109 protein-coding genes (2 of these 109 running past the window's edge) are annotated in these 115343 nt (G+C 39.6%); 56 read left to right on the top strand and 53 right to left on the bottom strand.

Features of this window, described 5'->3' with window-relative positions:
* On the bottom strand, positions 1 to 513 hold the 5' portion of the coding sequence (locus C7S20_RS14630; protein ID WP_107013173.1) for a putative LPS assembly protein LptD. It extends 2172 nt beyond the left edge of the window; 513 of the gene's 2685 nt are visible here — the first part of the coding sequence; the start codon lies at positions 511 to 513; its stop codon lies off the left edge, out of view.
* A gap of 136 nt (positions 514 to 649) precedes the next feature.
* Here C7S20_RS14630 and C7S20_RS14625 point away from each other — a divergent pair, with 136 nt between their 5' ends.
* The 7 genes from C7S20_RS14625 (at position 650) to bshA (ending at position 9583) form a co-directional block, all read left to right on the top strand.
* On the top strand, positions 650 to 1771 hold the full coding sequence (locus tag C7S20_RS14625) for an N-acetylmuramoyl-L-alanine amidase family protein (protein WP_107013172.1): 1122 nt from the start codon (positions 650 to 652) through the stop codon (positions 1769 to 1771).
* A gap of 56 nt (positions 1772 to 1827) precedes the next feature.
* A complete protein-coding gene (locus tag C7S20_RS14620) occupies positions 1828 to 2769 on the top strand; it encodes an MlaD family protein (protein WP_107014256.1) in 942 nt (313 codons plus the stop codon).
* Between the two features lie 22 nt (positions 2770 to 2791).
* Entirely contained in the window at positions 2792 to 4132 is a 1341-nt protein-coding gene (locus tag C7S20_RS14615) for a 4Fe-4S dicluster domain-containing protein (protein ID WP_107013171.1), read from the top strand.
* Positions 4133 to 4161: 29 nt separating this feature from the next.
* A complete protein-coding gene (locus tag C7S20_RS14610) occupies positions 4162 to 4953 on the top strand; it encodes a (Fe-S)-binding protein (protein ID WP_107013170.1) in 792 nt (263 codons plus the stop codon).
* 80 nt (positions 4954 to 5033) lie between these two features.
* Positions 5034 to 5519 carry an ABC transporter ATPase gene (locus C7S20_RS14605; protein WP_107013169.1) on the top strand — a complete coding sequence of 162 codons (486 nt, stop codon included), beginning with the start codon at positions 5034 to 5036 and terminating at the stop codon, positions 5517 to 5519.
* The gene (locus C7S20_RS14600) at positions 5520 to 8453 is read left to right on the top strand and encodes a serine hydrolase domain-containing protein (protein WP_107013168.1); all 2934 of its coding nucleotides are present in this window, start codon (positions 5520 to 5522) and stop codon (positions 8451 to 8453) included.
* Positions 8453 to 9583 (top strand): N-acetyl-alpha-D-glucosaminyl L-malate synthase BshA, encoded by a 1131-nt coding sequence (gene bshA / locus C7S20_RS14595; RefSeq protein ID WP_107013167.1) that lies wholly within the window; start codon positions 8453 to 8455, stop codon positions 9581 to 9583. The genes C7S20_RS14600 and bshA overlap by 1 nt, the downstream gene beginning before the upstream one ends.
* Positions 9584 to 9646: 63 nt before the next feature.
* On the opposite strand, the gene C7S20_RS14590 is transcribed toward bshA, so the two are convergent.
* A complete protein-coding gene (locus C7S20_RS14590; protein WP_107013166.1) occupies positions 9647 to 10147 on the bottom strand; it encodes a hypothetical protein in 501 nt (166 codons plus the stop codon).
* A gap of 134 nt (positions 10148 to 10281) precedes the next feature.
* On the opposite strand from C7S20_RS14590, the gene C7S20_RS14585 reads away from it, so the two are divergent.
* From C7S20_RS14585 to C7S20_RS14575, 3 genes are all read left to right on the top strand, one after another.
* Positions 10282 to 13203 (top strand): FAD-binding and (Fe-S)-binding domain-containing protein, encoded by a 2922-nt coding sequence (locus C7S20_RS14585; protein ID WP_107013165.1) that lies wholly within the window; start codon positions 10282 to 10284, stop codon positions 13201 to 13203.
* Positions 13204 to 13301: 98 nt separating this feature from the next.
* Entirely contained in the window at positions 13302 to 14846 is a 1545-nt protein-coding gene (locus tag C7S20_RS14580; RefSeq protein ID WP_107013164.1) for an ATP-binding protein, read from the top strand.
* 3 nt (positions 14847 to 14849) lie between these two features.
* Positions 14850 to 15221, top strand: coding sequence for a response regulator (locus C7S20_RS14575; RefSeq protein WP_107013163.1), 372 nt, complete (start codon positions 14850 to 14852; stop codon positions 15219 to 15221).
* Between the two features lie 5 nt (positions 15222 to 15226).
* Here the strand turns inward: C7S20_RS14575 and C7S20_RS14570 are convergent, their stop codons facing one another.
* Entirely contained in the window at positions 15227 to 16030 is an 804-nt protein-coding gene (locus C7S20_RS14570) for a UDP-2,3-diacylglucosamine diphosphatase (protein WP_107013162.1), read from the bottom strand.
* A 175-nt stretch (positions 16031 to 16205) separates the two neighbouring features.
* Here C7S20_RS14570 and aroC point away from each other — a divergent pair, with 175 nt between their 5' ends.
* Both aroC and C7S20_RS14560 read left to right on the top strand, forming a co-directional pair.
* The gene (gene aroC / locus C7S20_RS14565) at positions 16206 to 17270 is read left to right on the top strand and encodes a chorismate synthase (RefSeq protein WP_107013161.1); all 1065 of its coding nucleotides are present in this window, start codon (positions 16206 to 16208) and stop codon (positions 17268 to 17270) included.
* 16 nt (positions 17271 to 17286) lie between these two features.
* Positions 17287 to 18615, top strand: a complete 1329-nt coding sequence (locus C7S20_RS14560; RefSeq protein WP_107013160.1) for a dicarboxylate/amino acid:cation symporter — start codon at positions 17287 to 17289, stop codon at positions 18613 to 18615.
* On the opposite strand, the gene C7S20_RS14555 is transcribed toward C7S20_RS14560, so the two are convergent.
* Entirely contained in the window at positions 18612 to 19028 is a 417-nt protein-coding gene (locus tag C7S20_RS14555; protein WP_107013159.1) for a thiol-disulfide oxidoreductase DCC family protein, read from the bottom strand. The two genes, C7S20_RS14560 and C7S20_RS14555, sit on opposite strands and share 4 nt — an antisense overlap.
* A gap of 1 nt (position 19029) precedes the next feature.
* Complete coding sequence (locus C7S20_RS14550; RefSeq protein WP_107013158.1) at positions 19030 to 21213, bottom strand: endonuclease MutS2; 2184 nt, start codon at positions 21211 to 21213, stop codon at positions 19030 to 19032.
* 206 nt (positions 21214 to 21419) lie between these two features.
* Here C7S20_RS14550 and C7S20_RS14545 point away from each other — a divergent pair, with 206 nt between their 5' ends.
* The gene (locus C7S20_RS14545; RefSeq protein WP_107013157.1) at positions 21420 to 22085 is read left to right on the top strand and encodes a uracil-DNA glycosylase; all 666 of its coding nucleotides are present in this window, start codon (positions 21420 to 21422) and stop codon (positions 22083 to 22085) included.
* 32 nt (positions 22086 to 22117) lie between these two features.
* On the opposite strand, the gene C7S20_RS14540 is transcribed toward C7S20_RS14545, so the two are convergent.
* The 7 genes from C7S20_RS14540 to C7S20_RS14505 all read right to left on the bottom strand — a co-directional run bounded on the left by C7S20_RS14540 (position 22118) and on the right by C7S20_RS14505 (position 29688).
* A complete protein-coding gene (locus tag C7S20_RS14540) occupies positions 22118 to 23299 on the bottom strand; it encodes a ScyD/ScyE family protein (protein ID WP_107013156.1) in 1182 nt (393 codons plus the stop codon).
* A 277-nt stretch (positions 23300 to 23576) separates the two neighbouring features.
* Positions 23577 to 24422 carry a substrate-binding domain-containing protein gene (locus C7S20_RS14530; protein ID WP_107013154.1) on the bottom strand — a complete coding sequence of 282 codons (846 nt, stop codon included), beginning with the start codon at positions 24420 to 24422 and terminating at the stop codon, positions 23577 to 23579.
* Positions 24419 to 26473, bottom strand: coding sequence for a polyphosphate kinase 1 (gene ppk1 / locus C7S20_RS14525; RefSeq protein WP_107013153.1), 2055 nt, complete (start codon positions 26471 to 26473; stop codon positions 24419 to 24421). The genes C7S20_RS14530 and ppk1 overlap by 4 nt, the downstream gene beginning before the upstream one ends.
* 74 nt (positions 26474 to 26547) lie before the next feature.
* Positions 26548 to 27417, bottom strand: a complete 870-nt coding sequence (locus C7S20_RS14520; protein ID WP_107013152.1) for a nucleoside phosphorylase — start codon at positions 27415 to 27417, stop codon at positions 26548 to 26550.
* Between the two features lies 1 nt (position 27418).
* Entirely contained in the window at positions 27419 to 28348 is a 930-nt protein-coding gene (locus C7S20_RS14515; RefSeq protein WP_107013151.1) for a DUF1835 domain-containing protein, read from the bottom strand.
* Positions 28349 to 28378: 30 nt separating this feature from the next.
* Positions 28379 to 28735 carry a translation initiation factor gene (locus tag C7S20_RS14510; RefSeq protein ID WP_107013150.1) on the bottom strand — a complete coding sequence of 119 codons (357 nt, stop codon included), beginning with the start codon at positions 28733 to 28735 and terminating at the stop codon, positions 28379 to 28381.
* A 2-nt stretch (positions 28736 to 28737) separates the two neighbouring features.
* Positions 28738 to 29688, bottom strand: coding sequence for an isopenicillin N synthase family dioxygenase (locus tag C7S20_RS14505; protein ID WP_107014255.1), 951 nt, complete (start codon positions 29686 to 29688; stop codon positions 28738 to 28740).
* A gap of 137 nt (positions 29689 to 29825) precedes the next feature.
* Between C7S20_RS14505 and C7S20_RS14500 the strand changes: the two genes are divergently transcribed.
* The 13 genes from C7S20_RS14500 to C7S20_RS14440 all read left to right on the top strand — a co-directional run bounded on the left by C7S20_RS14500 (position 29826) and on the right by C7S20_RS14440 (position 40505).
* A complete protein-coding gene (locus tag C7S20_RS14500) occupies positions 29826 to 31826 on the top strand; it encodes an alpha-ketoacid dehydrogenase subunit alpha/beta (RefSeq protein WP_227009018.1) in 2001 nt (666 codons plus the stop codon).
* Positions 31827 to 31958: 132 nt separating this feature from the next.
* On the top strand, positions 31959 to 32120 hold the full coding sequence (locus C7S20_RS14495) for a DUF1328 family protein (RefSeq protein WP_107013149.1): 162 nt from the start codon (positions 31959 to 31961) through the stop codon (positions 32118 to 32120).
* Positions 32121 to 32200: 80 nt separating this feature from the next.
* Positions 32201 to 32680, top strand: a complete 480-nt coding sequence (locus C7S20_RS14490; RefSeq protein ID WP_107013148.1) for a lipocalin family protein — start codon at positions 32201 to 32203, stop codon at positions 32678 to 32680.
* A 13-nt stretch (positions 32681 to 32693) separates the two neighbouring features.
* The gene (locus C7S20_RS14485) at positions 32694 to 33404 is read left to right on the top strand and encodes a YiaD family glycine zipper/OmpA-like lipoprotein (RefSeq protein ID WP_107013147.1); all 711 of its coding nucleotides are present in this window, start codon (positions 32694 to 32696) and stop codon (positions 33402 to 33404) included.
* A 75-nt stretch (positions 33405 to 33479) separates the two neighbouring features.
* On the top strand, positions 33480 to 34604 hold the full coding sequence (locus C7S20_RS14480; RefSeq protein WP_107013146.1) for an NAD(P)/FAD-dependent oxidoreductase: 1125 nt from the start codon (positions 33480 to 33482) through the stop codon (positions 34602 to 34604).
* Positions 34601 to 35320 carry a methyltransferase domain-containing protein gene (locus tag C7S20_RS14475; protein ID WP_107013145.1) on the top strand — a complete coding sequence of 240 codons (720 nt, stop codon included), beginning with the start codon at positions 34601 to 34603 and terminating at the stop codon, positions 35318 to 35320. The genes C7S20_RS14480 and C7S20_RS14475 overlap by 4 nt, the downstream gene beginning before the upstream one ends.
* Positions 35317 to 36369, top strand: coding sequence for a type III polyketide synthase (locus tag C7S20_RS14470; protein WP_107014253.1), 1053 nt, complete (start codon positions 35317 to 35319; stop codon positions 36367 to 36369). Before C7S20_RS14475 ends, C7S20_RS14470 begins: the two co-directional genes overlap by 4 nt.
* Positions 36363 to 37157: an enoyl-ACP reductase FabI gene (locus C7S20_RS14465; RefSeq protein ID WP_107013144.1), complete on the top strand. Its 795-nt coding sequence runs from the start codon at positions 36363 to 36365 to the stop codon at positions 37155 to 37157. The genes C7S20_RS14470 and C7S20_RS14465 overlap by 7 nt, the downstream gene beginning before the upstream one ends.
* Positions 37158 to 37164: 7 nt before the next feature.
* Positions 37165 to 37611, top strand: a complete 447-nt coding sequence (locus C7S20_RS14460) for a 3-hydroxyacyl-ACP dehydratase FabZ family protein (RefSeq protein ID WP_107013143.1) — start codon at positions 37165 to 37167, stop codon at positions 37609 to 37611.
* The gene (locus tag C7S20_RS14455; protein ID WP_107013142.1) at positions 37608 to 38882 is read left to right on the top strand and encodes a beta-ketoacyl-[acyl-carrier-protein] synthase family protein; all 1275 of its coding nucleotides are present in this window, start codon (positions 37608 to 37610) and stop codon (positions 38880 to 38882) included. Before C7S20_RS14460 ends, C7S20_RS14455 begins: the two co-directional genes overlap by 4 nt.
* 10 nt (positions 38883 to 38892) lie before the next feature.
* Positions 38893 to 39141, top strand: a complete 249-nt coding sequence (locus C7S20_RS14450; RefSeq protein WP_107013141.1) for an acyl carrier protein — start codon at positions 38893 to 38895, stop codon at positions 39139 to 39141.
* A complete protein-coding gene (locus tag C7S20_RS14445; RefSeq protein WP_107013140.1) occupies positions 39141 to 39707 on the top strand; it encodes a 4'-phosphopantetheinyl transferase family protein in 567 nt (188 codons plus the stop codon). The genes C7S20_RS14450 and C7S20_RS14445 overlap by 1 nt, the downstream gene beginning before the upstream one ends.
* An 81-nt stretch (positions 39708 to 39788) precedes the next feature.
* Positions 39789 to 40505 carry a hypothetical protein gene (locus C7S20_RS14440; RefSeq protein ID WP_107013139.1) on the top strand — a complete coding sequence of 239 codons (717 nt, stop codon included), beginning with the start codon at positions 39789 to 39791 and terminating at the stop codon, positions 40503 to 40505.
* 143 nt (positions 40506 to 40648) lie between these two features.
* Here C7S20_RS14440 and C7S20_RS14435 read toward each other — a convergent pair whose 3' ends face one another.
* Positions 40649 to 41197, bottom strand: a complete 549-nt coding sequence (locus C7S20_RS14435) for a hypothetical protein (RefSeq protein WP_107013138.1) — start codon at positions 41195 to 41197, stop codon at positions 40649 to 40651.
* A 146-nt stretch (positions 41198 to 41343) separates the two neighbouring features.
* Between C7S20_RS14435 and C7S20_RS14430 the strand changes: the two genes are divergently transcribed.
* A complete protein-coding gene (locus tag C7S20_RS14430) occupies positions 41344 to 43329 on the top strand; it encodes an aconitate hydratase (protein WP_107014252.1) in 1986 nt (661 codons plus the stop codon).
* Between the two features lie 79 nt (positions 43330 to 43408).
* On the opposite strand, the gene hpf is transcribed toward C7S20_RS14430, so the two are convergent.
* Positions 43409 to 43708: a ribosome hibernation-promoting factor, HPF/YfiA family gene (gene hpf / locus C7S20_RS14425; RefSeq protein ID WP_107013137.1), complete on the bottom strand. Its 300-nt coding sequence runs from the start codon at positions 43706 to 43708 to the stop codon at positions 43409 to 43411.
* Positions 43709 to 43896: 188 nt separating this feature from the next.
* Between hpf and C7S20_RS14420 the strand changes: the two genes are divergently transcribed.
* From C7S20_RS14420 to C7S20_RS14410, 3 genes are all read left to right on the top strand, one after another.
* Positions 43897 to 44373: a nucleoside deaminase gene (locus C7S20_RS14420; protein WP_107014251.1), complete on the top strand. Its 477-nt coding sequence runs from the start codon at positions 43897 to 43899 to the stop codon at positions 44371 to 44373.
* Between the two features lie 81 nt (positions 44374 to 44454).
* Positions 44455 to 45324, top strand: a complete 870-nt coding sequence (locus C7S20_RS14415; RefSeq protein ID WP_107013136.1) for a formate/nitrite transporter family protein — start codon at positions 44455 to 44457, stop codon at positions 45322 to 45324.
* 95 nt (positions 45325 to 45419) lie between these two features.
* A complete protein-coding gene (locus tag C7S20_RS14410; protein ID WP_159039945.1) occupies positions 45420 to 45929 on the top strand; it encodes a DUF4251 domain-containing protein in 510 nt (169 codons plus the stop codon).
* A 119-nt stretch (positions 45930 to 46048) separates the two neighbouring features.
* Here the strand turns inward: C7S20_RS14410 and C7S20_RS14405 are convergent, their stop codons facing one another.
* Entirely contained in the window at positions 46049 to 47251 is a 1203-nt protein-coding gene (locus C7S20_RS14405) for an acyl-CoA dehydrogenase family protein (protein ID WP_107013134.1), read from the bottom strand.
* Positions 47252 to 47374: 123 nt separating this feature from the next.
* Here C7S20_RS14405 and C7S20_RS14400 point away from each other — a divergent pair, with 123 nt between their 5' ends.
* Positions 47375 to 47995 carry an SOS response-associated peptidase gene (locus tag C7S20_RS14400; protein WP_107013133.1) on the top strand — a complete coding sequence of 207 codons (621 nt, stop codon included), beginning with the start codon at positions 47375 to 47377 and terminating at the stop codon, positions 47993 to 47995.
* A 35-nt stretch (positions 47996 to 48030) separates the two neighbouring features.
* Here C7S20_RS14400 and C7S20_RS14395 read toward each other — a convergent pair whose 3' ends face one another.
* From C7S20_RS14395 to C7S20_RS14375, 5 genes are all read right to left on the bottom strand, one after another.
* The gene (locus C7S20_RS14395) at positions 48031 to 48792 is read right to left on the bottom strand and encodes an SDR family NAD(P)-dependent oxidoreductase (protein WP_227009017.1); all 762 of its coding nucleotides are present in this window, start codon (positions 48790 to 48792) and stop codon (positions 48031 to 48033) included.
* Positions 48792 to 49556, bottom strand: a complete 765-nt coding sequence (locus tag C7S20_RS14390; RefSeq protein WP_107013132.1) for an SDR family oxidoreductase — start codon at positions 49554 to 49556, stop codon at positions 48792 to 48794. The genes C7S20_RS14395 and C7S20_RS14390 overlap by 1 nt, the downstream gene beginning before the upstream one ends.
* 4 nt (positions 49557 to 49560) lie before the next feature.
* On the bottom strand, positions 49561 to 49926 hold the full coding sequence (locus tag C7S20_RS14385) for a cupin domain-containing protein (protein WP_107013131.1): 366 nt from the start codon (positions 49924 to 49926) through the stop codon (positions 49561 to 49563).
* Positions 49927 to 49975: 49 nt separating this feature from the next.
* Complete coding sequence (locus C7S20_RS14380) at positions 49976 to 50842, bottom strand: DMT family transporter (protein WP_107013130.1); 867 nt, start codon at positions 50840 to 50842, stop codon at positions 49976 to 49978.
* A 145-nt stretch (positions 50843 to 50987) separates the two neighbouring features.
* Positions 50988 to 51386, bottom strand: coding sequence for a hypothetical protein (locus C7S20_RS14375; RefSeq protein WP_107013129.1), 399 nt, complete (start codon positions 51384 to 51386; stop codon positions 50988 to 50990).
* 135 nt (positions 51387 to 51521) lie between these two features.
* On the opposite strand from C7S20_RS14375, the gene C7S20_RS14370 reads away from it, so the two are divergent.
* Both C7S20_RS14370 and C7S20_RS14365 read left to right on the top strand, forming a co-directional pair.
* On the top strand, positions 51522 to 52019 hold the full coding sequence (locus tag C7S20_RS14370; protein ID WP_107013128.1) for a VOC family protein: 498 nt from the start codon (positions 51522 to 51524) through the stop codon (positions 52017 to 52019).
* 196 nt (positions 52020 to 52215) lie between these two features.
* Positions 52216 to 52668 carry a GNAT family N-acetyltransferase gene (locus tag C7S20_RS14365; protein WP_107013127.1) on the top strand — a complete coding sequence of 151 codons (453 nt, stop codon included), beginning with the start codon at positions 52216 to 52218 and terminating at the stop codon, positions 52666 to 52668.
* Between the two features lie 11 nt (positions 52669 to 52679).
* Here C7S20_RS14365 and C7S20_RS14360 read toward each other — a convergent pair whose 3' ends face one another.
* The 3 genes from C7S20_RS14360 to C7S20_RS14350 form a co-directional block, all read right to left on the bottom strand.
* On the bottom strand, positions 52680 to 53162 hold the full coding sequence (locus C7S20_RS14360; RefSeq protein WP_107013126.1) for a PepSY-like domain-containing protein: 483 nt from the start codon (positions 53160 to 53162) through the stop codon (positions 52680 to 52682).
* 91 nt (positions 53163 to 53253) lie between these two features.
* Entirely contained in the window at positions 53254 to 55380 is a 2127-nt protein-coding gene (locus C7S20_RS14355; protein ID WP_107013125.1) for an elongation factor G, read from the bottom strand.
* Positions 55381 to 55623: 243 nt separating this feature from the next.
* A complete protein-coding gene (locus tag C7S20_RS14350; RefSeq protein WP_107013124.1) occupies positions 55624 to 56898 on the bottom strand; it encodes an MFS transporter in 1275 nt (424 codons plus the stop codon).
* Positions 56899 to 57063: 165 nt separating this feature from the next.
* Here C7S20_RS14350 and C7S20_RS14345 point away from each other — a divergent pair, with 165 nt between their 5' ends.
* Together C7S20_RS14345 and C7S20_RS14340 are read left to right on the top strand one after the other, a co-directional pair.
* Positions 57064 to 57645 carry an outer membrane beta-barrel protein gene (locus C7S20_RS14345; RefSeq protein WP_107013123.1) on the top strand — a complete coding sequence of 194 codons (582 nt, stop codon included), beginning with the start codon at positions 57064 to 57066 and terminating at the stop codon, positions 57643 to 57645.
* Between the two features lie 13 nt (positions 57646 to 57658).
* Entirely contained in the window at positions 57659 to 58744 is a 1086-nt protein-coding gene (locus tag C7S20_RS14340) for a DUF6920 family protein (protein ID WP_159039944.1), read from the top strand.
* Between the two features lie 33 nt (positions 58745 to 58777).
* On the opposite strand, the gene C7S20_RS14335 is transcribed toward C7S20_RS14340, so the two are convergent.
* The 3 genes from C7S20_RS14335 to C7S20_RS14325 all read right to left on the bottom strand — a co-directional run bounded on the left by C7S20_RS14335 (position 58778) and on the right by C7S20_RS14325 (position 62593).
* Positions 58778 to 59836: an AI-2E family transporter gene (locus C7S20_RS14335; RefSeq protein WP_107013121.1), complete on the bottom strand. Its 1059-nt coding sequence runs from the start codon at positions 59834 to 59836 to the stop codon at positions 58778 to 58780.
* 154 nt (positions 59837 to 59990) lie between these two features.
* Positions 59991 to 61922, bottom strand: a complete 1932-nt coding sequence (locus C7S20_RS14330; protein ID WP_159039943.1) for a helix-turn-helix domain-containing protein — start codon at positions 61920 to 61922, stop codon at positions 59991 to 59993.
* Positions 61923 to 62092: 170 nt separating this feature from the next.
* The gene (locus C7S20_RS14325; RefSeq protein ID WP_107013119.1) at positions 62093 to 62593 is read right to left on the bottom strand and encodes a hypothetical protein; all 501 of its coding nucleotides are present in this window, start codon (positions 62591 to 62593) and stop codon (positions 62093 to 62095) included.
* Positions 62594 to 62934: 341 nt separating this feature from the next.
* Between C7S20_RS14325 and C7S20_RS14320 the strand changes: the two genes are divergently transcribed.
* Positions 62935 to 63855 (top strand): cation diffusion facilitator family transporter, encoded by a 921-nt coding sequence (locus tag C7S20_RS14320; protein WP_107013118.1) that lies wholly within the window; start codon positions 62935 to 62937, stop codon positions 63853 to 63855.
* 44 nt (positions 63856 to 63899) lie between these two features.
* Here the strand turns inward: C7S20_RS14320 and C7S20_RS14315 are convergent, their stop codons facing one another.
* Positions 63900 to 64766, bottom strand: a complete 867-nt coding sequence (locus C7S20_RS14315; protein ID WP_107013117.1) for an NAD(P)-dependent oxidoreductase — start codon at positions 64764 to 64766, stop codon at positions 63900 to 63902.
* A gap of 131 nt (positions 64767 to 64897) precedes the next feature.
* Between C7S20_RS14315 and C7S20_RS14310 the strand changes: the two genes are divergently transcribed.
* Positions 64898 to 65902 (top strand): zinc-binding alcohol dehydrogenase family protein, encoded by a 1005-nt coding sequence (locus C7S20_RS14310; RefSeq protein WP_107013116.1) that lies wholly within the window; start codon positions 64898 to 64900, stop codon positions 65900 to 65902.
* Between the two features lie 4 nt (positions 65903 to 65906).
* Here C7S20_RS14310 and C7S20_RS14305 read toward each other — a convergent pair whose 3' ends face one another.
* Complete coding sequence (locus C7S20_RS14305) at positions 65907 to 66368, bottom strand: universal stress protein (protein ID WP_107013115.1); 462 nt, start codon at positions 66366 to 66368, stop codon at positions 65907 to 65909.
* Positions 66369 to 66553: 185 nt separating this feature from the next.
* On the opposite strand from C7S20_RS14305, the gene C7S20_RS14300 reads away from it, so the two are divergent.
* Positions 66554 to 67033: a PA2169 family four-helix-bundle protein gene (locus C7S20_RS14300; RefSeq protein ID WP_107013114.1), complete on the top strand. Its 480-nt coding sequence runs from the start codon at positions 66554 to 66556 to the stop codon at positions 67031 to 67033.
* Positions 67034 to 67169: 136 nt separating this feature from the next.
* Here C7S20_RS14300 and C7S20_RS14295 read toward each other — a convergent pair whose 3' ends face one another.
* Positions 67170 to 67781 (bottom strand): hypothetical protein, encoded by a 612-nt coding sequence (locus C7S20_RS14295; RefSeq protein WP_107013113.1) that lies wholly within the window; start codon positions 67779 to 67781, stop codon positions 67170 to 67172.
* Positions 67782 to 67955: 174 nt separating this feature from the next.
* Entirely contained in the window at positions 67956 to 68312 is a 357-nt protein-coding gene (locus tag C7S20_RS14290) for a nuclear transport factor 2 family protein (protein ID WP_159039942.1), read from the bottom strand.
* 214 nt (positions 68313 to 68526) lie between these two features.
* On the opposite strand from C7S20_RS14290, the gene upp reads away from it, so the two are divergent.
* The gene (gene upp, locus C7S20_RS14285) at positions 68527 to 69186 is read left to right on the top strand and encodes a uracil phosphoribosyltransferase (RefSeq protein ID WP_107013111.1); all 660 of its coding nucleotides are present in this window, start codon (positions 68527 to 68529) and stop codon (positions 69184 to 69186) included.
* Here the strand turns inward: upp and tamL are convergent.
* The gene (gene tamL, locus C7S20_RS14280) at positions 69183 to 71453 is read right to left on the bottom strand and encodes a translocation and assembly module lipoprotein TamL (protein WP_107013110.1); all 2271 of its coding nucleotides are present in this window, start codon (positions 71451 to 71453) and stop codon (positions 69183 to 69185) included. The two genes, upp and tamL, sit on opposite strands and share 4 nt — an antisense overlap.
* Complete coding sequence (locus C7S20_RS14275) at positions 71443 to 76452, bottom strand: translocation/assembly module TamB domain-containing protein (protein WP_107013109.1); 5010 nt, start codon at positions 76450 to 76452, stop codon at positions 71443 to 71445. The genes tamL and C7S20_RS14275 overlap by 11 nt, the downstream gene beginning before the upstream one ends.
* Before the next feature lie 400 nt (positions 76453 to 76852).
* Between C7S20_RS14275 and C7S20_RS14270 the strand changes: the two genes are divergently transcribed.
* Positions 76853 to 77683 carry an OmpA/MotB family protein gene (locus tag C7S20_RS14270; RefSeq protein ID WP_107013108.1) on the top strand — a complete coding sequence of 277 codons (831 nt, stop codon included), beginning with the start codon at positions 76853 to 76855 and terminating at the stop codon, positions 77681 to 77683.
* A 57-nt stretch (positions 77684 to 77740) separates the two neighbouring features.
* On the opposite strand, the gene C7S20_RS14265 is transcribed toward C7S20_RS14270, so the two are convergent.
* Genes C7S20_RS14265 through C7S20_RS14250 form a run of 4 tightly spaced genes read right to left on the bottom strand, consistent with a single transcriptional unit; the run spans position 77741 to position 81947 of the window.
* Positions 77741 to 79087 (bottom strand): GntP family permease, encoded by a 1347-nt coding sequence (locus tag C7S20_RS14265; protein ID WP_107013107.1) that lies wholly within the window; start codon positions 79085 to 79087, stop codon positions 77741 to 77743.
* Entirely contained in the window at positions 79087 to 80970 is a 1884-nt protein-coding gene (gene gnd, locus C7S20_RS14260; protein WP_107013106.1) for a decarboxylating NADP(+)-dependent phosphogluconate dehydrogenase, read from the bottom strand. The genes C7S20_RS14265 and gnd overlap by 1 nt, the downstream gene beginning before the upstream one ends.
* Positions 80971 to 80973: 3 nt before the next feature.
* The gene (locus C7S20_RS14255) at positions 80974 to 81393 is read right to left on the bottom strand and encodes a DoxX family protein (RefSeq protein ID WP_107013105.1); all 420 of its coding nucleotides are present in this window, start codon (positions 81391 to 81393) and stop codon (positions 80974 to 80976) included.
* Between the two features lie 53 nt (positions 81394 to 81446).
* Entirely contained in the window at positions 81447 to 81947 is a 501-nt protein-coding gene (locus C7S20_RS14250; RefSeq protein ID WP_107013104.1) for a GreA/GreB family elongation factor, read from the bottom strand.
* A gap of 78 nt (positions 81948 to 82025) precedes the next feature.
* Between C7S20_RS14250 and C7S20_RS14245 the strand changes: the two genes are divergently transcribed.
* Positions 82026 to 83258 carry a glycosyltransferase gene (locus tag C7S20_RS14245; RefSeq protein WP_107013103.1) on the top strand — a complete coding sequence of 411 codons (1233 nt, stop codon included), beginning with the start codon at positions 82026 to 82028 and terminating at the stop codon, positions 83256 to 83258.
* Positions 83259 to 83343: 85 nt separating this feature from the next.
* On the opposite strand, the gene C7S20_RS14240 is transcribed toward C7S20_RS14245, so the two are convergent.
* Positions 83344 to 84675, bottom strand: coding sequence for an aspartate kinase (locus tag C7S20_RS14240; protein WP_107013102.1), 1332 nt, complete (start codon positions 84673 to 84675; stop codon positions 83344 to 83346).
* Between the two features lie 146 nt (positions 84676 to 84821).
* Here C7S20_RS14240 and C7S20_RS14235 point away from each other — a divergent pair, with 146 nt between their 5' ends.
* On the top strand, positions 84822 to 85466 hold the full coding sequence (locus tag C7S20_RS14235) for a hypothetical protein (protein WP_107013101.1): 645 nt from the start codon (positions 84822 to 84824) through the stop codon (positions 85464 to 85466).
* A 2-nt stretch (positions 85467 to 85468) separates the two neighbouring features.
* On the opposite strand, the gene C7S20_RS19575 is transcribed toward C7S20_RS14235, so the two are convergent.
* From C7S20_RS19575 to C7S20_RS14220, 4 genes are all read right to left on the bottom strand, one after another.
* A complete protein-coding gene (locus tag C7S20_RS19575; protein ID WP_159039941.1) occupies positions 85469 to 85645 on the bottom strand; it encodes a hypothetical protein in 177 nt (58 codons plus the stop codon).
* Positions 85646 to 85771: 126 nt separating this feature from the next.
* Entirely contained in the window at positions 85772 to 86851 is a 1080-nt protein-coding gene (locus C7S20_RS14230) for a transporter substrate-binding domain-containing protein (protein WP_227009016.1), read from the bottom strand.
* A gap of 32 nt (positions 86852 to 86883) precedes the next feature.
* Positions 86884 to 87321 (bottom strand): 3D domain-containing protein, encoded by a 438-nt coding sequence (locus C7S20_RS14225; RefSeq protein ID WP_107013100.1) that lies wholly within the window; start codon positions 87319 to 87321, stop codon positions 86884 to 86886.
* 6 nt (positions 87322 to 87327) lie between these two features.
* Positions 87328 to 88785: a Gfo/Idh/MocA family protein gene (locus tag C7S20_RS14220; RefSeq protein WP_107013099.1), complete on the bottom strand. Its 1458-nt coding sequence runs from the start codon at positions 88783 to 88785 to the stop codon at positions 87328 to 87330.
* A 222-nt stretch (positions 88786 to 89007) separates the two neighbouring features.
* Here C7S20_RS14220 and C7S20_RS14215 point away from each other — a divergent pair, with 222 nt between their 5' ends.
* Positions 89008 to 89439 (top strand): FKBP-type peptidyl-prolyl cis-trans isomerase, encoded by a 432-nt coding sequence (locus C7S20_RS14215; protein WP_107013098.1) that lies wholly within the window; start codon positions 89008 to 89010, stop codon positions 89437 to 89439.
* Positions 89440 to 89576: 137 nt separating this feature from the next.
* On the top strand, positions 89577 to 89987 hold the full coding sequence (locus C7S20_RS14210; RefSeq protein ID WP_107013097.1) for an OsmC family protein: 411 nt from the start codon (positions 89577 to 89579) through the stop codon (positions 89985 to 89987).
* 46 nt (positions 89988 to 90033) lie between these two features.
* Here the strand turns inward: C7S20_RS14210 and C7S20_RS14205 are convergent, their stop codons facing one another.
* From C7S20_RS14205 to C7S20_RS14195, 3 genes are read right to left on the bottom strand one after another with little or no spacing between them, the layout of a single operon-like run.
* Positions 90034 to 90717 carry an N-formylglutamate amidohydrolase gene (locus tag C7S20_RS14205; RefSeq protein ID WP_107013096.1) on the bottom strand — a complete coding sequence of 228 codons (684 nt, stop codon included), beginning with the start codon at positions 90715 to 90717 and terminating at the stop codon, positions 90034 to 90036.
* The gene (locus C7S20_RS14200; RefSeq protein WP_107013095.1) at positions 90714 to 91934 is read right to left on the bottom strand and encodes a carboxylate-amine ligase; all 1221 of its coding nucleotides are present in this window, start codon (positions 91932 to 91934) and stop codon (positions 90714 to 90716) included. The genes C7S20_RS14205 and C7S20_RS14200 overlap by 4 nt, the downstream gene beginning before the upstream one ends.
* Before the next feature lies 1 nt (position 91935).
* Entirely contained in the window at positions 91936 to 93387 is a 1452-nt protein-coding gene (locus tag C7S20_RS14195; protein ID WP_107013094.1) for a RimK family protein, read from the bottom strand.
* Positions 93388 to 93502: 115 nt separating this feature from the next.
* On the opposite strand from C7S20_RS14195, the gene C7S20_RS14190 reads away from it, so the two are divergent.
* Positions 93503 to 94795, top strand: coding sequence for a dipeptidase (locus tag C7S20_RS14190; RefSeq protein ID WP_107013093.1), 1293 nt, complete (start codon positions 93503 to 93505; stop codon positions 94793 to 94795).
* Here C7S20_RS14190 and C7S20_RS14185 read toward each other — a convergent pair.
* Entirely contained in the window at positions 94789 to 95658 is an 870-nt protein-coding gene (locus tag C7S20_RS14185) for an SdiA-regulated domain-containing protein (RefSeq protein WP_107013092.1), read from the bottom strand. The two genes, C7S20_RS14190 and C7S20_RS14185, sit on opposite strands and share 7 nt — an antisense overlap.
* 614 nt (positions 95659 to 96272) lie before the next feature.
* Between C7S20_RS14185 and C7S20_RS19900 the strand changes: the two genes are divergently transcribed.
* From C7S20_RS19900 to C7S20_RS14180, 3 genes are all read left to right on the top strand, one after another.
* On the top strand, positions 96273 to 96407 hold the full coding sequence (locus C7S20_RS19900) for a hypothetical protein (RefSeq protein ID WP_257791337.1): 135 nt from the start codon (positions 96273 to 96275) through the stop codon (positions 96405 to 96407).
* Between the two features lie 28 nt (positions 96408 to 96435).
* Positions 96436 to 96570, top strand: a complete 135-nt coding sequence (locus C7S20_RS19895) for a hypothetical protein (protein WP_257791336.1) — start codon at positions 96436 to 96438, stop codon at positions 96568 to 96570.
* Between the two features lie 156 nt (positions 96571 to 96726).
* Positions 96727 to 99021: a penicillin-binding protein 1A gene (locus tag C7S20_RS14180; protein WP_107013091.1), complete on the top strand. Its 2295-nt coding sequence runs from the start codon at positions 96727 to 96729 to the stop codon at positions 99019 to 99021.
* Positions 99022 to 99120: 99 nt separating this feature from the next.
* Here the strand turns inward: C7S20_RS14180 and C7S20_RS14175 are convergent, their stop codons facing one another.
* Complete coding sequence (locus C7S20_RS14175; RefSeq protein WP_107013090.1) at positions 99121 to 100635, bottom strand: DEAD/DEAH box helicase; 1515 nt, start codon at positions 100633 to 100635, stop codon at positions 99121 to 99123.
* A gap of 194 nt (positions 100636 to 100829) precedes the next feature.
* On the opposite strand from C7S20_RS14175, the gene C7S20_RS14170 reads away from it, so the two are divergent.
* Both C7S20_RS14170 and C7S20_RS14165 read left to right on the top strand, forming a co-directional pair.
* The gene (locus C7S20_RS14170) at positions 100830 to 101537 is read left to right on the top strand and encodes a Crp/Fnr family transcriptional regulator (protein ID WP_227009015.1); all 708 of its coding nucleotides are present in this window, start codon (positions 100830 to 100832) and stop codon (positions 101535 to 101537) included.
* Between the two features lie 106 nt (positions 101538 to 101643).
* On the top strand, positions 101644 to 102198 hold the full coding sequence (locus C7S20_RS14165; RefSeq protein ID WP_107013089.1) for a hypothetical protein: 555 nt from the start codon (positions 101644 to 101646) through the stop codon (positions 102196 to 102198).
* A 161-nt stretch (positions 102199 to 102359) separates the two neighbouring features.
* Here the strand turns inward: C7S20_RS14165 and cysM are convergent, their stop codons facing one another.
* Positions 102360 to 103244: a cysteine synthase CysM gene (cysM, locus tag C7S20_RS14160; protein WP_107013088.1), complete on the bottom strand. Its 885-nt coding sequence runs from the start codon at positions 103242 to 103244 to the stop codon at positions 102360 to 102362.
* Positions 103241 to 104032: a serine O-acetyltransferase EpsC gene (gene epsC / locus C7S20_RS14155; RefSeq protein ID WP_107014247.1), complete on the bottom strand. Its 792-nt coding sequence runs from the start codon at positions 104030 to 104032 to the stop codon at positions 103241 to 103243. Before epsC ends, cysM begins: the two co-directional genes overlap by 4 nt.
* Before the next feature lie 401 nt (positions 104033 to 104433).
* On the opposite strand from epsC, the gene C7S20_RS14150 reads away from it, so the two are divergent.
* Both C7S20_RS14150 and C7S20_RS14145 read left to right on the top strand, forming a co-directional pair.
* Positions 104434 to 105723: an APC family permease gene (locus tag C7S20_RS14150; RefSeq protein WP_107013087.1), complete on the top strand. Its 1290-nt coding sequence runs from the start codon at positions 104434 to 104436 to the stop codon at positions 105721 to 105723.
* A complete protein-coding gene (locus C7S20_RS14145; protein ID WP_107013086.1) occupies positions 105713 to 106468 on the top strand; it encodes a DUF4397 domain-containing protein in 756 nt (251 codons plus the stop codon). The genes C7S20_RS14150 and C7S20_RS14145 overlap by 11 nt, the downstream gene beginning before the upstream one ends.
* Here the strand turns inward: C7S20_RS14145 and C7S20_RS14140 are convergent, their stop codons facing one another.
* The 4 genes from C7S20_RS14140 to C7S20_RS14125 form a co-directional block, all read right to left on the bottom strand.
* The gene (locus tag C7S20_RS14140) at positions 106469 to 108346 is read right to left on the bottom strand and encodes a T9SS type B sorting domain-containing protein (protein ID WP_107013085.1); all 1878 of its coding nucleotides are present in this window, start codon (positions 108344 to 108346) and stop codon (positions 106469 to 106471) included.
* A gap of 3 nt (positions 108347 to 108349) precedes the next feature.
* Positions 108350 to 108862, bottom strand: a complete 513-nt coding sequence (locus C7S20_RS14135) for a DUF6155 family protein (RefSeq protein ID WP_107013084.1) — start codon at positions 108860 to 108862, stop codon at positions 108350 to 108352.
* Complete coding sequence (locus tag C7S20_RS14130; protein ID WP_227009014.1) at positions 108859 to 111108, bottom strand: FUSC family protein; 2250 nt, start codon at positions 111106 to 111108, stop codon at positions 108859 to 108861. Before C7S20_RS14130 ends, C7S20_RS14135 begins: the two co-directional genes overlap by 4 nt.
* A gap of 119 nt (positions 111109 to 111227) precedes the next feature.
* The gene (locus C7S20_RS14125) at positions 111228 to 111938 is read right to left on the bottom strand and encodes an SDR family oxidoreductase (protein ID WP_107013083.1); all 711 of its coding nucleotides are present in this window, start codon (positions 111936 to 111938) and stop codon (positions 111228 to 111230) included.
* 203 nt (positions 111939 to 112141) lie between these two features.
* Here C7S20_RS14125 and C7S20_RS14120 point away from each other — a divergent pair, with 203 nt between their 5' ends.
* From C7S20_RS14120 to C7S20_RS14105, 4 genes are all read left to right on the top strand, one after another.
* The gene (locus tag C7S20_RS14120; RefSeq protein ID WP_107013082.1) at positions 112142 to 112525 is read left to right on the top strand and encodes a hypothetical protein; all 384 of its coding nucleotides are present in this window, start codon (positions 112142 to 112144) and stop codon (positions 112523 to 112525) included.
* 63 nt (positions 112526 to 112588) lie between these two features.
* Positions 112589 to 113206, top strand: a complete 618-nt coding sequence (locus C7S20_RS14115; RefSeq protein WP_107013081.1) for a YqaA family protein — start codon at positions 112589 to 112591, stop codon at positions 113204 to 113206.
* A 93-nt stretch (positions 113207 to 113299) separates the two neighbouring features.
* Positions 113300 to 114082, top strand: coding sequence for a DUF1206 domain-containing protein (locus C7S20_RS14110; protein ID WP_107013080.1), 783 nt, complete (start codon positions 113300 to 113302; stop codon positions 114080 to 114082).
* A gap of 23 nt (positions 114083 to 114105) precedes the next feature.
* Positions 114106 to 114264, top strand: coding sequence for a YqaE/Pmp3 family membrane protein (locus C7S20_RS14105; protein WP_107013079.1), 159 nt, complete (start codon positions 114106 to 114108; stop codon positions 114262 to 114264).
* Positions 114265 to 114332: 68 nt separating this feature from the next.
* Here the strand turns inward: C7S20_RS14105 and galE are convergent, their stop codons facing one another.
* Positions 114333 to 115343: the 3' portion of a UDP-glucose 4-epimerase GalE gene (gene galE, locus C7S20_RS14100; protein WP_107013078.1), read on the bottom strand. Its footprint extends 30 nt past the window's final position; the window shows 1011 of its 1041 coding nt (coding positions 31-1041); its start codon lies beyond the right edge, outside the window; it ends in the stop codon at positions 114333 to 114335.

Below are 115343 nucleotides of genomic sequence, written 5' to 3'. Positions count from 1 at the left end.
AAATTCCGATTCCTGTGTACGGGAATTATATACCAGGGCTCTTTCCGACTTGAAATTGAACCTAATGGAATCTGGCTCGATAGTTTTTTGCGCCTGTGTAAAAATTGGAGTTTGTATATAAGTGCCTGTAGAATCGGTAATTCCATAAGCGAAAACCTCATTTTTCGCATTATCGATCACAATGAGGCCTGCTTCGATCGTCATATCTCCGTAAACTACTTTAGCCTTATTGTAGAGGTACATTTTATTCTCTCGCGGGCTAAGCCTCATATAATCGGAAGCAGTATAACTTACAACATCAGTTAGCAGTTGCGGTGGCCGAACGCTATCTTTTACTACCGTATCTTTTTGCTGTAGTGCAAGATTGATCTCTTCAGTGTTCATTGCAGGCACCACCGTATCTTTGGCTTTTACAGGAATAGAGTTATTCTGGCCTTCCTGTGCCTGAAGTGCGAAGGAAAACAACAACGTACAAACTAAGCAAAAAAGAGTATTCGGGATATTTGTTTGCAATGCTTTAAGTGCTATTTTTGTATGGTACGGCTCGCTCTTTGGAGGGCCAAAATTACGTATATTTTTTCAGCTTACTTTTTTGAGAGCAGGAAAATAGTAATTAAAATATTCACCCCAGTTTAAGCGTTAGCTTTTTATGAGAACGAACTTACTTAATTTTTTCGTATTCACCTTCTTTGTTATTGCCCTTCAAAAAAACTCCCAGGCAGCTGAAGTTCCGCCCTCTTTGAACCCTTTTGTGGTGGTTCTCGACGCCGGTCATGGTGGAAAAGACCCGGGTAATATGGGTAATGGTTATAAAGAAAAAGATATTGCCCTGAGTATTGTCTTAAAAATCGGGAAAGAACTGGAAAAATATAATAATATCAAGGTCATCTATACCCGTAAGACCGATGTATTCGTGGAATTGTTTGAAAGAGGCCGAATTGCAAATGAGGCCCATGCCGATCTATTTGTTTCCGTACACTGCAATTCCCACAAATCACAGGCCTCGGGAACCGAGACATTCGTACTGGGATTAAACAGGAATGAAACCAATTTTGAGGTCGCAAAAAAAGAAAATTCGGTGATTTACCTCGAAGATAACTACGAAGTGAAATATGCGGGTTACGATCCCAATTCCCCCGAATCTTATATTGGCCTTACTATTATGCAGGAGGAATATCTTGACCAGAGTATTTTACTGGCCGACCTGGTTCAAAAAGAATTCACCAATAAATTACACCGGAAAGACCGCGGGGTAAAACAAATGGGGCTTATTGTTCTGCACCAAACTTATATGCCCAGCGTTCTGGTAGAAACCGGTTTTTTGACCAATAATCAGGAAGGAGCATATCTTAATAGTAATCGAGGACAGGACCAGATGGCAAAGGCAATTTCAGAAGCTATTATTGATTACAGTCATACCATAAACCTGGATGTTATAGATGATATTGCTGTTAATAAAGGCGAAAGTAACAGCACTTCCCATGGAGGCAATTCCCAGGTTTATAAAGACGTCACCTTTAAAGTACAATTGGCTGCCGGGTCGCGAAAGCTTGAAACCGCGCCCTATAATTTTAAAGGCTTGAAAAATGTCGAAAGAGAAAAAGAAGGCAAATTTTATAAATATTATTACGGAGGCACGTCAGATTACCTTAAAATTCAGGAACTACACAGGGAAGCGATCCGAAAAGGATATCCCACAAGTTATATAGTTGCTTTTAAAAACAACCAGAAAGTAAGCCTCGAAGAAGCCTTAAAATCTCAGGATAATTAGAACGGCTTTTCTAATTTTATTTCTAAATTTGTGGTTATCCTTTAAAAAATTTGCTTTTGAAATATTCCAGAGAGGTTAAAACCGCCGTGCTAGCTATTACAGCAATAGTTCTTCTTATCGTTGGATATAGTTTCCTTAAGGGCCAGAACCTTCTAGAGGATAGCCGGACTTTTTATGCAGTTTATGATGATGTTGAAGGACTCTCACCATCTTCTGAAGTTACCATAAATGGTTTAAAGGTTGGACAGGTAACCAAAATTGATTTTTTAAACCAGAAGGGGCAGCTGCTGGTAACCTTTACGGTAAAGAATGATTTTGCCTTTTCCGAAAATAGTATTGCTGAAATTTATGGAGGAAATATTATTGGCGGGAAATCTTTGGCAATTATTCCAAAATATGACAAAAGTGTTGGAATGGCCGAATCTGGCGATACGCTTCAGGGAAAAAAGGAAGAGGGTCTCATGGAATTGGTGAACGATCGTCTTTCTCCGCTACAGGAAAAACTTGAAAATACCATAGTAAGTGCTGATTCTATGGTAACGGCCATTGCCGAGGTGCTTAACGACTCCACACGCAGAAATATAAGAGGTACTTTTAAAAACCTTGATGCCACAGTGGCTTCTTTTCGACAAACTGCTAATGAGCTTCATGAAATTGTTTCCGGCAATTCTGATAAACTGGACCGTACATTTACCAATCTCGATGAGATGTCTGCCAATTTCAATAATTTTTCTGATACGCTCAGCCAGATGAATCTGAAACAAATGACCACAGATCTTGAAAACGTGGTGGCAGATTTTCAGCAAATTGCCGATAAACTTAACAATGGAGAGGGAACAGCGGGTAAACTGCTCAATGATGAAACCGTTTATAATAATCTGGACCGGGCAACCCGACAGCTCGAAGAATTACTCCAAGACGTTAAACTGAATCCTAAACGATACGTTCATTTCTCTATTTTCGGCAAAAATCCCGAACCTTACGAAGAAGAAGAATAGGATTCCCTAAAATACGCATCGAATGCATATTATTGCACAAGTTCTTTTTGTGATCGCCCTAATTGGCGGTATTGGTTTTTTTACCAGGAATATCAGGCGGATGACCCGTAATATCAAATTAGGTCGGGAATCAGATCGTACAGATCATAAAGGAGAGCGTTTTGCGAAAATGGCCCGCGTAGCGATGGGCCAGAGTAAAATGGTTCGTCGCCCAATCGCAGGTATACTGCATGTGATCGTATACCTTGGGTTCATACTTATCAATATTGAAGTTCTCGAGATCATTATAGACGGGGTATTTGGTTCTCACCGTGTTTTCTCTTTCCTTGGAAATTTTTATAACATCCTTATTGCAGGTTTTGAAATCCTGGCTTTGCTGGTGCTTATAGGCGTTATTTTATTCTGGACCCGAAGAAATGTCGTTCGCATTTATCGATTCTGGGGAAATGAACTAAAAGGCTGGCCAAAGAACGATGCCAATAATATTCTTTATTTCGAGATGGTGCTTATGGTGCTTTTTCTAACCATGAATGCCGCCGATCACCAGTTACAATTGAATGGAGCTCCACATTATTTGTTAAATACCGATATGAGCGCTGCTTTTCCGGTAAGTAATTTTTTAATGCCGCTGATAGATGGCTTTAGTAATTCCACGCTTATCATCATTGAAAGAACGGCCTGGTGGCTGCATATTTTAGGTATTTTGTTTTTCCTGAATTACCTGTATTATTCAAAACATTTACATATTCTGCTGGCGTTTCCAAATGTTTTTTATTCAAAGCTGAAACCAAAAGGAGAATTGAACAATCTTGAATCGGTTAAAAAAGAAGTGGCATTGATGATGGATCCAAATGCCGATCCATTTGCGGCTCCGGCTGAAGGAGAAGGGGAGGAAGAGCCCGAAAAATTTGGTGCTTCTGATGTATTCGATCTAACAAGGGTGCAATTGATGAATGCTTACACCTGCACGGAATGTGGCCGCTGTACTTCCGAATGTCCTGCCAATATAACCGGCAAAAAGCTCTCTCCACGAAAAATTATGATGGACACCAGGGACCGACTGGAGGAAGTAGGGGAGATCATCAATAAAAAAGGCAAATATGAAGATAATGGGAAGCAGCTTCTGGATGATTACATAAGCCGGGAAGAATTATGGGCCTGCACCACCTGTAATGCCTGCGTGGAAGCCTGTCCCGTAGGAATCGATCCGCTGTCTATAATTATTGAAATGAGACGCTACTTAATGATGGAGCAAAGTGCTGCACCGAATGAACTGGCGGTTTCCATGACAAATATTGAGAATAATGGTGCTCCCTGGCCTTATAACCAAATGGATCGTCTTAACTGGGCCCAGGAAAAATAAATTTTGAATTATTTAAAGTATATCAAATTATGGCAGATTCAATAAAAGTTCCCACTATGGCCGAATATATGGCTGAAGGTAAAGCTCCCGAAGTACTTTTTTGGGTAGGTTGCGCCGGAAGTTTTGACGATCGCGCCAAAAAAATTACCAGGGCCTTTGTAAAATTACTGCACAAGGCCGGAGTAGATTTTGCCGTTTTGGGAACAGAAGAAAGCTGCACCGGAGATCCTGCGAAACGTTCGGGAAATGAATTCCTGTTTCAAATGCAGGCAGCCATGAACATTGAAGTTCTAAATGGCTACGAAATAAAAAAAATCGTCACTACCTGTCCGCATTGTTTCAATACCATAAAAAATGAATATCCTTCTCTGGGCGGAAATTATGAGGTAGTACACCATACCCAATTTCTTAAATCGCTTCTTGAAGAAGGTAAATTGAAAGTGGAAGGCGGTAAATTCAAAGGAAAGAAAATCACCTTTCACGATCCCTGTTATTTAGGACGCGCCAATAATGAATATGAAGCTCCCCGGGAACTTCTGGAAAAGCTTGAAGTGGAATTGGTGGAAATGAAAAGGTGCAAGCGAAATGCCATGTGTTGTGGTGCCGGTGGAGGACAAATGTTCAAAGAACCTGAACCCGGGAAAAAGGATGTAAATGTGGCAAGAACCGAACAGGCCATGGATGTAAATCCTGAAATTATTGCTGCCGGTTGTCCTTTCTGCAATACAATGCTCACTGATGGCGTTAAAAGTAAAGAGAAAGAAGGCAGTATTGCTGTAATGGATGTAGCCGAAATGATCGCCAACGCTGAAGATCTATAATTACAAACGTTAAATAGTGGTACTGTATTTGAGCTCACAACTAAAAAAATTAGATTTGTAACAGTTCAATTTGACCCCTTATGTTAGTACCATTTGAAAGTTTACCCGATAGTTCACGGGTATGGATTTACCAGGCTAATCGCCCGTTTACCGAAGAAGAATTAAAGGAGATCTCTAATAAACTGGATGATTTTATTGAGAAATGGACCGTTCACGGAGCAAATCTCAAAGCCTCCTATGAGATAAAATACAGGCGTTTTATCGTGATTGCTCTTGACCAGGAGCTCAATGCCGCTTCCGGATGTTCCATAGATGCTTCAGTGCATTTTATTCAGCAGCTGGAAAAGGAATATAATGTGGATCTTCTTGATAAAATGAATGTCTCTTATAAATTGGGAGAGTTCATTGCCTATAAAAGCCTTTCTGATTTCCGGAAAATGGCCAAACAGAAATCTGTTTCTTCGAAGACCATTGTTTTTAACAACCTTGTAAATAATAAAGCCGAATACCTTTCAGACTGGGAAGTCCCGGCATCCCAAAGCTGGCACAAACGTTTTATGAATTAAATGAAGTTGAAGCACGCCCGAGGATCGCTAACATTTTTATTTTTTATTTTCTTATCCCTGTGCGTTAATTCACAGGTCACCAATCCTTTAAGAGCCGATGATTTTGTCGCCCAGAAAAAATGGGTTGACAGTGTTTATAACTCTATGAGCCTGGAGGAGAAAGTAGGACAGCTTTTTATGGCCAATATCTGGTCAAGAAATGCAGCCACTGAGGCTGATACTATCAGGAAGCTCATAAAAGAAGAACATATTGGCGGGATCATTTTTTCCAAAGGAGGCCCCGTAAAGCAGGCCCAGCTTACCAATGAGTTTCAGGGATTGAGCAAAGTGCCTTTGTTGGTTGGAATGGATGCTGAATGGGGACTTGCAATGAGACTTGACAGTACCTTTGCCTTTCCCTGGAATATGACCCTCGGCGCAATAGAGGATGAGACCCTTATCCAACGTACCGGCGCGGCGATTGGTCGCCATGCCAAACGCCTGGGTATTCAGTTCAATTTTGGACCTGTAGTAGATATCAACACGAATCCTGATAATCCCATCATCGGGAACCGTTCCTTTGGCGAAACCAAAGAGAATGTGACCAGAAAGGCCCTGGCAATGATGAAAGGCATGGAACATTCGGGTCTTCTCAGTACCGCCAAACATTTCCCGGGGCATGGGGATACCGATTCAGATTCTCATAAAACCCTTCCCACCATTACTTTTTCAAAAGAACGGATTGATTCGGTGGAGCTTTATCCATATAAAAAGCTTATTCCGCAGGGCTTAAACAGTGTTATGGTGGCTCATTTGAGCGTCCCGGACCTGGAGCCCGATGAATCTGTTCCGGCCTCTCTTTCAGAAAAAATCATTACCGGAATTCTTAAGAAAAAGATGGGGTTTAATGGACTCATTTTTACCGATGCCCTTGATATGAAAGGAGTTGCAAAAGGAAATAAACCGGGTGAAGTAGATTTGCAGGCATTTTTGGCTGGGAACGATGTGCTGTTGATGAGCGAGGATATTTCAAAGGCATCAGATAATATTATGGAAGCCTATAATCAGGGAATTATTTCTGAAGATCGGCTGGCACTTTCAGTGAAAAAGATTCTTTATGCCAAATATAAAACCGGGCTCAATAATTTTCAGCCTATAAATACAACTTCCTTAATTAGTGATCTTAACACTCTCCAGGATGAAGCGCTTCTTGAAGATCTTTTTGAAAACGCCGCCACACTATTAAAGAATAATAAGGGAGTCGTACCGATTAAAAACCTGGAAAAGCAGAAGATCGCTTACGTCAATTTTGGGAATGCAGATGGAAGTCCGTTTTTGAAGGAGCTTAGAAAATATGCCAAAGTAGATTGGGTAAAAGCTGAAAAACTTTCAGATTTACAGGAGAAACTTGATCAGTATTCCTATGTTATTGTGGGTTACCATAAACCCGATAATAATCCCTGGGCTTCCTATAAATTCAGTGATAAGGAATTGAGCTGGCTCCACGAGATCGCCCGCAGGAACAAAACACTGCTTGCTTTATTTGCCAGGCCTTATGCTTTGCTCGATATAAAGAGTTTTTCGAATATAGAAGGAGTTATAGTGGGTTATCAAAATCATCCTGTTGCCCAGCAGAAAGTAGCGCAGATACTTTTTGGAGCTTTGCCAGCGAAAGGAAAGTTACCTGTGAGCATTGGGAGGGAATTTCCGGAAGGCACGGGATATATTACCAAAGACATCAACCGTCTTGCCTATGGAAGTCCGGAAACGGTTGGCATGAGTTCCGAAAAATTGAAAAAAATTGATAGTATCATCAATTATGCGATCGATGAAAAAATGACTCCCGGAGCACAAATTCTGGTGGCAAGAAAAGGAAAGGTGATCTATCAAAAGAATTTTGGATATCAAACCTATGATAAAAAAATTCCTGTAACTGATACCACGATATACGATCTCGCGTCGCTCACGAAAATCCTGGCTACACTTCCGCTGGTAATGCAACTGGATGAAGAAGGAGTTTTAAGTTTTGACACAAAGTTGAGTGAGATGTTTCCTTCATTTAAAGATTCAAATAAGGCAAATATCAGGCTTCAGGATATGCTGATGCACTATGCAAGGCTGTTGCCATGGATTCCTTTTTATATCTCTACCATAGATCATGATAGCAATGAACCCTCAGATCTCTATTATCGTAGTGAACCTTCCCCCGAATTCAATACGCATGTAGCCAAAAACATGTATATCCGCAAGGATATTGGAGATACCATCATAAAAACCATTAGGGATAGCAAGCTTGAGCCGCGGCTCGAATATAAATACAGCGATTTGCCTTATTATCTTCTAAAATATTACCTGGAAGCCTATTTTCATACTTCTCTTCAAATCGTGACCCAGCAAAGGCTTTATCAGCCTTTGGGCGCAAATTATACCGGCTATTTACCCCTTACGCGTTTTGATACTTTGCAAATTGCCCCTACCGAAAATGATAAATTATGGAGGCACCAGCTGGTTAGAGGTTATGTTCATGACCAGGGAGCGGCCATGCAGGGAGGTATTGGAGGTCATGCCGGACTTTTCAGCACTGCCAATGACGTGGCAAAAATTATGCAGATGTACCTTAACGGAGGCCATTACGGTGGAGAGGAATTCCTGGAAAAAGAAATCATTGACAGTTATAATACCTGTTATTATTGCAAAAAGCGTGTAAGGCGTGGCGTAGGTTTCGACAAACCTCAGTTATCAGAGGCAGGACCTACCTGTAACTGTGTTTCCATGAATAGTTTTGGCCATAGCGGATTTACAGGTACCTTTGCCTGGGCCGATCCCGATGAGGAGATCGTTTACATATTTTTGTCGAACCGGGTGTATCCTGATTCTAATAATCGAAAGCTCATTCACGCCGATATTAGATCGAACATCCAAAAAGTTATTTACGAATCTATTATTTCTGATTGATGAAAATTGCCATTGTTTGTTATCCTACCTTCGGCGGAAGTGGTGTCGTAGCTACTGAATTAGGCCTGGCTCTTTCTAAGCGTGGCCATGAAGTGCATTTTATTACCTACAAACAACCGGTTAGGCTGGAGCAGATCTCCAGTCATATCAGATTTCACGAGGTGAATGTTCATGAATATCCGTTGTTCCATTATCAGCCCTATGAACTTGCCTTAAGCAGCAAACTGGTGAATGTGGTGCGGCATTACGGGATCGAGGTTCTGCACGTACATTATGCCATTCCTCATGCCTATGCGGGTTATATGGCGAAGAAAATGCTTGAGGAATACGGAATCAGATTGCCTATGGTAACCACGCTTCATGGAACCGACATCACCCTTGTTGGAAATCATCCTTTCTATAAACCCGCGGTTTCTTTCAGTATCAATAACAGCGATTTTGTCACTTCGGTTTCTGAAAATCTGAAAAAAGATACACTGCGCTTTTTCAACATCAGAAAAGAGATTGAAGTGATTCCCAATTTTATAGATATTTCAAAGTATGAACAAATAGGTTTTACCGATTGTCAGCGTGATATAATGGCAGATGAAGATGAAAAGATCATTACACATGTTAGTAACTTTAGAAAAGTGAAGCGTATTGATGATGTGATCCATATATTTTTCAATATTCAGAAAAAAATAAAGGCTCGCCTGATGATGGTTGGTGAAGGCCCTGAAAAAGAAGCCGCTGAGGAACTTGTGGAAGAATTGAATATTTCAGACAGGGTTTTATTTCTTGGTCAGAGTCATGAGATCGATAAGATCCTTTGTTTTTCTGATCTGTTTTTACTGCCTTCAGAAACCGAAAGTTTCGGACTTGCAGCACTTGAAGCAATGATTAATAAAGTGCCTGTAATTTCCACTAATTCAGGAGGTTTGCCTGAAGTTAATATTCATGGTGTATCGGGTTATCTTAGAGATGTTGGAGATATTGAAAGCATGTCTAAGGATGCTATTTCTATCCTTGAGAACGAAGAAAAATTGAAACTTTTTAAGAAGCAGGCAAGAGAAGTTGCCGCGAAATTTGATATTCATAAAATAGTTCCTCTCTACGAAGCTCTCTATGAAAAAGCTTTAGAGAAGGCATAAAAAAAAGTGGAGATTTTTTACAATCTCCACCTTCCCTTTCTTAAACCTATAAATTAAGAAAATCTAAAATTGATATCTTATTCCAAGAGCCAGGTCTGGAGCGAAATCATCGCTTTCCACATAATTTGAGAATCCAATTTCAGGACGAAAATCCAGGGATAACAACAACGGAAAATCAAAATTATACTCAATTCCAATATCTCCTGCGATTAAAGCAAAAGCTCCGTCGTGTCTATCAAGATTATCATTCCGGTTATCGTTATAGCTTCCTAAACCGGCACCTGCACCGGCATACCAGTTAAAACCTCCATCGATGTTCCATACCCACTGGTAGAGTCCCACCAGTTTAATGGCATCATAATAACTGTCATTTCTCCAACCAAGGTCAAATTCTAGCCGGTTATTTTCAGCGCCCACCTCTCTTTGATAAGAGACTTCTGCACCAAAGCTATTTCCACCACCCACTCTTAACCCCAGGGCGTTTTCTGAAATACTTTGGGCATATGCACCATAAAAAAATGCAGCTCCAAAGAAGAAAGCTGCAATAAGAAATTCCTTTTTCATATTGATCGATTCGTTTTAGTTTTAGACAAATTTAATGCGATTTGTATTACAAAAACGTTCTCCACCGTCAATGTATTGTTAATATTAATTAAAAAACTGTTAAGTCAAAATCGCAAAAACTTCTAAATTTGGATATGGATTTTAAGCGCGCCCTCAACCAACTGAGAAAAGAACTCACCGGTGAATTTTTTGATGATTCCCTTAGAAGGTCTATTTATGCCACTGATGCCTCGGTGTATCGGGAATTGCCTCTGGCAGTATGTTATCCGGCAAATGTCCCGGACCTGAAACTATTAATAAAATTTGCCGCCGAAAACGGTACCTCCCTAATTCCACGAACAGCAGGAACTTCCCTGGCAGGGCAGTGTACAGGAAACGGAATAGTTGTTGACGTTTCCCGCCATTTCACCGATATTGTTAAAATAGACGAAAAGCAGAAAAAAGTTACTGTTCAACCGGGCGTAATACGGGATGATCTAAACAGAAAATTAAGCAAATACCAACTCTTTTTCGGTCCGAATACCTCTACCTCCAATCGCTGTATGATAGGAGGAATGGCCGGTAATAATTCCAGCGGGACAACTTCTATTAAATATGGCACCACCAGGGAGAAACTAATTTCCTTAAAATGCCTTCTAAGCGATGGGTCTGAAGTTGAATTCAAAGATCTCACGAAAGCTGAATATGACAAGAAACTTGAATTAAAATCTCTCGAAGGCGAAATTTATCGCAAGCTTAATGATATTCTTTCCAGCGAAGAAAATAAAAAGGAAATAGAAAAAGAATTCCCAGATCCCGGCATTCACAGGAGAAATACCGGATATGCCATTGACGAGTTGCTGCGGTCAGAAATTTTTACTGAGACAGGAGATGCCTTTAATATGTGTAAACTTATTTCGGGAAGTGAGGGTACCCTCGCTTTTATTACTGAGATTACCCTGCAGCTTGATAAGCTTCCGCCAAAGTACACGGCTATGGTCGCCGCACATTTCAGCAATATCGAAAATTGTTTACAGGCGGTGGTGCCGGTGATGGACCACAACCTTTTCACCTGTGAAATGATGGATAAGGTCATCCTGGACTGTACCAGCCAAAACCTGAAATATCGCGAAAACAGGTTTTTTATTGAAGGTGATCCAATGGCAATTTTGATGCTGGAACTACGGGCAGATTCTGAAGAAAACCTTCAACAACAGGTTGAGGCGCTTCTTTCTACAATTGATAAATCGGGATTAAGCTATGCGAATCCTGTGCTTTTTGGTGACGAAATAGATCTCGCCCTTGAATTACGAAAAGCCGGATTAGGCCTTCTGGGAAATATGAAAGGTGACAAAAAAGCCGTCGCCTGTATTGAAGACACCGCTGTACCTCTGCCTGTTTTAGCCGAATATATCAATGAATTTTCGGCTATCATGAAGAAATACGATCAGCAGGCGGTTTATTATGCACATGCCGGTGCCGGGGAACTTCATTTAAGACCTATTCTGGACCTTAAGAAAAAAGAGGATGTCAGGCTTTTCAGGCAAATTACCGAAGAGGTGGCAGCCTTAGTAAAGAAATACAATGGTTCTTTGAGCGGGGAACATGGGGACGGACGTGTAAGAGCTGAATTTATTGAAAAAATGATCGGCTCTCATAATTACAAACTTCTGAAAGAGGTAAAAACAGTTTTTGATCCTCTCAATATCTTTAATCCCGGTAAGATCGTGGATACCGATCCCATGGATACTTCCCTTCGCTATGTTCCGGGAAGAAAAGAACCGGAGATCGAAACTATTATGGATTTTTCAGATGCCGATGGAGTTTTGCGGCTGGCTGAAAAATGTAACGGCAGCGGGGATTGCCGTAAATCGGTGGAAGCCGGGGGCACTATGTGTCCCAGTTATCGGGCTACAAAAGATGAAAAAGATACCACCCGGGCGAGAGCAAACGCTTTAAGGGAATTCCTGACCAATTCAGAAAAGGCAAACAGGTTTGATCATGAAGAACTTAAGGAAGTATTGGATCTCTGCATAAGCTGTAAAGGCTGCAAAAGTGAATGTCCTTCCAATGTTGATATGGCCAGTTTAAAAGCCGAATTTCAGTATCAATACCATAAAGCGCATAAGCCTTCTTTGAGAGACAGGATGTTTGCTAATATTTCTCATTACAACAGCCTTGCATCAAAAACTCCCGGAATTTCCCGCTATTTTATGAAAAACAAGCTGAGTTCGGGAATGCTAAAAAAATTCCTTGGAATAGCTCCGGAAAGGGAATTGCCGGTAATTTCCAAACAAACACTGAGGCAGTATTATAGGGAGAATATGGAAAAGTTTCAGGTGAAAAATCCGGTGAAAAAGATCTATCTTTTCTGTGATGAATTCACCAATTTCCTGGATGTAAAAATTGGAAAGGATGCCCTTCAGCTTTTGGCCAAACTGAATTATCAGGTGGAAATTATTGATCATCCTGAAAGCGGAAGAAGTTATATTTCAAAAGGATTTCTTTCCGAAGCCAAAGCTCTTGCTAATCAAAATGTGAAGATTTTCAAAGATATTATCAACAATGACACGCCTCTTATCGGCATAGAGCCTTCAGCGATTCTTTCTTTTCGTGATGAATACCTTCGCCTGGCTGATGATAAAGAAGCGGCACTCCAATTATCTAAAAATTGTTTTATAATTGAGGAATTTCTGAAAATGGAAATTTCCGAAGGCAATATTTCTGAAAATCAGTTTACAAAGAAAAAAGCCACGGTGAAGATTCATGGACATTGCCATCAGAAAGCGCTTTCTAATACTTCCCGTACTTTCGAAGTGTTAAACCTTCCGAAAAACTATACGGTGACCATCATTCCTTCGGGTTGTTGTGGGATGGCGGGTTCTTTCGGGTACGAAAAAGAACACTACGAGGTGAGTATGCGAATTGGAGAAAATTCCCTTTTTCCCGCAGTTAGAAAAGCAGGGCCAAATACAATCATTTCGGCTAATGGCACCAGTTGCCGACACCAGATAAAAGACGGTACCGGCAAAATTGCAGAACACCCTATTTCTATATTGAAAAAAGCCCTTGCCTGATCATATTAAGAAAATCTTAAATGTTTAGTTTCCGGTTAAAAAATCTATACTTTTAAAAATTCTCAACACCGGGAAACTAATTAGTTAAACAGATCTAAATGACCGAGGAACTTCGAATTAAGGAGTTAGAAAAGGAATTATCAAAAAGTCATAGGGAAAACGAATATCTAAAAGAACAATTAGATAAAGGTGATGCTTTTGAATTGCACCAGTATAAAACCTTGGTTCACTCTTCGCCTTCAATGATAACTTTACTTAAAGGCGAGGATCTTATAATAGAAGTCGCAAACGATGCAGTTCTCAATTTCTGGAATAAATCACGAGATATTATCGGGAAACCACTGGTTGAAGCTCATCCCGACATAAAAGAGCAGGGCCTGGAAAATCTTCTTCTGGAGGTTTATGAAAAGGGAGAGGCCAGGCGCGGCTATGAAATGCCCGTGTATATTAGCAGGGAAAGCGGGAGAGAACTTCTTTATTTTAACTTTATTTACCAGCCACAACGGGATCAAAATGGAAAGATCTATGGAGTGGCGGTTATCGCCCACGAGGTAAGCTCTCAGGCTGTTCTTCATAAGGAGTTAAAGAAGAGTGAAGATCTTTACCGCAGTATTTCAGATTTTATGCCGCATAAGATCAGTATTTCTGATAAAAATGGAAATTCTTATTATTATAACCAAAGCTGGCTGGATTATACAGGACGCAGTCTTGATGAACTTATTGAAAAAGAACCCGGTAAGATGTTGCATCACCAAGACTGGCAAAATATCCAGGAAATTGCGGAAAAATCATTAAAATCGGGAAGGCCATTTGAAGTTGAATGTAGAATTAAAGATAAAAATAAGGAGTACAAATGGCATCTTTGCCAAATCGCTCCACTGAAGGATCAGGAAGGGAATGTGGAATACTGGATTTCTTCTGCCATCGAAATTCAAAAAATGAAGGAAGAAGAAAAAAGAAAAGAAGATTTTCTTAAACTGGTAAGTCATGAATTAAAAACTCCTGTAACTTCAATTAAAGGATATATTCAACTTCTGCAATCTATGCTTGGAGAAGAGACTGAAGAGAACAAGGTTGTAAAACCTTACCTTAATCGTATAGAAGGCCAGATAGAAAGGCTTATCAGGCTGATTTCAGAAATGCTTGATCTTTCCCGAATTGAGCAAAATGAGATGGAATTGAAACTTGAAAAATTTCTTCTCAACGACCTGGTGGAAGAGATCATAGAGGATTTTAGTTATACAAATAAAAATTTAAGGGTTGAATTAAATCACTATTGCGAATGCAATGTGAGTGCAGATAAAGACAGGATCGGGCAGGTGATTGTAAACTTAATTACCAATGCCATTAAATATTCGGGTGACGATAAAAGAATTGAGGTCCGCGTTTTTCACCCGGACAGGAACCATGTTGGAGTGGGAGTAAAGGATTTTGGGATCGGGATTTCCGATAAAGACAAAAAGCTTGTTTTTAACAGGTTTTTTAGGGTTCCATCCCAAAATGAAGAAACTTATTCGGGTTTTGGAATTGGTCTTTACCTTTCAAAACAGATCATTCACAGGCATCACGGGGAAATTTTTGTTAACAGTGAACCTGGAAAAGGTTCTGAATTTATTTTCACTTTACCTTTAGAACAAAATTAAATTATGGCGAATATATTGATTGTTGATGATGATCAAACTATAGGATTCATGTTGCGTGATATTCTTGAATTTAACGGGCACCAGGTGGTGGTTTCCCAGGAGCCAAGAAAGACGAAAGAAAATATAAAGTCTAATAATATCGACCTGATCCTGCTTGATAAGCTCATCTCGGGGGTAGACGGGACAGATGTGTGTGCCGATCTTCGAAAAGATGAGGAATTTGCCGATATTCCCGTGATTATGATGTCGGCACTTCACAACGTTAATGAAATTTGCAAACAGGCCGGCGCTACTGAATTTCTTTCCAAACCCTTTGATATGGAAACGCTCATTTCCCTGACCGATGAGATCTTGGAAAAACATTCCGGTAAATAAAGACATTACTTTTTGGATAATACAGTAACGGCGGTGAGATTATGTCTTTCCTGCCGCTTTTTTTCCTGAAGTTCCTGGTAATAGACCAGGTTCCATTTTTTATTTTTGTATTCCAGTGCGGTAAGATTCTCGATCCAATCTCCTGAATTCATGTAAAGACAAATTCCGTTTTTAGTGATTTTACGAACCATTTTGGGTTGATGAATATGTCCGCAAATCACATATTTATAGCCATTTTCGATTGCAAGTTCAGCTACGGTTTTTTCAAATTTTGAAATAAATTTGACTGCTTCCTTAACACTATTTTTGATTTTCCTGGAAAGTGAATATTTTTTTCTTCCTCTTTTTACCAGGAACCAGTTAAGAAATCGGTTTAAGATAATTAGAAGATCATAACCCCAACCGCCTAATTTAGCTAAGAATTTTGCATTTTTTATTGAAATATCAAAGACATCACCATGGAAGAACCAGGCTTTTTTTCCGTCGAGATCGAGAACCAGTTTGTCCAGGATTTGGAATCCGCCAACAACCGTGCCGCTGAATTTCCTCAGCATTTCATCGTGATTCCCGGTAATATAAATAACTTCGGTTCCCTTCGATTGCATTTCGATAATGCGCCGGATCACATCAAGATGAGCTTTGGGAAAATAACTTTTCCTGAATTGCCAGATATCGATTATATCCCCGTTCAGGATAAGTTTTTTGGGTTTAATTCCATTAAGATACTCCAGGAGTTCTTTTGCGTTACAGCCAAGTGTTCCCAAATGGACATCTGAAACAACCACTATCTCAGGTTTTCTCTTTTTCAAAATATTAATAACATTTACTGCAAATTTGAATTAAATGCTGCTTCCCTGGCTTAGCATAGAATTAAAAATAAATTACCAAATGTTTAAGTGTGGGAGTTAGTATTATGCCAACTTTAAGTAGGATTCCATTTTCAAATATGTGCTTAAAAAATTACATTTGTTCAAAATCCTTTGAATGCCTGGAAATTCTTTCGGTAAAATCTTTAAACTTACCACTTTCGGAGAGTCGCATGGTGCAGCCATTGGCGGCATTATAGACGGATGTCCTGCGGGACTTGAAATCGACACCACACTTGTTCAGCAAGACCTTGACCGCAGGCGGCCGGGGCAATCGGCAATTGTAACCCAGCGAAAAGAGCCTGATACGGTCGAATTTCTTTCCGGAATATTTGAAGGGAAGTCAACGGGAACCCCCATTGGTTTCGTGATTAAAAATGCCAATCAGAAATCAAAAGATTACTCGCATATAAAAGATACCTATCGTCCTTCCCATGCCGATTATACTTATGACGAAAAGTACGGAGTTCGCGATTACCGCGGCGGCGGCAGGTCTTCGGCTCGTGAAACCGCCTGCAGGGTGGTGGCCGGAAGTATCGCCAAGCAGCTGCTGAAAGAGGTAAAATTCACCGCTTTTGTAGCTTCGGTGGGGGAACTTGAACTGAAAAAAGATTTTTCTGAACTCGATTTCTCGGAAATTGAAAAAAATCCGGTGCGTTGTCCCGATGCTGAAACCGCTTCAGAAATGGAAAACTTTATCAAAAAGATTCGTTCCGAAGGTGATACAGTTGGAGGCACGGTTAAATGTGTTATTCAAAATATGCCGAAAGGTCTTGGGGAACCGGTATTCGATAAACTGCACGCCGAACTGGGAAAAGCCATGCTTTCCATCAACGCCGTGAAAGGTTTTGAATACGGCAGCGGATTTGCCGGCACGAAAATGCGCGGGAGCGAACATAACGATCATTTCAACACCGATAAATCAACTAAAACCAATTTAAGCGGAGGAATCCAGGGTGGGATCTCCAACGGTATGGATATCTACTTCAATGTGGCATTTAAGCCGGTTGCAACTTTGATGCAAAAGCAGGAAACCATCAATTCCAAAGGTGAAGAGGTAGAAATGCAGGGCAAGGGAAGACATGATCCCTGCGTGGTTCCAAGAGCGGTACCTATCGTAGAAGCCATGGCCGCGCTGGTAATCGCAGATTATTACCTTCAGAATAAGACATCAAAACTTTAATTTCAGTATTAATAATATGAGGAAAATTGCACTGCACTGGCAGATCTTACTCGGAATGGTAGCGGGAGTTGTTTTCGCGCTGATCCTTACTAATTTTAGCTGGGGACCTGAATTCGTCAGCGACTGGATCAAACCTTTCGGGAATATCTTTATCAATGCCTTGAAATTGATTGCAGTGCCACTTATTTTGGCTTCACTTATCAAGGGGATTTCTGACCTTAAAGACATTTCGAAATTGTCGAAAATGGGGATCCGAACTATTGCGACCTACATCATTACCACGGTAATCGCTGTTTCCATTGGTCTTGTGCTTGTCAATGTCATTGGTCCCGGGAGAACAATTTCTGAAGACACCAGGAGCGACCTTATTGCCAGTTATGAAGGTGATGCCTCGGTACGAATCTCAGATGCCGAAAAACAAAAGGATGCCGGGCCTTTACAGGCTTTAGAAGATATTGTTCCAAGTAATATTTTTGGCGCTGCCAGCGATAATGGGAATATGTTACAGGTTATATTTTTCGCTATTTTCTTCGGAATAGGCCTGATCCTGATCCCTGAACAAACAGCAAAACCTGTAAAAGATTTTTTTGATGGTTTCAATGAAGTGATCCTGAAGCTCATAGACCTTATTATGCTTGCCGCTCCATTTGGTGTTTTTGCTCTTTTAGCGGCTCTCGTTGTAGAATCGCCCAGCACCGACCTTTTTGCAGCCCTTGCTCTTTATGCCATGACGGTTCTGATTGGACTTGCGCTTATGATTGGGGTTTATATTCTGCTTGTATGGATTTTTACAGGTAATAAGCCTTCTTTTTTTATCAACGGAATTGCCCCCGCTCAATTACTCGCATTTTCCACCAGCTCAAGCGCGGCAACACTTCCGGTAACCATGGAAAGGGTAGAAGAGCACATGGGTGTTCATAAAGAAGTGACCAGTTTTGTTCTTCCAATTGGCGCTACCATTAATATGGACGGAACAAGTCTTTACCAGGCTGTTGCGGCAGTTTTTATCGCCCAGGCTTTTGGAATGGACCTTAGCCTTGGCACTCAAATGGGAATAATCGCTACGGCAACCCTCGCATCTATAGGTTCTGCAGCTGTTCCCGGTGCCGGAATGGTCATGCTGGTTATTGTACTGGCACAGGCCGGAATACCTGAAGCCGGGCTGGCATTGATCTTCGCAATAGATCGACCCCTGGATATGTGTCGAACCACTGTAAATGTAACTGGTGATGCCGCTGTGGCATTAATGGTCGCGAAATCGGTTGATATGATGGGGCCGCCTAACGTAAAAGAATGGGACGAGGAGTATCATCCCGATGCTGAAGTTAACACAGAAAAAATTTAATCCAGGAATTTAGCTTTTAGTTCGGGAGTAGGGATCATGCACTGCTCTTTCTTACCGAACCATTTATAGCGGTGATTTCCTATAAAATCATAGACTCCGTCACGGATAAATGTTGGAATTCCGAAGAAAATTTTTAAAAATGAATAACCACCGGAAAGATCTTTTGAAATTTCCAGTGCAGCTGTAGACTTTTTATAATAAGCAACACCGGGCTCAATTAAAATGATGGATTCCAGTTGTTCAGTATCCAATCCTCTTTCCGCCAAAAGATTTTTTCCCAGTTCACTTTGCAGAGAAGCAAACCTGAAAATATCTTTTTTATCATGTTTTATAATGAATTGTATGGCGCCGTTACACAGGTTGCAAACGCCGTCAAAAAGCACGATTTTCTTATTTTCAGGTAGATTGTTCATATTATTTTTTAGCGGCCTGCACCAGTTCCAGTTGTTCCACATCAACTGAAGTGGTGAACATTCCATAATTCACAATGGCCTTGCCTTTTTCAATAGTATCGATCGAACCCACAGCTTTTCCGTCTTCAAGCCGAACACGGTCACCAATTTTCAGTTTTGGTTTTGGTTTACTGGCTTCCTGTTTTTTAATTTCCTGCTCCTTCTTTTTTTCTTCTTTTTTCTTTTCACGGATAGGTTCGATCTTCTTTTGAACCTCTTTCTTTAATTGCATTTCTTTGGCTTTCCTCGCTTTCTGTTGCTTCGCGTTTTCCTTTTTTCGCTTGGAATTTTCGATCTCCACGATCTTTAGCAATTCACCGATCAGCTCTTTTTTCTTCTTATTATTGAAATATTTCAGGCTAAGATCGTCCAGTTTCTGCCCCAGATAGATCATCCGCTGATTGGAATCATATAATTCCTGGTAATTTTCCAGTTTTTGCTGAATACGGTAATTGATCTCTTCCAGTTTATCTTTCTGCTCAGCAGCCTTCGATTCCTTCTGCTTTAAAGAGTCGGTGGTTTTTCGCAATTCTGACCGCTCTTTCTGAAGTTTGGCAATACTGCGGTCAAAACGGATCTTTCCGCGTTCCACTTTTTTCCTGGAACGATTGATAAGGCTATACGGAATTCCGTTCTTTTGAGCTACTTCAAAAGTAAAGGAGCTTCCGGCTTCGCCCACCTGGAGTTTATAGATAGGTTCCAGCGTTGTACTGTCGAACATCATATTGGCGTTGCTCATATCAGGCAGTTCACCGGCCAGTTTTTTAAGGTTCGCGTAATGTGTGGTTAAAATTCCGTAAGAACCTTTTTCATAAAATACTTCCAGAAATGTTTCAGCCAGGGCACCGCCGAGTTCGGGATCACTTCCGGTGCCGAATTCGTCAATTAAAAACAGCGTTTTATCATCACATTTACGAAGAAAATAATTCATATTCTTCAACCTGTAACTGTAAGTGCTCAGGTGATTTTCAATCGACTGGTTATCGCCGATATCCGTGAGAATTTTATTAAATAGGCAAACCCTGCTGAATTCATGAACGGGAATCAACATTCCACTTTGAAGCATCACCTGAAGGAGACCGACGGTCTTTAAGGTGATACTTTTCCCACCGGCATTGGGTCCTGAAATAACAATTATACGATTATCCTGCGCCAGCTCAATACTCTGCGGAAAGGTTTTCTCTCCCTTTCGTTTATTGCTCAAATAGAGCAGCGGATGAAAAGCTTCTTTCAACTGAAGTTCCCTGTCTTTTGAAATTTTGGGAAGAACGCCATTGATCTTTTCAGCGTATTTAGATTTTGCTGCGATTACATCGAAATCACTCAGCAATTCCTGGTATTCAATCAAAGTTTCTCGATATGGCCGCGCAAATTCGGTCAGTTCTTTTAGAATTCGTTTGATCTCTTCCTTTTCTTCATACTCCAAATTATTAAGCTCGCGGGTAAATTTATAGGTAGCTTCAGGCTGGATATAAACGATACTCCCGGTTTTGGAGTTCCCCATAATCCCGCCTTTCACTTTCCGGCGATGCATGGCCTTGACTGCCAGAACCCTTACATTTTCAACCACACTTTCCTTGATCTCGTCAAGATAGCCGTAAGAATGATAATTTGAAAGCGCCGAATTGAAACTGGAATTGATCTGCCCGCGAACAGAATTGATCGATCTTCTCAAATTCTGAAGCAGGGGAGAGGCATCATCTTTCATTTCGCCAAAGCGATCGATCACGCCGTTGATCTTTTCGGTGAGATTGGTATCAAAATCGAGATGGGAAACGGTTTCAGAGAGTGTTGGGTAGATCTCGCTGTATTTTTCGAAATATTTCAGGTGAGAATTTACAGTTTCAGTGATTGAAGCAATTTTACGAAATCCCGAAATCTCGAGTACGGCACCTTCGATACCAAGCAGTTTTATTTCCTGCTGAATCGACTCAAAACCATGATTTGGAATGGGTGTCTCCTGTAATTTCGAATTGAAATACTCATTGGTTTGATTCAGCCCGAAAATGGTTTTTTTATATGTTGGATAAGGAGTTATTTTAAGGGCTTTCTCTTTCCCGAGTCCGGTGATGCACAATTCGCTCACCTGCCCACACACTACCTGAAATTCAAGATCTTCAAGGCTCCTGGAACTAATTTTAATCATATCATTTTAAAATGTTCTCGGGGGCTAAGCCCCTCTATCTCAATTACCTCTCTTTTTGGAGAGATTGGAATCGATATTAGGCGATTCCGGGAGAGGTAAAATAAAAAATTCGGACTTCTATTTGCTTAAACGAAAGCGAAAAAACACTTTGTCCGACATTTTTTATTTTCCCTACTTTTGAGGTGACGCAAAGTTACTTAATTCTCATGAACGTAAGAATAGACGAAAGCTGGAAAAAAGAGCTGAATCCAGAGTTTGAAAAAGACTATTTTAAAAATCTTATTGAATTTGTCAAAAATGAATATTCGGCAAACACCTGTTTTCCTCCCGGAAAAGATATTTTTGCCGCTTTTGACCATTCCAGCTTTGACGAGACCAAAGTGGTAATCATTGGTCAGGACCCTTATCATGGTGTGGGGCAGGCAAACGGGCTCTGTTTTTCAGTGAAAGAAGATGTAAGTATTCCGCCTTCGCTGGTCAATATTTTCAAGGAAATCGAGCAGGATCTTGGAAAACCTTATCCAAAAACCGGAAATCTGGAACGCTGGGCCGATCAGGGTGTGCTTTTACTGAATGCCACGCTTACCGTTCGCGCGCACCAGGCGGGATCGCATCAGAATAAAGGCTGGGAAATCTTTACCGATAAAGTGATAGAAGCGGTTTCAAGAGATAAAGAACATGTGGTATTTATGCTCTGGGGCGGTTACGCAAAGAAAAAGTCGAAACTCATCGATTCTTCTAAACATCTGATACTAACAAGTGGACATCCCTCGCCTTTAAGCGCCAATCGCGGTTACTGGTTCGGAAATAAACATTTCAGCAAGGCGAATGAATATTTAAAAAATCATGGGAAAAAACCAATAGACTGGTAAAAAAAGCCGGCAATTTTGCCGGCTTTTAGATTTTATAGCCATTCCCATTCATCTGGATCAAGCATTCTCACAGAAGGTGCCATAACATTTTTTTCAAGCAGCCATAAATCACCTTTTTTGTCAAAAGTAATTGCGCTGGGGAATTCGAGTCCGCTAACCTCTTTAATTAGTTCTCCACTTTCTGTATTGTAAGCGCTAATCCTTCCGCCCTGGATAAAATCAGGCAAAAACGACGCAAACCAGCTGCCTTTATCATATTCAACTACATATAAAAGACCATCAGGACCAACTTCAAGATCAATAATTGAAGTTAGGCCATTTACCAGCAATTCATAATCGTTTGAAGTTACTTTTTCATTGCACACTACGTGAGTTGCATCTTTACGAATTTTCCAGACTCTCGAAAGTCCAGTTGGAAATCCATCGGGTATCGCCCCGGTAAGTTCTCCAACATAAAAATATTCATCCTGGCCCACAGCGACTGAGGTAGCCACAGGTTGAACATAACAGGTGAGGTCTTCATTTTCTGAGAGTATTTTGAAATCACCACTTTCATTTAGGGGAGGAGTTAATAATACTTTCCAGTCTATTTCTCCTGTCGTAGTGGCCTGTAGAACAGTATTTCCGGCAGCATCTGCGACCAAAGCCGTTTTTCCATCCAGCGCAGTAACTTTAAACGGATTATTTTGTGCTCCGGCATGGAAATCAGGAGGATCTGATTCGCATTCTTGATCTTTCCATTGGATACCTTCATAAGCATCGGGATCATTATCCTTTTCGAATTTGCCTAAATCGGCTACCATTCTTACATTTCCATTGGAAACACGGTATAATTCCCCGTCTTCGGCAAGGTCACTTCCCCCGGTGGTAAAAAAAGCGTTTCCGGTACCGATAGCCTGTATTCCCTGAATATCGGTATTAACCTGAACCTCCTGCATAGTCCTGACCTCTCCCTTTTTTATAAGCTGGATACTTCTGGCAGTACCAGAGTTCACACCTACCATAATACTTCCATCAGGGGTAGCTGAAATATCATAAACGACACCGGTGAATTCAAAAGGAGCATTGACCTGGTTCTTTTTAGCTTTAAGAGATTGAGCATCAATCGATAAATCTTCTGTTTCTTTTTGGCAGGATACAGCAAAAACTATTAATAAAATTAATAGGAATTTTCTCCAAACCTCATAATTGATTGGTTGTTTTTTGGCATTCATAATAATAATTTTTTGGTTATTAAGCTATTATTCATTTACCCGAAGACGTTCACCTTAAAGAAGAGAGTCTTTATTTGGGAACAAGAAAGCCTAAACTTCCGTCCTGGAGAACGGGTAACAGGAGGGGGGCTGAAAATTAAAATTTCAGTTTCAGCTGTTTAAAATGTTTTGGAGACTCTTCAACGGGGGGAACCAGTTTAATTTATTTCACTGGTAATCAATCTTTTAAAGATACAAAAAAAAGCACAAATACTTTTCAGGATCAAAAAAATAAAAATTAGTAAATAAGAAATGAATTTTCCTTTTTCTCTGGAATGAGATTAAGACGGAGCAGGGTATCCTGAACATTTTTTAGATCATCTTCAGCAATCTGTTCCTGGCTCCAGTGGGTAAGATCAAGCCATTTCCGGATATCTTCCAGTTTTTGCTGATATCTCTCTGCAAGGAGAACATCAATTTTTGGCTGTAATTTAAAATTTTTGGTTTCGGTATTGATCACTTTCAGCATTCGCTGTATCCTTTCTGGATCCTTCCGAAGCGATTCATTGCGCACGGCAATGACAAAACAGGGCCACGGAGTAGGGCAGTCGGCTACCAGGCGAAAAGTATGATTATCTACAAGAGGTTTCGTGGTAAAATGTTCCCACATAAAATACTGTGCGCGGCCTTCTTTTAAAGCCTTAACAGCACCTTCAACATTATCTACAATTTCAAATTTCAGCGTGTCGGTATCCCAGCCCTGGTGCTGTGCATTCACATAGGCCATCAAATGTGAACCGCTTCCCATCCGGCTAATGGCAGCTTTAGTTCCTTCCAGATCGCCAATGTTCTTATATTTTGATTCCGCAGCTACATGTATACCCCAAATAAGCGGACTCCCGATGAAATTCTGAATTATTTTACATTCATTACCATTGATGATATCGCGAACAATTCCTTCAGTTAAAATCACCGCCGCATCTAATTCACCGCTCCGTAAAGCATTGCACATCGCCCCTGTGCCTTCGGGAAAATCTTTCCAAAGAAGGTTAATATCCTCTTTTTTGAAATTATCATTTTCAATCGCGAGATGCCAGGGCAGATTAAAATGTTCAGGAACTCCGCCAATTTTAATCGTTTTCATACTTTATGTTTTTTCTTCAGGTATTCATAAATCTCGTACTGAGAACGAATAGCTTTTTCATTTTTCTTTCGTTGAACATATCTATTGCTCTCCTCTGCATCCTGAATACGAGCTTTCACGTTGTCTTTGAGCTGTATATCAAGGATTTCCCTGAATTCTTTTTTGATATCTTCATCCAGCACCGGTGAAAGCACTTCGATCCGTCTGTCCAGGTTGCGGTTCATCCAGTCGGCACTGCCGTAAAAAATGACTTCATTCCCGCCGTTCTCAAAAATATAAATTCTGCCATGTTCCAGAAAACGATCGACCACGCTGGTGACATAAATGTTTTCGCTCATTCCCTTTACACCCGGAATCAAACTGGTAAAACCACGAATCAACATCCTGATCTCAACGCCGGCCTGACTTGCCTTATAAAGCAGCTCAATCATTTCTTGGTCTTCCAGGCTGTTCATTTTAGCTGTAATTTTCGCTTTTTTTCCTTCCCGGGCATTTTCGATCTCATTGTAAATGAGCTTAATGAATTCCTGACGTGTTGAAAAAGGCGAAATAATCAGATTTTTTTCCCTTGGAATGATAAGTTCTCCTTCCAGAACCTTAAAAAGACGCTGAAGTTCTTTTGTAATTTGTTTATCGGCAGTAAAAATGGCGTGATCACAATATAACTTTGCGGTTTCACTATTAAAGTTACCGGTGCCTATATAGGCATAGCGCATATTGGTTTCTCCTTCATTCCGGCAAACCAGCATTATTTTTGAATGTACTTTGACTTTGGGATAACTATAAATAACATTCGCTCCTTTTTCTTCAAATTTCCTTCCCCAGATGATATTATTTTCCTCATCAAAACGTGCTTTTGCTTCAACAAAAACCGTTACTTTTTTACCATTTTCAAGAGCTTTCAATAGGGAAGATGTCAAAACAGATTCGTCAGCGACCCGATAAAGCGAAATTTTGATATCAGTTACCTTCTCGTCCTCAGCGGCCTGTTTCAGGAAATTTTCAACATAATCAAAAGACATATAAGGGAAATGTACCGACTGATCTTTTTCCCTGATCACCTCAAAATAATTTTTGGCCTTGGTTAAAACTCTATGTGCAACTGGTTGCAGTTTTTTAAAATGCAAATCGGGATTACTGGTAGGATCGGGAAAAGACATGAAATCTTTGAAATTGTGATATTTCCCTCCGGGCATCATATCTATTTTTCCCAGTTTCAGGAGCTTTCTGATCTTCTTCTGAATTTCCTTGGGCATACTGGCATCGTACAAAAGGCGCGTAGGCTGATTATCGGTACGCTGTTCCAGGGATTCATAGATCTTTTCGGCTAAAACACCATTATAAATATCATCGATATACAATTCGGCATCCCTGGAAAGTTTGATCTCGTAAATACCTGTAATTTCTTCCTTTGGAAAAAGTCGAAAGGCTTCATGGCGAATGATCTCATCAAGAAAAGTGATATTGTGATTTCCGTTTTTCTTATCCATCATTATAAACCTTCCGCATTCATTTACCGGGATTTTTAACAGGGCGAGATGATCTTCTTCCTTAAAAGAAACCAAAAAATAGAGCACGGCATTCTCTAAGAAAAGCTCATTTTCTTTAGACAGATCAAGCCGCAAAGGTTTTAAATGCTTTTTAATGTTTTTGGTGAAAAAGCTGCCGGCAAACTTTTCCTGCGAAGGATTATAATCTTCAGAACCAAGAATGAAAATATTATTTTCAGCAAGTTCTGGAATAATTTGTCCGTAATATATTTCCCCGAATTCATCCTGTTGCTTTTTGACCTCTTCGATGATCTGTTTGGTGATTTTGGATGGACGTAAAGCCAGTTTTTTACGAAGACTTTTTTTTACTCTTTTAATTTGCCTGAGCTGGGAAACTCTTACGCGAAAATATTCATCCAGATTTGAAGAGAAAATGGCCAGGAATTTCATTCGCTCAAATAAGGGATTAATCTTATCTGCAGCTTCCTGAAGAACCCTTGCATTAAAACTTAACCAGTTAAGATCTCGATGCCTGAACCGGTCGTTATTAGTTTGCTGCATAGGTGTTAAAAGTGTTTCATCAAAAATACAAAGTCCACCCTGCTTTGCTTTTAATATATTGTTAAATAAGATTCTTAGGAGGCAAGCTTTTCCAGGCAGTAGTTTACCAGATTAGCCACTACTTTCTTCGGATCTGAAGAGAAATTTCCGGTTGCCCGGTTTGCGATCACGGCATTCATAGATAAGGCTCTATGCCCGAGTAATTTCGACATTCCGTAGATAGCTGACGTCTCCATCTCAAAATTAGTCACTACTTTATTCTGAAAGCTGAAAGCTGCAATTTTATCGTTCATATCAGGATCGGGAATTCCCAGTCTTAAAACCCGTCCCTGCGGACCGTAAAATCCGCAGTTGGTTGCCGTGAGACCCTTATTTACTTCAGGACTCATGAATTTTTCAAGTAAAGAACCATCTCCTTTTACCACATAAGGATATGCCTTTTTAGTAGACCATCCGGTTTGCCTGACAAATTCATCTGCTATTTCCTTTTCAAAAATATGCTCGCTGTTGTAAAAATGCATCAAACCATCAAGGCCAAGACCATATTCACTGGCTACAAAAGAATCTACCGGGATATTTTTCTGAAGGGAGCCCGTAGTTCCAATCCTTATTATTTCAAGGCTACTTTGTTCTTCCTTAATCCTTCTTGTAGAAAAATTGATGTTTTTTAGCGCGTCAAGTTCCGTAAAGGCTATATCAATATTATCTGTACCCATACCCGTTGACATCACGGTAATACGTTTAGATTTATAAAATCCGGTATGGGTACAAAATTCACGTTTGTTCTTTTTGATTTCGATTTTATTAAAATGCCGTGAAATAGTAGGAACACGTCCCGGATCTCCCACTACAATAACCGTATCAGCAAGATCTTCGGGTTTTATTCCAAGGTGATAAATAGAGCCATCGGGATTGAGTATAAGCTCTGAAGCCAGTATTGTCATTTTACAATTTTAAAAGTCGGTGTGTCTCAGATTCGTAAAGAAAGTCATAGATGCGGGCACCACCGTAATATTCATCATTTTTTAATTCCTGATAAAAATTGTGTTTTCCTTCCAGCGCGAGGCGGCCTTTTTCAGAAACCTGGATCCTGCCATCTTTTTCTTCATAGAATATATTAAGTTTTTTTAGAAGCCTTTGCATTTGGGCGTCACTATATCCATAGTATCCCTGGTATTCCAGGACATATCCCAAAAGGTGATTCTCATTTTTTATATCGTGGTTTTCAATGAGGCGAAGCACATTTTTTTCAAGTGAATTTATTCCGGTAACGCTGTTCGGAAATCTTTCAACATGAGCCCTTACACAACTGGATAAATATTCGAAATTAGATTTAACCTTGATTTGTGGTTTTAATTTCAATGGATTATCGCTACAGTACAATTCCCAAATCAAAGTAGCGATTTCAAGATCGTCAACAGTAAGGTCAATCCGGTTTTTATAATGATTTTCGAGCTCATTAAGGTCTAACTGCGAAAGGGGTTTGAATTCTTTTTCTCCAATGAGTTTCCTGCTGCAAACCAGAGTTATGGGAACATCTTTCTGGATCTCTCTAAGCAGATTAATGGCGGCAAGCATATTGATATGGCAAAAAAGGTCAAATTCGAACCACAGAACAATTTCATCTAATTTACCAAGCGCTTTCAGCCTTTTTATTTCGGAAACAAAACGCTTATCATATTCTTCAGCAGATATGGAATATGCTTTCTTCAGAAATTTCTTTCTCAATTTAAAAAAATCAGAATTTATTTCCTGAAGCGTTGGTCCTTCACACAAAAGTTCCCGCCAAACGATCACTTCACCTTTCAGATTGAGGTCTGTAACCTTTTCTGCAAGACTATCACCGTTCACGAGGTGTAGGGTTTTGTTTTCCATATTTAATGAATTGTATCGAGCTAAAGAAGGCTAACCTCCAACGCGTTTTACTTTATAACCTTCTTTTCTAAGAATGCTCATTATCTTTTCACGGTCATCGCCCTGAATAATGATCTCGCCATCTTTTACCGATCCTCCAACGCCACATTTCTTCTTCAAACTTTTACCTAATGCGGCAAGATCGTCTTCTTTTCCCTGGAATCCTTTAATAATAGTGACGGTTTTTCCGCCCCTGCCTTTATTGCTGAAATGAGCTTCCAGTTCCTGTTCACCGGGAGCGGGAGTTTCGTAATTACCTTCTTCCAGATACTCTTTTTCATTAAAATTTTCATCGGTGGAAAATACAAATCCACTTAAATTTTCAAGTCCTAACTTCTTCTTAGCCATAATTATTTTTTAGCCAGGCCTATTTCAATAAGGCGCTGATTCAAAAATTCACCCGCTGTAATGTCTTCATATTGTTTTGGATGATCTTCATCGATACATTCTTCCAGGCAATCAAGCCTCATATCGCTTCGCGGATGCATAAAGAACGGAATGGAATACCTTGGGTTGCCCCATTCTTCCTTCGGCGGATTTACCACACGGTGAATGGTAGATCGCAGTTTATTATTGGTATGTCTTTCCAGCATATCCCCTACATTAATCACCAGTTCATCTTCCTGTGGAATGGCATCTATCCAAACACCGTCTTTGCGAAGCACCTGTAAACCTCCTGTTGAAGCTCCCATAAGCAAGGTGATAAGATTTATATCTCCATGTTCACCCGCTCTAACGGCTCCTTTTGGTTCTTCTTGTATGGGAGGGTAATGTATAGGCCTTAGAATACTGTTGCCATTGCTAACCCAGGGATCAAAGTAATGTTCTTCAAGGCCAATGTAAATAGCCAGCGCCCTTAGAACATAAATTCCGGTCTTTTCAAGCATCCGGTATGCTTCCATGCCCACATGATTAAAATCTTTAAGCTCTTCTACCTGAACATTTTCAGGATATTCTTCGGTAAGGTTGGCATCTTCAGAAGGTTCCTGTCCAAAATGCCAGAATTCCTTAAGGTCACCTTCTTTTTTTCCTTTGGCATGTTCTTTTCCGAAGGAAATATATCCTCTTTGCCCGGCCAGGCCTTCAATTTCATATTTCTGTTTGGTTTCTATGGGAAGGTCGAAAAAAGCTTTTACTTCCTTATAGAGTTCTTCAACCAGTTCATCACTGAGAAAGTGGTTTTTTAGAGCTACAAAACCTATTTCTTCATATGCCTTACCAATCTCGTTAACGAATTTTTCTTTGCGTTTGGGATCATTCGCCACGAAGTCGGCCAGATCAACGCTGGGAATATTTTTCATTGCCATAAGTATGGTGTTTTGTTTCTTAGGTCTAACAGGCAAAGTTAAGTAAAATTGAATGATCTGTGGGTAGATTATATTTTTCTTAGCATATAGAAATTTGGTTACATTTGAGATACAAAAACTCAACTATGCATATGAAGAGCTCACTTGCAGGCACTATAAAATATAAGCCCAACCAACTTTCTTCAGAAGTTTTACTGGAATTATATAACGAAATGCTAAAGCCCAGAATGATAGAAGAAAAGATGTTGATACTACTGCGGCAGGGCAAAATTTCGAAATGGTTCAGCGGTATAGGTCAGGAAGCGATTTCTATCGGAGTTACTATGGCTCTCGAAGATGACGAGTATATACTTCCCATGCATAGAAATCTTGGTGTTTTTACAGGTAGAAAAATTCCTTTGGAAAAACTTTTCGCCCAGTGGCAGGGAAAAGCCTCTGGTTTTACGAACGGCCGTGATCGCAGTTTCCATTTCGGGACACAGGAGTATAAAATAGTGGGTATGATCTCTCACCTGGGTCCTCAGCTCGGGGTTGCCGATGGCATTGCACTGGCACATAAGATCAGAAAAGAAAAGAAACTCTGCGCGGTCTTTTCAGGCGAAGGGGGAACCAGCGAAGGGGATTTTCATGAAGCTCTCAATATTGCGTCTGTATGGGATCTGCCCGTGCTTTTTTGCATTGAAAATAACGGCTATGGTCTTTCTACGCCGGTAAATGAACAATATCGCTGTAAGGATATAGCTGATCGTGGCATTGCTTATGGAATGGAGTCATTTATTATAGATGGAAATAATATCCTCGAAGTTTATACTAAGATCTTAGAAATTGCAGGAGATGTACGGGAAAATCCGAGGCCTGTTCTTATTGAATTTAAAACCTTCAGAATGCGTGGCCATGAAGAGGCCAGTGGCACCAAGTATGTGCCTGATGAACTTATGAATGAATGGGCGCAGAAAGATCCGATAGACAACTACCGAAATTATCTTTTTGAAAGGGATATTCTTGATGAGGAAAAAGAAGAATTTTTTAAAAAGGAAATTACTGAAGAAATTGAAAACGGATTGAAGGTCGCTTATGCAGAAAGTCCAGTTACCTTCAATGAAACTAAAGAGTTAAATGATGTATTCCAAAATAAAGAATATGAGCATTTTGAAAAAAATTCAGAAACTGTTAATATCAGATTTGTAGATGCCATTTCCCAGGCTCTTGAACAGTCCATGCAGCGGCATGAAAATCTTGTTTGTATGGGCCAGGATATAGCAGAGTACGGCGGAGTTTTCAAGATCACCGAAGGGTTTCTTGAAAAATTTGGCAGTGACAGGATCAGGAATACTCCCATCTGCGAATCGGGGATTGTAAGTACAGCTATGGGACTTTCGATAAACGGGATGAAAGCCATGGTAGAAATGCAGTTTGGGGATTTTGTAAGCTCTGGATTCAATCCGCTGGTGAATTATCTCGCCAAGGTTCATTATCGTTGGAATCAAAATGCCGACGTGGTCATTCGAATGCCTTGCGGGGCGGGAGTTGGGGCAGGACCCTTTCATTCCCAGACCAATGAAGCCTGGTTTGCCAAGGTTCCCGGTTTAAAAATTATTTATCCTGCTTTTCCTTACGACGCTAAAGGTTTACTCAACACGGCCATAAATGACCCCAATCCGGTGCTTTTCTTTGAACACAAAGGGCTTTACAGAAGTATAAGGCAGGAGGTCCCAACAAATTATTACACTTTGCCTTTAGGGAAAGCTTCCTTACTTAAAGAGGGAGAGGATATCACTATTATTTCCTATGGTGCCGGAGTACATTGGGCGCTGGAATGTCTCGAGGAAATAAATTATGAAAAAGCCGATCTTATTGATCTTCGAAGCCTTCAGCCTTTAGATGAAGAAGCTATTATTAAATCGGTTTCAAAAACCGGAAAGGCCATTGTATTAACCGAAGATTCCCTTTTCGGCAGTATCGCTTCAGAAATTGCCGCGATAATATCTGAAAAATGCTTTGAAAAACTTGACGCGCCGGTAATGAGAGCAGGTAGTTTGGAAACACCCATTCCTTTTGCCGGAACACTGGAGAAAGGTTATTTAGGAAAGGAAAGGTTTAGAGAAAAACTAATAGAATTAATAGAATATTAATAATTCAAAAATGATAGTTCCTTTTTATTAAGAATTCTTAACATATCCATTGTTAAAGTATTAATAATGTTTTGTCTGCTGGTAGGCACTACTGTAATTTAGAGATAACTAATCAATTAAAACCCTCTAATTATGGTACGTTTAATCATTATTTTCCTGATTATTGCGATCATTGCCGCTATTTTCGGATTCGGTGGAATTGCAGAAGGAGCAGCCGACATTGCCAAGATCATATTCTATATTTTCCTGGTGTTATTAGTAATTTCCTTACTAAGTAGGTTATTCAGAAGATAATTGCATGAAAATATACTGATCCAATGTGCGAATTCATCGAATTGTGCATTGGATTTTTTATTTAAAACCAAATATATACTATGAAAAAGTTATTGATAATTCTTTTTACCGCCGCTGTGGTTACTTCCTGCGGAACCAGTAAAGTTGCAAGGGAAGCCCGTAAAACATTTGATGGAAACTGGAGACTTACAAGCGTAACTTATCCCTATAATAACGGAGATTTCAATGTTACCCTTTTCAACCAGGCTTCTGCTTCCTGTTTTGAAGGCAGCACCTGGGATTTCGTTTCCAATAATAATAGGGGAACTTATACAATAAACGGTGTTGGTTGTGAGGATCAGACGAATTATTATATATGGTCTATAGATGAAGAGAATACCCCAAACGGAGTATATGATTTTCTTCTGAAACCAACCAATGAAGATTATAAATCTACTACCGGAAATCAGGGTTTTCGATTGAATTTGAAGAGTTTGAGTGACAGCCAAATGGTATGGGAGCAAACCGTGAGCCTCAATGGATCTCCTTTTACCATAAGAATGAATTTTACAAAAATTTAAAAACAAGTAAACCATGAAAAAAGCAATAAACAGAATATTCGTAATCCTTTTGGCAAGTTCAGTACTGCTGAGCTGCGATGCCGTGAAGAATGCGAATAATAAACAAAAAGGAGCCGTGATAGGAGCTACGGGAGGAGCTGTGGTTGGCGGCGTGATAGGTAATAATACCGGAGAAGGAAATACTGCTTTAGGCGCCATAATTGGTGGCGTTGTGGGTGGAACTGCCGGTGCTATTATCGGTAACAAAATGGATAAACAGGCCAAGAAAATTGAAGAAGAGATCCCCGGTGCTGAAGTCGAAAGGGTAGGTGAGGGAATAAATGTAACCTTTGATGAGAATAGCGGTGTTTATTTTGCAACCGACAAATACAATATTAACGACGCGTCTCAGCAAACGCTGAACAAACTTGCCGGTATCCTAAAAGAATATCCTAATACCAATATCCTGGTGGAAGGGCATACCGATAGTGTGGGAAGCGAAAGTTATAATCTTACGCTTTCTAAAAATCGTGCTCAGGCAGTGACCAATTATCTCGTGGATAAAGGGATAAGCGGCAGCAGGTTTACTACCAAATGGTATGGAGAGTCTCAACCAAAATATGATAACTCTACCACAGAAGGCCGCGCTAAAAACCGAAGAGTGGAAATGGCAATTATTGCCAATGAAGAAATGGTAGAAAATGCCAAACAACAGGCCTCTGAAAAAGAAGGTAACCAGAATTAATTAATTTCACGTACCTCATTTAAGAAAGTCGGCTAAAATACCTGGTCGGCTTTTTTATTCATATTTTTTTGACCAATGAGTAGAACCCAAATAATAATTGTTGGTGGGGGACTGGCCGGACTTACGGCCGCTATTCATCTGTCTCGGCATCAACTCAAGGTGTTACTTATTGAGAAGAATGAATTCCCGCACCATAAAGTTTGTGGCGAATACCTTTCCGCAGAAGTAAAGCTTTATCTGGAAAAACTGGGATTAGATATTTTTAGTTTAGGTCCAAAAGAAATCTCCCGCCTGGAATTTAGCACCACAGAGGGTAAGAAAATCGATGCTCAACTGGATCTTGGTGGAATTGGAATTAGCAGGTATACACTTGACAATTATTTTTTTCAGAAGGCCCGCGAGTTGGGTTGTGAAATTCTTCATGAAAGCGTTGAAAATATTGAATATAAAAACGAAACCTTTAGTGTTTCACTGAATAATGGCCTTATTCTTAAGGCCGATTTTGTTCTGGGCGCTTTCGGAAAAAGATCTTTACTGGATCGCAAACTCGATCGCCGTTTTCAGCAAAAAGCCTCCAATTGGCTGGCGGTAAAGGCACATTACAAAAATAAGAGTTTTCCCGATGATCTTGTGGCTCTTCATAATTTCAATGGTGGTTACTGCGGGCTTTCAAAAATTGAAAACGGGGAAGTAAACGCCTGCTACCTGGCTACTTTTGAAAGTTTTAAAAAATACAGGGATACTGCTGATTTTCAGAAAAATGTTCTTATGAAAAACAGGTACCTCAAGGAATTTTTCAGTAATTCAGAGATGAGCTTTCAAAAAGAACTGACGATTGCACAGATAAATTTCCATTCAAAAGAGCAAATAAAAGATCATGTGATCATGCTTGGCGATGCCGCGGGTCTTATTCACCCACTCTGCGGAAATGGAATGGCAATGGCTATACATAGTGCAAAAATCGCCTCAGAAGTCTTATTGGAATTTTTCAAAAGAAAAGACATTAAAAGGGCTTCAGTTGAAAAGAATTATGAGGAGCGGTGGAAAGAACAATTTAACGGAAGAATGTTCGCCGGCAGGCTGCTTCAAAAGATTTTGATGAACCATTCAGCTACTTATTTTTCACAGCAGATCATCGATCTTTTTCCCGGAATTATGCCGGCAATTGTAAAACAAACCCACGGAAATCCTATCGCATGAAAGAGATCAATACCGCTGTGCGTACCGATGCGCCCGAGATCATGGATGATTTTGAGCTGAAAGGCAGTGAACTACGCCAAACTTTACAGGATCTTAACAGGGTAAACAAACTTTTAGGAGGGGACAGGATCAGTATCAAAGGTTTGAAAAAATTGCTGTCCGGTATTGATAAAAAGGAAATAAACATTGCCGATGTTGGTTGCGGTAATGGAGCTTTTCTTAGGCATCTCGCAAAATGGGGGCGAACGCATGATTATAGCTTTTCCCTTACGGGGATCGATGCTAATCCTTATGCTGTTGAAATTGCGCGCGAACAATCTTCGCATTTTTCAGAAATAAAGTATCTTTCTATCGATGTTTTTGAGCCTGAATTCAGAAATCTTGAATTCGATATGGTTATTTGTACGCTTACACTGCATCATTTTAAAGATGAACAATTAATAGAACTGATGAACTATTTTTACGATCAGTCAAAAATTGGTGTGGTGATCAATGACCTTCACCGCAGTAGCTTTGCTTACCGGTCTTTTCAGGCTTTCTGCAGTGTTTTTATCAATAATGAAATTGCGCGAAAAGATGGTTTAACCTCGATTTTGCGTGGTTTTAAAAGAAAAGATCTCGAAAACTATAAAAAATTTCTACCGCCTGCTGAACATTTTATTAGCTGGGAATGGGCCTTCAGGTATCTGTGGATTGTGAAAAAAAGAATTATATGAATGTAAAAATTGCCGGAATTGAAAAAGAACTACCACCTTATTCTAGAACTACTGATGAAATTCTTCCCCTGGCTGAAAGCTGGCTGGAAGGTCAGGATGACAGGTTCCGGCGAAAAGTACTGAAGATCTTTGAAGGAGCCGGAGTAGATAAGCGCTATTCCATAATGGATCCCGAAGAAGTTTTTACAAATACTTCTTTTGAAGAAAAAAATAATATCTACGTGCGCGAAGTAAAGAAACTTGGCCGTGAGGTATTAAAAAAATCCCTGAAGAGCGCCGGATGGAATGCTTCTTCTTTAGATTTTATTATAACCGTTAGCTGTACGGGTATCATGATCCCTTCACTAGATGCATACCTTATAAACGAACTTCAGCTAAAGCAGGATATTACCCGGCTTCCGGTGACCGAAATGGGGTGCGCCGCGGGTATTTCAGGGATGATCTATGCCTACAATTTTTTGAAATCCAATCCGGGAAAAAGAGCTGCTGTAATCGCCGTAGAAAGTCCTACGGCAACTTTTCAGCTGGATGATTACAGTATGGCCAATATGGTTAGCGCGGCAATATTTGGGGATGGCGCGGCCTGTGTGCTGTTATCTTCAGAAGAAAATATTGAAGGACCTAAAATTCTGGGCGAAGAGATGTATCATTTTTATGACGCTACTCATTTGATGGGTTTTGATCTTACTAATGGAGGCTTGCAAATGATCCTCGATCCTGCCGTTCCCGAAACCATATCCCAACATTTTCCAGAAATCATTCATCCTTTTCTCAAAAAACATGGTTCTTCCATAGAAAAATTAGATCATTTGATCTTTCATCCAGGAGGAAAAAAGATCGTGCAGACGGTTTCTGAACTTTTTGGTAAATTAGGGAAGAATATAGATGATACCCGGGAAGTGTTAAAACTATACGGAAATATGAGCAGCGCCACTGTACTTTATGTGTTGGAACGTTTTTACAAACGAGACCTTCAAAAAGGAGAGCAGGGGATGATGCTGAGTTTTGGTCCCGGATTTTCAGCTCAAAGAATTTTACTGGAATGGTAGCAGAATTTAAAGATACGAATTACTGGGCGTTAATACTTGGCGGCAGCAGCGGCCTGGGTTATGCCAGCGCGCGAAAATTGGCAAAACACGGGATGAATATCATTATTATCCATCGCGACAGAAGGTCTGAAATTCCCGATATCGAAGAAGCTTTTGACGAAATTAGGGAATCGGGGGTAAAATTCGAAAGTTTTAATTCTGATGCCGTTCAGCAGGAAAACAGGGAAGATCTGGTTAATAAAATCACTGAAATCCTGGGTGAAAATGGTAAAATCAGAACCCTGCTTCACAGTATTGCCAAAGGAAATTTAAAACCTATGACCGGCGATGAGCCAAACCTTGAAAATATAGATTTCAAGTTAACCATAGATGCGATGGCCTTGAGCCTTTACGATTGGGCACAGGCAATATTTAAAAGAAATCTTTTCGCAAAGGATGCCCGAATAATTTCTTTTACCAGTGACGGCAACAAAAAAGCCTGGAAGAATTATGCCGCGGTTTCTGCAGCAAAGGTTACACTGGAGGCCATCACTCGCAGTATGGCCCTGGAGCTTGCACCATATGGGATAAGAGCGAATTGCATACAGGCAGGTATCACCGTAACCAGATCTTTCCAGATGATTCCCGGAAACGAAACCCTAAGGGTACACGCGCTTAAACACAATCCTTTTAGAAGGTTAACTGTGCCCAACGATGTCGCTAATGCGGTATATCTTCTCAGCAAGGACGAGGCGAGCTGGATCACCGGTTCTATTATTCCTGTGAACGGCGGTGAACATCTAATGTAAATCGCCTGTGAATAAAGAAGAAATACTATCATTCTTGCCCTATTCCAGGCCTTTTCTTTTCGTGGACAGGCTACTCGATATCGATGAAAATGCTGTTTCCGGAACCTATACTTTTTCTGAAAAACTCGATTTCTATAAAGGCCATTTTAAGGATTATCCTGTTACTCCGGGCGTGATCCTTACCGAATGCATGGCGCAGATAGGTCTTGTGTGCCTGGGAATTTTTCTTCTGAATAAGGAGGGTGAATTAAAGCAAAAGCCCAAACTGGCCATGACCTCTGCTGAAGTTGAATACCTTCAACCCGTTTATCCGGGTGAGACCGTTAAAGTGATTTCCCGAAAGAAATATTTTCGGTTTAATAAATTACGCTGTGAAGTAGTGATGTATAATGAAAAAGATGAAAAAGTTTGTACGGGCAATCTCGCCGGAATGATCTTAAGAAAAAATTCATGAAACGAAGAGTGGTAATTACGGGAATGGGTGTTGCATCTCCCAATGCGGTGGGTTTGGCTGATTTTCGGAATGCGATTCGGGAAGGCCGAAGCGGAATCCGTTTCTTTCCTGAACTCGAAAAGCTGAAATTCAAATGCCAGATAGGAGGTAAGCCCGAAATTTCTGAAAAAATGCTGCAGGAATATTTTTCCCCTTTGCAGTTACGCGGATTGAACAGCAGCGGAATTTTTTATGGAGTGATCGCCGGAAAAGACGCCTGGAAAGATGCCGGATTGCTTATAGAAGAGAAGGAAAAACCCGACTGGAATTCAGGGATTATTTTTGGAACTGGTATTCTTGGGGTAGATAAATTCAGAGAGGCGATTCATCTTATAGATGAAGGTAAAACCCGCAGGCTTGGCAGTACCAGCGTTTTACAGACCATGGCGAGCGGAATAAGCGCTTATTTAGGAGGAATTTTAGGATGTGGCAATCAGGTAACTACCAATTCTTCTGCCTGTACTACGGGTACCGAAGCTCTTTTAATGGGATTTGACAGGATTAGCAGCGGAAAAGCAGAAAGAATGCTGGTAGGAAGTTGCGCTGATGATGGACCTTATGTATGGGGAGGATTTGATGCCATGCGAATTCTACCTGCTAATTATAATTCCACGCCTGAAAAAGCTTCGCGGCCAATGAGTGAATCAGCAGCGGGATTTGTTCCCGGAAGCGGAGCGGGCGCTTTGCTTCTTGAAGATCTGGATTCGGCTAAAAAGCGAGGCGCAAAGATCTATGCGGAAGTCCTGGGCGGAGAAATAAATAGCGGCGGCCAAAGGGGAGGAGGCAGCATGACCGCAGCCAATGATGAAGCCGTGCAGCGATGTATTGTGAAGGCGCTTGAAAATTGCTCTCTTAAAAAGGATGAAATTGACGGAATTAACGGCCATTTGACTGCAACGAAAGGAGATGTGACTGAAATTAAGAACTGGGTAAATGCTTTAGGCAGAAAGGGAAAAGATTTTCCGCTGATCAATTCTCTCAAAGGAATGACCGGCCATTGCCTTAGTGCATCGGGAAGTATAGAATGTGTCGCTTCTGTTCTTCAGCTATCTGACAACTTTATTTTTCCGAATATTAACTGTGAAGATCTGCATCCGGAGATTGTAAAATTAATTACTTCAGAAAATATTCCGCGTGAAACTCTTCAAACAGAGGTTAAAACTATAGCAAAAGCGAGTTTTGGTTTTGGTGATGTAAATGCGGTTGTTATCTTTAAAAAGTATATTGCTTAAATCCTCAAAAATGAGTGAAAAAGAAATAATTAGCCGTTTAAAAAAAATAGTTCAGCCTTACGTACAAAGACCTGAAGGTCTGGAAAATTTCAGGGAAAGTACTAGTTTTATCGGGGACCTGGAGATAAATTCTGCAAATCTTGTTGACGTGGTGCTTGATGTTGAAGATGAATTCGATATTGAAATAGACAATGATTCTATGGAAGGTATGCAAACGGTGGGCGATGCGAAAAAGATCATTCAACAAAAACTTGCCTGATGATCGGGAACGATCTTATTGATTTTAAAGCAGCCTCTAAAAATTCAAGATTATTAAATGCTCGATTTCGAAAGAAAGCTTTTACCCCGGGAGAAGAAAAATTTATAGACGAAAGCGATTATCCTGAGAAAACTTTTTGGACGATCTGGTCAATGAAGGAAGCTGCTTATAAGGCACGCCAGAGGGAAACAAATTCACCTCCTAAACTCAACCCTGTAAAATTTGAATGTTTTCCTTCAGATGATCTGAAATCTGGTATTGTTCGTGCCTTTGGAAAAATTTATCATTCAAAAACTCAATTTTCAAAAATTTATATTCACAGCATTGCTTCCGCAGAAGATAACATCCAGTTTTTTCTGAAATTCTATTCGAAAAACAGCGATTATAAAGCGAGATTTTCATCTTTGATTTCCAGGAAATTCTTACCTGGCATCGAGATTTCCGTTGAAAAAAATACTTTTAAAATTCCCAGTTTTCACCTGAAAGATTCAACCGGAACTCTACCTGTTTCCATTAGCCACGACGGGAATCTGGCGGCGCTGGTTTTTCCGTTAATTAAGTCCTAAAAGCAGTTAAACAAATAAAAAAGCGTTTGACCGGCGCAGCTTCATTTTGTATATTCAAAGAACAATCAAAATTATTTTTTTATGAAGACAGTAGATAAAATGGAGGTACTTCACAGCCAAACGGCCGAATTTATTCAAAAGGGAGAAAAAGGTAAGTTTCTTAAACTTATTCCCGATACTTTTATCATCAAAGGAGAAGAAGAAAACGGTTATTTTAATCAGGGATATGCCATCAGGCATTTGAACCGAAGGGATATGCTGCTTATCGATGTAGTGGAAGACGCTACGAAAGATGCCGTGAAAAGACTTGTGGAGGAAGGATATAATATAAAAGGAATACTGATCACCTGCGACGGAATTTTAAAAACGGCTTATGCCGATTTAAAAACTATTTCTGAGGATGCCGGAGGAGCCGCAATTTATGCGCATCCAAGAAATAATTTTAAAGATAATTTCAAAACTAAGGATATCACGGCAAAAGATCCGGTGCTTACCGGTTTTGGCATCAATATTTTTGACCTTCCCGGCAGCGAAGGAGCTTCAGTGGTGGTATATTCAGATATTAATGATGGAATGTTGTTTCCGGGAGATGATGCGGTAGGATCAAAATATGATTCTGATCTGCGAACATTTCATCGTCCCGAAAAGAAAAATGATAACAACGATTATGGCCTTGCTGAAAGCTGGGCGGCATTCGATACTCCGTTTACCTATTTATTTCCAAGAAAAGGAAAACCAGGTTTTAACCTTGAGGAAGGCCACCAGATAGATATTTTGAATTCGCTGGGTAAAAGCTGATTTGAATTGAAAATATGGAATTTATTAATTATATTTAAGAGTAATTTTTTTTCAGGGCTGTTTTGAAAGATCTTTTCTGAACCTGATGAACCTTGAATTCAGTTCATCCGTCAGAAACCAGGATACTTCAGAACAGCCTTTTTTTATTGATTTTTAGAATTTTCTTCAGATTCTTTTGCATCTTCAGTAGAAACCAGCGGATGATCGGTCACTCCAAGACCTACAATAAGAATTACATTAGAAATGGTTCCGTAGAGCATGGTTACTACCGCAATAAGTCCGCCGCCAAGAATCGATGCCATTCCTAGGCTAACATAGTAAATGATCTGGTACCAGGACCTTTTAACTTCTTCAGATTGACTAATAGGTAAATTCAGCATTAAAAAAGTGATCACCGCCGCAATGATCAGGATGGTATCGGCTTTGGCGATGGTAAGCACATTTTTATAATGTTTTTTATGCAGGTTAGAATCAGATCCCCGGCTCAGCCCTAATAAAGTAAGCATTAGCGCAAGTATGGTAGTCGAGCCCAGGATCACCGTGTTGCACAACATGTTAATTCCCGAAAGGGAATTCTTAAGAAGTTCCATGGCCTTATAGCCGGAGATCTGGCCAAGGATAAAAGTTCCCGTTCCCATCACTATAGTTGAAACCAGCCCTCCTACAATGGCTCTTTTTACTATTGGATCCATGTTCTGTTTTTAAGTTTAAAAGAAATTTGAATTTTGAACAAGGCTTAATTTGGTGAAAAAATCTCAGTTCTTAGGCTAAGATATTGTTAAAGCCAAAGAGGTTTTCTGCAAATCATAGTAACTTAAAAAATAAAATCTTCATAATTATGGCTAAACTTAATGTCACCCAAAAACTCATAAAAAGCCATCTCCTCGAAGGTAAAATGGAACCGGGAAACGAGATAGGGATAAAAATAGACCAGGCACTACTGCAGGATGCTACAGGAACTCTAGTGCAGCTGGAATTAGAAGCGATGGGTTTAAAAAAAGCCCAGACAGAAGTCGCAGTACAATATGTAGATCACAATTTGCTTCAAACCGATTATAAAAATGCCGATGATCATCTTTTTCTTCATTCTGCCGCCCAAAGATTTGGTATTTGGTACAGCAGGCCGGGGAATGGTGTGAGTCATCCTGTGCATATGCAAAGATTTGGAAAACCTGGAAAAACAATGGTAGGCTCAGATAGTCATACCCCTGCAGGTGGTTCCCTTGGAATGCTGGCAATTGGAACTGGAGGCCTGGATGTTGCAGCCGCGATCGCCGGTCAGCCATATTATGTAAAAATGCCACAGGTGATGGGGGTAAAGCTTACCGGTAAACTACCCGATTGGGTAAGCGCAAAAGATATCATTCTTGAAATGCTTAGAAGGTATGACGTAAAAGGCGGAGTAGGGAAGGTGATCGAGTATTACGGCGAAGGCCTTAAGCAGCTCAGCGCGATGGATAGGCATGTAATTGCCAATATGGGGGCTGAATTAGGTGCGACAACCACCGTTTTTCCAAGTGATGAAGAGACAAAAAGATTTCTGAAAGCTCAAAAACGTGAAGAAGACTGGACAGAACTCATTGCCGATGAAGGTTGCGAATATGATCTTCAAGATGAAATAATCCTTGATGAGCTTATTCCTTTAATTGCGAAGCCAACCAGCCCTGGAAATGTGGTGCCGGTTCGCGAAGTGGAAGGAAGGGAGATCAGTCAGGTAGTGATAGGCTCTTCAGCCAATCCCGGTTTAAGGGATTTCTGGATCGCAGGGGCCATTGTAGAAGATAAAGCGGTGAATAATGATGTTTCTTTTGATATCAATCCAACTTCCAGGCAAATGATCCAGAATATGATAGAAAATCGGGCTTTTGCCAATCTCATTAAAGCTGGCGCCCGTTTCCACCAGTCTGGTTGTATGGGATGTATAGGTATGGGCGAAGCTCCGGCCTCAGATACCATTAGTTTAAGGACCATGCCACGAAATTTTCCAGATCGCTCAGGAACAAAAGATGATAATGTCTATCTCTGTAGTCCTGAAACTGCAGCCGCTTCAGCCTTAACAGGTAAGATCACCGATCCGCGTGACCTGGAAAAACTTTACGGAATGAAATATCCGAAATTTGAATATCCTGAAATTGAAATTATCAATACCGAAATGCTTGTTGCGCCACCTGAAGACGGGACTGATATAAAACTCAAAAAAGGTCCGAATATCGCGACACTTCCTGAAATTAAAGCTATTAAAGATGAATATAAAGTTCCTGTTTTGCTGAAAATGGGTGATAATATTTCAACTGATGAAATACTAAAGGCAGGGGCAGAGGTACTGCCTTTTAGAAGTAACTTACCTGAAATTAGCAAATTTTCCTATTCGGTGATCGATGAAAGTTTTTATGACCGTGCAATGGAAGCCAGGGACGAATATGGAGGTCATGTAGTGGTGGCGCGCGATAATTACGCGCAGGGTTCCAGCCGTGAACATGCCGCACTGGCTCCAAAATATCTCGGTCAGGTCGCCGTAATTGGCAATTCATACGCTCGTATTGCCTGGCAAAATCTGGTGAATTTCGGTATTCTTCCACTGGAGTTTACTAATAAAGAAGATTATGACAAAATAGAGCAGGGAGACATCATCATTCTGAAAAACTTTAAAGATGATGTGCGGGAAAATAATCCTGTGAAAGTGACTATTCATAAAGAAGGAGGAGAAGATGTTGAAATAGAAACCACTCACAGCATGAGTGAACGACAGGTGAATATTCTTCTTAAAGGCGGAATTATTAATGAATTTAAAGAAAGACTGGAGGAGCAGAACCTGAAGGCTTAAAAAGCAAATATTTCTTTAGGGTAAATAAAAAAACCTTCCGCTGAAAATCGGAAGGTTTTTTAAAATATTCTGATAATTCTTAATGAGAGGTCATTTTGGCTTTGCGTTTACTGCATTGTCTTTCAAGATCGCTAACCGTTTGGGCGATCGCAGCTTCAAAAGAATTTTCATTAGATTGAGCAAAGATCTCTGGTCCAGGAACACTCAGTTTTATTTCACAAATATATCCGTCAGGTTTCTGATTTTCATCCCTTTTAAAGAAGACATTTGCCCGTACAATCCAATTATATTTATTCTCCAGCTTGTTCAATTTTTTCTGTGTGAAAGATTCAAGGTTTTCGCTCTTATCCAATTGTACAAATTCAAATATTGCTTCCATAGTATCTAATTTATTTTCTCTAAATAAACTTAAATATTATTCCATATCAAATGGGTGGAGGCAGTTTTAGCAAATATTTAAGAAGAAATTGTGCTTTACGCGGCTTAACCTTAAAATCAATGGTAAAAAGCAATTTATGTGTAAAATTCTTATTCCAGAAGGTACATAAGCCTTATCTTAATTATACTATGATACCAAAGGATTTTCCACGAAGAATGATGAGCCGGGCCATTCATTTAGCCCGGGAGGGAAGAGATATGGATAATGGAAAGCCTTTTGGTGCTGTAGTAACCAAAGGTGAAGAGATCATTGCCGAAGCCCGTAGTGAAGTAATTTGCACCGGCGATTTCACTCAACACGCCATTTTACGTACCATTCGCAAGGCTTCCAGGAAACTTAAGAGTCGGAAATTGAGCGGATGTGTTCTTTATACCAGCTGTGAGCCCTGTATGATGTGCCTGGGTGCGGCATATTGGGCAGATTTTGATTATATTTACTTTGGTGCCTCGGCACAGGATGCTGTAACTCGAGGTTTTTCCTACAGTGGCATGTATAGGAATTCTGATCCTCATCAAAGGCATGATGAATTTAAAATGATACAGTTATGCAGGGAAGAAGCAATTCAGGTTTTGAAAGCCGCCAGAAAAGAAAATTTAAAAACATAATTATATTTTAAAGATTTTGATTTCCATATGATCCGGCGAGGATGAAAATTCTGCCGGATTTTATTATTCCTAAACTATACTATGACAGAGGCCAAAAAAGAAGAAATTAAAAAGAAAAAACAGGAGAAAGTCGACCAGAAGATCGGATCTTCTAAAAGTGAAGATAAAACCAAAACCAAGACTCACGGCGAAATTCTCAGGCAGCAGATCATTGAAGGTTGTGAAACTTATGACCGTCATTCAAGAAGTATTCTTCTAAGTTCTTTTACTGCCGGCCTTGAAATGGGGTTCAGTTTTTTGCTGATAGGCACCGTTTTTCATTTTTTCAGTGGTTATTTTCCCGAAAAAGCCCTTTTTAAACTTATTGCTTTTGTATATCCGGTTGGATTTATACTGGTCATCCTTGGGCAATCCATTCTTTTTACTGAACAAACCTCTTTACTGACTTTGCCTGTTCTTAGCAATAAAAGGAGCGTTCTTAGTCTTTTCAAAATATGGGGACTTGTAATACTCGGAAATCTCACCGGCGGAATCTTAATTTCACTCACCCTGGTGTGGATAGGACCGAGGCTGGGAATTTTCACGGAAGCTGATGTGGCTAAAATTGGTCAACACTTCAGTGATTTTGAATTTTATACCATTTTTATAAGCTCTGTGCTTGCCGGTTGGTTAATGGGGCTACTTTCCTGGCTGGTGACCTCTTCAAGAGAAACCATAGGCGAGATCTTTATTATTTATCTTATCACTGCTGTCATGGGTTTTGCCGGTTTACATCACAGTATTATAGGAAATATTGAAATTTTCAGCGGGATGCTTGTTTCACCTGATATTGATCTCTTTATTTACCTGAAAACCCTGTTTTTATCGATCATAGGGAATGCCGTTGGAGCCACCGTTTTCGTGGCCTTGCTGAAATACAGGGCATTTGTCTTCAACATTAAAAATATTTGATATCAAAAATTTAAAACATATAATAAAATTCATATCGGTAAGGCCTGAAATTTGTAGATTAATAAGTGAATAATTAAAAAATGAAGAAGATGAGGATGAAAAATAAAATAACTTTAGCACTGCAAGGATTGGTAGCAATTTTCACTCTGGCCTTAATTTTTTCCTGCGGAAGCGGCAGAAATATAAACGCTGATGAAAATGAAAATCTGCAGAAACTTGTTCAAAGTCGTCATTTTGAAATTGAGAATGACTGGGCAGCTCCTTTAAGAGGCTCACAGATTAATTTGATCGGTAACACCAATTATATAAGATTTGTTAATGACAGTGTGATGGTTTATCTGCCGTATTTTGGAGTAAGATATTCCGGAGGTGGTTATAATAGCGAAGGCGGATTCAAATTCGAGGGAATTCCTGAAAACCTTCAGTTTGGCAAGGATAAAAAAGATAATACCGTAATAACTTTTGAAACAGATCAGGGAAGCGAAAACCTGGATTTCAGAATTACTCTATACGGAAATAAAAATGCGGTGACCAATGTAAACAGTTCTGATAGGGATGCAATTTCGTATCGTGGTGATGTACATGAATGGAAAGAACAGGAGTAGAAGTTTGGTGAGATTAGAGCAAAACCTAATTTAAGCGAGAATAAATTCTATTTTACATAATATAAATTATAGTGCAATTATATAATCTTGGAACGATGCCTGTTTATCCCATTTATTAGCTATTGCCTGGCTTTTCTATCAGCCTTCATTTGTTGGAACAACTCTTTAAACAAACCCCGAACAATGAGAATTTTCATAATTTCATTAGTACCGGCATAAATTCTGGCAACTCTATTATCGGCATACATACGTGCAATTGGATAATCCCACATATAGCCATAACCTCCAAATAACTGCAGACATTCATCCACAACTTTATTGTGCATTTCGGTTGCTGAATATTTCGCCATTGATGCACTTTCAGCTGTTAATTGATGTTTTGAAACTAATATGGTACAACGATCTAAAAATGTCTGGTGAACCTGTAATTGTGTGGCGCATTCGGCAAGTTTAAATTGTGTATTCTGGAATGAGGCAATCGGTTTTTTAAAAGCGGTTCTTGTTGAAGTGTATTCAATGGTATTTTCTATGGCTCCTTCTGCACCGCCAATAGCATTCAGCGCAACTATAAGGCGCTCTCTGGCCAATTCGGTCATCATAATTTTAAAACCTGAACCTTCTTCACCTAATAAATTTTCTTTCGGAACCTTAACATTATCGAAGAATAATTCACAGGTGTCCTGGGCTTTCATCCCAATTTTTTTGAGTGGTTTTCCCTTGGTAAAACCTTCTGAATCACTTTCTATGATCAATAAAGAGATGCCTTCATTCTCTGTTCCTTTTCCGGTTTTTACGGCTACTAAAGACATATCACACATACAGCCATTAGTAATGAAAGTTTTCTGCCCATTTACCAGATAATGATCTCCTTTGTCTACCGCCGTTGTTGTGATAGCCTGAAGGTCACTACCGCAGTTAGGCTCTGTCATACCAAGTGAGGTGATCATTTTTCCTGTAGCCATGGCGGGTAGATACTTTTGTTTTTGAGCTTCAGTACCATATTTTAAAAGATATGGCGCAACCACATCTGAATGTAATGAAAAACCCGGACCGGTAACTCCCTTTTTGGCCAACTCTTCAATAAATAAAGCGCTAAAACTGAAATCGAATCCGCTGCCACCATATGCCTCAGGCATATCGATACATAGCAATCCCAATTCCCCGGCACGTTCCCAGATCTCCCGGTTCACCATGCCGTTTTTTTCCCATTCATCCATTTGATCAAGCATTTCATTGTTAATGAAATCCTGAATCATCTTTTGCATCATTTTATGTTCTTCTGATGCGTATATTTCGCGTTCTAATAAAACATTTTGTAACATACGAGCTGGCCATTTGATTTATTGACTTTTAATAAAATCCTTCTTCAATTCTAAAGGTAACCATAAATAAAAGGAAAAATAAAGTTCCTCAATATTGTTTAATTTTAAACAAAGCCAAAATTCATGTGCTACAGAACCAAACTCAATTCTAAACTTTCTGCCCTGGAAAGATCACTGGACGCGAGATTTATTGAACCTGAAAAATACACGCCTCAGGATGAGATCAATGCCTTTACATTTTCAGAGACTCCGGTGATCATAGACGAAAATCGCGGTGAAATAGATATGTTCCACTGGGGATTAATTCCGTTCTGGGCAAAGGATGATAAGATCAAAAAAATGACCCTGAATTCTAAAATTGAAACCGCAAGCGAAAAACCTGCATTCAGAAATTCAGTTAATAATCGATGCCTGGTTATAGCAGACGGTTATTATGAATGGCAATGGCTGGATTCTAAAGGAAGGGAAAAACAGAAATTTCTTATTCAGCCGGTAGATCAGGAAATTTTCGCTTTTGCAGGGATCTATTCCTTTTGGGAAAATCCGCAGACCAAACATCAGCTGAAATCTTATTCCATACTTACCACCGAGGCGAATGAATTGATGAGTGAAATACACAATACCAAAAAGCGTATGCCGGTGATTCTTAAAAAGCAGGATACCAAATCCTGGCTTGCCGGCGAAGACCTGCAAAAGTTTGCGTTCCCATATGAGGTGGAATTAAAAGCTCAGCCAGTGTTATAAGGTCCTGGAAGAAGTAAAGAATGACATTGTCAGGCTTATCTAATATGACTTCCGGCATTCACATCAATGGTCGCTCCTGTTGCGTGATCCATGAGTCCGCTGCACATGAGTCCGACCAAGGGTGCCAGATCTTCAGGTTTAGTGAGTTCGTTCAAAGCGATTTCCTTTAAAACACGTTCTTCGCCATATTGCTCGATAAACTGCTCAGCCATCGCGGTTCGTGTAAAGCCTGGAGAAACCACGAAAGATTTGATATTTTCCTTCCCAAACGAACGTGCAACCGATCGCGCCAGAGAAGTTAATCCGCCTTTAGATGCTGCATACGCGAGATATTCTTCAGTTTCGCCGCGAAAAACTGCCCGGCTGCCGATATAAATGAATCGGCCTCCACCCTTTTCCCTAAAATGATCGATCCCCAGCTTTGTTAAGATTCCAACGGAATTCAGGTTAATATTGATCGTTTTTTTCCATGTTTTCAGCCATTCTTCAGCAGATTGTTCGGTGGAATGTTTTAGAAAAACTCCGGCATTCAGAATAATAGCATCAATTTTTCCAAATTCGGTTGTGACTTCTTCAAAAAGCCTGAAAACTTCAGATTCCTTTTCGAGGTCAGCCTGGAAAATTTGAGAACTTGTATCGTATTTTCTAACCAGTTCTTCCGCAGAAGCCTTATGGCTGTTATAATGAATGGCCACAGTGGCGCCCATTTCCATTAAAAATTCTGCAAGCCCCTTCCCTATTCCTTTTGAGGCTCCCGTTAACAGAATATTTTTTCCTTTCAGGTCTAATTGCATCATCACAGAATATTTTTGATCCATCCACCGTCAACAGCAATCGAAATTCCGGTAATATAGCTTGCTCTTTCGCTGGCAAGAAACGCAACGGCCGCGGCAAACTCTTCAGGTTCACCAAAACGACCCAAAGGAATTTCCTTTTTGGCGTTTTCCACCTCCGGATTTTTATCTATCAAACTTTTAAGCCTGTTGGTATTGGTATATCCGGGCATTACATTATTAACGGTGATATTGTAAGCGCCAAGTTCACTGGCGAGGGTTTTATTGAGCCCCACCACCGAAGCTCTAACCGAATTGGACAAAATTAGATTGTCGACCGGCTGTTTGACCGCCTGAGAAGTAATACTGATAATCCTTCCCCATTTTTGCTGTTTCATCCCGGGAATAAAACTACGGATGATTGAAACTGCACTCGCAAGTAAAAGCTGATAGGCCTTATCCCAGTCATCCTGCTCAAGATCTTCGAATTTTCCGGAAGGTGGACCTCCTGTATTAGTAACCAGTATATCAATATGGTCGTATTTTGAAATTATTTCCTTTACAATCCATTCGCGATCATCAGCATCAGAAAGATCGCCTGCGAGGGCGGTTACTTCGGTATTAAAGGCCGAAGTAATTTCTTTCTTTGTTTTTTCAAGCCTGTCTTTATCGCGGCCGTTAATGATCACCTTTGCTCCTTCGCCTGCCAGTTCCATGGCAACGCTTTTGCCTAGACCCTGGCTTGAAGCTGCCACAAATGCTATTTTATTCTTTAATCCTAAATCCATAAAATTACGAGTCGTTTCTTAAATAAGTATCGGTGCCATCCAGCCAGTCTTTACGAATGGGCGCCCAGGTATCAATTTCTTCCACATCGCCGATCATCAGGGCTTCGTGTGGCAAATTTGGCGGGATCACGATTACGTCACCGGCATTCAAATCTACAGTTTCTTCTTTGTTTTCACCAAACCAGAAGCGGATTGTTCCTGAAAGCACACTGGTCACCTGTTCATTAATATGACTGTGTTGAGGCACCAGGAAACCATCTTTGAATTTCATTTTCGCGACCATAACTTTTTCGCCATAGACCAGCTGGCGTTCCATCTTATCGGTAACCTTTTCAACGGGAATGGTATCCCAGTTCAGTTTTTTTATCATTTTCGATTTATTTTTAAACTGAAAAAAAGATAAGGATATTTCCGTTAATCTAATCTGGCTGAAACTGAGACTGTTTTCGATTTAACCTGGAGATATAAAAGCTGCTGATAAGTATGAAAGCTCCGCCAACATAGGTATTCCAGCTCAGTTTCTCATTCAGAATTAAATATCCGAATAAAATAGCGCTGACGACCTCCAGGTACATCAGCGAGGTAGCAGTAGCCGCAGGAAGGAATTTGAGGCCGAAAAAAAATAATTTAAAAACTACTACTCCAATTACAAGTCCGTAAACCAGGCCAATTCCCATATGGCTGATTTCTGCTGAAGGAAGGCCCGATAAAAAAGGCAAAAAGACGACTGCCCCGGCAATATTCTGATACATAACAATCTGATTCTGGCTGTAATTATGGGTTTCCTTTTTAAACATCATTACGGTAATCGCATAACCTACTGCCGCTCCCAAAGCAGCGAGCATCCCAATAAAGTCATCAGATTCAAAACTGAAAGGTTTTCCGGCATAGGTAACCAAAATTCCGGTAAAGGCCAGGAACAGGAATAACCATTGTTGATTATGAATAGGTTTTTTGTAGTAAAGGCTTTCAATTGCCGTTACAAAAATCGGATAAGAATAGAAAAGCACTACCGCATTCCCTATAGAGGTATATTTATAGGCAATTAAGTAGAGGAACATCCGGCCGGCATTGATAAAGGAAGCCAGGATCATATGCTTGTAATTTCCTTTTAATTCCAAACCTCCTTTTCGCCAAACAGCGGGTAATAAGAACAAAACAGGAACCACGGCTCTAAACCAGGCGATCAGGCCAGTTGACATACTGGTCATCTCCTTGATAAAGACGCCGTTGGTACCGGCAATGAGCGCACAAATTACTACAGCGTAGATCGCTTTTTTTGTCATGAATATCTTCTCGAAGGCGCGAAACTACTCTTTTGGAGAATATTTTTTTTCAAAAAATCATAGAAAATCCATATCAGCCTATAAATCTTTTCGGTTTTCAAAAAAATTTAATCCTTCAATTATTTTCCAAAATGAATACTAAACACTATTGTTTTTCAGGCATATTATTCATGGCAGACATGGCTTTAGTCATACATTCATCACTCATCATTCCCCTGGTGTGCATCATCTCTATCATATTTGCCATCATTCCAGGTCTATTCATAAAAGACTGCATCATGGCTGTGCTGTCCTGCATGTTCATCATGTTTTCAGAATGGTTCATTCCGCCCATGGAACCTCCCATCATCATATTAGAACCGCTGTTATGCTCCAGCATATAATTTCGGAAATCGCTCATATACTCAGGATTGTCAATAATAGAACCGAAAATTTCATTTCTGGTCTCCTCATTTTCCAGGATTGAATTCACGGTTTTGTTTTGATTACAGCTTATGAAAATCAATAATCCTGCGAAGGTTACTACTAAAATTTTTACTTTCATGATCTTAATTTTTTCTGTTTTCTAAATATAGCCAGAGTTAATTTCGATATTTATGATATAAATCAATTGCCTGAAAAAAAAAGAATTACCGAAATCCCACATTCTTAATCTTAATGAAAATGTTTAATTTAAGCTATGGAAAATTATAAGGTTCCTGCAAAAACGAGAATAGGCCATGTTCATCTGAAAGTTTCAGATCTTGAACGAGCCCTTGACTTTTACTGTGGTCTGTTGGGATTTGAAATTACCACACGCTACGGTGAAGACGCGGTTTTTATTTCGGCAGGAGGTTATCACCACCATATCGGACTAAATACCTGGTATAGTAAAAATTCCGGGCCTGCACCTATGAATAAAACCGGCCTGTTTCATACGGCAATCCTCTATCCTACCCGCAAAGATTTAGCAATTGCACTTCAGCGATTAAGGCAGGCGAATTATCCGCTTACCGGTGCTTCAGATCACGGAGTTTCAGAAGCTATTTATTTAAATGATCCCGATCAAAATGGCGTGGAACTCTACTGGGACCGGCCTCGCGAAGAATGGCCTAAAAAACCGGATGGATCATTGGAAATGTACACTCGGCCACTCGATCTTCAGGATTTACTGACGGAAATTGACAAGGCCCTTTAATGTTTCTACTGAAAGTTATAGAAAGAATAAAATATGTGGCGGATGCCTATGACTAGCGTCCCCAGAAATTTCCAGTAGCCACCGGAATACAGTGGTAAATTTGATCTATGAATTCAAACCGGGCAATTCGGGAAAACAATAGAATAATAACCTTTAACATTTCTTCTTTTCCTTCTAAATTTGAAGAAAAATTCAAATGATACGAAGCATTCGCACTAATTCTTCTAATCAGGATTTCCGAAATCTTGTTAAGAAGCTCGATGCTGACCTGGCTATTAGAGATGGCGATGAACATGACTTTTACGACCAGTTCAATAAAATTGATAAACTTAAATACGTGGTTGTTCTTTACAATGATGAAACTGCAGTGGCTTGTGGAGCTATAAAGGAATATGAAGCCGGAGTGATGGAAATTAAACGGATGTTCGTACTGCCGAGGGAACGAAATAAAGGTTATGCGAGTCTTATCTTAAGGGAACTCGAAAAATGGGCCTGGGAGCTGGGTTATAAGAAATGTATTTTAGAAACCGGCGTAAAACAGATCGAGGCCGTTGGCTTATATCATCGCAATAATTACAGCCGTATAGCCAACTATCCGCCCTATGATAAAATGGAAAACAGCCTCTGTTTCCAGAAGCTGCTTTTTTGAGTTAGTACTGGTTAGCTTTTCTCTTTCACCGTGATTACAGTGCCGTCTTCCTTAATTTCAACGTCCATTTCCTTTTCTTCCTTTCGAAATTCCACATCATAAAAATCGCTTTCGTGGCGGGAGCTCACCACATGACCTATTCTTACTAACTCCAGGTCGGGATATTTCTCTTCTATGGTTTTCTTCACCGCATCAGGCAATTCCTCTTTTTTTATGCTGTTTTCAGTATCTATCCAGGCACCTTCAATGGTGAAATCGGCATGATATTTTTTCCCGTCTTTTTCATAAATAACTTCCCAATAGCCTAAATCGTCCTTTTTCCAGGAGGTGGCTTTTTGATCGGGATATTTTTCTTCAAAAGCCTGTGCCACGAGCAAGGGAAGCCCAGATTCAGTATTTTTCACCACCTTCTTTGCCTGCAATGTCGTTTTCTCCTTGCAACCGCTTAGGCCTATCAAAAGAATGCCTAGCATTATCAAATAGAATTTTTTCATAATCTGAACATTTGAAATACTAAGCTAAAAAGACCTTTAGAAGTAGGGCGTCAATGAAATCATAAATTTATTTAAATGATTATTTTAAGAATTAAACTTCAGTTTTTGCAAGTCCGCCTTTTTTTACCAGTTCATTTTGAATATTTGTGGGCACAGGCTGGTAAGATGAAAAACTTGATTTAAACGTAGCCCTTCCCTGGGTAAGCGAACGCAGATCGGTAGAATAACCAAACAATTCAGCCTCAGGAGCGATACATTTTAAAATCTGATAATTTTCAGTACTATCCACCCCTTTTATGATCGATCTTCTGGATTGCAGGTCGGTCATTATGTTTCCTACCATATCTTCCGGCACTTTTACGGTTAATTCCAGAGTGGGCTCCAATAATTTGGGATTCGCATTTAAAAAAGCTTCCCGAAAAGCATGGGCTCCAGCAATTTTAAAGGAAATATCATTAGAGTCTACAGGATGCATTTTTCCGTCATAGACCATCACCCGAACATCGCGGATATAAGAACCGGTAAGTGGCCCATCCTCCATCACTTCCAGAATGCCTTTCATAATAGATGGAAGGTAACGCTGGTCTATCGCTCCTCCCACGATGCAATTGTAAAAGATAAGTTTCCCGCCCCAGGGAAGATCAACTTCTTCTTTTCCACGAATACTGAACCCCTCAGGTTCGGGCATTCCTTCCTGCCAGGGTTCTATTTTCATATGCACCTGGGCAAATTGCCCAGCTCCTCCCGATTGTTTTTTATGTCGGTAATTCGCAGTTGATGAACGCTGTATGGTTTCCCTGAAAGCGATTTTCGGCTTTTCAAAATTTACTTCAATTCCATAAATATTGTTGAGCATCCATTCGATTATTGCCAGTTGCAATTCTCCCTGGCAGGCCACGATAAGCTGCTTTCCTTCTTTAGAATAAGATACGACCACCGTAGGATCCTGGCTATGGATCTTCTTTAAGGCTTCACTGAGTTTTTCCTCATCTTTAGTATTGACCGCTGAAATTGCTTTTCGATACCTGGGTTGTGGGTATTGAATAGGTTTTATTTCCACCTCATGACCGGGTTCTGAAAGCGTGTCATTGGTTTCCGTAAATTTTAATTTCAGAGTGGCGCCAATATCACCCAGGCTTAGTTTATTCACGGGTTTCCGCTCTTTCCCATCCATGATAAAAAGCTGATTAAGGGTTTCGGTTTCGCCATTTCGGGAATTAACGAGTTTGTCATTGGCTTTTACCTCTCCTCTTTTAACTTTAAAGAAGGTTAGTTGTCCCAGGTTTGGCTGATGAACGGTTTTAAAAACGAAGAGCGCAACAGGTTTTTCCTTTTTCGGAAAAATGTCTTTACCTTCAGTACTTTGTTCCGGTTCAAGATCGGCTGCCGAAGGCACTACATTATCTATAAAACCCATCAATCTTCCGCTACCCATATCGTTTAATGCAGACATGCAGAATACCGGAAAAAGTTCATGATTAAGCATTCCTGTTTTGATCCCTTTTCGCATTTCGTCCTCGTTAAGCGTGCCTTTATCAAAGAATAATTCCATCAATTCCTCATCATTTTCAGCTGCTTTTTCAACCAGTTCATTATGAAGGTAAGCCGCCGTTTCTTTTTGGTCCTTCGGAATTTCGAGCTTTTCAGGTTTTCCTCCTTCCGCAGAAAATTTATACATTTTCATTTTTAAAACGTCTACTATGCACTGAGAACCATTTATAACAAGCGGATATTGAACTTTTATGGCATTGTTGCCCACAAGGCTTTTTATACTTTTAAAGCTTTCCTCGAATTTCGCGCTGGGATGATCTATTTGGTTGATCACGAACAACGAAGGCTTGCGATATTTATCGATATAGCTCCAAATGATCTCTGTGCCCACCTCTACTCCCTGCTGTGCACTAAGAACGGTAACCAGGGTATCTGCAACCCTTATGGAAGAAATGATCTCGCCTATAAAATCATCCAGGCCGGGGGTATCGATAATATTGATCTTGTAATTGCGCCATTCGGTATGGAGCGGCGTCGCAAATACCGAATATCCTTTTTGATGCTCTATTTCGTGATAATCTGAAACAGTATTTCCCGATTCTACCGCTCCTCTTCGGTTCAAAAGACCGGCTTCAAATAACATGGTTTCGGCCAGAGTGGTTTTACCGCTGTTATGCGCACCAACAAAGACTATGTTTTTGATGTGTTTGTCATCATAAATTTTCATTTTTGAATGTTTTTTTGGATGGACACTTGTTGAATTCGGCAATTTCCTGGAAGAAAGGCTATAAAAACGGTGATTTTCATAAATTCAGGATTTGCTCTCTTAAAGATAAAGAATCCTGACCTAAAATCTTTCAATTTTATTCTGAAGACAAGGTTTTATGATAATGATCAGCAAAATGTTCTGTCGAGGTGGAAAAAATGACATTGAAGTGCTTCGGAAAAAGCAGAAATACTCACAGAATATCTATGAATTTTCCTCTTTTTCATGTTCTTCAATATCCTTTCTCAGGTCCAGTTTTCTAAAACTGGGGAAGATGGCGCCCATTCCGAGTACCGTTAAAAGAGTCATACTTCCGCCAAAAATAACTGCGGGAACTGTCCCAAGGATCTTAGCGGTAAGGCCGCTTTCAAAAGCACCAAGTTCATTAGAGGAGCCCACGAAAATCGAATTTACCGAAGACACTCTGCCGCGCATATGATCCGGCGTTTTAAGCTGAAGAATGGTTTGCCTGATAACCATGGAAATACCGTCGGTTACACCGCTAAGAAAAAGTGCAATCACAGAGATCCAGAAGATCTCTGAAATTCCGAAAGCAATGATGCACAATCCGAAACCAAAAACCGCTGCCAGTAATTTCATCCCTGCATTTTTATTCAGTGGATAATAAGCCGAAGTAAACATGATGATCACAGCGCCAACAGCAGGTGCTGCCCTTAAAATTCCGAAGCCCTCAGCCCCGACCTTGAGAATATCCTGGGCGAAAATGGGAAGCAGGGCCACTGCTCCTCCAAAAAGCACGGCAAACATATCAAGAGCAATCGCACCAAAAATGACTTTGGTATCGTACACATATTTCACTCCCTCTTTCAGGCTTTTCATCACCGGTTCACCGATCTTCGGATTAAGGATCGGTTTTTTGGAAATCTGAGTCAGCCCTCCCAGGGAAAGCGCAGAAAATCCGAATATGATACACATAGACCAGTGCACACCTATCCAGTCAATGCTAAAGCCTGCAAGCGCGGGGCCGAGTACAGCCGCCAGTTGCCAAACTGAACTGTTCCAGGTCGCGGCATTGGGATAAACCTTTTTAGGAACAATAAGTGCAAAGAGCGAAAAATAAGTGGGACCTAAAAATGCCCGAACAATGCCGCCAATGAAAATGAGAAAATAAATGGAATATAAAATGAAATGTTGCGACAGATCAGCGGTTATTAGCGGCCAGGTTAGTAAAAAGAGGCCAAGGCTGATCACTGAAAATCCCAGCAAACATTTTAAAAGAAGTCCTTTTTTCTCTTTCTGATCTACAATATGCCCGGCGAAAAGTGCCAGAGAAACTGCGGGAATTACCTCCATCAGACCTATCATTCCAAGGGAAAACGGATCTTTAGTAAGTTTATAAACCTCCCATTCTATCACGATAAACTGCATGGTTCTCGCAAACACAAAAGCGAAACGCACCAGTAAATAAGTTCGAAATTCTCCATAACGCAGAGAAGCGTAGGGATCGGTTTTGGGCATAAAGTTCGGTTTAGTTCCAGAAAATCAAATTTAGGAAGTATGATTTTTAAAATACAGTTTCTGCTGGAATAATATTTAAACGAAAGCTGTAAAGCTTGATATTTCTCATGTTTTTTTTAACTAATTGAAGCTACTTTGGATAAGAATTTTAAAGTCTTGATTGTCATGAAAATAAATAAAAAATTAGGTCTGGGCCTGCTACTTTTTTTTAGCTGCCTAAACTTGACGGCCCAGCAAAAATGGACTTTTGAATTTCGTCCCGATCTTAATTTTCCCACTACTAAAATCGAAAACGAGAAATTTAATACGGGATTTGGTTTCGATGCCAGTATTTCCTATAAATTCACCTCTGCATTTGGGGTTTATGCTGGCTGGGGCTGGAACATCTACAGAATAGAAAATCTTCCCGATACAGGCAATATCGATATCGATGAGACCGGTTACACTTTTGGCGTGATTTTCAGCCATCCTATTTCAGATCCTTCGTTTTCCTATTTTTTAAGACTGGGAGGTATTTATACGCATCTCGAATTGGAAAATGGGGCTGGCGATACTATTGCCAGCAGCGACCATCAACCCGGTTGGGAGATCGCTGCAGGCCTTGATTTTTCATATTTCGGCAGCTTTAGTCTTTTGCCGCAGATTGGTTACCGCAGTTTTTCTGCCGATTTTTCTTCGGAAGATATATATCCTAAAATTGACCTGAATAACCTTTTCTTCGGAATTGGCATTGCGAAGAGTTTTTAAATTTCATACCTCGATGAAGTTTTTCCTAAGCATACTTATTTTTATTCACGCTCTGATACACTTTATGGGATTCCTGAAGGCTTTTCATTTTTCTGAAATTTCAGGAATATCTCTCAGCATTTCAAAAACCGAAGGCTTCTTCTGGTTATTAGCTTCCCTGATATTTATTGGTTCGGAAATACTTTTTTTGGTAAAGATATCCTGGTGGCCTTTTGTGGCAATGGCGGGTATCCTCCTCTCCCAAATTCTTATAATAATTAATTGGAGTGATGCGAAATTTGGAACGATCCTCAATATTTTCCTTCTGATTCTCATAATTCCGGCAATCGGAAAATTTGGGTTCGACAGTAATACCGAAGCTGAGATAAAGCAAATGGAGCTTCAAAAATCTATTTCTGAAGAAGAAGTCATCTCGGAAAATCATCTTACCGACCTCCCTCCTATTGTTCAAACCTGGATGAAATGGTCGGGAGCTTCGGAAAATAAAAAAATCAACACTGTGCATCTTTTTCAGAATGGTAAAATGAGAACAAAACCTGAGGGAAAGTGGATGCCGTTTATCGCTGAAGAGTTTTTTAATGTGAATAAACCTTCCTTTCTCTGGAAAACCAGGGTTAAAATGTTTCCCGGCATCTATCTTTCCGGGAGGGATAAACTGAAGGACGGAAAAGGTGCCATGCTCATTAAAGTCATGGACTTTTTTCCGGTGGTAAACGAAAAGGATAATGAAAAGATCAATTCTGGAACGATGATCCGGTTTTTAGGCGAAATTTGCTGGTTTCCTACTGCAGCCTTCAGCAACAGTATCAGTTGGCAGGAAATTGATAAAAATTCGGCAAAAGCCATTTTCAGGCAGGACGGAAAGGAAGTATCGGGTATCTTTCATTTTTCTTCAGAAGGAGAATTGCTAACTTTTGAAGCCGAATGTTATTACAGCAGTGGTCCCGAGGCAAAAAAAGAAAAATGGTTGGTTGAAACAATCCAAAGTGATTATTTTGGAGAATTTAGAATTCCTTCCCGGAGCAAAGTGAGCTGGATACTTCCCAACGGTGATTTTCACTGGTTAAGCCTTAATATTACAGGCATCGAATATCGATAAAACGATTTTTATCTTTCAATTCCTGAAAAGTTGCTAATCTTTTGAAAAATCTTCCTTGCTTAATAAAATTCCCAGCGGTTTCACTTCCTGGATATTCAGTAAAACCATTGTGATTATTCCCATAACCGGGACCGCGAGGATCATTCCTATTATTCCCCACAAAATATTTCCTATTATAACCACGAGAATCACAAAAAATGGATGAACATCTACTTTGTCGCCCACTACGTATGGTTGCAACATATAACTTTCCACAAATTGAGTGACAGAAAAAGTGAGGAAGATACCAACCAGGGTCATAATGGTTCCCCCCGTAAGGAATCCAAAAACAACAGCCATGCTAAAAGCGATCATATTTCCCAAATAGGGAATTATTGTGAGCAGGGCAGCAATGATGCTTACCAGAATGTAATTATTAACTCCTGAAATCCCCAGGCCAATAGAATATAATACCGCCAGGATTCCCATTAGTAATAATTTTCCTCGTAAATATTCAGGTACCACATGAACAGATTTACTGATGACCTGTTTTACTTTAGGCTGCTTGTGCCGGGGAAATACGTTGATCAGAAAATCTTTAAAGATATGCCTGTAAGCCAGTAAAAAAAAGACATATATAAAAGTTAGCAGGTAATTGGCCAAAGTACTGAGTAATGCCATTATAAATTTACTAACATTGCCACTTCCCCCACTGCCACTAATCATCTCGCCAGCTTTTTTTTCAACCTTTTTTAGTCTTTCGGGAGTAAGGGGAGTATTATTAATAGCAAATTCTTTGATCCTTTCTATTTTCGGTTTTAGGTTTTCTTTTAACTGGGGCCAGTTTGAAGTAAAATTTTTCACCTGAAGGGAGATTAGAAACAACAAGCCCAGGGAGATGAAAAACAAAATTAAACTGCTGAATACTGCTGCGAGCGTTCTTTTTATGCCTTTTTCCATCCACTGGGAGGCGGGCAACATTATAAGGCTAAGCACTACAGCTACGAAGAGTGGTGCAAAAAAACCTTTGGCATGTGCAAGCCCTGAAAATAAAAAATAGATAAATAAGGTAGCAGCTGTTGCTGTATAAAGAATCTTCTTTCGTGAGACCATTGTTTAGATTTCTTAAATTTCAATATCGGAAATGTTTCAAACAGTTAGTATTAAAGAAATCAAAAAGAGCGAAGTGTTTTCGTTATAAAACAATAAAAGTGCCCAAATTTGCCTTAGAATGTAGAATTTTAGCTGGCAAAAGTTATCCTTTTGATTATATCATTTTACGAACCACCGTAGCAGGGAATTTCATTTTTTTTAAAAGTGATTTATACTGCTGGTCATCTCTGAAAGGTGCAAGCACAGGCTCCTCTATTAACCATGTCATTTCTACTTCGTGCCTGTCAAAAGATCTTTGAAGCCATTCATAGGTTTTTTCTTTATCGTTCCTTTCCGCATAATAAAGTGCAATAAACCATGCCGGACTTCCCGTTGCATGTGCTTTATAAAGGTCTTTGAGCCTATTTAAATAATATTCAGAACTTTTTCCTTCCCCTTTCTTCGTTAAATTGCTGCTAAGCCACAATGAGAGAGTATTATTTAGAGCTCCTATTTCTTCCATGTGTTTTAATTGCTGCCGTGCAAGGTCATATTCTCCCAAATAATAATAAACTTTAGCAGACTGTGAAAGATAATAACGATTATAGCTAAATAGAGCATCACCTGTTTTTAATCTCTCCAGAGCGGCCTTTTTATTCCCCATGAACATAAGCAGTTCAGCCCTGTCACCATAATTGCCGGCGACAGTAGGATTTTCGGAAAAAATTCTATCGAGACAATTAAGAGCTGCCTGGTAACGACCGGTTTTAATGGCATAATCGTAAATAAACGCTATAAAATCTGTGCTTGGGTTATCTTTATATTTTTGAAAATAGTATTCCATCTTTTGGAAATCCCATTCATAGAAATAATATCCTGCATAAAGAGAATGTTCCACACTTCTATTTCCGGGATCTATTGCCTGGGCTTTAATGAGTAATCGCTTGGCGTTTCCCCATGCGGTTTCCTCATTATACATCCCAACTATAAGGCCTCCAAATATCCAGGTATTGGCAAGACCTACATAAGCCTCTAAAAATGACGGATCTAAATCTATAGCTCTTTGATAAAGTTCCTGTGCCTTATCATAATCATTGTAAGGACTATTGTACAGCATGGTCTCTGCTGCCATATAATTTTCGTAAGCCTCCTGATTAAGGGTTAAAACTTCCTTTAAATCTTTAGATTCTTCCGCCTTTATCTCGGCATTCATTAAAGTAGCCAGGCTTTGGGCAATGTCTGCCTGAAACGAAAATATCTCCTGTATTTTCCATTCTCCCGAGAAATCTTTATTCCAGACAATATTTTTAGAATCTGAATCCCAGGCTTCAAGATGGATCTTAAATCTATTTTCTGAAAATGACAATTTTCCAGTAGTCACAAACCTTACTTTCAATTGTTTCGCTGTGCTGGTTAAATCAGGTTTTCCATTGTTAAAATCCATTACCGCATTATAGGAAGAAACCTTATCGATAGCATTTATTTTTTGAAGTTTTTGAATGATGGCTCTCGTCATTTCGGTGCCAAGTTTCTTCTGTTTTTCATCTCCCCCTTCTATTTGGAGAGGTAAAAGAGCTATTGTTTTATCCCCGAATTTTTCGTTTGATTGAGGTTTCTGGCTGGAAACGCTGTGGTTTGAAATTAGAATGGCAGAAATGATTATAATCAATAAAGAAGCCCCCAGAATAATATTTTTCTTATTTCTTCCAAGTACCGACCTTTTCCCGGTATTCGGAAATTCTTTCATATTATCGTTCTGGATCTCGAATCTAAATTTTGCTTCCCCTGGCGGATATCCGTATAAATCTTTGAAACAGGTATTGAAGTAAGTAGGACTACTAAAACCTACTTTATAAGCAATTTCTGAAACTGTAGATTCATCATTTACAAGCATTTTAAAGGCTTCATGAAGCCTTATTTCTTTTATAAACTGGGTGACAGATTTTCCTGTGGACTTTTTAAGTTTGCGGTGAAGTTGAGAACGGCTTATTCCATACTGCGACGCAAGAACTTCTGCTCCAAATTGTTCGTTTTGAAGATTTTCCAGGATTAATTGTTTTAACCGCTGGATGAAAACCTTGTCTTTTCCAACCCGAGCAGACATCATTGCTTTTTGGTTATAAATATATGACAATTAGAAATTTACTAAATTAAAATGAATGACAATACGGGGATCATCTTCATTTTTCAGATAATTTCATATTAAGCTGTGTCAAAATGACGAAAGCGCGGAATCACCGCGCTTTCTCCAAACTAAACCTTTCAGATAAAAACTATTTAAAGGCTTACTTTTAACTTCTTTCTCTCGCTGCCATTACTCATGTAAATACGGTATAAATTACTTGCCTTTTGCGTAGGGCCTTCATAAGAAGTAAGATATTTATTGTCTATGATTCGCCAACCGTCATTTTCACTAATGACTTTTCTGATAATCTCTTTTGGAAGAGGTACACTTTTAAATTTACCCAGAGCGTAAAGAATTTTGCCCTCACCATCATAAAAAGTGTTTACACTGCCTTTGGTTGATTTAAATATCACTTCATAAAAAGAAAGCTTTTGATCAAAATCTGGCATTTTTTTAACGTCGAATGCGGCAATCGCCTTTTGAAGATTAATAGCTTCCTGAGGTGCCAGGCTCTTTTGTACTTCCTTCAAATATTCAGGATGGATGATTTTTACTGTAAGATCTACAGGTTCGAGTTCGATCTCTTTTTTGATTTGTGAATGCCCCAGGCTAATCGCTCCGATGAGGAACAAACTAATGATGACTTTTTTCATGACTAAAAATTTAAATGATTAATGATTTATTTCACCAAAGATTAAAATTCTTAGTGCATCATGCTTAACAATTATGTATCAGATAGTTAAAACTTTAATTCTAACTTGTGTGTAAAATTTTTAAAGTGTTTAAATTATGTAGCATTTTCTCTTTTTACCTGTACAGGAAACTTCATTTTGTCTAGTATTGTCTTATAAATTGGACCATCTCTCAAAGGTTCTAGGATGGTTTCAGCTTGCAACCAGGTTAATTTTTCAACTTATTCCTCAATTCCAGAATATTAAAGAAATCAAAAACCTTTTATTAAAGAAGTGAAGAATTGTAAATTCATAAAAAAGAAATGCCTGAAGGAAAATCGAATATCGCCATTTATGCTGCTATCGCCGCAAACATTTTAATTGCTGCCAGCAAATTCATTGCCTCTTTCTTTACAGGAAGTTCAGCAATGTTGGCTGAAGGTATCCATTCTATTGTAGATACCGGTAATGGTCTTCTCCTGTTAATGGGAATTAAAAAATCCAGGCAGAAGCCTGATAAACTTCATCCCTTTGGTTATGGAAAGGAAGTATATTTCTGGAGTTTTGTGGTAAGTATTCTTATTTTCTCCCTTGGAGGAGGATTCGCGATCTATGAAGGAATACATCACCTAACCCATCCTGAACCTCTCAAAGATCCGGCGTGGAACTATGCGGTTCTCGGTGCAGCCATTCTTTTTGAAGGAACTTCTCTTTTTATCGCTATCAGAAATTTCAATAAAACAAGGGATCGGAAATCAAACAATATCATCAAAAATATTATCAGAAGTAAAGATCCAACTTCTTTCGCGGTGATTATTGAAGATAGTGCCGCCGTAGCCGGCTTGGTGGTAGCTCTTTTAGGTGTTTTCTTAACTCAGCAAACCCAAAATCCGTATATAGACGGGGTCGCTTCTATCATTATTGGAGCTATTCTTTTACTGGTGGCAACTTTTTTGGCCAGAGAGAGTAAAGGATTATTAATAGGTGAAAGCGCTTATCCTGAAGTTATTAAGGCGGTAGAAAAGATTTTAGAAGAAAACAGGCAGGTCAAAGGTTTTTCCATGCCTCAAACCATGCATTTAGGACCAGAAAAAATCTTATTGATCGTGGAAATAGACCTGGCTGATGATATGGATTTATTAAAAGCGGAAGACCTCGTAAAAAAACTTCGCGAGGAAATAATGGAAAAAGTGTCGTCTATCCAGGAAGCATATATCCAAACCACCAATAACCTCAAAAAGTGAATAACTTAAGCTTTTTCTTTTTCAGAAAAAATTCAGATTACCTTTTACTCTTTCTCATGCAAATATTTAAAAACAGCAGCGAAATCCATATCAGCCATGTTCTTATGTTTCGCAAGACCGTAAACTTCCTTGGCAGCGCTGGTTAACGGACTCGGCTGGCCTAATTCGTAAGCAGTTTCAGTGAAAAGATGAAGGTCTTTTTGAAGGTGTTTTAGCGGAAAATTCGGTTCGTAATCGTTGTTTTCGATCCGGTAGCGAAAAACATCCAGAATAGGTGCCGTAACGGGAGTTTTCAGCAATATATCCAATCCCATTTTTTTATCGATCCCCATAGCCATTCCTAAATTAAGGCTTTCAGAAAAGGCAAGCATACTTTGGCCGAGCAACTGGTTGATCATGATTTTCATGGCTGCACCTTTTCCATTTTCCCCTATATGAACAGCGTCTTTTCCCATTTTCTGAAAAAGAGGTTTTGCTTTATCAAAATCTGAAGGCTCACCTCCCACCAGAAATAACAACTCTGCCTCCTCAGCAGGTTTTTTAGAACCGGAAACAGGAGCATCAAGAAAACGTATATTTTTCTCTTTCGCGGCTTCTGCCATTCTTTTGCTAAAGGAAGGATTTACGGTACTGCTGTCAATCCATAAACTTCCCTCAGCCATGGAGCTTAAAAATCCCTCTTTTCCTGTTGCCAGTTTTTCAACAACATCGGGGTTTTCGAGCATAGTAAAGAGAATATCTACTTCTTTACCGGCTTCTGCGGGTGAATTGGCCCATTTAGCACCGTTTTCAAGTAACTCCTTTGCCTTTTCTTTAGTACGGTTATAGACTTTTAAATCATATCCGGCTTTTTGAAGATTTCGGGCCATTCTGCTACCCATTATTCCAAGACCTATAAATCCTATTTTCATAATTCAGGTTTTTATCAAATTTAAAGCTATGCTTCTGTGCCTACAAATCAGCAGGAAATTTAGCATAAATTTATGACCGACTCTTTTAAAATACCTTTGTTTCCTTCTATTTTCATTCAAAAAATCAAGATATGAAAGCAGTTGGTTTTACTCAGTCATTACCTATCCAGGATCCTCAAAGCTTTTTTAATTTTAAAGCAGAAAAACCTGAACCCGGGCCACATGAACTTTTAATAAAAATAAAAGCTGTTTCAGTGAATCCCGTGGATTATAAAGTAAGACAATCGGCAGCAAAACAAAAAGAACTTGAAGAACCCAAGATAATTGGCTGGGATGCCTGCGGAATAGTTGAAAAGGTAGGCGAAGGTGTATCTCATTTTATTGCCGGCGATAAATTATTTTATGCCGGTGATCTTACCAAACCCGGTTGTTATGCCGAATATCAGGTAGTAGACGAACGCATCGCTGCCAAATCTCCTGAAAATCAGAGCTGGGAAGAAATTGCCGCTATTCCTCTTACCGGATTGACAGCCTGGGAATGTATTTTTGACCGAATGAAGATTGAAGAAGGTGATGGTGAAGGTAAAACCATTCTCATCATTGGAGGTGCAGGCGGTGTGGGATCTATAGCAATCCAATTACTGAAAGCTCTGACCAATTTTAAGGTTGTTGCCACTGCATCAAGAGATGAAACAACTGCATGGTGTAAAAAAATGGGAGCCGATAAAGTGATCGGCCACAATGCACTTGCAAAAGAACTGGAAAACAATTCGATAGATTATATTCTGAATTTTGCCGATACCTCCGGATACTGGCAAACAATGGCCAATTTGATAAAGCCACAGGGAGGAATTTGCGCCATAGTAAACACTACCGAACCTGTAGACATCAATCTCTTGAAGAATAAAAGTGTTTCTTTTCACTGGGAGCTTATGTTCACGCGCAGTCGCTACCAGACAGCCGATATGGAAGCTCAGCATAAAATTCTCGCTTCCATCGCCTGGCTAATGGAAAATAATAAAATTAAATCTACCCTACACAAAAAATTTGAAGGTCTTGAAGCTGAAACCTTTAAAAAAGTACATGAGCTTCAGGAATCAGGGAAATCTATCGGTAAAAATGTGATTGTTTACTAAATGGTTATTCCTCCTTGATCGGAACGAAAAAAATTGGAACTTTTGTTTTTTCAAGTACTTTGGAAGCCGTTGTTCCCATTAAAACCTTTTCCAAAACCGAATGGCTATGAGTTCCCATCACTATTAGGTCGGCATGCCACTCTTCAGCATAACTCAAAATAGCTGAAGATGTAGATCCTTCGGCCAAATGGGTGCTCACGTTCTCATCTTCCAGGTGTTCTGCCGCGGTTCTCAAAAAATCTTCTGCCACTTTGCGAAGTTCTGAGATCACATTAAGGTCAACCTGCATTTCATTATATCCTTCATATCCCATAAAAGTTGGATAATTTACACCGTAGTAACTTACATCGGCAAGTACATGAAGCAAACACACCTCTGCTCCAAGCTTTTTAGCCAGAGCATATCCTTCTTTTGCCACTTTTTCGGTATTGGGGTTATAATCAATGCCTATTAAAACTTTTTTCATATCATGAAAGTTAGATTTTCTAAGTTAAGCGATTTTCCTTTCAAAAAAAATTCATTACTTCCAAAAATTGAATCTGTAAATCTTAAGAAAAAACAGCAAAATATGACCAATATCATCTTTTTATAATTCTGTTTGAGAGGGATTTGGCGTATCTTTAAAAGTAGGTATCTAAAAATCAAATTCTTATGAAAACCACAAGAGAAGCCGCAAAAGAGGCCAGTCACAAGCAAATGGTAAAACATCTTCAGGATCTACTGGATAGAAATTACGATGCTGAAAAAGGATACAAAGAGGCGATGGAGCATACAGAAAATATCAGTTTAAAACATTTTCTAAGAGACCAGGCGGCTTTACGAAACCATTTTGCTACAGAAATCGATAAAATGCTCCATGAAATAAACGAACATCCACAAGTGGGAAGCGAAAGAAAGGGGCTGGGAAACCTCCATCAGTTCTGGTTAAATTTTACGAAGACTTTCAGTAAGCCGAATGATGAGAAAATACTTGAAAAGTCTATAAAGGATGAAAAAGAAATGATCAGGCATTATGAAGAAAAAATGAGGAAATTCATTTTTCCTGTCAGTATAAAAGAAAGATTAATGAATCATGTCGGTGAGCTTCGAAAAAGGCTTTCTGAAGTTAAAATACTGGAAGATATTGAATAAAAAGTGATTGAAATTAAATTGATGATTTTTAGTAATTTTTGTGAATCCTGGCGGCGAAAAGATGAAGCTTTATCCCGTCAGGGTTTTTATTTGACAACAAAAAGTTGATAGTTATCCTTTTTAAAGCTACCTGGAATTAATTTTTTACCACGATAAGCTGGGCTTTTGCACCTGTTAAAAGATTCCATTCTTTTTTTGCGACCTGCTCACCTTTTGTATTTACCACCCGCAATTCTGCTGTATTCGGTCCTGAAGTTCCCTGGTTAAGGGCAACAAATTCAATACTGTTAAAGCCGTCCTGAAGCACCACCATTATTGGTGTAAATCCGCCTTCCAAAGTAAGGTTGGGATTCACCACCTGGCCATTAACAATGACTTTTACTCTATCTCCGTCAACATATTCATGGTCACGGCAATAAACCTCTACAAATTTTCCAGTGGTTACCACATTCCCTAAACTCTGATCATTTCGGTATTCCTCCTTTGCAGCTTTATCTTTATCCCATTTCTCCTTAATAGCATCTCCGGCGGTTAAAAGATTATTCGGATTTTCCCGTAAATCGATAGCTTTAGGTTTATCTCTCAGGAAACGGCTTTCGGTCTCTGTTTCCTCTTTTTTTAGAATTGGAAAACCTGTTTTGTTCTCTTCAGCCTTTATAATTGGTCCAGTAGGAATGGTTTTAGGAAGTTCCTGAGCATAGATCCCTGCACAGGCAATAAGCAATATTCCCAGAAAAAGGTATTTCATTATGCAATTTATTTTCTTCTTATTCATCATCAAAAATACGGCCAGAAATGTACAAAAGTCTCTCCATAAAATAGGGATAAAATAAAATGCACCTGGGGTTCCCAATCAAAATAGTGAAAATTTTAAAGCTGTCCTGATTAATTACTTAATAGCGACTGAGAAATATGCCGTTTTTCAGGTCCGTTTCATTTTGGTAACGTACGTACGTAATTCCCTGACCTTATTTTTGTCCTTTTTGAAAACATACACATCGCAAAACGCAAAACGCCTTCTCTTTCCCGGTTCTTTTAATTGAAATATCCCTTCTACCACAGCGCGATCATCATCAATAATGATATCATTAACGGTAATATCCATGGGGCCGTTCTCTTTCATTTTCTCCAGTTGCTCGCGAAATTCATCAAGGCCGCTAAGTTTATCTTCCCCTACAATATCCCATTTTATATCTTCTGTAACATTGCTAACCAAAAAGTCGAGATCGCAGCTGGCAAATGCCTCATTCATTTTTTCTATCAGATCTTTTTTACCCATTTTTAGCTTTTTGCAATTAAACTTTTTTACCTCTGGTTTACAGTTATTTAGCTTTAAAAATACGGTTTTATTTTGATATTCTATTTTCGACAACCGAAAGGCGATTTAAAATCAGGAAATCCCATGAGTTTTTCTTAAAAAGCTTCAGTGAAAATACGAAGCTGTTTTTATTCAAAAGTGTAAATTTGAAAAGCAACAACTAGAGAAAAATAATATGGAAGTTCAGGAATTACTTCAAATAAATTCTATAGCCAATAATTTTATTGCCCAATTAAGGGATAAAGAGATACAGAAAGACCGAATGCGTTTTAGAAAAAATATTGAGCGCCTGGGAGAGATCCTTGCTTATGAACTAAGTAAAGAGCTTAATTTTTCTTCTGAAAAAATCGCTACACCATTAGGCGAGAGTACGGTTAATGTCCTGCGGAATGAACTGGTGATCTGTTCTATCCTTCGTGCCGGATTGCCATTACACCAGGGAATTCTGAATTATTTTGATGAGGCTGAAAATTCTTTTATTTCAGCTTACCGGCACCACCCCAATAACGATGAAAATTTTGAGGTACTTGTAGAATATCTCGCTTCCCCCTCATTAGAAAACAAGACGCTCATTCTGGCTGATCCCATGCTGGCAACGGGACGTTCTTTTACCAATGTGCTAAAGGCTCTGGAACCAATGGGAAAACCCGCGAAAATCCATCTGGTATCGGTAATTGGTTCAGAAGAAGGTATTGAGTATTTAAAGCAGGAATTTCCGGAAAATTCGAAACTTTGGATAGCCACAATAGACAAATCACTCGATAAAAACGGATATATAGTACCCGGTCTTGGAGATGCCGGTGACCTATGTTTCGGTGGAAAACTTCAGCATTAAAACGGATAACCTATCGCGAAATTAAATACGGGTTCGGTAATGCCAAACTCCCACCGATTTCCCAGGTCTTTTCTTGGATCATGAAGTGGAATTCCCACATCAAACCTTATTACGAAATTCTGAATATCCACCCGAAGTCCGGCACCTGTACCAATTCCCAATTCTTTTATAAAATCGGGGCCGAATTCTCCGCCAGGTAATCCCGTAACTGATGCCCCCTTACTGTTCCATACATTTCCGGCATCCAGAAAAACTGCTCCTTTTAAATAAGTTACAATGGGAAAACGATATTCGGCATTTGCCTCAAGCCTTATATTCCCATTTTGATCACGGTAGCCTATGTCATTTCCGTTTTCACTGGGATCATAACTTCCAGGACCGAGTGACCTTATCTGGAAAGCTCTTACACTATATGGTCCACCGGCAAAATATTGTTTGCTAAAAGGCATCACTTCAGAATTGCCATAGGGAATTCCATAACCCGCGAAGAACCTGGTGGCGATCACGTGATCATTGCCCAGTCTCCAATGGTATCGAAAATCGGCATCAAGTTTGGCATATTGGGCGAAATCCAGGCCTAAGATCTCCTCCTGCCCGGCATTATTTTTTTTTGCAAAAAGGCTCAGGGTATTTCCGGCGATATCAAGATTTGTATTTAGAAAGAAAACATTTGTTTTATTGAGATCTACCATCCCATTATAAATAAAGGAATACGTGAGGCCAGCAATAAATTCTTTTTTGAAACTACTTTCCAGAAAAGGATTATTCCGCAGGATAGTATCAAACTCTTTAGTGACATTCGCCAACTTCACATAATTTACATCTATGGGATTAAGTTCATGTGATATATAACGGTTGGCATTCCAGAAATATCCAAAACTGGTTTTTAACGAGGTAAGGGTAAACAGCTCACTGCGTTTTAGATATTCGCCACCAAGGCTAATCTTGGTACGCGGGATATCATATTTAAAAAAGTCACTGTCTATTTCTAGCGGAAATAGAAGACGCGGAATGATGAGATCATTGGTAAGCCCTAACTGAATACTGCTCCTGCCCTTTTTATTTCCTGAAGAGATCTGATATTCATATCCAGCATCAGCCGTAATATGAAGACTTTCCCCTCCTTTAAAAAGATTCCGGTTGGTAAACGAAACAGCCAGGTGCGGACCTGAAAAATTATTCGATTTTGTAACCCCCTTAAGTTCTGCCCTGATAGCGCGTTTCTTTAAAGGGGAGAGATAAATATTCGCCTCGATCAAACCAAGGCTGTCTTTTGCCCGGGTGTCTATCTCATCATACTGAATATTTACAAATTTATAGGAACCTATTGAGGCAAGCCTGCGGCTGGTACTTCGTGAAGCATCGGCATCGTAATAATCACCGGTCTCAATAAGAATATACGGATCTAAATATTCAGGTTTGAAGATCATCTCATCCTGAAAATAGTTCTTATCCTTATAGCGTTTGTAATTTTTGGTAAGCGAATCTTCGTCTACATTATAGTTGGCATAGACATTCACATTGGAGATCTTGTATGGAATTATAGATTTTTTCGGAACATCTTTTTTCAGTCTTAAATAAAGATCGAATTTCTTCAGATCATACTGGTTCGTATCGGCTTCGAAAATCAAGAATCCGGGATTGAAGTTATAATAGCCTTTTTCCTTTAAATTATTGTCTATACGCTCTCTTTCAGCTTTAAAGGCGGGAAGGTCAAAACGCATACCTTCTTCCAAAAGGGTTTTTTCAAGGTTGATATCATGATAGACCATCGCCGTATCGGTATCCAGCTGATAGGTTTCCAGGGTATAAGGAGCAGGAACATGAAGTGTATAGTCCACATTGGCAGTTTCAGACTTTTCATGGGTGTTGACCTGATAATTTACACGGCTGTAAAAGAATCCTCGATTTTCCAAACGGTTGAGTAACAGGTCTTCTATGCTGCTAGTATTCACATCAGAAAGATATACAGGCTCTTCTCCCAATTTTTTATTCAGAAACTTATTGATAAAGCCAGGATGCTTTTTTTGAGCCTTATAATGAAAATAAAGACCAGGGTACATACCAAGGATCTTTGAGTTTGGTTCTGGCCTGAGTACATTTTGAAGTTCTGATTCCAATTCAGGTTTATCGGGAATAACAGTATCGGTTTTGATTTTAAGGCTTGCGCCGGTGTATAGCAATTCATCTTCCGGAATAAACTTTTTTACAGAACAGGCCTCCAAACTGGCAAAAATCGCTATGATCAAAAGTGTTCTAATTTTCATTCTCGGTTGCTTTATCATTTCCGGTTTCCGAATTTTTTTCTTTCTTTTTACTGCCTTTTTGACTTTCTTCGATCACGGCTTTCGCGAAAAGATTTTCGAATTTGTTGAATTCTTTGGTAAAAACCAGTGAAATCCCGCTAACAATAAGTTGCCCGTCAATAACATTTTCATATTGATTCTTGCGGAAGGCTTTCAGACGCCAGGTTCCGTCTTCATCTAATAAATAGGCAATGCTTACATTCCCGATCACCGGACTCGTTTCCTGCCCGGGACGATTTCCTCCCTGAATATCTACTTCACTTCCTACCTGTACAATAAGCCGGTCTTCAAGGAAAGCTTTTTGAGCGTTGATATCCAGTTGAGTGCGGTTTTGCGCACTTTCCCCCTGGTAATCGGTATAGGAATCAACATCAAAATTAAGCTTAATACCACTTTCTCCCAATAATCTGCTGGACAACATATTTAACTGATCTGAAAGGGCTTCATTGAGGTTATCCCTTGCGACCGCCAAAGTACCACCGCTTGCTCCTGTGCTACCGGAATACGGAAAGAACCTGTTAAGAACCAGCAGTGAAAATACCTGTTTATTCAATTCATCTTCCTGGTTGCTAAGCTGCTGGACCTGGCTATATACCACGCCTGCCTCCCCTCTTGCGTCTTCAGGCATTCCAAGACCAAAAGAAATTTTAGGCTCCATGAGCTGACCGTCTATATATAAATAAACCAAAAACGGATATTGTCTTCGATATTGGGTGATATTCCCGGCATCTGTACCTGAGCTAAGAGGAGCCATAAGTGAAGAAGCCGAAGTCTCCACCCGGTAAATCGCAGTTACATCGAGTTTTGCATCATAAGGATCTCCAGACCAGGAAATCTCACTGCCATCTGCAATATCAAATCTTCGTTTTACCAGGTTATAAAGGCTCATTTCATAGAACCCATCGTTGATATTATAAATTCCGGTAAGGGAAATTCTACCATTCGGATACATATTGAAAATGAGATCTCCTTCGCCCTGTACCTGGAATTTATCTCCTGTTGTAGGATTGAGAATAGTACTAAAAGTGGCACCTTCATCTATTTTAACCCGCGCATAAATGTCAAAACCTGAAACGACATAGGCTACTTCTTCCCGCTGAGTTAAAATATCGTCAGGATTTTCTTTATTAACAAAAATCACCACCCCATCGCGAGCTTTTATTTCTGCTTCAGCTTCAGGAACCACATAGGTGAAATTGGTATTCTCATTGATCTCTACATTCGCATCAACCACGGGAAGATTAAGATCACCCGAAACTTGAGCATCCACATCTACCACCGCTTTTCCGTAAAAGAGATCATTATCTTCTTTGGTAGAATTTAACAGGTTAAAATTCTGGGCCTGAATATCAAGATCAAAGCCCGGGTTTAAATAATTCTCAGTGGTGATTTTTCCGTTGACCGTAAGCGTATTATTATTTAAATCTTTGATGTCAAAATCATTAAAATAAACGGCTTCATTATTCAGTTTTAATTGTTCGTCGGGCAGGACAAAGGCCGCATTCAAAAAGGCGAGATTGAACTTTGCCTGGTCGAAATTAATTTGCCCTTCATATTTAGGATCCTGAAGAGTACCGTCAAAACTTATGTTACCAGAAAAACTTCCTGAAGCATTTTTTACCGCACCCTGGGTAAAACCTTCCAAAGCCTTCATTTTAACCTCATTCAGGTCGAGATTCATGTCTATGACCGAAGTTGAATCAGTTGCTACATATGATCCTGTAAGGTCCATATCGGCTACTCCGCCAAAAATCTGCATCTCAAAATCATAATTATTGAATCCGCTGGTATTTCCCTTTAGGGTGAGTGTGCTAAGATCCACATTCATTACCTTAAATTGATTGATAGCCATGTCGGCAACAAGTCCTGTTTTTCCAAAAGGTTCCTTCAACAGCATGTCTCCATTAAGATTTCCGGAGGCGAGTTGATCTTCAGGATTAAGGTATTTGAGGAAAGTAGCGAGTTTGAAGTTATTGAATTCCATTTTAAGATGTTCTTCCTCACCTGTTTTCGCATTGGTAATTTGAAAATACTGGTCATTCCTGCTCAATCTGAAATCTTCAAAATCAAGATAACTACTGTCAATAGCTATTTTATTAGAGGCTGCAATGTTCCATGGATTGCCGTTAAGAATAAGGTTTTGAGGATCAATATGATATTCCAAAGTATCTCCCTGGAAGTTCAGTTGTGAATTAGTATGAACGAGGGTTTTATCGTCATAGGTAGAGGTGAAATCAAGATTTAGTTTTCTCTGCTCCACTTCTCCCTTCAACAAAGTGTTTTTAATATCTAATGGGCCGCCACTAAGGGTGTTAAAAGCGAACTCGAAATTTATATCCTGAGCATCAGAATTCATATCCAGCTGCAGAGAATCTACCACAAATCCCATATAGCGTGCATGTGGCACAGAAACCATTGCGTCAAGGCTTCTTTTTTCTTCTTTAAAATCAATATTTACATCTACGGTATCGATTTCTTCAAGATTTACTAAAAAGACCTCGGTAAGTATTGGCGCTTCCCTGATTTTGGCATCAAGTTTCAGATTTACCGGTTCTACTATAGAATCCTGTTTAAAATTATCTGAAATATATCGTTTAAAATGCCTGTTAATAGCTGCTGAAATTTGAACCGGGCTGGCATTAGATTGTAAATTAAGATCCAGCATCCGGTTATCTACCTGTACAGAGGTAGTATCCGGCTGAACAAATGCTGAAGCTTTAAAATTCCCCAGTAGGTAGGTTTTATTGTTAAAAACAGCCACCCCATCTTCAATCTCGGCCTGAACCTCGTAGGAATTTGCATTACCTTTATACCAGCCTTTAAGAACAAAACCTGCCTTGATGTTACGTTGGGTTATTCCCAGATCACCTAAAGCCGCTCCATCAAGATAAACGGTATAATCAATACGCGGGGAAACGCTGTCAAGCTGAATGTTTGTTTGGGCTTCGATATCAAGGTTCTCATCGTTATACCGAAGGTCCAGCGGACCTTTTCCGTTTTCAATATTTCCCCGGATTCTAATATTCCTGAAATCATAATTATTATACTCGAATGAGCTGATGTTTGAGCTAAGAGTAGCGTCCAGATCAGAAATATTACTTCCTTTTCCCTTTAGGTCAAGGCTGATATTTAAATTTCCAAGAGCTTTATTTTGAAGTATTCTGCCTAAAGCAATACTATCTCCTTTTATCTCGGCATCAAATGCCAGTTTTTCCCCGCTTGTAAAATTCCCTTTAATATCTAAGGTCCCTTCAGAAGTTTTTAGAACCGAATTGGTTTTTATCGAATTCATATCTCCCGAAAAACTTCCGGTCAGGCTCAGGTTTTCGGGAATTCTCACACCCAGACTATCTTCATTAATAAATTTGATGATATCGCTTCGCCGGCTCTTGATTTTTGTATTTGGCAACTGGAAATGAAGCTTTTGAGGATCCTGTATGTTAGTAATTGTTCCAGTACCGGAAATATGAGTTTTACTCCAGTTTAAATTCAAAGAATTCAGTTTTAAATCTTCCATTTTTCCCTTTACCGAAAGATCACCATTAATTGGAGAGGAGGCCAAAGCCTTAAAATACTGATTTTCACGAAGCGATGGCTGAAAACGATAAATATCTGAAAGATCAAGATGAAGATTATTGATCTGTCCTGTTACATAAGCATTTCCAGGATTTTGAATAAAATCATTGAAATCTGAGTAATTAACAGTAAGCTGCGCATGAAGACTGTTCCCATTAATGGCCGCATCCAAATCCTTAACCACAAGCCGTTCATCATTAAGTTTTGCACTAAAATTAAAACGATTTACATCCAGGCCTGAGGCTTCTTCCAGTTGAAGTTCTTCAACATCAAGACTAATATTGTGAGGCTCATAGCTGAGGTTGCTGGCTTGAAGATCCAGGCTGTCAATTTTTACGGCATTAGGATTGAAATTGCCTTTTGTCACTTCCGCACCATTCACCACATAGTTAAAATAATCATTTTCAAGATTGATCTTATCAGCATTAATTTTCCACGGAGGCCACACAAAAGCACTATCTGAAGGCTGTTGTTGCGTTTGCCCTGATGGTTCCTGTCTCATCTGCATCGCAATTCCTGAATTCTTCAGCGAGAGGAGATCGGTATTAATTTTATTTTCCTTCAGATTGAAAACAGAATTTTCCAGAACTAATTTCTGAACATTAATATCGGTTTGTAAAGAATCGGGCTGCGACTTGTAATTAATTTTCACATCATTTACAGAAAGGTTATTAAAGGCTAAAAGAGGCATGGGAGCGCTGGAGGAATCGGTTGGTACTGGTTGATGTGTTTGCTCAACATCGATCTTTGAATTGGCCAGATGGACATTATCTGCGCGGAAAACCATTTTTTGAAGATCAGACTCCGTAAATCCCACTTCAAGTGTGTCAAACTTTATTTTAGAATCTATTCCCGCAACCTGGTCATTATAGCTTACTCTGAAATTTTTAAGGTCAAAGTCGCCAAGATTAACAGGCATCGCACTGGTAGTATCTGTTTTGGCGGTTTGAGTAGTATCAGTAGCGACCAGGGCGTTCATCAGGAATTCGTAATTAAAACCTGAAATAGTATCTTTTCTGCTGATGTTCGCCACGACATGCTGCCAGTCCACATCATCCACACTAAAACTTTTCCCTTTAATAATTGGCATAATCGGGACAGAAGCAGATAGGCTTTCGGAATAAATTAAAGTATCCCCCTGCTTGTCTTCAATATAAAGTCCTTTAAGGGCAATATCTCCATTGAACTTGACATACAACTTATCCAGATTGATCTTTGTACCGGTTTTGTCTTCAAGATTTGAAATGAATTTATCTTTGATGATATTCTGGCCCCAGGGACTTCGAATAAATAAGATTACCAGAAGCAGAAAAATAAGTATACCCAGAATAATTTTTCCGATTATTCTGAGAATTTTATAGATGCGATTTTTCGTTTTAGACAAGTAGCAGAAATTGTTAAATCTCAAAGTTATCGTATAGCATCTATAATGTGAAAACCTAAAGACTTAATTTGTTGTAAACTTCTGTTAAAATCAGCTAAAAATAAGGGGTTCCTGTGAATTAAAGTGTGGAATTTGGTTACAATCAACTTTTGTTTTCTACAAATTACCCTACAGCTTCAAAAAATCTTTGAGCATAGTTTTATTCCCGGCATTATCACATTCCAAAAGAGCAAAAACCCCATATATCGCTGTTTTACAAAGTATTAATCGAATTTTCGTTGATTATTAAGGACTTCTTTCCAGTCTGTCACATGGAAATCCCCTTTATATGGCACTATTCTCGCTTCTATTCATTTGAAGTTTGGTAAAAAAATTAATCCGAACCATAAAATAATCAATTATGAAAAGAGTAATAACTGTAACAATTTTAGCAGCAACCATGCTGACTTCCTGTGTCTCCAAGAAAAAATATGTGGCACTGGAAGGTGAACTGGATAACACGAAAAGTGAGCTTCAAAAAACTAGGGTAGAAAAAGACGAAATTGAAGCTAAATATAATAAGATCGAGCAGCGTGTGGCCGAGTACAATGCGAAGATCAATTCTTTAAGAACAGCCAACGAAGGAATGTACGAACAGAATGACCTTACCGTCATGTCGCAGAAAACCAAAGAGCATATGCGCAATACCATCGCCAAGATGGATCCGGAAAAGGTAAAAGGCGCTAAAACTCTTGAAGATTCTATCAATCTTGCCGTTTCTTATAACTTAAAAAAGAAAATATCTGAAGGTGCCGATGAAGATGATATCGACATTAGTGTTGATGAAACCGTGGTGATGATCAATGTTTCAGATAAATTATTATTCAACAGCGGAAGTGCCCGGGTAAGCAATAAAGCACAACCTCTGCTTAAAAAACTTTCTGAAGTGATCAACAGCGAACCAGCTATGGAGGTTATGATCGAAGGTCATACCGATGATCGTAAAGTAGTTCCTGAATCTTATTTAAAAGATAACTGGGATCTTAGCGTTAGAAGAGCGACTTCTGTGGTGAGAATCCTTCAGGATAAATATGATGTAGATCCGGCTAAACTTATTGCTGCCGGTAGAAGCAGCTACCAGCCTCTTGTAGATAATTCATCTAAAGAAAATATGGCAAAAAATCGTAGAACCCGTATAGTTATCATCCCCAACCTGGATAAATTCTTTGCGATGCTTGAATCTGAAGGATAAGCAAAAAGGTTAAATAATTTTTTAAAAGGTGAAGTTTTCTGCTTCACCTTTTTTCTTTTAAAGTATATACCAGATTATCAGGCTCATGATCAATCCGGAGAAGGAAATGATCCCGGTCATTAGCGTCCACGTCTTAAAGGTTTGTTTCTCAGTTAAGCCTAAATACTGACCTACCAGCCAGAATCCACTGTCGTTTACGTGAGAAAAGGTAGAGGCTCCCGCAGCGATCGCGATGACAATAATCGAAATTTCAGGAATACTGTAACTACCTGCGCCAATTACCGGCGCTGTAATTCCTGCTGCAGTGATCATCGCCACTGTAGAGGAACCCTGCAACACACGCACCAAAGCCGCAATAATAAATCCGAATATAAGCGGACTAAAAAATTCGGAATTCATGGTACTCGCGATCATATCACCAGCACCCGTAGCGATCAAAATTTGCTTAAAAGCACCTCCCGCACCAGTTAGAAGAAGAATGATTCCGGCAGATTGAAAAGATTTTGTAGATATTTTCAAAAGAAAATCCCTTCCCATACCTCTTCTTATTCCTATAAAATACCACGCAAGAAGGTTCGCGATGATCAGGGCCGTAAAAGGATGACCAATCAGGGCTATCGCTTCCCCGAAATTTTCCGAAACCGCCGATTCTGCCATAAAGGGACTGTTGATGACCGTATTCAAAACAATAAGAATAATAGGGACAAATATGATCAGCAGGATGAGTTGTGGTGAAGGTGGGCTGGAGACTTTAATTTCTTCGGCTTCTGTATATTCCTGGGGTTCGATGTAGATCTTTTTTGAAATATAGCGCGCGAATAATGGTCCGCTGATAACCGCTGTTGGCAACCCGGTTAAAAGTCCGAAAAGAATCACCCAGCCCAGGTCGGCTCCGAGAATTTCAGAAACTGCGATAGGTCCTGGTGTTGGCGGAATGAATGCATGAGTAATGGCTAGCCCTGCCAGCAGTGGTAAGGCATAGAGCAAAAGAGATTTTCCGGTACTCCTGCTCAGCGCATAAGCCACAGGAACGAGAATGATAAAAGCCACATCAAAAAATACGGGAATCGCGATAAGAAATCCAGTGAACATCATCGCCCAGGGAGCGTTCTTTTCGCCGGTCTTTTTCAGCATAAATTTAGCAAGTCCCTTAGCGCCTCCCGATTGTTCAAGGATCCCTCCAAAAAGAGCACCGAGCCCCACAACTGTGGCTACAAACCCAAGGGTGTTCCCCATGCCCTCTTTCATGGTTTCTACAATTTCACCGGCGGGCATGCCGGCCATAATTCCAACGAGAATACAGACTACCAGAAGGGCCAGGAATGCCTGGATCTTCAATTTCAAAATGAGGAATAAGAGAATGCCAATTCCTATAAAAACGGCAATGAGTACCTGTAATTCCATTAATCGGGTTTTTTCCAGTTAAAATGAAAAAATTCACCCCTATTTTTATCGATACGTTCAAAAGTATGAGCGCCAAAATAATCCCTTTGCGCCTGGATCATATTTGCCGACGATTGCTGAGAGGAAAATCCGAACAGATAAGTTGCAGCAGCTGAAGTTAACGGCATAGGGCACGCATTTTCCAAAGCAAAAGATAAAACTTTCGCAAAATTTATATTTTTAAGTTCATCACTGATCTTATCCTGAAGCAGTAAATGCGAATGATGATCTTTAAAGATATTCACCAGTTCTTCCATAAAACCGGATTTAATGATACAACCTCCTGTCCAAATTCGGGCAATTTCTGACAGGTTCAAGTCCCAGTTATATTCTTTGGAAGCAGCTCTTAAAAGTTCAAATCCGATACTATGATTTATGATCATTACGGAGCGATAAACCCTGAAAAGTTCTTCCCTGGAAGGCACATTTTCACCAACAGTTTTGAAATGGTACTTTTTTGACGCCTTTATCCTGTCAGCTTTAAAGGCTGAAAGGTTTCGCGCGAGAACAGCAGCAGTGATGGTGTCAAGAGGGACGCCTAGTTCAAGTGCCGCTTCAGTAGACCAGCCACCGGTGCCTTTTTGGCCGGCAACATCGAGGATTTTATCTAGTAAATAGTCATTCTCTTCCTTTTGTCGAAGAATATCGATGCTGATCTCCAGAAGATAACTTCGCAGTTCGGTATTCCATTCTGCAAAAAGATCAGCGATTGCTGAAGTATCCATTCCGCAGAAAAACCGAAGGAGATGATAAAATTCAGCTATAAGTTGCATTTCACCATATTCGATCCCGTTATGAAGCATTTTAACAAAATGACCTGAGCCCTCCGGCCCGATATAAGTGCAGCAGGCATCGCCCCAGGGATCCCTTGCAGCGATCTTTTCCAGCACTTCTCCTGCCCTTTCGTAAGCAACTTTACTTCCGCCGGGCATAATAGAAGGGCCTTTTAAAGCACCTTCTTCCCCACCTGAAATTCCGGTTCCAAGGAAATAGATATCTTTTTCCCCGAGCATTTTAATTCGTTTTGCAGTGTCTTTGAAATGAGAATTACCTCCATCTATGATAAGATCTCCGGCATCAAGCACGGGTAATAATTCATTAATCACGGCATCTACGGCCGCTCCCGCCTTTACCATGATCATGATATTGCGAGGTTTTGGCAGCGAAGCAACAAATTTTTGGAGATCGTTGAACCAGGGAAAAATATAGGTTTCTTCATGTTCGGCAGCGAAATTTTTAGCGATGTCGACTTCCACGTCTTTAAAATCCCGGTTGTAAACCGAAACCGGAATTCCTTTTGAAGCCATATTCAGTGCAAGGCTTTTCCCCATTACTCCAAGACCTATAAGCCCAATATGTGGCCTTTCCAGTTCATTCATGATCTTTTTTAGATTTTCTTCAGGTGATTTATTTACCTTAATATGAATTCCATACGCAGGCGGTTCGAGAGTGTCAAATTGTGATTTAAGCAATTCAGGTTTGAAATAATGATCCTTTCGCTGTTCCATGCGGGATTTGATCATCTCGTAATCTTCATATAAATAAACCCATTTCACTGGTTTCTCGGCGTGCTGAATCAGTGTTTGTCGATATTTTTCCTTTAAAGCGGAACAGGCCAAAACAGCACCATCACTCCATTTTTTAATATTTTCGGCAAGATTTTCCAGCCAAAGTTTTCGGTCATCATCATTCAGAGGAAGACCGGTATTCATTTTACTAATATTGGCTTCTGAATGAAAATCGTCAGCATCAAAAAATGCAAGTTTCAGCTTTTCTGCCAGCATTTTTCCTAAAGTGGACTTTCCCACTCCGGAAACACCCATCAAAATTATAGTTTGAGGCATAGATTACTTTTTACCTTTTTCAAGTAGAAAATCCACCGAATATTTTCCCCCGCCGGTAATCAGAAGAACGGTGAAAGCTGAAAGGTATAAAAATGGCATTTCCATTTTTCCGAATCCTTCCGGCAGCCAGACCACAAACACCACAATTGCCATGGTGATAATGATAGGAATTGTGGCAATTCTGGTGAGAAAACCGAAAAGAACGAAAAGGGAACAGAAAAATTCAGCAAATACGGCAAATGAAAAGGTAGTAAGCTCGCCAAAACCCAGCGGATCACCGAATTTTATCTCATCTGGCCCGAAAAATTTCAGGAATTTTGGAAATCCGTGAGTAAGCAATGAACATGTAAATGCGATCCTCATAATGAGGAGTCCAAAATCGATGTTTTGAAGGTTTAGAATTGTTCTGTATGAGTTTTTCATGGTTGATATTTGGATTTAAAAGATATAAATTTTCAGCAGATTAATTCGTTGAATCAATATTCCACTTTCAAAATTTTTAATTGTCTCGTTTCGGTTCCTAATTTTAATTGCGCGGTTTCGCCAACTTTTTTACCCGTGATTGCCCGTGCAATGGGAGCAACAAAAGCGATCTTTTTCAGCCTGATATTAGCTTCATCAACACCAACGATCTGGAATTCCTGCTTTTGATGATTATCCAAATTTTCCACTTTGACCTTTGCTCCAAAGCGAACTTCATTTTCTGGCTGTTCTTCCGGATTAAGCAGCCTTGCTGTTTGTATCCTTTCAGAAAGCAACTTCATCTTTCCATCAATAAAAGCCTGGGTGCGTCTTTTTTCAGTTTCATTTTCAGCCTCTATGTTACGACGTTGCTTTTCCAGCTCCTGCATTTCTTTTTTTAGAAGTTCAAGCCCCTCGGGCGTCACATAATTAGTCGCTCCTTCTGGTAAAGCCGCTCTTGGCGGCACCATTAGAGGTTCTTCCTGGTCACCTTCCTTTACAAATCCCCTGCTCATAATTTGATTTTATTGAATGAAATATCCGGAAATCTCCCGGATATCAATAATATTCTATTTTTGCTCTGAATTCAATATATGAAAAAAATTCTCATCATCGGATATGTTTGGCCAGAGCCCTCTTCATCGGCTGCCGGAAGCAGGATGATCCAACTGCTCGATTTTTTTCTTCTGCATAATTTCGAGATAACTTTCGCTACCCCCGCTGTTGAAACCGGTAATCAGGCCAATCTTAAAACAAAAGGAATTAGTACACGGAAAATAGTTCCCAATGATCCCGCTTTTGATAATTTTCTTGAAGAACTGAAGCCTGAAATTGTACTTTTTGATCGTTTTATGATGGAAGAACAATTCGGCTGGCGGGTTGAGAAAGTCTGTCCTGATACCCTGAAGATCCTGGATACTGAAGATTTACATTTTCTACGAAATGCTCGACAGGAAGCCTGGAAAAAAGGCTGTGATGAAAAGGAAATTTATAAAAATTCAGAATTGGCAAAGCGCGAGATTGCAAGCATTTATCGCTGTGATCTGAGCTTTATCATTTCGAAAGCTGAAATGGACCTGCTAACCGGAGAATTCAATGTGCCTGGAAATCTTCTTTACTATTTGCCTTTATTATTTGAAACTTCTGAAATTAAAGAAAAAGCGCTGCCAGGCTATGAAGAACGAAAGGGATTTATGCATATTGGTAATTTTTTGCATGAGCCCAACTGGAACGCTGTTCTTTATTTAAAAGAAAAACTCTGGCCGGGAATTCGAAAAAAAATGCCTTCCGCAGAGGTTTTTATCTACGGCAGTTATCCTTCCCGGAAAGTTTGGAATCTCCATAAACCTGAAGAAGGATTCCATATTATGGGAAAAGCCGAAGAGGCTGAAAATGTTTTTCAACAAGCGCGGATTTTACTGGCGCCACTCCAATTTGGTGCCGGTTTAAAAGGAAAATTACTGGAAGCCATGCAAAATGGAACTCCTTCTATCACCACTCCAGTGGGCGCCGAAGGAATTTCAGATGAAGCGCACTGGCCCGGTACTGTTTGCAGAACTGATGAAGATTTTATTGAAAAATCTGTTGCTGTTTATTCAAATGCTGAAAAATGGATTTTTTACCAAAAGCAGGGCTATAAAATTTTGATGGAAAACTTTGAGAAATCGGCATTTTTGAGCGATTTCCAGGAGAGAATTTTGGGGCTTCAAAATAATTTAAAGAAGCACCGGGAGATGAATTTTACTGGGCAAATGCTGAAATTTCATTTGCATAAAAGCACTTATTACCTTTCCAGGTTTATCGAAGAAAAAAACCGGAAAAAATAAAAAAAACCGCTGGCTGCCGGAACAAACCAACGGTTTTCACTACACAAAAAACAGTTGTTTAACCAAAAAAATTATCTGTTACAGCCTAAGAAGGCTGAAGGTTGGACACAAAAAGCTTATCGTTGAGCTGTTTAAGTGCCTTAATTTTGTGCTGAGTATCGACCAACAGCGAAATATTGTTCTTGCTTCCGCCATAAGAAATCATCCGCACCGGAACATCTTTCAGAATTTCAAAAAGGCGGGAAGTATTAGATTCTTCAATAAGCCCCTCTCCTACCACACATATAATGCTGTGGTCTGGATCAACGCTTATTTCGCCATATTGTTCCAGTTCGTCAAGGATTTTATCCAGCCTCGAAGAGTCATCGATAGTGAGAGAAATTGCGATCTCAGAAGTGGTGATCATATCAATCGCCGTTTCATATTTGTCAAAAACCTCAAAGATCTTCCTAAGAAAACCATGAGCCATGAGCATCCTGTTAGATTTGATCCTTATCGCCGTAATTTCGTCTTTTGCTGAAATCGCTTTCAGTCCTTTATCTTCGGTAAAAGCAGTGATACGGGTTCCCACAGCCTCAGGAGTAAAGGTGTTTTTGAGAAATACAGGAATTCCCTTACCAATTACAGGTGAAATTGTTTGCGGATGAAGGATCTTTGCGCCAAAATAAGCGAGCTCCGCGGCCTCTTCAAAACTTAAATTTGCTACGGGATGTGTATTTTGAACAAATCTTGGATCATTATTATGGAGCCCGCTTATATCTGTCCATATTTGCACCTCAGAAGCTTTTAAAGCTGCCCCGATAATCGTCGCAGAATAATCGCTTCCTCCTCTTTTAAGGGTGCAGATCTCATTATCTTTATTGATACGAACAAAACCCTGTGTTATATAAATATTACTTCTTTGGTTCTTTTGAAGCGTTTTTTCTAGATGCTTTCCTACAAGATTTGTATCGGGATTTTCGAGATTGTCAATTCTCATAAACTCCTTGGCATCTAAAAGGGTATTTTGAATGCTTTCTGAAGTTAGATAATTACTGAAAATAAATGTAAGAAGGCTTTCGCCGGTAGTCACTATCCTCGCCTCGATCTCTTCGGAAAGTTCCCTTTCATAAAGTTCATGAAGTTCGCTAAGCTGCGCCTGCACATAATCTTTGCACTGCTGGTTCAATGAATCATCAGTAATAAGTTCATCTATAAGTCCGTAATGTTTAGCTCTCAGTTTCAGCAATTGTTCTTCCACATCAGCACCTCTGCCCTCTTTAAAAAATAAGCCAAGCTCCACCAGCATATTGGTTACTCCAGACATGGCAGAGAGAACCAGCATTTTATCATTATTATCAGAAGTAATAATGCTTTTCACATTTTTGATACTTTCCGCAGTACCAACAGAAGTACCTCCAAATTTTAATATTTTCATCTGCTTAAATTTTTGACATTTGACTACGGAAAATTTCAATTATTCCTTCCAATCAAATGCCCTGCATAAGTATAAATTAGAGGGAAAGTGGAAAAAATTACGCTTCATTTTATATACATTTGCACAAATTGTTCAATAATTAACAAATGAAGACTATTACCACGGTAGTACATGATATTATTCGTCATCAGCCCTTCCTTGATGACGCCATTGCCAGGGACATCGTAAATTTCAGTGGACTCGCTGCCGATATCCAGCCTGAAGTGGAAAAAGAAATGCATAAACCCGTAAAACAGGGAAGTATCATTATGGCATTGCGACGGTATGCGCCAAAAAGGACCAAAATAAACATGAAAAGTCTTCGCGAGCTGGGAGATATTGTTGTTCGTTCAGGAATAACTGAATATACCTATCTAAATTCCAATACTATTATTGCAAATAAAGCGAGGTTACTTGAGGCGGTAAAAGATCAGACAGGCGTCTACCTTAATTATTCGAGTAATTACCAGGAAAGTAATATCCTGGTATCTTCCACTCTCACAGATCTTGTGGAAAAATGTTTCCGGAACGAAATAAGAGTTTCGGTAAAAGATGAATTGTCATCGATTACCATAGCACTTCCGAAGAACAGCTCACAAACTGTAGGTCTATATTTCTATATTTTCAAGCTACTGGCTTACGAAGGAATTCCGGTCTTCGAGATGATCTCTACCTCGAATTATTTCGCATTATTCCTTGAAAAAGAATATGTAAATAAAGCCTTTTTGTTGATGAATGAGATCAAAAAGTAGTTCTACCAGTATTCCAGATAAACCCCGGCCATGGCTATTGCGCTTACAATGATCACAAGAACGATCGCTATATAAATAGGCGTATTCCTGTTCTTCTTTCTCATTAAAAAAAGCAGTTCGTCGGAATTATTTTCCTTTTCACGTTCCAGGTGCATATGTTTGGTTGGTTTTTTCAGCAAGACATTAAAGATATAAAAATCAATCTTTTAGCCAACAAAAAAATATGATCCCTGTAAAAATTTAACGAAAATGCGTATAATTTTGACAATCGTTTAGGTATTTTCTTCTATTCACCAGGCCAGGAATTAATAGTAATCCTTGGTAAGAGTGTTCCACTTCATAGTTTTTAGGGAACGTACGAGCACTGGATCAATAATTTTTAAAAGGGGAGAATTTTTTGGAAATGCATAACTATAATAATCCTTTTTAAGACTTTTTGCAAGGATTTCCAGGTCGTCAGAAAGTTCCTTCCTTTGAATTTCATAGCGTAAGATAGGTTCGTCATATACAAATAAGCTGGCGCGGCCATTAAGTATTGCTTCCACTCCTTCTTCCCCATTGGTGACCAGGCTGGCATCTATATCATACAGATCAAGTAATTCCTGGGAACTTGAACTGTTCACAGTGGTAACATTAAACCTTTCCAGATCCTGAATTTGATTTATTTCATCATTTATACTTTTCACAGTTAGAGAAGATGCTATTCCTGCCGTAAAACTGGAAATGATTATAACTGCCATAAACATCCAGATGAAACCTATTACCCTGCCGCCAAAAGTGCGCGGAGATTTATCGCCATAACCAACGGTGGTCATGGTCACCGCGCTCCACCAGAATCCCTGCATGATACCTTTGAGATCACTGCCGAATTCCTCTTCATTGCTTTTTCTTTCAAATAACCACACTAGAAATCCGAATATGAAAATCACCAGGATCAAAAGCAAAATCACCGAAACAAAATCCCAGCTAAACAAATTTGCCAGTTGCGCGAGAATCCTGGATTCTTTTTTCTTAAGAACGCTGGTATGGGAAATAAAATAAGGCTGGGAGAAACTCATCTTTTTCATCCGGTTATCGGTTACCGTAATCGGATTTACGCTTAAATCTACCTCTCCCGTTTCAATGGCATTAAGTAAAGTTGCAAGGTCTCTATATTGCCTGAATTCATAGTCGAAATTAAGCTGTTCATTCACAAGTTTCCAGGAATCTATGCTCAGCCCGGTATAACCTTCAGGGGTTTTCTGAATAAAAGGAGGTGTTTCAGTAACTCCAATAATTAATTTAGATGGAATTTTCAAACTGTCCTGAGCAGACAATCCATTTAAAATAAAGGTGAAAAGGAATAAGAAAAGAAGTTTTTTAGATAGCATTTTTTCAGGTTTCATTTCCGAAATTAAAACTTCCTTCAAAAAAAGTTCTATTTCAAGCTATCTTTTTTAAAGATATAGGCGATATTCAGCTTTTTTCTGCCAAAATTCCTCGCTTTTTGAGCATTATTACCCATATAAATATCAATGCGGTTCCTCCAGCGATAATGCATTTTATCTTTTACAAGAAAAATACTGTCAAAACCTTCAATTTTTACTTTTGAATTGTGGTCAAGCCCCAGCTTTACAAGGTCACGCGAAACGGCTATAGCGTTCATGCCGGGTTTAAGTGTATCGCCCCAGGCCGTAATGGTAGGATCGTCTTCAGTTTGATAGTCAAGGGAATTATAGGCGGTAGCGGTAACGCAAATGGTATCCCAGTCTACATCTCCTTCGGAATGAAAATTTTTACAAGCCGACAAAGAGATCAATCCCAAAATGCTAAGCTGGAGTTTAAAATTTTTCGGGAATTGATCTCTTTTCAGCATGTACTATTATAAAGTGTACGGCTCGCGGTAATCCCGTTTCACGAACCTGTTTGCTTCCTCAAAATTGGTAACGCGCATATTTTCGGCGTCCCAGATCATTTTTATATCGCGGCCAGGATATTGATATTCGGTCTCTCCTTTTGCATTCGTGGTTTTCTTCTGAATATCATAACCTCTGATAGCAAGATTCGCGATGAGTAGAGATTCTGTAAGGGGTCCCGCGACCTCAAATGGAGAACTCACCTTTTTATTTCCATAACCTGCAATTGCAGCCTCTACCCACTGTGCGTAATGGCCATCTATACCGCCCGGAACACGATCATAGGTTTGAGGAACGTTTACCTCGTCGGTTCTCGAAGTTGGTAGGAGTTGCGGGTTCAAACTATAAGTTCCGCACATCATTTTTCCTTTTGATCCTATGAGTAAAGCTCCGTTGCCTCCATCTCCAAAGGTTTCTTCAGGACCAAGTTCTTCTGGACGCATAGGTTTAATTCCGCCATCCATCCAGTGAAGGGTGATGTCTTTTTCTTTTTTACCGTCAAAGCTCATGATCACATGACTCGAAGGCGGACAACTTTCAGGGAAATAACCTCTCTGGAATTCATCTACATATACACTTCCCACACTACATTCCACATCTTTAGGATATTGAAGCCCAAGAACGCTGAATGGCGGCTCAATTAAGTGGCAGCCCATATCTCCAAGAGCTCCCGTACCGTAATCCCACCAGCCACGCCAGTTAAAAGGAACGAGCCCTTCTACATAATCTTTATAAGGCGCAGTACCCAGCCAAAGATCCCAATCGAGTTCAGAAGGAACAGGAGCTGAATTTTTTGGCCACGGGATTCCTTGCGGCCATACGGGACGGTTCGTCCAAACATATACTTCTTCCACATCGCCAATAAGGCCGGCGTCATACCACTCTCTCATTTTTCTTACACCATCGGCCGAAGCTCCCTGGTTACCCATTTGAGTAACTACTTTATATTTTTTGGCGGCTTCGGTAAGTTTTCGGGCCTCGTAAATATCATGGGTAAGAGGTTTCTGAACATACACATGTTTGCCAAGTTCCATGGCTCCCATGGCTATGACAGCATGATTATGGTCTGGGGTTGAAACCGAGACCGCATCAAAGTTCTTATGTTCTTTATCTAACAATTCCCTCCAGTCTTTATAGTATTTTGCTTTCGGAAAACGTTCTCTTGAAACGGCAGCGCGGCGATCATCAACGTCACACAGATAGGCGATATCGGCTTTTCCACTTTGATAAAAATTCCAGATGTCGCTCTGGCCTTTACCTCCCACTCCCACACCGGCAACGACCAGTTTGTCACTAGGGGCAATATATCCGGGACCTCCAAGCACATGGCGGGGAACAATCATAAAAGCTCCTGCGGCAATTGCGGAGGTTTTTAAAAAATCTCTTCTGGAACTGCCGGAAGGCTTTTTTGCATTTTTTTTCATAAAACTGAAGAATTAAATTGGTAGATTTTTAAATATAAGAATCCTTAAAGTTATTTCTTTAATAATTAATTTCCAATTCATATAAAATTTTATGAATCTCCACTCATGAACCGTTAAAGTCCTGTATTTTTTGGCTTTCGCTCATTTACTTGTACCTTTGCAACTTTAAGTGGCTGAAAATGAATTTACAGCCGAAAAATAAATAGTTAAAAAACACTTTTTATGAGTCAAGTAAAACAAAATGACACTGTTAAGGTACATTACACCGGAAAGCTGGAAGACGGACAGGTTTTTGATAGTTCGGTAGAACGCGGAGAACCTATTGAATTCACCCTTGGTCAGGGACAGCTAATTCCAGGTTTTGAAAAAGGCCTTATCAATATGGAATTAAACGAAAAGAAAACCATCAATATACCTAAAGACGAGGCTTACGGAGATCCAAAACCCGAGTTGATCCAGGAGGTAGATAAAAAACAACTTCCAGAAGAACTGAAGCCGGAAGTGGGAATGCCTTTGGTTTCTAAAGGTCCTGACGGCCGTGAGATCAATCTTGTGGTAAAAGAAGTAAAAAATGAAAGCATTGTAGTTGATGCGAATCATCCGCTTGCAGGAAAAGATCTTGTTTTTGATCTTGAAGTGGTTGAAATAAAATAGTAATCACTTTCATTCTTATATAAAGCCTGAAGTTTATACTTCGGGCTTTTTTTTAGGTTAAGATTTTGATAAATCTTTTCTGTTTCCTTCCCTCCTTAGTAATTTAGAAAAGAATTCAAAAAACCAACATTTAAATTATGAAAAGAAAAGGATCAGCCGTTTGGAAAGGTTCTCTTAAAGAAGGTTCCGGAACGGTAAGCACAGAAAGCGGAGTTTTAAACCAGACCCAATACTCATTCAAAACCCGTTTTGAAAACGGAAAAGGAACAAATCCCGAAGAATTGATAGGTGCAGCACATTCGGGTTGTTTTAGCATGCAGTTATCGGCATTTTTGACAGAAGAAGGTTATACCCCTGATAAGCTGGAAACAACTTCTGAAATTACTTTTGAAGACGGAACTGTTAAAAAATCTCACCTGGTTTTGAAAGCCAGCGTACCAGAAATCGATGAAGATAAATTTGCTCAATTGGCAAAAAAAGCCAAGGAAAATTGCCCAATTTCAAAACTTTTAAAGGCAGAGATCAGCCTGGATTATGAGTTGAATTAAACTTCCTTTTAAACATCCAATTTAAAACCGCCCGATGGCGGTTTTTTTACTGCAGCAGCTGCTGAATGGCTATTTTTAAAATAGATTTTATTCGCTTGTCCATACTATTTTTGGAAACGAACTTCTGATTCACTTCCAGTTCAATTCCCATATAATTCTCACCGAATTTTTTTCTGAGGTAGGTAGTAAACCCGTCAGCTTTTCCAAGATACGGATAGTTCATTCTTACTACTAAATCTGAATTATTTTCCCTGATTAATTCCTTCATTTTACGGCAAACCGAAGATTCTTTTTTTCGGGAAGGATCATAAAGAAGGCCCAGATCACAGTTCCTTTCTTGTCCATTCAAAACGGGCGTAAAACTGTGGACCGAAATATGAAGCACCTCTATTCCCTTCCCTGTTAATGTACCAATTTGCTCCTCCACCTGCTTTCTGTAGGGAAAATAATAGTATTGCTTTACAAGCTTTTTTTGGTCTTTATCAAGTTTTTTTGAATATCGGGAAAATAATTTAGGGTGATGCTCCGAACGATTTACTTCAACCAGCAACCTTCCAATAGAATGATAAAAACGGAAATGGGATAAAGGCTTTAAATACTGAAAAAGATCAAACGCCCCGGGATCAAAGGCTTCATGAGTATTTAAAACATATTTTTCTGCATTGAATAAATACGAATATTCCGAAGGAATTTCGGCGGCAGCATGTTCACAGGTTAACACCAGCTTCATGGCCTGAACATTCTATTTTCCTGGAGACAGATGGCCATTTTTTTATAAACTCCAAGAATATTCTTTTCTGAAAAATCATTTCTGATCGCTTTAAGGATACGGGTTGCCAGGCTTCCGTTTTGTAAAATGAAATCTATATGCTTCGCATGATTTTCGGAAAGATTCTCTTTTACCCGTGAAAATAATTTTCTCCAGATAATTTTTACATCGGCAGCCTTTTCTATATCAAAAAGAGCCAGGTATTTTTGATCGGTGATCAAAGTATTTTCGGCATTTATGATCACCTCATTGAAAATATCAAAAAGGGCATCTTCGTGCCATGATTTCTGATCTTCTAAAGATACCAGTTCCTCACTTACCAGCAATTTCAGGGTTTCGATAATAAAAGCGGCAATGGCCACATCAGCCGAGGGGTTTTCCTGGATATCTATGACCCTGATCTCAATGGCATTCCTGTCAAAACGGGCAATAGCGCCTCGTGAATTCACAAAGTGATGGTCGAGCAAATGATCGGTATCAAATGGTTTCAAAGCTTCATTAATAGGATCAAAAATCTTCTCGTAATATTCGGCTTTTGAAAAAACCTGTTCCGGGATCACTTTCCCGGTCATATGAGGAATTTCCTTCTGATTGCTTTTATAGAAATGCATGCGCGTATCTTTGAAACCGGTATGTTTTCCGTCTAAAACGGGAGAACTTGCCGCCAGTCCCGGAATAATGGGCAGTAAAATTCTTACCGCGGCATGCAGTTTTTCAAATTCATCATCACCAGAAAAAGGCAAATTGATATGCATGCTCTGAACATTGCTCCAGCCATGTCCGCGACAATCGAAAATACGATTATACAGCGCATAGATCTTACTGTAATGATGCTGCCAAAGCCTTGTTTCAGTATCGGGATTCATTAACGGATGCGATGCTCCGGGCATTAACACCGTGGCAAATTCTTCAAGCAAGCTGTTGATTTCAATCACATTATCCTGAAAAAGATCTTCAAGACCTTCTAAACTCTCTACCGGGCCGTTGGTTTTGATCTCGACCACATGATTCACGAGTTCATTGCTCCATTCAATTTTTCCATTATCAATATCAGAAGTCAATGAACCATTTTTTTTAGTGAGCAACTGGTCAACGATAGGATTCACCTTGAAATTCGCTTTTTTAACCAGCATATATTCCAGTTCGATTCCGGCGACTTCAAAAAGATGATAGGCCATATTATTTATTTTCGATCCTGTTTTTCAAGGCCGTTAAAACTTCCAGATAAACGGTGTCTCCGTAAAAAGCATCTTCCACACCCGCATCTATATTGGGATTATCATTGATCTCAATCACCAGAGGTTTGGACTTAACGACTTTAATATCTATCCCATAAAGTCCTTTTCCCATCAATTTTGCCGCACGAACAGCAATTCTAACGATCTGTTTCGGAACTTTTTCAATAGGAAGGCAATCTGCATTTCCGTCCTGATCATCCTTATTTTTCGCGTCCCAGTTATAGATTTGCCAATGGCCCTTTGCCATATAATACCTGCAGGCATAAAAAGGTTTACCGTCAATAATGCCAATTCTCCAGTCATATTCTGAAGGAGAAAATTCCTGGGCGATAACCAGTTCCGATTTTTTCAGCATGGCGCCCAGCATTTCCCGATATTCCTCTTCATTATTGGCTTTTTTCACGCCAAACGAAAAAGTAGAATCGGGAGATTTCAAAACCACGGGGAAACCTGTTTTTTTAAAGATACTATCTTTATTGTCTTTATGAACGATAAATGTCTTTGGAGTGGGAATCCCTGCATTCTCGAGGGCTTCAGCCATAAAAACCTTGTTACAGCATTTCAGGATCGCATCAGGATAATCAATAATGGCGATATCTTCCTGCTGCGCCTTACGGGCAAAAGCATAAGCTTCATTATTGACCTCGGTACTCTGCCTGATAAAAAGCGCGTCGAAAGCAGAAAGCCTTGAAAGGTCTTTCGGGCCAACGATTTCAGTATAAAAACCCATTTTCTCGGCAAGTTCTGTAAACTTTTTTAAAGCTTTTGCATTACTGGGCGGAGCAGGATCACCTTCCTTTACCAAAATCGCGAGATCATATTCAAAGGCATTTGGCCGCGGGGTATCATAACGTTTTTTGGCAAAATACTGTTCCGCGAAATAATACATACTATCTATATGCTCATTGGGGATTTCAGCCACCGAGATCGCCTTGATATTCTTGATATTCCACCGATTGTTATAATTGAACCTGACGCGTAAAAAAGGAATTTGAAAATGCCTGAAGAACATGCTGCTCAATTCTTTATATTTCGCCGCTACATTCTGACCGAAATAGATGCTCAGCGTAAATTCCTGAGATTTGATGTTTTTCAGGGATTTCTGAATAAGATCGTCAAAATCTTCTGAAACGATTTTCACCAGTTTTGGTTCCCCAAGATCCACCAGGTTTTTAACCGTGGGAATGGCCAGATGCCCTCGCGCTTCAGCCAAAAGTGATACATAATATCCTTTGGACTGATAGGAATAATCCTTGCAAAGGTTGAAAACACGGGCTTTCTTAAGTTGAGAATATTCAGGATTGGTAAGATATTCCCGCGAAGAAATAATCTTTATCTGTTCAGATTTTATCTTCCAGTTCTCGGGATTATTTACAACAATGTATTTGTTCATTCAGTAATATGGAATAATTCATCAAATTTACGTCAAAATACAATCGCTTATCAAAATAGCCAAGTCATAAATTTAATTCTTAAATTCAGCCTTTAATTAACATTCACAGCTACACATGAAATATAAGTTACCCGGAATTATACTTTTTTCAGTTATTCAATTCTCTATGGCCCAAACCAATCCCGATCTTCTCGAAAAGGCAAAACGCATACACGAAAAGGTAATCACAATTGATACTCACAATGATATCAACGTGGAAAATTTCACCGAAGACAAAAATTATACGATGGATCTTGATACTCAGGTGAACCTGCCCAAGATGATCGCTGGAGGAATGGATGTCACCTGGCTTATTGTATATACTGGCCAGGGGCCACTTACCGAAGAAGGTTATAAAGCAGCCTATGAAAATGCTATTTCGAAATTTAAAGCCATTCATCGTTTAACCGAAGAGATAGCCCCAGAAAAGATAGGTCTTGCAACCACTTCAGATGAAGTTCGAAAACTGGTGGCTGAAGGTAAGAAAGTTGCGATGATAGGTGTGGAAAACGGATATCCTATAGGTGAAGATCTAAGCCGCGTCCAGGAATTTTATGATATGGGTGCACGCTATATGTCGCTTGCCCACAATGGGCATAGTCAGTTAGCCGATTCAAATACCGGGGAAGCCGATGGAGTATGGCTGCATAATGGTTTGAGCGAAATGGGTAAAAAAGTTATTAAGGAAATGAATCGCTGTGGGATGATGATCGATATCTCGCACCCCAGTAAAGAAGCTATCAAACAAATGTTCGAGCTGTCCAAAGCTCCCCTTATCGCTTCTCATTCGTCGGCAAGGGCCTTATGCAATCATAGCCGAAATGTAGATGATGAAACCCTGGAATTGTTTAAAAAACACGGGGGTGTTGTACAAACGGTGGCTTTCAGTTCTTATTTAAATACTGCAAAACACAATGCATTTAAGGCAGCAACTGATAGCGTTTATAACGCAAAAGCCAAAGAAATGGATTTTCAAATAAAACCATGGGATAGTATCAAAACGATGTCACAGGCTGATAGAAGTAATTACTATACGGAATATGGAAAAGTAAAAGCCGCTTCGGCCCCTGATATTGAAAAACTGAAAAAAGAAGTGCCGCCGGTAAATGTTTCAGATTTTGTAGATCATATAGATTACCTGGTTTCGAAAATAGGCATTGATCATGTAGGGATCAGCTCCGATTTTGATGGTGGTGGCGGAATTGAAGGCTGGAACGATGCTTCAGAAAGTCTGAATGTCACTGTTGAATTGGTAAAAAGAGGTTATACCGAAGAAGATATTGCAAAGCTCTGGGGAGGAAATTTACTGCGCGTTCTGGACGAAGTTCAGGCGGTAGCTGAAAAAATTCAGGAAGAAGAGAATTATTGAAATTTCACTTCAACGATGCTGGGATCCCCCCCTTTGCCTTCATTAGAAATAAAAATTCGGCCCGAGGGCGAAAAACAAATTCCTTCAGGCTGGAAAAATTCGGCAGGATCGAGTAAATGCATTTTTATGATCCTGCCCTCTTTATTTAATACCAGAACCTTCGGGATTTCAGAATCTATCATATAAAGTTCACCGGTGATTGGATGAAACTGCATATCTGTAGGCCGCCATTTTCGATCCTCTTCATGGGTATGGACCTTCTTGAATATCGTATCGTTAATATTTATACGAAAACTGGCTTTTTCATTTAGTTTTTGGGAAACAGGATCGTACGTATAAACCGCTTTTGATTTTTCGTCCTGTTCCTCATTTTTAGGTTTCAGATTATGATCTTTAACCGAAATCAATAGTTTTCCATCAGAAGTAGCAGTAATGCCTTCAATATTGTTCTTGTATTCAAAGCCGGTTTTGTAGGTGGTGGTATTTTCAGGAGAGATCATCTTGTTCATTGGTATTTTATAGAGTTTTCCATCGCTTTCTGCCACCCAGTAAGCGCTATCCATCGTAGTTATGGCTTCATAATCACCTGATCCTCCAAACTTTTGCCGGGAAATGATCTGGGATTTTTTCAGATCATAGATATATATAATTCCGTGTTCATCCTCGATGCAGGCTAACCGGTCATTGCTTATCCAGGCGATCCCGGAAATTTCATCCAGGGCATTGGGCAGGTTCCATTTATTTACTATTTCATAAGTTTTGGTTGTGTCATCGAAATCGTAATCCATCTTTTCATACGACCCGTAAATTAACCCTGCAACTACTATGACTAAAACAACAATTCCAAAGGCCCACTTCCTCATTTCGATGATTTTTTGAACTTAAAAATAAAGCAATGATAAAGGGTCACAAAAAGATTAACAATACTTTCTTAAGCTTAAGCTCCTATAAATCAGGAGTTAAAAGTTAAAAATATGTTAATTTACTACCCTTTAATACATAGTACTGTAACAGCTTTGAAATGTCGTCGTCTTTTAGGTAAAGACATCAATCAAAATAAATTAATCATGACATCAAACACCAATCATCAGCAAAAGACCTTTATGAACAGCCAGACCAATTCGGTTATAGGAAACTGGAAAAACAAAAGGCGTTACTCTTAAAAAAGGGTCATTCATCAATCAAAAATCATCAATTATGAAAACTTCAGAGATCAATCAGAAACAAAGAAAATCATTTCTTAATGCTCAACCGGTAACGGCTATAGCATCCTGGAATTCCAGAAGAAGGTTCTTCTAATCAGCAACAATCATTATTCATCAATCAAAATCATCAATTATGAAAACTTCAGAAATCAATCAGAAACAAAGAAAATCATTTCTTAATTGTCAGCCAGGTTCCGCAATAGGACTCTGGAACACTAAAAGAAGATTTTTCTGAAAAAGGGATCATTCATCAATCAAAAAATCAAAAACTTATGACAACGCTCGAAAGTTTAATTCAGGAATTCACAACAGTACGTGAAGAAGGTCATTCTCATCGAAGGCCATTTTTGAACCTAAAGGACTCGCCGGGAAAATACACCTGGAAAAACGGGAGATACTTTGCCTAATCTCATTAAATATTAAAATTCATCAATCATGACAGCTTTATCAAACATCATCAGGGATTTTAGTGCCAGCCGGGAAGGAAATCTTACTCATAGAAAACCTTTTCTGAATATTAAAAGTACTTCTGGCAGAATGTGCTGGTACAATCACAGACATTTTGGATAATCAATAAAATTCCAACATCATGAAAAGAGATCCTGAATAGCCGGTAATTTTACTCAATTACCGGCTATAATTTTTGGTTAAAAAACATAAATTTCACTTAAATTTTAAGCGGTTCACTCAAACATTTGTTTATTTGCCGCTATTCATTTTCGGCAAATGTTTTCGAAATTAAAAAAACACCCCAAATTAAAATGGTCCCTGATCATCCTCACCGGAATTGCGGCCCTTTTCTTTTTGTTTTTCGGAAGTATCTATTTTGGAGTCTTCGGAAAACTTCCCGGCGAAAATGAACTTCAATCTTTAAAACAAAATAAAGCCACTCAAATTCTCGCCAGCCACGGAGAACTTCTCGGGAAATTCTATGTTTTTGACAGGCAGCCCATATCTTATAATCAGCTTCCCTCCTACCTTGTACAGGCTTTGATCGCAACCGAAGATGCCAGGTTTTATGAACATAAGGGTATTGACAGTCGCAGCCTGCTAAGGGTGTTTTTTAAGAGCATTTTGATGCAGGACGAATCATCTGGGGGTGGCAGTACCATTACGCTTCAGCTTGCAAAAAATATCTACGGAAGGAAAGACTTTGGCGCTTTAGGAATTGTTGTAAATAAAGTGCAGGAAGCCATTATTGCCAAAAGACTTGAAGATGTTTATTCAAAAAAGGAAATCATTCAATTATATTTTAATACTGTTCCTTTCAGCGATAACACCTACGGAATTGAAAGTGCTTCCCTGAAATTTTTCAATAAACATACGAGCGATCTTAGCCTCACCGAGGCCGCGACCCTGGTAGGAATGTTGAAAGCAAGCCATTATTTCAATCCGCGGATCTTCCCCGAACGCAGCAGGTTAAGACGGGATGTGGTGCTGATGCAAATGGCGAAATATGGCTATTTATCAAAAGAAGAAGCCCTTGCTGCCAAAATGAAGCCGCTCCAGCTCGATTATAAAAATTACAGTCCCAATAAAGGTCTGGCGCCTTACTTCCGCGAACAGGTGAGAAAGTATGTAAGCAAAATTCTTGATACCCTTAAAAATAAAGAGGGCCGCCGTTATAACATTTACCGTGACGGCCTCATTGTTCGCACCACGCTCAACTACAAAATGCAGCAGATGGCAGAGAAAGCCATGGTTGAACATATGAAAAATCTTCAGGAACAGCATGAGGCATCCTATGGCAATAATGCTCCGTGGGAGAAAGATAAAAAGTTGCTGAAAGATGTGATTAAAAGTTCCGAAAAATATAAAAGGCTTAAAAGAGAAGGCCTCTCGGAAGCCGAAATTCTTCAAATTTTTCAGGAAAAACATCCTACCGAGCTTTTTGAATATGATGGAATAAAAACCAGGAATGTAAGTACAGCAGACAGCCTTGCCCATTATCTTAAATTTTTAAACGCAGGATTGCTTGCCTTAGAACCGGAAACAGGAGCAGTCCAGGCCTGGGTTGGAGGTATTGATTTTCGTTACTTTAAATATGATCATGTAAGCCAAAGTAAGCGACAGGTGGGATCTACCTTTAAACCCTTTGTTTACACGGCCGCTCTGGAATCTGGGATGGATCCGTGTACCTATTTTTCTGCTGAAGAAGTTACTTATGACAAAGGCTGGACTCCTTCAAATGCTTCTTCTGAAGAACTGGATCCCGACATGAATTACAGCTTGAAATATGCCTTAAGCCATTCCTTAAATACCATCGCGGTAAAAGTTCTAATGGAAACAGGAATCGGGAATGTGATTGAGGAGGCGAGAAAAATGGGGATCGATTCTGATCTTCCGGAAGTTCCTTCCATAGCACTTGGCACGGCTTCACTGAGTGTAAAAGAAATGGCCAAAGCCTATACTACTTTTTTAAATCAGGGGCACTATTCTGAACCATTTTATGTAACCCGAATCGAAGACGGCAATGGAAATGTCCTTGCCGAATTTCATCCGGAAATTTCTAAAACCAAAGCTTTTTCAGACGATACCCGGCAAATGATGATCAATATGATGGAAGCCACGGTGAACGAGGGAACCGCTACCCGACTTAGAACTACCTATGGGCTAAAGAATGATCTAGCCGGGAAAACCGGAACAACACAGGACAATAAAGACGGGTGGTTTGTAGGCCTTCTCCCCGACCTGGTTTGTGTGACCTGGGTGGGATCAGACGACTACCGAATTGGCTTCAGAAATACACGAATTGGGCAGGGCGCGAATTCGGCACTGCCGATCTTCGCCGGACTGCTTCAGAAGATGAACAAGGATGCCGATTTTAATAAGGTCACTCATGCTCGGTTTAAACCACTTCCGGAAAGGCTTCAGAAAATGATGGATTGTGAACCGGAGAAAAGGGATAATTTTCTCGAAAGACTTTTCGGCGGTAAAAAAGACAAAAATCCTTCAGAAAAAAAGAAGAAAAAAGGTTTTTTTCAGCGTTTGTTTGGGAAAAAGGACAAAGGGAAAAACTAAAATATGCTCTTATCGGCCTGATGAAAACCTCGTCATGTTATAACTGCCGGCGAAAGACAGCCTCATTCAGCATCTTATTTTATCGGATAAATTAAGAGATTAAAATTCTTTATTTAATCTCATCCTCAAACGCCTGGAATAATCTTCCTCCAGCCATTCCCGATAATTCTTCGTGCTTTTGCTAATGCAATAGGAATATTGCCTGATGCGGGAAGCGATATCATCTTTAAGCTCTTTTACCAGAAGGCGGGCATCAAAAACGTCCTCGCTGTTTTCCTTACACATTTTCACATGCTGATCCATAGACCATTCTAATACAGTCTTCGATTTAAGGCCTTTTTTAATAACCTCATCGTAGGCATCTTCGATATTGAAAGAAACATCCTCGGTATTTGAAAATTTCTCCCTGATCTCCGGCGGCATTTCGTATTGGAATTCACGTTCGATTTCTTCATCGCTAAGAAGATTCTCAAAATAAAAATCGGGAGAACGAAATATTTGTTTCCAGTCTACGGGAGAACTCCAGTGGCCAAAACGAGCCATATTATTACCGAGATCAAGAACAGTGAACTCGTCTTTATTCTTAAGCACCCTTGACCCCCGGCCGATCATCTGAAAATAGAGTGTAAGTGACTTTGTTGCACGGTTTAAAATAATGGTTTCAACGGTGGGTTCATCAAATCCAGTGGTAAGGATGCTTACCGAGGTCACAATAGCATCTTGCGTATGCTTGAACCACTTCAGAATATCTTTACGGTCCTGCTTACTGCTTGTATTATCCAGATGACGAATGGGTAATCCCGCATTTTTAAAAGTATGATAAACTTCTACAGAGGTATTGATACCATTATTGAAAATAAGCGTCTTTTTACCCTTTGAACGTTCATAATAGGCATTTAGAAGCTTCTCCTGCATGCTGTAATTTGAATAGAGCTCTTCAGAAGATTTTACGGTATAGTCACCATTCATCCCAACTTTCAAATTTGTAAGCCCCACATTATAACTGTAGATATTCGCTTTTGCCAGAAAACCTTTTTCAATGAGTGAGTTAATTGAATCTCCCACAATGAGTTCCCGGTAATTGTCTTTCATCGGTAATTTGATGTTCGAACTAAGAGGCGTGGCGGTAACTCCCAGGATAAAGCATTTTTCAAAAAATTTGAAAAGCTTTCTGAAAGAATTATAGTGAGCTTCGTCAATAATAACGAGGCCGATATCCTGGATTTCAAGTTTTTCGTCATTAAGGCGATTGTTCAGGGTTTCCACCATGGCCACGAAGCACATATAATCATCCTGATCGGGCAATTCTTTCACCTTGCTGTTTATGATCTTATTGCGAACACCAAAGCCGGTAAGCATTTTTGAGGTCTGCCTGCAAAGTTCGATCCTGTGGGTTAGGATCAATACTTTCTTTTTGGTTCGCTGGATATATTCCCTGGTGATCTGGGAGAAGATTACCGTTTTTCCTCCGCCGGTTGGCAACTGGTATAAGAGATTGTATTTTTCGGGATGTTCATCTATTACTGCAAATATCTTTTCAATATCCTTTTGTTGGTAACCATAGAGTTCCTTATCAACTTTCTTTTTCTCAATACCAAATGTTTCTACCGCCATAAAATCCTTTAACTAAGTGAGCAATTTTGCAAAAATAAGGGATTTTTAAGGTTTACTCAAAATTAATCCCTGAATATAAATTTTCAACAATTTATATACCGAAGCATTTATTGATTATCTTTAGTTTCCCCTTTACCCCACTTTCAGCTTTTTAACAATCATCCCTCGGTTTTACTTAATTTAATAACAATACTTTGAGCAGTAGCAATTTGTATGACAGTTATGAAAGGAGCCTTTCACTGGTGGAAGCGCTTAAAAATCTTCCAGGCAATGACTGGATGGATCTTCTTACTAATTTTCACGAAGAGAAATGGCCAAAAAACTCCTGTATCCTAAACCAGGAGCATTACTTATATCATTTTTATATAATTATTTCCGGGCGCATTAAAATGTACCAGGTAGATGAAAATAGTGATAAGGAACACACGTTGTTTTTGCTTACCAAAGGGGATGTATTTGATCTTAATTGTTTATTTGACGAAGGTAGTCATCAGGTCTATTATGAATGTATAGACGATATAAAAGTGCTTGCTGCTCCAATGCAAAGCATAAGAACCTGGCTTCAAAACCATCCGAAATATTACAGAAGTTTCCTTATTTATTCTGCTAAAATGATGCGCCAGCTTGAATCAAATTTTTCTCAAATTATATTTACCGATATCTCAACCAGACTTGCCAATTTACTGGTTACCAACTTGAAAGATCCCAGAAACCTGAACCTGCTATGCGATCTTTCTAATAAAGAACTTGCTAATTTGATTGGTTCTACTCGTGCCGTGGTGAACAGGCATCTGCAAAAACTTAAAAAATCTGGTTCCATCACAATGACTCGAAATCAAATTAAAATTCAGGATATCGATCAGCTTCAAAGGGAACTCAGTAAAAAGAAAAAAAATAATTGAGTTGTGCTACTTAAGTAGTAGTTCATCGGCAAGTTACCTTCTACTTTAGCCTGTACAATCACATATATATTAATCAATTTTTTATTCATCAATTAAATTAATCATCATGAAAAAATTAATCATTTTAGTGTGGATTTTGGGATTCGTATCTGTTTCCTATTCACAAAAGGTAATTCAATTACAAGAAGCCAAAGTTACTTATGAACCATCAGCTAAGGTTCTCTATGAAAAGTATGACAATGGAAATGTAGTGTTAAAATTACAAGAAGCTTATGTTCAGCAATTTCGAAATGATCCTGTTAAATTTTTGATCAACAATTTTGACATGCAGGCTTATTTAAATGAATATAATAGCATGAACAATAACTTAGATGTAACCATTAAAAGTAAGAGTGGTTATTTGAAAGCTAACTACAATAAATACGGTGAGTTAGTACAAACTTCACAGAAATTTAAAAATGTTCTATTACCTCGTGAGATCTGGAACGACGTGTTTGCAAGCCATCGGGGCTGGACGATGACTAAAAACGTCTATACCGCCAGAGGAAAAGGTTCGGCGATTGATGCTCAAAGCTATATCATCACGATGAAAAATGGCAAAATGCAGAAAAAGCTAAAAATCAATCCTGTTAAGAAAACAAGCATTGTTGCGGTAAGGTAATAGCCAATTCTGAGAATTAATTCTCAATGACATGATCGTCTGGAATTAAAATGTTATTTTAAGCTACTCAGGTAGCGGTGTAAAATTGTAGATAGTAGTTAATAAATACCGGGTCTATCAGATCCACAAACACCAAATAATATTTTTTTCCAGATGATCTTTTATTTAAAAAGATCTGAAGACAAATATCGGTCTCCCCTGTCACAAACGATACTCACCACCAGGCCGGTATCAAGTTTTTCACACAATCTCACCGCAGCAGCAGCTGCACCACCACTACTCATTCCTGCAAAAATTCCTTCTTCTTCGGCAAGGCGCCGGGTCATTGCAACAGCTTCTTCTTCATTTACTTCTATTACCTGATCTACTTTTTTTGGATTGAATATCTTCGGAAGGTATTCCTCAGGCCATTTGCGGATACCAGGTATTTTGGCGTTATCTGTTGGCTGCACTCCCACAATTTGAATATCACTGTTTTTCTCTTTCAGAAAAGTTGAAGTTCCCATGATGGTCCCGGTTGTACCCATGGAAGATACAAAATGGGTGATCTTTTGATTGGTGTCATTCCAGATCTCAGGACCTGTGGTTTTATAATGCGCTTTCCAGTTATCATCGTTACCGAACTGGTTAAGCATAAAATAATCACCGGTTTTCATCTTATCTTCAGCATAATCGCGAGAACCTTCAATACCAACATCTGCACCTGTAAGGGTTACTTTTGCTCCATAGGCTCTCATGGTCTGTACTCTTTCCACTGTAGAATTCTCAGGCATCACCAGTTCAATATCAAGGCCGTAAATTCCCGCGATCATCGCCAGCGCAATGCCGGTATTTCCGCTGGTGGCTTCAATAAGTTTTGTTTTTTTAGTGATTTCACCTCGCTCGAGAGCACTTTTGATCATATTAAACGCGGGGCGGTCTTTTACGCTTCCTCCTGGATTTTGTCCTTCCAGTTTAAAGTAAAGATCTACCCCCGGTTTGGTTATTAATCTCTTTGATTTTACAAGCGGTGTATTTCCTACCAGGTCTAAAATCGAATCATTCATTTGTCTGCTGTATTTTTTATAGTAATTTGAGGGGTATGAGAAACCATGGAATTCGCAGGTACCGACCTCGTTATCGAAACATTCCCTCCAATTATACTGTTTTCTCCAACTACTGTTTTTCCACCAAGAATAGTGGCGTTTGCATAAATGGTAACATTACTTTCTATTGTAGGATGCCGTTTGATATTCCGGAGGTCACGTGCCACGTATAAAGCTCCCAGGGTAACTCCCTGGTATATTTTCACATTATCTTTTATCACCGCTGTTTCCCCTATTACCACCCCAGTGGCATGATCTATAAAAAACGAATTTCCAATATGGGCTCCTGGATTAATATCAGTCCCGGTGAGGCTATGAGCACATTCGGTCATTAGCCTTGGAACCAATGGGAGTCCAAACTTATAGAACTCATGACTTAATCTATAAATTGCAATTGCAAAAAAGCCGGGATAAGAAAGATACACTTCTTCCACAGAGTTTGCTGCGGGATCGTTTTCTGCGATAGATTTTGCATCAAGATTTAATTTTTCAAGAATTTCAGGAAGTTTTTTTAAATATTCTTCCCATATATCCTGGCATGGAGAACCCGGTTCCCAGCAAACCAGTTTTGCCAGTACCTCGAAATCTTTTCCTAATTCCTTAAGGTTAGTGGCGACAGCGGTATGATTATCAAAAAGGGTCTTAAATAATTTGTGAGTAAAAGCTTCAGTTTTTTCTTTAATACCAAGGTTAAGATTGGGGAACTTTTTATGCTCTTCTATTTGTCTTACGACCTTCTGGAATTCCATAGCTAATCCATTTTTAACCAAATTTATAAAAATAGTCTGATAGAGGCTGGTAAACATAGGTCTTTCTTCTAAAAAGAAAGCGGGGTTAATTTTTTGCCAATAAAAGAACAATGGTAATGAATACTTACTAACTTAGATAAGCAAATTAAAATGTTGAAAGATGGCACAAGAAAAAAAACCTCAGAAAGAAGCAAAAGGTTCACCAAAACCACATGCCAAACCAAAACAACAGGCAAAACCTAAAAAGTAATTTTTAGTGAGTTTAATAATGTTTTTTCAGGCCATCTCTAAAGGGTGGCTTTATATTTTAATAAACCTTTGCAAAGCTTAGAAGAATCTTAACGAAGATTGAAGGGATTACCGGCTTTTTTCTGCTAATTTCGAGATACAAAATTTATTCTATGGGGAAAAATAACTCTTCCGGCTCGCTAGGCTGGCCGGCAGTCTGGGCGCTTGCAGCCGGCGGAATGGTAGGAGGAGGTATCTATACTGCCCTCGGAGTCGTGGTGGCAGTTTCCGGGCAATGGGCGTGGCTTAGTTTCGTAATTAGCGGAATTATTGCAGCTTCCAGCGCCTATTCTTACGTCGTACTTGCCAATCATTATAAAGAAAGTGGTGGCGCTTTTACTTTTTTAAGGGAAATAAATAAAGAAGGGATCGCCGGTAGTCTTTCCTGGTTGTTATTAATGGGCTATGTTTTAACAATGGCCGTATATGCCTTTGCTTTCGGACATTATCTTTCTTTTTCATTCAATGGGTCGCCAATGATCAGCCGTCTATGTGCTGTTGGGATCATGGCTGCTCTTATTAGTTTGAACCTTGCTGGGGTTACAAAAACCAAAAAGGTTGAAATAGCAATTGTTAGCCTTAATCTTATCGCGCTTATCGGATTGGCCGTTATAGGCTTTTTACACTGGGATACCGTTAAACTGGTTTCGGGAATTGAACCACGGGCATGGTGGAGTGCACCTATAGGAGCAGCGAGTATATTTATGGCCTATGAGGGTTTTCAACTGCTCACCTATGAATACGATGAGATCAAAAATCCGAAAAAGATTCTCAAACCAACCATTATGCTTGCTGTCTTTTTCGTTATTCTTATCTATGCTGCCGTAGCCATTGGTGCGGTTATGCTTGCAGGGGCCCTAGCAATAATTTCACAAAAACAGGTTTCCCTTTCAGTAGCCGCGCAAAGTGTGCTTGGAACTCCCGGCTTGGTTATAATGACCCTTGCGGCGGTCTTTGCCACCGCAGCGGCCATAAATTCCACACTATTTTCCAGTTCCAATCTTTCTAAACGAGTAGCCGATGACAATGAGCTTCCACCCTTCTTTAAAAAGACCCATAATAATGTTCCCTATCGTGCAATAATACTTCTTGGGATCATGTCTACGGTTCTTGCCGTTATAGGTAAATTATCATCGCTTGTGGAAGCCGCCAGTATGATCTTTCTAATCACTTTTGGTATTGTAAATATCATAGCTCTGCGTTATATCAAAAAAGGCTGGAAATGGATCGCCTGGCTGGGAATTTCTATCGGAGCAGTGGTTTTGATCGTATTATTACTTCGATTAATGACCGTAGCACCTATTCAGCTGGGAATTCTACTATTCCTTGCATTTCTGATCATATTAGGTCGTCCGGCTCTGATGAAACGATTCTCGTCTAAAAAATCTAAAAATGACAATTGAAATGATCCTTAATAAAATATTTCTTCGTCTCTTGAGTTCTGTCATTTTGATGATAGCCGGGTTTAATGCACAATGTCAAAATCAGCCTGCCGAAATCAAAGTTTTAAATGCAACACCACAGGAGCTTCAGATAAGTTTTGACCAAAAGAAGGCTAATTCAAATTCATTAAAATTAGATATTCATTCAAATGAAGTCACAGCTTATAAACAATTGCCTTCCCACAAATATTCTATAATTGTTGCATCAAATGAAGATGAACTTCTGAAAAAAACCTTCGGACTCGCGAGTGCAGAAAAATATACTCAGGTCATTTATGGAATTCCTTCTTACTCTTCCCGGAAAAATGAAGAAACTTTCACCCACAAAATGCACTATATCTTTGAAGGTTCTGAAAATTATACAAAAAATGGCTTCCTTCCTGGAATAATGACCTTCCGCGATAAGTTTAAGCTGAAAAAAGGTGCTACTGCAATAAGGGTTTTCCACGCCGCTGCCGGTGTCACTCCTATTAATCTGAAATTGAGAGAAGGCAAAAAGACTACTAATATTGCCAGTAAACTTTCTTATGCGAAACCAGTTTTGATAAAACAAATCAAGTCTGGCGAAAAAACAATTGAAGTTTACCTGGGAAATGCGCCAAGGCCTTTCATTGAAAAAAAATTCAATTTTCAATCTCAGAAAGCCTATATCATTGTCCTTATCAACGTTAACGGGAAACCTGCCATAAAGATCCTGGAGAACTAATCAGCGAATAAGTGAAAAATGACCTTTTTTATCGGGATAATCAAGAATCCGCACTAAATACCAATAATCACCGGAGGGCATTTTCGCTCCATTGAAATTTCCGCTCCAGGAAAAACCGGGACCTCTTCCGGATGAAAGTAATTTTCCGTAGCGATCGAAGATCAAAACTTCAGATTTTTCAAAATATTCAATTCCGTTTAGCCTGAAAGTATCGTGATAACCATCATTATTGGGCGTGATATATTTCGGAAAAACTATATGAGGAAACTCCATCGTGCTCACCTGGCAATCTGCCAGATCTTTTACATAAGCAGTATATACACCTCCGGGAACCGAAGGAAATATATTTGAAGACTGATAATTCAATCCATCCAGGGAATACAGTAATTTCCCTTCTTCCTTTGTTAGGATGATGACCTTTTCTTCTTCAGAAACCACTTCAGAAATTGTAGAATTTGCTGCCATTTCAACAGTGAAAACTTTTTCTGCAGAGCAACCCCAGGCATTGGTGATCTTAACAGTAAAAGTACCAGAAGAATTAATGCTGATCGTCCTGGAATTTTGTCCGGTATTCCATGCATAATCCATACCCGTCAAGCCAGCATCAAGTATTTGTGAAGAACCGGGACAGAGCTGCAAATATTCATCACTGGTCGACGGGACCTCATTTATGGTGAGTGAAATGGCAGTGCGCGGACTTAATTTGCAATTATAACCGGCTGCTTTTGCTTCAGCATAAAAAGTTCCTTCATCAGGCGGAGTATAGGAAAGGCTATTTTCCTTCAGCAGGTTTCCACCCGAAGACGAATCATACCAGTTCACTTCTATCCCATCAGGAACATCTACGCTCAGAGCAGGAATGGGATCACCTTCACAAATTTGAAGATTTCCGTTGCTTTGCGGTGCATCCGGTAATTGTACAATTTTTAATTCAAAGAATTCTGAAGCAGAACTGCATACATTGCTGGAAAGATTTACCTGGTCTTCGGCTACTTTTACGCGGTAATAAGTAGTAGAATTGATATTTCCCGTATTATAATTTTGACTATTTGCCCCCGGAATGTCTGTCCACGAATTTGCATCCGGACTTTTTTGCCATTGAAAATAATGTTCGTCGTAAACACTGTTATCTGGGCTGGCAACAAGATTGATGTTCACGGGTGCGTTCTCCTCGCAAACTGCATAAATTCCTGTAGAACCATCGGTGGTTTCAACAGTGGTAAGATCTCCACAGGAACGGAAAATAATATCATCTATGGCAAGATCATTTCCGCAGCCCCCCGCGCCATTATTGAACATTTTTAAAATAACCGATCCCTGTCCCGGTTCAGACCGGAAAGTTAGCGCATAGCGGTCCCATTTAGGCGAATTTGTTGAAGTAATATCTCCTGTATTTCCACCATTCAACAAGACCGTACCTGATTCATCCCAAATCTCAAAACGTACATTTATGGGGATTCCGCCATTTTCACAAACCTGGCTGGCTCTGTTATAAATATTGATGAGAAATGCTGAAAATTCATAGGTGGTATTTTCGCAAAGGCCGGAGATGCTGGTCTTGTAAAATAATCCTGCAGTATAATCGGCATTTACAATAAGGGCCCTTCCATTAGAAAGAGTTTCATTTGGAAGATTTTGATGCCAGGAAGTAATGACATTTCCTATATCATCAGCAATGGTGTATTGCCCGTCCTGAGGATCTTCTGAAATAAAGGTATAATTAGTGATTCCCGGTGCTAAAGGAGGCCCTGTACCCGTTCCAGAGCCAAAATCTTCATGAAAAATAGGATCTCCCTTACTTCCTGTGCAAAAACCTAATTGTGCCTGAGCCTGGATATAAAAAAGTAAAAGAGCGGCCGCAGCCAGGAATTTCTTCATGATTCAAAGGAATCGGTCATTCAATTTCTCAAATTTATAGGAAATTCCCCAGTTTTGCCTTAGAGTTGCCTCAGTAATTCTATGGATCCTTTCTGCAAATTCAGAAACAATTCCATTTGAAATGATAAATTCGGTCGCCTGTTCAAAAGAATTAAACATACTTTTTTCGAAAGCCGGGGTTATTTTATCTTTTTCCTCGGCGAAAGCCTGGGCAATCTCAATATTGTAAAGCATCAAATCGGCCAAGGCATGAGGTTCCATTTCCAATTTTAAAAAATGCCGAATGTATTTATGTGCCACTGATCGTCTCCCCTTGGCTTTACGCCTGTTTTTCGGAAAATATTCTTTTGATATTTTTGCTTTCGCTTCCCGAACCAGCTTTTCTTCCTGCGGATTAAAAACAAAATCGTAGAAAGTTTTTACTTCCGGAAATCTCTCATAAAGATCGGTTAACTGGTCTTCAAGGTCTTTCTTTTTTAAAGATTTTAGATATTTTTTAAAAGCTCTTTTGCTCATTTATTTTCAATGATTTTTATACAATTCTTTTTAATTAAGACCGATAATTCACCAAGCCACTTTAATTGTCGCGTCACCAGGTGCGCTTCCTGTAATTCTTCCCGAACCTTCGGATCTATATCAAGTTTTCCCTGTGAAATTTCGGAATTCCTGTAATTTACAAGCTTTTCATATTTTTCTTCCAGACCTTCTTCTGGCGATCGTTTAAAGCTTTTCTCGCTTTTTTCTGCGGAAGGATCCTGCAAGTAGTTTAAGGCAGTTTCCAAATTATCAATAATATTTTCAGTATAATCTTTAAAAGCTGATGAAGCTTTAGTGGTGGGATGGGTCCTGATATAAGTTCCCAGCGAGGCCAAAACCGAAAGAAATGTTTGATTAATGCTAACAATCTCGTAAAAAAGAGCAAGCTGCTGCTTCTGAGCCTTAGGTTCCTGTGCCATACGTTGAAATGCTCCATTCAGGTCGCCAATCTTCAAAAAGGCCTGTTTTCGAGAAAGTTTGTAAGAAGTGGGAAGTTTACCTTTTAGCTGATAAAAGCTACTGATTTCCCTGAAATACTCAAGATTTGCCTGAAGCGAAGCAGCGATATTTCCAGGAAGTTCCTGTTTTTCCCATTTCGGCCAGAAGAAAAAATTTCCTGCCGCAGCAAGGGCGGCTCCTACCAAAGTATCCAAAACTCTGAATTTTATCACTTTCAGTACATCAGGTTTCAAAAGTGCATAGATAAACACAATACTAAGGGTAATAAAAATGGCCGCAGTAGTATAGTTTTTCTGAATAAGGGAAAAGGCCAGCGTTAAAGTTACAAGGGCCAGGATGGCATACACAGTAGTGTTTTGTGTAAGAAAAAGGATTCCCACTGCCAGTGCACCGCCAATCAAAGTTCCAATGATTCGTTTTCGGGTTCTTTGTTTGGTGAGTCCGTAATTTGGCCTCATGATCACTACAATGGTAAGGAGTATCCAATACGAATTCTGAATGGAAAAATAGAAGCCTGCCAGGAAACCTATGATCATTATAAGGCTTAAACGCAGCGAATGTCTGAAAAACGGTGACTGAAAATTGAAGTTGCTTAACAGCGTTTTCACATCATATTCCTGTGTACTCAAAAATTTCTGAGCTTCTTTTTCCCTCATGACGGGCCTGGGTTTTTTTGCAATATCACGCAACACATGATCAATATTGATGATTCGCTCTGCCTGTTGCTGCTGATAATCCAGCAGATGCCTTAACATAAGCAAAGACTCCCTCCTCTCGGGAATATCAATTTTTGATCGAAACTCCCTAAAGCTATTTTCCAGATCTCCCAGCAGTTTATCAAGCTCGAGGACCGGAAGATCTTTTTTTCTGTAAAGAGCTGTGGCAATTTGCATTAATTGCAAGGCCAGCTTCTCACTGAAAGAAGCAAAATCATTAATAATTGCCTCGTCGTTCTTGAAAAGCTCATGCATTTTCTCATAATCAAGCGGGTGCGCCATAGCCAGTTCCAGAATATCCACAAGATCAATAAATACAAGTAACCTCTTACGCGCATAACCCGAATTTCCTCCCGATTTTCTTGAACTTATAAGTAATTCCCTTAAATTTTCGTGCTTTTCATTTAATTCAACCTGCAGTTGCAAAAGTTCCTTTGAAAGTTGCTGGGAATGATCGGCGTTTCTATATAATTTAACCCTGATCTGAAGATATTCACCCGTAAGTTCCATGGTTTCGCTAAGAAGCTGCTCAGTGGCGCGCTTCGGCCTTATAAAATGCCAGAGCGAGCTTAGTAAAAGGTACCAAATACCTCCACCAATGATAAGCAAACCCTTTTGCCAAATTTCAATTGAAGAAGCCGAAAGTCCGGCAAAACTTAGTACTACGGCTAAAAGTCCGGCAAAAGAAACGAGCGAAGCACGAAATCCGTAGACCGCCAGGTAGGAAATTGCAAAAATTAGAAGAAAAAGCATAACCAGGCTCGAAAGCAAACCTGTTGCTGCATATTTAGCAATTACATAAGAACAACCTCCCAAAAGCGCACCAGTCAGGATTCCCAGGCTCTTGTGTTTATAAGTACCGGTAACATCACTGGGAGAACTTAAGAGACATCCCATAGCCAGGCTGACTCCAATTTCCAACTTCCCCAGGCTTGAAAAGATACTGATAGGTACCACGATGGAAATGCTCAGGATCAACGCCTTCGAAAAGTCGGTACTCCTAAGAAAACGGGTAAATTCCCGGTAATAATTTTTCAGTTGAACGGTCACTTGGTTTTTTTGAAAAACTTAAATTAAATCAAATTGCAGGATCAGAAAAATTCAGTGGTTAATTTCACAAAAAAAGGAGTGCCCACACACTCCTTTTTGTAATCTATAAAATAAAAATTTTATTTTTTGGGAGGTTGTGAAGGTCGCACTTCAATTTTACTTGGCAAAGTTCTGGGATTCATTTTCAACAAATCTGTCACAAGTTCCCCAATATCTTCGATCTGGATTTTCCAGCTGTCTTCATCTGAAGGTTCATGATCGTTGAAATAGGTCGACACAGAACCTGGCATGATGGTGCTCACTTTCACTCCATCCTGTCTAAGATCGAGCATCACGGCCTGTGTGAATCCCGTAAGGCCAAATTTGCTGGCATTGTATGCGGCTCCACCCGCAAAAAAGTTGGTTCCCGCAAGACTGGAAATGGTAATAATATAGCCTTTAGATTTCTTTAAGGCCTCCACACAAGACTTGATACTGTAGAAAACCCCGGTAAGATTGGTGTCGATGGTTTCCTTCCACTGTTCAGTGGTAAGTTCTTCTATAGAACCAAAATGCCCAATTCCGGCATTGGCTATAAGAACATCCAAACGGCCCCAGCGATCCAGGAGTTTTTCCACGGCCGCACGTTGACTTTCGAAATCGCGAACATCGGCTTCTAAACCAAGGATTTCCCCATGATCTGATAATTTCTCGGCGGCTTTATCGGCTGCAGATTGAGAACGGCTGGTAATTCCAACTTTATATCCCATTTGGAGCAGGCTTTTTGCAACTCCATATCCAATTCCTTTACTTCCGCCTGTAACCAGAGCGGTTTTTTCTTTATTGCTCATATTTCTGATTTTTTTTAAAGCTACTAAAGACCACTATCGTGCTGAAATTAAAAGCTCTAAGATTCTGTTAATTTTAAAGGTTAAATGATTTATAAAACCGCGGTAAAACCTTTTATAGATTATCAAAAAAATTAACTTTGTCCTGAAAAAAATTAGCTGAAATTGTTTCAGAATTACAACCCTGACCTAAATTAATTTTCACATTGGAAAATATAAAAGCACAAAAGTTACTCAATAAGATTCAGCGCGACCTGATGCGCAATGGGATTATTATCAACACGCTCGTTGAAGACCTTAAAGAACTAAGAAATTTTGTCGTGGAAGAAAACATTCCGCTTTTGGCAAAAGCCGTTCGCCTGACTTACGAACATATTCAGGAAAATGAGGCTTTTGAAATTCCAATTCCCGATGACGAGCCTTTAGATGAAGAGGAAATTGAAGACCAGGAAGAAACTGAAGAAGTAACAGGCCAGGAAAGCCTGGAATACATGTTATCACTCATGGCAGATCATTCAAATAAAATCAATGAAATGGAACTGCGTGAGTATATAAAAGCTTTAAAGGAATACGCGGGAGAGGATTACTAAAATAATCATTTTACGTTTATTTATTCTGAAAGGATTTCGGCATTATTGCTATAGAAGATTGTCATGAAAAAGAAAGCGAAGTCCGGCAAGAAATCGCATATACGGCTATTACATCAATATTATAAATATACCGGCTTTTACAGCTTTATATTTAAGAGCCTGAAAAAGGCGGCAATTCCCCTGCTGCTTTTTTTGGCGGTAATCTTTATTGTTGATCATTTTGTGCTCAATATTGAAGATATGCTGAAGGTGATCACCACTAAGTTTGCTCCCGGGCAGGTATTGGGAATCTTTTTCACTTCAGAATCTTTATTGGGAATTGTTCCTCCCGAACTTTTTATCGCCTGGGCGGGAAAATCTTCTGCTCCCTTTGTCTATCTAACGCTGCTCGCCGCTGCTTCTTATGCCGGCGGGATCGTTTCCTATTTTATAGGAATTGGAATTACCCATCAGAAAAAAGTTCACGATCTTTTAGAAAACAAGCTGGCAAAACATATTAAAAATACTCGAAAATGGGGTGGTTTCTTAATTATTGTTGGGGCTTTACTTCCTATTCCATTTTCAATGACAAGCATTGCATCGGGGATTATTCGTTTTTCCTTTTCGAGCTATCTCATCTTTGCCCTCTTAAGGTTTGCTCGTTTTTACCTCTATTCCCTGGTAATTTTTAAAATGATTTAACTTATTACCAATCAAACAATTAAATTTTTCATAAGGATCGAGGTTTTATTTGTGCTATCCCATATCTTAGAAAGATAACCAACCAATACCAATATGGATTCTAAGATTCAAAAGATGGCTCGCGTGGGCTATATCGCAAAAGGAGGCGTATACGCAATTACCGGAATACTCGCCTTTATGGCAGCTTTTAACATGGGCGGCGGCCAAACCAGTGGTAAAACAGGAGTTGTGAATTTTCTTCAGAAACAGCCTTTTGGAAATGCACTTTTAATACTGCTGGCACTTGGCCTTCTTTGCTATGCTGGGTGGAGATTCTTTCAGTCTATTAAAGATCCTGAACATATTGGCGATTCAGAACACGGAAAGATAAAACGAGTGGGGCTTTTTATAAGCGGACTGATTTATCTTTCTTTGGCAGGCTATGCAGTTTTGCAACTCATCAATGCCGGTAGTTCGGGAGGAGGAAACAATAACCTCAGTTTCCTTTCGGGAAGCTTGGGGGTGGTAGTATTTGCAGTTATTGGTATTGCCTTGATTGGGCTCAGTATACATAAATTTCAAAAAGCCTATTCGAAAAACTTTCTGAGAAAATTTAACTATAAATCCATCACTGAAGAAAAGCGAAGAAAGCTTGTAAAAAATACCGGTTATCTTGGGATTATTGCACGTGGAGTTGTATTTGCAATTATGGCTTATATCTTCATTCGCGGGGCTTATCATTCCAATACCAACGATATTAAAAACATTTCTGATGCTTTCGATTTTCTACAGAAATCCTCTTATGGACCCTGGTTGTTAGGACTGGTAGCACTGGGCCTGATCTGCTACGGAATTTATATGTTCGCTATGGCGAAATATCGACAATTCAATGATTAACCATAACTATAAAAACCAGAAGTATGTCTTTATTAACTATTATCTTAAATATTTTACTTCCGCCACTCGCGGTATTTCTAAAACATGGCCTTGGAATGACTTTTCTTATTAGCCTGCTGTTAACAGCTTTAGGATGGATTCCCGGTGTGATCCATGCATTTCTTGTAAACGGAAACAGATAGAAAAAAGAGAGGTCTAAAAAGAACTAATTTCAACAAGCTAAAATTTCCCTTTTTAGGCCTCCCTTTCCTTAATCGTTTTCTTCCCTTTTTTGTACTTCTTTTTGCCATTTCCAGGCACTTTTTAAAGCATCTTCCAAAGAGCGCGAGGCTTTCCAGCCCAATTCTTTATTGGCCTTTGTGGTATCGGCATAAGCAGCAGTAATGTCTCCTTCCCTCCTGTCGGTGATTTTGTAGGGAAGTTTTACACCTGTAGCTTTTTCAAAGGTTTGAATAACTTCCAGTACGCTATTCCCTTTTCCGGTTCCCAGGTTAAAAACCTCGTAATTATCTTTTTCTTTATGATCTATAAGTCTCTTCAGTGCCTTAACGTGGGCTTCGGCAAGATCCATTACATGAATATAATCCCGAATAGCCGTTCCATCAGGTGTAGGATAATCATCGCCAAAAACTGAAAGTTCCTTTCTCTTTCCAATCGCGGTTTGAGTAATAAAAGGAACTAAATTCTGTGGAGTTCCAATTGGAAGTTCCCCAATTTGAGCCGAAGGATGTGCGCCTATGGGATTAAAATATCTCAGGGAAGAAGCTTTGAATTGTTTATTGATCCTGCAGGTATCCGAAATGATCTCCTCACCTATCTGCTTGGTGTTTCCATAAGGTGATTCAGCTTTTTTTACCGGGGCGTCTTCGGTGATGGGCAATTCATCGGCCTGCCCGTACACGGTACAGGAGGAACTGAAAATGATCCGGGAATCCTTCCTCTTCTGAAGCTCTTTCAGCAAATAAACAAGGGATGAAATATTGTTCTCGTAATAAAGTAAAGGTTTCTCAACACTTTCACCCACCGCTTTCGATGCCGCGAAATGGATTACATCCTGGATATCAGGATATTTTTCAAAAAACTTTCTTACCGCTTCTTTTTCCCGAAGATCAATATTTTCAAATTCAGGGGTTTTACCGGTAATCTGCGCGATTCCGCCTAATACATCAATAGATGAATTAGACAAATTATCAATTATAACAACCTCAATTCCTTCCTGTTGAAGTGCCACCACGGTGTGGGAGCCTATAAAACCCAGGCC

It is taken from the genome of Christiangramia fulva (assembly GCF_003024155.1).
In the GTDB taxonomy this organism is placed as follows: domain Bacteria; phylum Bacteroidota; class Bacteroidia; order Flavobacteriales; family Flavobacteriaceae; genus Christiangramia; species Christiangramia fulva.
The sequence above is the reverse complement of the archived record's forward strand: the minus strand, read 5'-3'. Positions and strand labels throughout refer to the sequence as shown.

Bases quoted from the DNA above. Each gene is read 5' to 3' on its own strand.
- C7S20_RS14625 (WP_107013172.1), top strand. From the start codon at position 650: ATGAGAACGAACTTACTTAATTTTTTCGTATTCACCTTCTTTGTTATT.
- C7S20_RS14615 (WP_107013171.1), top strand. From the start codon at position 2,792: ATGCATATTATTGCACAAGTTCTTTTTGTGATCGCCCTAATTGGCGGT.
- C7S20_RS14610 (WP_107013170.1), top strand. From the start codon at position 4,162: ATGGCAGATTCAATAAAAGTTCCCACTATGGCCGAATATATGGCTGAA.
- C7S20_RS14605 (WP_107013169.1), top strand. From the start codon at position 5,034: ATGTTAGTACCATTTGAAAGTTTACCCGATAGTTCACGGGTATGGATT.
- C7S20_RS14600 (WP_107013168.1), top strand. From the start codon at position 5,520: ATGAAGTTGAAGCACGCCCGAGGATCGCTAACATTTTTATTTTTTATT.
- bshA (WP_107013167.1), top strand. From the start codon at position 8,453: ATGAAAATTGCCATTGTTTGTTATCCTACCTTCGGCGGAAGTGGTGTC.
- C7S20_RS14590 (WP_107013166.1), bottom strand. From the start codon at position 10,147: ATGAAAAAGGAATTTCTTATTGCAGCTTTCTTCTTTGGAGCTGCATTT.
- C7S20_RS14585 (WP_107013165.1), top strand. From the start codon at position 10,282: ATGGATTTTAAGCGCGCCCTCAACCAACTGAGAAAAGAACTCACCGGT.
- C7S20_RS14580 (WP_107013164.1), top strand. From the start codon at position 13,302: ATGACCGAGGAACTTCGAATTAAGGAGTTAGAAAAGGAATTATCAAAA.
- C7S20_RS14575 (WP_107013163.1), top strand. From the start codon at position 14,850: ATGGCGAATATATTGATTGTTGATGATGATCAAACTATAGGATTCATG.
- aroC (WP_107013161.1), top strand. From the start codon at position 16,206: ATGCCTGGAAATTCTTTCGGTAAAATCTTTAAACTTACCACTTTCGGA.
- C7S20_RS14560 (WP_107013160.1), top strand. From the start codon at position 17,287: ATGAGGAAAATTGCACTGCACTGGCAGATCTTACTCGGAATGGTAGCG.
- C7S20_RS14555 (WP_107013159.1), bottom strand. From the start codon at position 19,028: ATGAACAATCTACCTGAAAATAAGAAAATCGTGCTTTTTGACGGCGTT.
- C7S20_RS14550 (WP_107013158.1), bottom strand. From the start codon at position 21,213: ATGATTAAAATTAGTTCCAGGAGCCTTGAAGATCTTGAATTTCAGGTA.
- C7S20_RS14545 (WP_107013157.1), top strand. From the start codon at position 21,420: ATGAACGTAAGAATAGACGAAAGCTGGAAAAAAGAGCTGAATCCAGAG.
- C7S20_RS14540 (WP_107013156.1), bottom strand. From the start codon at position 23,299: ATGAATGCCAAAAAACAACCAATCAATTATGAGGTTTGGAGAAAATTC.
- C7S20_RS14530 (WP_107013154.1), bottom strand. From the start codon at position 24,422: ATGAAAACGATTAAAATTGGCGGAGTTCCTGAACATTTTAATCTGCCC.
- ppk1 (WP_107013153.1), bottom strand. From the start codon at position 26,473: ATGCAGCAAACTAATAACGACCGGTTCAGGCATCGAGATCTTAACTGG.
- C7S20_RS14520 (WP_107013152.1), bottom strand. From the start codon at position 27,417: ATGACAATACTGGCTTCAGAGCTTATACTCAATCCCGATGGCTCTATT.
- C7S20_RS14515 (WP_107013151.1), bottom strand. From the start codon at position 28,348: ATGGAAAACAAAACCCTACACCTCGTGAACGGTGATAGTCTTGCAGAA.
- C7S20_RS14510 (WP_107013150.1), bottom strand. From the start codon at position 28,735: ATGGCTAAGAAGAAGTTAGGACTTGAAAATTTAAGTGGATTTGTATTT.
- C7S20_RS14505 (WP_107014255.1), bottom strand. From the start codon at position 29,688: ATGAAAAATATTCCCAGCGTTGATCTGGCCGACTTCGTGGCGAATGAT.
- C7S20_RS14500 (WP_227009018.1), top strand. From the start codon at position 29,826: ATGAAGAGCTCACTTGCAGGCACTATAAAATATAAGCCCAACCAACTT.
- C7S20_RS14495 (WP_107013149.1), top strand. From the start codon at position 31,959: ATGGTACGTTTAATCATTATTTTCCTGATTATTGCGATCATTGCCGCT.
- C7S20_RS14490 (WP_107013148.1), top strand. From the start codon at position 32,201: ATGAAAAAGTTATTGATAATTCTTTTTACCGCCGCTGTGGTTACTTCC.
- C7S20_RS14485 (WP_107013147.1), top strand. From the start codon at position 32,694: ATGAAAAAAGCAATAAACAGAATATTCGTAATCCTTTTGGCAAGTTCA.
- C7S20_RS14480 (WP_107013146.1), top strand. From the start codon at position 33,480: ATGAGTAGAACCCAAATAATAATTGTTGGTGGGGGACTGGCCGGACTT.
- C7S20_RS14475 (WP_107013145.1), top strand. From the start codon at position 34,601: ATGAAAGAGATCAATACCGCTGTGCGTACCGATGCGCCCGAGATCATG.
- C7S20_RS14470 (WP_107014253.1), top strand. From the start codon at position 35,317: ATGAATGTAAAAATTGCCGGAATTGAAAAAGAACTACCACCTTATTCT.
- C7S20_RS14465 (WP_107013144.1), top strand. From the start codon at position 36,363: ATGGTAGCAGAATTTAAAGATACGAATTACTGGGCGTTAATACTTGGC.
- C7S20_RS14455 (WP_107013142.1), top strand. From the start codon at position 37,608: ATGAAACGAAGAGTGGTAATTACGGGAATGGGTGTTGCATCTCCCAAT.
- C7S20_RS14450 (WP_107013141.1), top strand. From the start codon at position 38,893: ATGAGTGAAAAAGAAATAATTAGCCGTTTAAAAAAAATAGTTCAGCCT.
- C7S20_RS14445 (WP_107013140.1), top strand. From the start codon at position 39,141: ATGATCGGGAACGATCTTATTGATTTTAAAGCAGCCTCTAAAAATTCA.
- C7S20_RS14440 (WP_107013139.1), top strand. From the start codon at position 39,789: ATGAAGACAGTAGATAAAATGGAGGTACTTCACAGCCAAACGGCCGAA.
- C7S20_RS14435 (WP_107013138.1), bottom strand. From the start codon at position 41,197: ATGGATCCAATAGTAAAAAGAGCCATTGTAGGAGGGCTGGTTTCAACT.
- C7S20_RS14430 (WP_107014252.1), top strand. From the start codon at position 41,344: ATGGCTAAACTTAATGTCACCCAAAAACTCATAAAAAGCCATCTCCTC.
- hpf (WP_107013137.1), bottom strand. From the start codon at position 43,708: ATGGAAGCAATATTTGAATTTGTACAATTGGATAAGAGCGAAAACCTT.
- C7S20_RS14420 (WP_107014251.1), top strand. From the start codon at position 43,897: ATGATACCAAAGGATTTTCCACGAAGAATGATGAGCCGGGCCATTCAT.
- C7S20_RS14415 (WP_107013136.1), top strand. From the start codon at position 44,455: ATGACAGAGGCCAAAAAAGAAGAAATTAAAAAGAAAAAACAGGAGAAA.
- C7S20_RS14410 (WP_159039945.1), top strand. From the start codon at position 45,420: ATGAAAAATAAAATAACTTTAGCACTGCAAGGATTGGTAGCAATTTTC.
- C7S20_RS14405 (WP_107013134.1), bottom strand. From the start codon at position 47,251: ATGTTACAAAATGTTTTATTAGAACGCGAAATATACGCATCAGAAGAA.
- C7S20_RS14400 (WP_107013133.1), top strand. From the start codon at position 47,375: ATGTGCTACAGAACCAAACTCAATTCTAAACTTTCTGCCCTGGAAAGA.
- C7S20_RS14395 (WP_227009017.1), bottom strand. From the start codon at position 48,792: ATGATGCAATTAGACCTGAAAGGAAAAAATATTCTGTTAACGGGAGCC.
- C7S20_RS14390 (WP_107013132.1), bottom strand. From the start codon at position 49,556: ATGGATTTAGGATTAAAGAATAAAATAGCATTTGTGGCAGCTTCAAGC.
- C7S20_RS14385 (WP_107013131.1), bottom strand. From the start codon at position 49,926: ATGATAAAAAAACTGAACTGGGATACCATTCCCGTTGAAAAGGTTACC.
- C7S20_RS14380 (WP_107013130.1), bottom strand. From the start codon at position 50,842: ATGACAAAAAAAGCGATCTACGCTGTAGTAATTTGTGCGCTCATTGCC.
- C7S20_RS14375 (WP_107013129.1), bottom strand. From the start codon at position 51,386: ATGAAAGTAAAAATTTTAGTAGTAACCTTCGCAGGATTATTGATTTTC.
- C7S20_RS14370 (WP_107013128.1), top strand. From the start codon at position 51,522: ATGGAAAATTATAAGGTTCCTGCAAAAACGAGAATAGGCCATGTTCAT.
- C7S20_RS14365 (WP_107013127.1), top strand. From the start codon at position 52,216: ATGATACGAAGCATTCGCACTAATTCTTCTAATCAGGATTTCCGAAAT.
- C7S20_RS14360 (WP_107013126.1), bottom strand. From the start codon at position 53,162: ATGAAAAAATTCTATTTGATAATGCTAGGCATTCTTTTGATAGGCCTA.
- C7S20_RS14355 (WP_107013125.1), bottom strand. From the start codon at position 55,380: ATGAAAATTTATGATGACAAACACATCAAAAACATAGTCTTTGTTGGT.
- C7S20_RS14350 (WP_107013124.1), bottom strand. From the start codon at position 56,898: ATGCCCAAAACCGATCCCTACGCTTCTCTGCGTTATGGAGAATTTCGA.
- C7S20_RS14345 (WP_107013123.1), top strand. From the start codon at position 57,064: ATGAAAATAAATAAAAAATTAGGTCTGGGCCTGCTACTTTTTTTTAGC.
- C7S20_RS14340 (WP_159039944.1), top strand. From the start codon at position 57,659: ATGAAGTTTTTCCTAAGCATACTTATTTTTATTCACGCTCTGATACAC.
- C7S20_RS14335 (WP_107013121.1), bottom strand. From the start codon at position 59,836: ATGGTCTCACGAAAGAAGATTCTTTATACAGCAACAGCTGCTACCTTA.
- C7S20_RS14330 (WP_159039943.1), bottom strand. From the start codon at position 61,922: ATGATGTCTGCTCGGGTTGGAAAAGACAAGGTTTTCATCCAGCGGTTA.
- C7S20_RS14325 (WP_107013119.1), bottom strand. From the start codon at position 62,593: ATGAAAAAAGTCATCATTAGTTTGTTCCTCATCGGAGCGATTAGCCTG.
- C7S20_RS14320 (WP_107013118.1), top strand. From the start codon at position 62,935: ATGCCTGAAGGAAAATCGAATATCGCCATTTATGCTGCTATCGCCGCA.
- C7S20_RS14315 (WP_107013117.1), bottom strand. From the start codon at position 64,766: ATGAAAATAGGATTTATAGGTCTTGGAATAATGGGTAGCAGAATGGCC.
- C7S20_RS14310 (WP_107013116.1), top strand. From the start codon at position 64,898: ATGAAAGCAGTTGGTTTTACTCAGTCATTACCTATCCAGGATCCTCAA.
- C7S20_RS14305 (WP_107013115.1), bottom strand. From the start codon at position 66,368: ATGAAAAAAGTTTTAATAGGCATTGATTATAACCCCAATACCGAAAAA.
- C7S20_RS14300 (WP_107013114.1), top strand. From the start codon at position 66,554: ATGAAAACCACAAGAGAAGCCGCAAAAGAGGCCAGTCACAAGCAAATG.
- C7S20_RS14295 (WP_107013113.1), bottom strand. From the start codon at position 67,781: ATGAAATACCTTTTTCTGGGAATATTGCTTATTGCCTGTGCAGGGATC.
- C7S20_RS14290 (WP_159039942.1), bottom strand. From the start codon at position 68,312: ATGGGTAAAAAAGATCTGATAGAAAAAATGAATGAGGCATTTGCCAGC.
- upp (WP_107013111.1), top strand. From the start codon at position 68,527: ATGGAAGTTCAGGAATTACTTCAAATAAATTCTATAGCCAATAATTTT.
- tamL (WP_107013110.1), bottom strand. From the start codon at position 71,453: ATGAAAATTAGAACACTTTTGATCATAGCGATTTTTGCCAGTTTGGAG.
- C7S20_RS14270 (WP_107013108.1), top strand. From the start codon at position 76,853: ATGAAAAGAGTAATAACTGTAACAATTTTAGCAGCAACCATGCTGACT.
- C7S20_RS14265 (WP_107013107.1), bottom strand. From the start codon at position 79,087: ATGGAATTACAGGTACTCATTGCCGTTTTTATAGGAATTGGCATTCTC.
- gnd (WP_107013106.1), bottom strand. From the start codon at position 80,970: ATGCCTCAAACTATAATTTTGATGGGTGTTTCCGGAGTGGGAAAGTCC.
- C7S20_RS14255 (WP_107013105.1), bottom strand. From the start codon at position 81,393: ATGAAAAACTCATACAGAACAATTCTAAACCTTCAAAACATCGATTTT.
- C7S20_RS14250 (WP_107013104.1), bottom strand. From the start codon at position 81,947: ATGAGCAGGGGATTTGTAAAGGAAGGTGACCAGGAAGAACCTCTAATG.
- C7S20_RS14245 (WP_107013103.1), top strand. From the start codon at position 82,026: ATGAAAAAAATTCTCATCATCGGATATGTTTGGCCAGAGCCCTCTTCA.
- C7S20_RS14240 (WP_107013102.1), bottom strand. From the start codon at position 84,675: ATGAAAATATTAAAATTTGGAGGTACTTCTGTTGGTACTGCGGAAAGT.
- C7S20_RS14235 (WP_107013101.1), top strand. From the start codon at position 84,822: ATGAAGACTATTACCACGGTAGTACATGATATTATTCGTCATCAGCCC.
- C7S20_RS14230 (WP_227009016.1), bottom strand. From the start codon at position 86,851: ATGAAACCTGAAAAAATGCTATCTAAAAAACTTCTTTTCTTATTCCTT.
- C7S20_RS14225 (WP_107013100.1), bottom strand. From the start codon at position 87,321: ATGCTGAAAAGAGATCAATTCCCGAAAAATTTTAAACTCCAGCTTAGC.
- C7S20_RS14220 (WP_107013099.1), bottom strand. From the start codon at position 88,785: ATGAAAAAAAATGCAAAAAAGCCTTCCGGCAGTTCCAGAAGAGATTTT.
- C7S20_RS14215 (WP_107013098.1), top strand. From the start codon at position 89,008: ATGAGTCAAGTAAAACAAAATGACACTGTTAAGGTACATTACACCGGA.
- C7S20_RS14210 (WP_107013097.1), top strand. From the start codon at position 89,577: ATGAAAAGAAAAGGATCAGCCGTTTGGAAAGGTTCTCTTAAAGAAGGT.
- C7S20_RS14205 (WP_107013096.1), bottom strand. From the start codon at position 90,717: ATGAAGCTGGTGTTAACCTGTGAACATGCTGCCGCCGAAATTCCTTCG.
- C7S20_RS14200 (WP_107013095.1), bottom strand. From the start codon at position 91,934: ATGGCCTATCATCTTTTTGAAGTCGCCGGAATCGAACTGGAATATATG.
- C7S20_RS14195 (WP_107013094.1), bottom strand. From the start codon at position 93,387: ATGAACAAATACATTGTTGTAAATAATCCCGAGAACTGGAAGATAAAA.
- C7S20_RS14190 (WP_107013093.1), top strand. From the start codon at position 93,503: ATGAAATATAAGTTACCCGGAATTATACTTTTTTCAGTTATTCAATTC.
- C7S20_RS14185 (WP_107013092.1), bottom strand. From the start codon at position 95,658: ATGAGGAAGTGGGCCTTTGGAATTGTTGTTTTAGTCATAGTAGTTGCA.
- C7S20_RS19900 (WP_257791337.1), top strand. From the start codon at position 96,273: ATGACAACGCTCGAAAGTTTAATTCAGGAATTCACAACAGTACGTGAA.
- C7S20_RS19895 (WP_257791336.1), top strand. From the start codon at position 96,436: ATGACAGCTTTATCAAACATCATCAGGGATTTTAGTGCCAGCCGGGAA.
- C7S20_RS14180 (WP_107013091.1), top strand. From the start codon at position 96,727: ATGTTTTCGAAATTAAAAAAACACCCCAAATTAAAATGGTCCCTGATC.
- C7S20_RS14175 (WP_107013090.1), bottom strand. From the start codon at position 100,635: ATGGCGGTAGAAACATTTGGTATTGAGAAAAAGAAAGTTGATAAGGAA.
- C7S20_RS14165 (WP_107013089.1), top strand. From the start codon at position 101,644: ATGAAAAAATTAATCATTTTAGTGTGGATTTTGGGATTCGTATCTGTT.
- cysM (WP_107013088.1), bottom strand. From the start codon at position 103,244: ATGAATGATTCGATTTTAGACCTGGTAGGAAATACACCGCTTGTAAAA.
- epsC (WP_107014247.1), bottom strand. From the start codon at position 104,032: ATGGAATTCCAGAAGGTCGTAAGACAAATAGAAGAGCATAAAAAGTTC.
- C7S20_RS14150 (WP_107013087.1), top strand. From the start codon at position 104,434: ATGGGGAAAAATAACTCTTCCGGCTCGCTAGGCTGGCCGGCAGTCTGG.
- C7S20_RS14145 (WP_107013086.1), top strand. From the start codon at position 105,713: ATGACAATTGAAATGATCCTTAATAAAATATTTCTTCGTCTCTTGAGT.
- C7S20_RS14140 (WP_107013085.1), bottom strand. From the start codon at position 108,346: ATGAAGAAATTCCTGGCTGCGGCCGCTCTTTTACTTTTTTATATCCAG.
- C7S20_RS14135 (WP_107013084.1), bottom strand. From the start codon at position 108,862: ATGAGCAAAAGAGCTTTTAAAAAATATCTAAAATCTTTAAAAAAGAAA.
- C7S20_RS14125 (WP_107013083.1), bottom strand. From the start codon at position 111,938: ATGAGCAATAAAGAAAAAACCGCTCTGGTTACAGGCGGAAGTAAAGGA.
- C7S20_RS14115 (WP_107013081.1), top strand. From the start codon at position 112,589: ATGAAAAAGAAAGCGAAGTCCGGCAAGAAATCGCATATACGGCTATTA.
- C7S20_RS14110 (WP_107013080.1), top strand. From the start codon at position 113,300: ATGGATTCTAAGATTCAAAAGATGGCTCGCGTGGGCTATATCGCAAAA.
- C7S20_RS14105 (WP_107013079.1), top strand. From the start codon at position 114,106: ATGTCTTTATTAACTATTATCTTAAATATTTTACTTCCGCCACTCGCG.